The 109,772-nt window shown below is 72.9% G+C and carries 102 protein-coding genes and 13 pseudogenes; 64 read left to right on the top strand and 51 right to left on the bottom strand.

Annotated features, from left to right (window positions below; translation table 11 throughout):
* Both AB0M03_RS19645 and AB0M03_RS19650 read left to right on the top strand, forming a co-directional pair.
* The coding region (locus AB0M03_RS19645; protein ID WP_363492826.1) for an EamA family transporter at nt 1–309 on the top strand (309 nt) is incomplete at its 5' end.
* 55 nt (nt 310–364) lie between these two features.
* On the top strand, nt 365–868 hold the full coding sequence (locus AB0M03_RS19650) for a cupin domain-containing protein (RefSeq protein ID WP_363492827.1): 504 nt from the start codon (nt 365–367) through the stop codon (nt 866–868).
* An 11-nt stretch (nt 869–879) separates the two neighbouring features.
* Here the strand turns inward: AB0M03_RS19650 and AB0M03_RS19655 are convergent, their stop codons facing one another.
* On the bottom strand, nt 880–2,280 hold the full coding sequence (locus AB0M03_RS19655; RefSeq protein WP_363492828.1) for an MFS transporter: 1,401 nt from the start codon (nt 2,278–2,280) through the stop codon (nt 880–882).
* A gap of 123 nt (nt 2,281–2,403) precedes the next feature.
* On the opposite strand from AB0M03_RS19655, the gene AB0M03_RS19660 reads away from it, so the two are divergent.
* Nucleotides 2,404–3,423, top strand: a complete 1,020-nt coding sequence (locus AB0M03_RS19660) for an Lrp/AsnC family transcriptional regulator (protein WP_363492829.1) — start codon at nt 2,404–2,406, stop codon at nt 3,421–3,423.
* Between the two features lie 15 nt (nt 3,424–3,438).
* Here AB0M03_RS19660 and AB0M03_RS19665 read toward each other — a convergent pair whose 3' ends face one another.
* Nucleotides 3,439–4,653, bottom strand: coding sequence for a M20 family metallopeptidase (locus AB0M03_RS19665; protein WP_363492830.1), 1,215 nt, complete (start codon nt 4,651–4,653; stop codon nt 3,439–3,441).
* 293 nt (nt 4,654–4,946) lie between these two features.
* On the opposite strand from AB0M03_RS19665, the gene AB0M03_RS19670 reads away from it, so the two are divergent.
* Nucleotides 4,947–6,518 (top strand): alpha/beta hydrolase, encoded by a 1,572-nt coding sequence (locus tag AB0M03_RS19670; protein ID WP_363492831.1) that lies wholly within the window; start codon nt 4,947–4,949, stop codon nt 6,516–6,518.
* A gap of 71 nt (nt 6,519–6,589) precedes the next feature.
* On the top strand, nt 6,590–6,841 hold the full coding sequence (locus AB0M03_RS19675) for a hypothetical protein (protein ID WP_363492832.1): 252 nt from the start codon (nt 6,590–6,592) through the stop codon (nt 6,839–6,841).
* Nucleotides 6,842–6,909: 68 nt separating this feature from the next.
* Here AB0M03_RS19675 and zwf read toward each other — a convergent pair whose 3' ends face one another.
* Both zwf and AB0M03_RS19685 read right to left on the bottom strand, forming a co-directional pair.
* A complete protein-coding gene (zwf, locus tag AB0M03_RS19680) occupies nt 6,910–8,286 on the bottom strand; it encodes a glucose-6-phosphate dehydrogenase (protein WP_363492833.1) in 1,377 nt (458 codons plus the stop codon).
* A 46-nt stretch (nt 8,287–8,332) separates the two neighbouring features.
* Entirely contained in the window at nt 8,333–9,913 is a 1,581-nt protein-coding gene (locus AB0M03_RS19685) for a GMC family oxidoreductase (RefSeq protein WP_363492834.1), read from the bottom strand.
* Nucleotides 9,914–10,226: 313 nt separating this feature from the next.
* On the opposite strand from AB0M03_RS19685, the gene AB0M03_RS19690 reads away from it, so the two are divergent.
* Entirely contained in the window at nt 10,227–11,609 is a 1,383-nt protein-coding gene (locus tag AB0M03_RS19690; protein WP_363492835.1) for a cytochrome ubiquinol oxidase subunit I, read from the top strand.
* Nucleotides 11,610–11,635: 26 nt separating this feature from the next.
* The gene (gene cydB, locus AB0M03_RS19695) at nt 11,636–12,646 is read left to right on the top strand and encodes a cytochrome d ubiquinol oxidase subunit II (protein ID WP_363492836.1); all 1,011 of its coding nucleotides are present in this window, start codon (nt 11,636–11,638) and stop codon (nt 12,644–12,646) included.
* Between the two features lie 7 nt (nt 12,647–12,653).
* Here the strand turns inward: cydB and AB0M03_RS19700 are convergent, their stop codons facing one another.
* On the bottom strand, nt 12,654–13,598 hold the full coding sequence (locus tag AB0M03_RS19700) for a cyclase family protein (RefSeq protein ID WP_363492837.1): 945 nt from the start codon (nt 13,596–13,598) through the stop codon (nt 12,654–12,656).
* Nucleotides 13,599–13,896: 298 nt separating this feature from the next.
* On the opposite strand from AB0M03_RS19700, the gene AB0M03_RS19705 reads away from it, so the two are divergent.
* From AB0M03_RS19705 to AB0M03_RS19725, 5 genes and pseudogenes are all read left to right on the top strand, one after another.
* A complete protein-coding gene (locus tag AB0M03_RS19705) occupies nt 13,897–14,286 on the top strand; it encodes a nuclear transport factor 2 family protein (protein WP_363492838.1) in 390 nt (129 codons plus the stop codon).
* Nucleotides 14,287–14,474: 188 nt separating this feature from the next.
* On the top strand, nt 14,475–15,644 hold the full coding sequence (locus tag AB0M03_RS19710; protein WP_363492923.1) for a MalY/PatB family protein: 1,170 nt from the start codon (nt 14,475–14,477) through the stop codon (nt 15,642–15,644).
* A 210-nt stretch (nt 15,645–15,854) separates the two neighbouring features.
* On the top strand, nt 15,855–16,208 hold the full coding sequence (locus tag AB0M03_RS19715) for a hypothetical protein (RefSeq protein WP_363492839.1): 354 nt from the start codon (nt 15,855–15,857) through the stop codon (nt 16,206–16,208).
* Between the two features lie 84 nt (nt 16,209–16,292).
* Nucleotides 16,293–17,212: pseudogene (locus AB0M03_RS19720) on the top strand (MBL fold metallo-hydrolase).
* Between the two features lie 100 nt (nt 17,213–17,312).
* Complete coding sequence (locus AB0M03_RS19725; protein WP_363492840.1) at nt 17,313–17,900, top strand: TetR/AcrR family transcriptional regulator; 588 nt, start codon at nt 17,313–17,315, stop codon at nt 17,898–17,900.
* A gap of 99 nt (nt 17,901–17,999) precedes the next feature.
* On the opposite strand, the gene AB0M03_RS19730 is transcribed toward AB0M03_RS19725, so the two are convergent.
* The gene (locus tag AB0M03_RS19730; protein ID WP_363492841.1) at nt 18,000–19,697 is read right to left on the bottom strand and encodes a hypothetical protein; all 1,698 of its coding nucleotides are present in this window, start codon (nt 19,695–19,697) and stop codon (nt 18,000–18,002) included.
* Entirely contained in the window at nt 19,694–20,482 is a 789-nt protein-coding gene (locus AB0M03_RS19735) for an ABC transporter ATP-binding protein (RefSeq protein ID WP_363492842.1), read from the bottom strand. The genes AB0M03_RS19730 and AB0M03_RS19735 overlap by 4 nt, the downstream gene beginning before the upstream one ends.
* Before the next feature lie 165 nt (nt 20,483–20,647).
* Between AB0M03_RS19735 and AB0M03_RS19740 the strand changes: the two genes are divergently transcribed.
* Both AB0M03_RS19740 and AB0M03_RS19745 read left to right on the top strand, forming a co-directional pair.
* Complete coding sequence (locus AB0M03_RS19740; protein WP_363492843.1) at nt 20,648–21,268, top strand: DinB family protein; 621 nt, start codon at nt 20,648–20,650, stop codon at nt 21,266–21,268.
* Between the two features lie 72 nt (nt 21,269–21,340).
* Nucleotides 21,341–22,621 carry a Tat pathway signal protein gene (locus AB0M03_RS19745; RefSeq protein ID WP_363492844.1) on the top strand — a complete coding sequence of 427 codons (1,281 nt, stop codon included), beginning with the start codon at nt 21,341–21,343 and terminating at the stop codon, nt 22,619–22,621.
* A gap of 7 nt (nt 22,622–22,628) precedes the next feature.
* Here AB0M03_RS19745 and AB0M03_RS19750 read toward each other — a convergent pair whose 3' ends face one another.
* Complete coding sequence (locus AB0M03_RS19750; protein WP_363492845.1) at nt 22,629–23,510, bottom strand: LysR substrate-binding domain-containing protein; 882 nt, start codon at nt 23,508–23,510, stop codon at nt 22,629–22,631.
* Nucleotides 23,511–23,642: 132 nt separating this feature from the next.
* Here AB0M03_RS19750 and AB0M03_RS19755 point away from each other — a divergent pair, with 132 nt between their 5' ends.
* The 5 genes from AB0M03_RS19755 to AB0M03_RS19775 all read left to right on the top strand — a co-directional run bounded on the left by AB0M03_RS19755 (nt 23,643) and on the right by AB0M03_RS19775 (nt 27,355).
* Complete coding sequence (locus AB0M03_RS19755) at nt 23,643–23,993, top strand: carboxymuconolactone decarboxylase family protein (protein ID WP_363492846.1); 351 nt, start codon at nt 23,643–23,645, stop codon at nt 23,991–23,993.
* A 188-nt stretch (nt 23,994–24,181) separates the two neighbouring features.
* Nucleotides 24,182–24,643 (top strand): carboxymuconolactone decarboxylase family protein, encoded by a 462-nt coding sequence (locus AB0M03_RS19760; protein WP_363492847.1) that lies wholly within the window; start codon nt 24,182–24,184, stop codon nt 24,641–24,643.
* Between the two features lie 217 nt (nt 24,644–24,860).
* Nucleotides 24,861–26,288, top strand: coding sequence for a rifampin monooxygenase (rox, locus tag AB0M03_RS19765; protein ID WP_363492848.1), 1,428 nt, complete (start codon nt 24,861–24,863; stop codon nt 26,286–26,288).
* Nucleotides 26,289–26,540: 252 nt separating this feature from the next.
* Entirely contained in the window at nt 26,541–26,879 is a 339-nt protein-coding gene (locus AB0M03_RS19770) for a hypothetical protein (protein WP_363492849.1), read from the top strand.
* Nucleotides 26,876–27,355 (top strand): hypothetical protein, encoded by a 480-nt coding sequence (locus tag AB0M03_RS19775; protein WP_363492850.1) that lies wholly within the window; start codon nt 26,876–26,878, stop codon nt 27,353–27,355. Before AB0M03_RS19770 ends, AB0M03_RS19775 begins: the two co-directional genes overlap by 4 nt.
* Nucleotides 27,356–27,458: 103 nt before the next feature.
* Here the strand turns inward: AB0M03_RS19775 and AB0M03_RS19780 are convergent, their stop codons facing one another.
* Nucleotides 27,459–27,830: a hypothetical protein gene (locus tag AB0M03_RS19780; RefSeq protein WP_363492851.1), complete on the bottom strand. Its 372-nt coding sequence runs from the start codon at nt 27,828–27,830 to the stop codon at nt 27,459–27,461.
* A gap of 550 nt (nt 27,831–28,380) precedes the next feature.
* Here AB0M03_RS19780 and AB0M03_RS19785 point away from each other — a divergent pair.
* From AB0M03_RS19785 to AB0M03_RS19825, 9 genes and pseudogenes are all read left to right on the top strand, one after another.
* Nucleotides 28,381–29,898, top strand: a pseudogene (locus AB0M03_RS19785) (NPCBM/NEW2 domain-containing protein); the annotation flags it as partial.
* Nucleotides 29,899–29,934: 36 nt separating this feature from the next.
* Nucleotides 29,935–30,354, top strand: a pseudogene (locus AB0M03_RS19790) (NPCBM/NEW2 domain-containing protein); the annotation flags it as partial.
* 272 nt (nt 30,355–30,626) lie between these two features.
* Nucleotides 30,627–31,466, top strand: coding sequence for a DeoR/GlpR family DNA-binding transcription regulator (locus tag AB0M03_RS19795; RefSeq protein ID WP_363492852.1), 840 nt, complete (start codon nt 30,627–30,629; stop codon nt 31,464–31,466).
* 402 nt (nt 31,467–31,868) lie between these two features.
* Nucleotides 31,869–32,915 (top strand): substrate-binding domain-containing protein, encoded by a 1,047-nt coding sequence (locus tag AB0M03_RS19800; protein ID WP_363492853.1) that lies wholly within the window; start codon nt 31,869–31,871, stop codon nt 32,913–32,915.
* Nucleotides 32,916–33,018: 103 nt separating this feature from the next.
* Nucleotides 33,019–34,593 carry a sugar ABC transporter ATP-binding protein gene (locus tag AB0M03_RS19805; protein ID WP_363492854.1) on the top strand — a complete coding sequence of 525 codons (1,575 nt, stop codon included), beginning with the start codon at nt 33,019–33,021 and terminating at the stop codon, nt 34,591–34,593.
* Nucleotides 34,590–35,621: an ABC transporter permease gene (locus AB0M03_RS19810; protein WP_363492855.1), complete on the top strand. Its 1,032-nt coding sequence runs from the start codon at nt 34,590–34,592 to the stop codon at nt 35,619–35,621. The genes AB0M03_RS19805 and AB0M03_RS19810 overlap by 4 nt, the downstream gene beginning before the upstream one ends.
* Before the next feature lie 163 nt (nt 35,622–35,784).
* Nucleotides 35,785–36,168 (top strand): annotated as a pseudogene (locus tag AB0M03_RS19815) (biliverdin-producing heme oxygenase); the annotation flags it as partial.
* 43 nt (nt 36,169–36,211) lie between these two features.
* A pseudogene (locus tag AB0M03_RS19820) lies at nt 36,212–36,642 on the top strand (ATP-binding cassette domain-containing protein); the annotation flags it as partial.
* Between the two features lie 221 nt (nt 36,643–36,863).
* Nucleotides 36,864–37,085 carry a hypothetical protein gene (locus AB0M03_RS19825; RefSeq protein WP_363492856.1) on the top strand — a complete coding sequence of 74 codons (222 nt, stop codon included), beginning with the start codon at nt 36,864–36,866 and terminating at the stop codon, nt 37,083–37,085.
* A gap of 124 nt (nt 37,086–37,209) precedes the next feature.
* On the opposite strand, the pseudogene AB0M03_RS19830 reads toward AB0M03_RS19825, so the two are convergent.
* Both AB0M03_RS19830 and AB0M03_RS19835 read right to left on the bottom strand, forming a co-directional pair.
* Nucleotides 37,210–38,393: pseudogene (locus tag AB0M03_RS19830) on the bottom strand (serine hydrolase domain-containing protein); the annotation flags it as partial.
* A gap of 312 nt (nt 38,394–38,705) precedes the next feature.
* Nucleotides 38,706–38,915: a hypothetical protein gene (locus AB0M03_RS19835; RefSeq protein ID WP_363492857.1), complete on the bottom strand. Its 210-nt coding sequence runs from the start codon at nt 38,913–38,915 to the stop codon at nt 38,706–38,708.
* Between the two features lie 171 nt (nt 38,916–39,086).
* Here AB0M03_RS19835 and AB0M03_RS19840 point away from each other — a divergent pair, with 171 nt between their 5' ends.
* Nucleotides 39,087–39,359, top strand: a complete 273-nt coding sequence (locus tag AB0M03_RS19840) for a hypothetical protein (protein WP_363492858.1) — start codon at nt 39,087–39,089, stop codon at nt 39,357–39,359.
* A 21-nt stretch (nt 39,360–39,380) separates the two neighbouring features.
* On the opposite strand, the gene AB0M03_RS19845 is transcribed toward AB0M03_RS19840, so the two are convergent.
* The 3 genes from AB0M03_RS19845 to AB0M03_RS19855 all read right to left on the bottom strand — a co-directional run bounded on the left by AB0M03_RS19845 (nt 39,381) and on the right by AB0M03_RS19855 (nt 41,257).
* Nucleotides 39,381–39,884 carry a DUF1877 family protein gene (locus AB0M03_RS19845; RefSeq protein WP_363492859.1) on the bottom strand — a complete coding sequence of 168 codons (504 nt, stop codon included), beginning with the start codon at nt 39,882–39,884 and terminating at the stop codon, nt 39,381–39,383.
* Between the two features lie 111 nt (nt 39,885–39,995).
* A complete protein-coding gene (locus tag AB0M03_RS19850) occupies nt 39,996–40,850 on the bottom strand; it encodes an NAD(P)-dependent oxidoreductase (RefSeq protein WP_363492860.1) in 855 nt (284 codons plus the stop codon).
* Complete coding sequence (locus AB0M03_RS19855; protein WP_363492861.1) at nt 40,847–41,257, bottom strand: RidA family protein; 411 nt, start codon at nt 41,255–41,257, stop codon at nt 40,847–40,849. Before AB0M03_RS19855 ends, AB0M03_RS19850 begins: the two co-directional genes overlap by 4 nt.
* A 147-nt stretch (nt 41,258–41,404) precedes the next feature.
* On the opposite strand from AB0M03_RS19855, the gene AB0M03_RS19860 reads away from it, so the two are divergent.
* From AB0M03_RS19860 to AB0M03_RS19875, 4 genes are all read left to right on the top strand, one after another.
* Nucleotides 41,405–42,313 carry a LysR family transcriptional regulator gene (locus AB0M03_RS19860; protein WP_363492862.1) on the top strand — a complete coding sequence of 303 codons (909 nt, stop codon included), beginning with the start codon at nt 41,405–41,407 and terminating at the stop codon, nt 42,311–42,313.
* Nucleotides 42,314–42,519: 206 nt separating this feature from the next.
* Nucleotides 42,520–43,674: a glutamate--cysteine ligase gene (locus tag AB0M03_RS19865; protein WP_363492863.1), complete on the top strand. Its 1,155-nt coding sequence runs from the start codon at nt 42,520–42,522 to the stop codon at nt 43,672–43,674.
* Nucleotides 43,675–44,144: 470 nt separating this feature from the next.
* The gene (locus AB0M03_RS19870; protein WP_363492864.1) at nt 44,145–44,795 is read left to right on the top strand and encodes a phosphoribosyltransferase family protein; all 651 of its coding nucleotides are present in this window, start codon (nt 44,145–44,147) and stop codon (nt 44,793–44,795) included.
* 162 nt (nt 44,796–44,957) lie between these two features.
* Nucleotides 44,958–46,127 (top strand): Ku protein, encoded by a 1,170-nt coding sequence (locus tag AB0M03_RS19875; protein ID WP_363492865.1) that lies wholly within the window; start codon nt 44,958–44,960, stop codon nt 46,125–46,127.
* 13 nt (nt 46,128–46,140) lie between these two features.
* Here AB0M03_RS19875 and AB0M03_RS19880 read toward each other — a convergent pair whose 3' ends face one another.
* The 3 genes from AB0M03_RS19880 to AB0M03_RS19890 all read right to left on the bottom strand — a co-directional run bounded on the left by AB0M03_RS19880 (nt 46,141) and on the right by AB0M03_RS19890 (nt 49,269).
* Nucleotides 46,141–47,088, bottom strand: a complete 948-nt coding sequence (locus AB0M03_RS19880; protein ID WP_363492866.1) for a tetratricopeptide repeat protein — start codon at nt 47,086–47,088, stop codon at nt 46,141–46,143.
* A gap of 421 nt (nt 47,089–47,509) precedes the next feature.
* Nucleotides 47,510–48,172, bottom strand: a complete 663-nt coding sequence (locus AB0M03_RS19885; RefSeq protein WP_363492867.1) for a response regulator transcription factor — start codon at nt 48,170–48,172, stop codon at nt 47,510–47,512.
* Entirely contained in the window at nt 48,169–49,269 is a 1,101-nt protein-coding gene (locus AB0M03_RS19890) for an ATP-binding protein (RefSeq protein WP_363492868.1), read from the bottom strand. Before AB0M03_RS19890 ends, AB0M03_RS19885 begins: the two co-directional genes overlap by 4 nt.
* A gap of 188 nt (nt 49,270–49,457) precedes the next feature.
* Here AB0M03_RS19890 and AB0M03_RS19895 point away from each other — a divergent pair, with 188 nt between their 5' ends.
* The gene (locus tag AB0M03_RS19895; protein WP_363492869.1) at nt 49,458–50,021 is read left to right on the top strand and encodes a hypothetical protein; all 564 of its coding nucleotides are present in this window, start codon (nt 49,458–49,460) and stop codon (nt 50,019–50,021) included.
* A 289-nt stretch (nt 50,022–50,310) separates the two neighbouring features.
* Here AB0M03_RS19895 and AB0M03_RS19900 read toward each other — a convergent pair whose 3' ends face one another.
* Nucleotides 50,311–51,417 carry a restriction endonuclease gene (locus AB0M03_RS19900; RefSeq protein WP_363492870.1) on the bottom strand — a complete coding sequence of 369 codons (1,107 nt, stop codon included), beginning with the start codon at nt 51,415–51,417 and terminating at the stop codon, nt 50,311–50,313.
* 141 nt (nt 51,418–51,558) lie between these two features.
* A complete protein-coding gene (locus AB0M03_RS19905) occupies nt 51,559–52,512 on the bottom strand; it encodes a LysR family transcriptional regulator (RefSeq protein ID WP_363492871.1) in 954 nt (317 codons plus the stop codon).
* A gap of 94 nt (nt 52,513–52,606) precedes the next feature.
* Here AB0M03_RS19905 and AB0M03_RS19910 point away from each other — a divergent pair, with 94 nt between their 5' ends.
* A complete protein-coding gene (locus AB0M03_RS19910; protein ID WP_363492872.1) occupies nt 52,607–53,620 on the top strand; it encodes a DMT family transporter in 1,014 nt (337 codons plus the stop codon).
* Between the two features lie 185 nt (nt 53,621–53,805).
* On the opposite strand, the gene AB0M03_RS19915 is transcribed toward AB0M03_RS19910, so the two are convergent.
* Nucleotides 53,806–54,330, bottom strand: a complete 525-nt coding sequence (locus tag AB0M03_RS19915; RefSeq protein WP_363492873.1) for a PaaI family thioesterase — start codon at nt 54,328–54,330, stop codon at nt 53,806–53,808.
* Nucleotides 54,331–54,427: 97 nt separating this feature from the next.
* On the opposite strand from AB0M03_RS19915, the gene AB0M03_RS19920 reads away from it, so the two are divergent.
* Nucleotides 54,428–55,387, top strand: a complete 960-nt coding sequence (locus AB0M03_RS19920; RefSeq protein ID WP_363492874.1) for a helix-turn-helix domain-containing protein — start codon at nt 54,428–54,430, stop codon at nt 55,385–55,387.
* Nucleotides 55,388–55,423: 36 nt separating this feature from the next.
* Here AB0M03_RS19920 and AB0M03_RS19925 read toward each other — a convergent pair whose 3' ends face one another.
* Nucleotides 55,424–56,035, bottom strand: a complete 612-nt coding sequence (locus tag AB0M03_RS19925) for a TetR/AcrR family transcriptional regulator (RefSeq protein WP_363492875.1) — start codon at nt 56,033–56,035, stop codon at nt 55,424–55,426.
* A 119-nt stretch (nt 56,036–56,154) separates the two neighbouring features.
* Between AB0M03_RS19925 and AB0M03_RS19930 the strand changes: the two genes are divergently transcribed.
* Nucleotides 56,155–56,919: an SDR family oxidoreductase gene (locus tag AB0M03_RS19930; RefSeq protein ID WP_363492876.1), complete on the top strand. Its 765-nt coding sequence runs from the start codon at nt 56,155–56,157 to the stop codon at nt 56,917–56,919.
* A gap of 121 nt (nt 56,920–57,040) precedes the next feature.
* Here the strand turns inward: AB0M03_RS19930 and AB0M03_RS19935 are convergent, their stop codons facing one another.
* The 5 genes from AB0M03_RS19935 to AB0M03_RS19955 form a co-directional block, all read right to left on the bottom strand.
* Complete coding sequence (locus AB0M03_RS19935) at nt 57,041–57,661, bottom strand: L-threonylcarbamoyladenylate synthase (protein WP_363492877.1); 621 nt, start codon at nt 57,659–57,661, stop codon at nt 57,041–57,043.
* Nucleotides 57,662–57,778: 117 nt separating this feature from the next.
* Nucleotides 57,779–58,366, bottom strand: coding sequence for a GNAT family N-acetyltransferase (locus AB0M03_RS19940; protein ID WP_363492878.1), 588 nt, complete (start codon nt 58,364–58,366; stop codon nt 57,779–57,781).
* Between the two features lie 140 nt (nt 58,367–58,506).
* A complete protein-coding gene (locus tag AB0M03_RS19945) occupies nt 58,507–59,229 on the bottom strand; it encodes a siderophore-interacting protein (RefSeq protein WP_363492879.1) in 723 nt (240 codons plus the stop codon).
* A 365-nt stretch (nt 59,230–59,594) separates the two neighbouring features.
* Nucleotides 59,595–60,179, bottom strand: coding sequence for an SMI1/KNR4 family protein (locus AB0M03_RS19950; protein WP_363492880.1), 585 nt, complete (start codon nt 60,177–60,179; stop codon nt 59,595–59,597).
* Nucleotides 60,180–60,236: 57 nt separating this feature from the next.
* Nucleotides 60,237–61,934 (bottom strand): ABC transporter family substrate-binding protein, encoded by a 1,698-nt coding sequence (locus AB0M03_RS19955; RefSeq protein ID WP_363492881.1) that lies wholly within the window; start codon nt 61,932–61,934, stop codon nt 60,237–60,239.
* Nucleotides 61,935–62,298: 364 nt separating this feature from the next.
* Here AB0M03_RS19955 and AB0M03_RS19960 point away from each other — a divergent pair, with 364 nt between their 5' ends.
* From AB0M03_RS19960 to AB0M03_RS19985, 6 genes are all read left to right on the top strand, one after another.
* Nucleotides 62,299–63,282, top strand: coding sequence for an ABC transporter permease (locus AB0M03_RS19960; RefSeq protein ID WP_363492882.1), 984 nt, complete (start codon nt 62,299–62,301; stop codon nt 63,280–63,282).
* Nucleotides 63,282–64,268, top strand: a complete 987-nt coding sequence (locus tag AB0M03_RS19965; RefSeq protein ID WP_363492883.1) for an ABC transporter permease — start codon at nt 63,282–63,284, stop codon at nt 64,266–64,268. Before AB0M03_RS19960 ends, AB0M03_RS19965 begins: the two co-directional genes overlap by 1 nt.
* On the top strand, nt 64,265–66,328 hold the full coding sequence (locus AB0M03_RS19970; RefSeq protein WP_363492884.1) for an ABC transporter ATP-binding protein: 2,064 nt from the start codon (nt 64,265–64,267) through the stop codon (nt 66,326–66,328). The genes AB0M03_RS19965 and AB0M03_RS19970 overlap by 4 nt, the downstream gene beginning before the upstream one ends.
* 155 nt (nt 66,329–66,483) lie before the next feature.
* Entirely contained in the window at nt 66,484–67,611 is a 1,128-nt protein-coding gene (locus tag AB0M03_RS19975) for a DegT/DnrJ/EryC1/StrS family aminotransferase (protein WP_363492885.1), read from the top strand.
* 25 nt (nt 67,612–67,636) lie between these two features.
* Entirely contained in the window at nt 67,637–68,602 is a 966-nt protein-coding gene (locus AB0M03_RS19980; RefSeq protein WP_363492886.1) for an NAD-dependent epimerase/dehydratase family protein, read from the top strand.
* A gap of 19 nt (nt 68,603–68,621) precedes the next feature.
* Nucleotides 68,622–69,728: a hypothetical protein gene (locus tag AB0M03_RS19985; protein WP_363492887.1), complete on the top strand. Its 1,107-nt coding sequence runs from the start codon at nt 68,622–68,624 to the stop codon at nt 69,726–69,728.
* A 119-nt stretch (nt 69,729–69,847) separates the two neighbouring features.
* Here the strand turns inward: AB0M03_RS19985 and AB0M03_RS19990 are convergent, their stop codons facing one another.
* Genes AB0M03_RS19990 through AB0M03_RS20000 form a run of 3 tightly spaced genes read right to left on the bottom strand, consistent with a single transcriptional unit; the run spans nt 69,848 to nt 72,332 of the window.
* Complete coding sequence (locus tag AB0M03_RS19990) at nt 69,848–70,579, bottom strand: polysaccharide deacetylase family protein (RefSeq protein ID WP_363492888.1); 732 nt, start codon at nt 70,577–70,579, stop codon at nt 69,848–69,850.
* Nucleotides 70,576–71,397 carry an SDR family oxidoreductase gene (locus AB0M03_RS19995; protein WP_363492889.1) on the bottom strand — a complete coding sequence of 274 codons (822 nt, stop codon included), beginning with the start codon at nt 71,395–71,397 and terminating at the stop codon, nt 70,576–70,578. Before AB0M03_RS19995 ends, AB0M03_RS19990 begins: the two co-directional genes overlap by 4 nt.
* Nucleotides 71,394–72,332, bottom strand: coding sequence for a hypothetical protein (locus AB0M03_RS20000; RefSeq protein WP_363492890.1), 939 nt, complete (start codon nt 72,330–72,332; stop codon nt 71,394–71,396). Before AB0M03_RS20000 ends, AB0M03_RS19995 begins: the two co-directional genes overlap by 4 nt.
* 241 nt (nt 72,333–72,573) lie before the next feature.
* Here AB0M03_RS20000 and AB0M03_RS20005 point away from each other — a divergent pair, with 241 nt between their 5' ends.
* On the top strand, nt 72,574–73,593 hold the full coding sequence (locus AB0M03_RS20005; RefSeq protein WP_363492891.1) for an LLM class flavin-dependent oxidoreductase: 1,020 nt from the start codon (nt 72,574–72,576) through the stop codon (nt 73,591–73,593).
* Between the two features lie 24 nt (nt 73,594–73,617).
* Here the strand turns inward: AB0M03_RS20005 and AB0M03_RS20010 are convergent, their stop codons facing one another.
* Nucleotides 73,618–74,454, bottom strand: a complete 837-nt coding sequence (locus AB0M03_RS20010; protein WP_363492892.1) for a hypothetical protein — start codon at nt 74,452–74,454, stop codon at nt 73,618–73,620.
* Between the two features lie 276 nt (nt 74,455–74,730).
* Here AB0M03_RS20010 and AB0M03_RS20015 point away from each other — a divergent pair.
* A pseudogene (locus AB0M03_RS20015) lies at nt 74,731–75,818 on the top strand (hypothetical protein).
* Nucleotides 75,815–76,087 (top strand): hypothetical protein, encoded by a 273-nt coding sequence (locus tag AB0M03_RS20020; protein WP_363492893.1) that lies wholly within the window; start codon nt 75,815–75,817, stop codon nt 76,085–76,087. The pseudogene AB0M03_RS20015 and the gene AB0M03_RS20020 overlap by 4 nt, the downstream one beginning before the upstream one ends.
* A 158-nt stretch (nt 76,088–76,245) precedes the next feature.
* Here AB0M03_RS20020 and AB0M03_RS20025 read toward each other — a convergent pair whose 3' ends face one another.
* Nucleotides 76,246–77,001, bottom strand: coding sequence for a methyltransferase domain-containing protein (locus AB0M03_RS20025; protein WP_363492894.1), 756 nt, complete (start codon nt 76,999–77,001; stop codon nt 76,246–76,248).
* 527 nt (nt 77,002–77,528) lie between these two features.
* Between AB0M03_RS20025 and AB0M03_RS20030 the strand changes: the two genes are divergently transcribed.
* Nucleotides 77,529–78,749 (top strand): RNA-guided endonuclease TnpB family protein, encoded by a 1,221-nt coding sequence (locus AB0M03_RS20030; RefSeq protein WP_363492924.1) that lies wholly within the window; start codon nt 77,529–77,531, stop codon nt 78,747–78,749.
* 241 nt (nt 78,750–78,990) lie between these two features.
* On the opposite strand, the pseudogene AB0M03_RS20035 reads toward AB0M03_RS20030, so the two are convergent.
* A pseudogene (locus tag AB0M03_RS20035) lies at nt 78,991–79,118 on the bottom strand (IS5/IS1182 family transposase); the annotation flags it as partial.
* A 282-nt stretch (nt 79,119–79,400) separates the two neighbouring features.
* Between AB0M03_RS20035 and AB0M03_RS20040 the strand changes: the two are divergent.
* Nucleotides 79,401–80,540: pseudogene (locus AB0M03_RS20040) on the top strand (alginate lyase family protein); the annotation flags it as partial.
* Between the two features lie 855 nt (nt 80,541–81,395).
* Here the strand turns inward: AB0M03_RS20040 and AB0M03_RS20045 are convergent.
* Nucleotides 81,396–81,937 (bottom strand): annotated as a pseudogene (locus tag AB0M03_RS20045) (maleylpyruvate isomerase N-terminal domain-containing protein); the annotation flags it as partial.
* A gap of 146 nt (nt 81,938–82,083) precedes the next feature.
* Between AB0M03_RS20045 and AB0M03_RS20050 the strand changes: the two are divergent.
* Nucleotides 82,084–82,479: a hypothetical protein gene (locus AB0M03_RS20050; RefSeq protein WP_363492895.1), complete on the top strand. Its 396-nt coding sequence runs from the start codon at nt 82,084–82,086 to the stop codon at nt 82,477–82,479.
* A gap of 126 nt (nt 82,480–82,605) precedes the next feature.
* On the opposite strand, the gene AB0M03_RS20055 is transcribed toward AB0M03_RS20050, so the two are convergent.
* Both AB0M03_RS20055 and AB0M03_RS20060 read right to left on the bottom strand, forming a co-directional pair.
* A complete protein-coding gene (locus AB0M03_RS20055) occupies nt 82,606–83,781 on the bottom strand; it encodes a S1 family peptidase (RefSeq protein ID WP_363492896.1) in 1,176 nt (391 codons plus the stop codon).
* A gap of 384 nt (nt 83,782–84,165) precedes the next feature.
* Complete coding sequence (locus AB0M03_RS20060; RefSeq protein ID WP_363492897.1) at nt 84,166–84,762, bottom strand: hypothetical protein; 597 nt, start codon at nt 84,760–84,762, stop codon at nt 84,166–84,168.
* A gap of 246 nt (nt 84,763–85,008) precedes the next feature.
* Here AB0M03_RS20060 and AB0M03_RS20065 point away from each other — a divergent pair, with 246 nt between their 5' ends.
* From AB0M03_RS20065 to AB0M03_RS20075, 3 genes are all read left to right on the top strand, one after another.
* A complete protein-coding gene (locus tag AB0M03_RS20065) occupies nt 85,009–85,941 on the top strand; it encodes a RimK family alpha-L-glutamate ligase (protein WP_363492898.1) in 933 nt (310 codons plus the stop codon).
* Nucleotides 85,942–86,086: 145 nt separating this feature from the next.
* Complete coding sequence (locus AB0M03_RS20070; protein WP_363492899.1) at nt 86,087–86,590, top strand: GNAT family N-acetyltransferase; 504 nt, start codon at nt 86,087–86,089, stop codon at nt 86,588–86,590.
* A gap of 150 nt (nt 86,591–86,740) precedes the next feature.
* A complete protein-coding gene (locus AB0M03_RS20075; protein WP_363492900.1) occupies nt 86,741–87,538 on the top strand; it encodes a hypothetical protein in 798 nt (265 codons plus the stop codon).
* A gap of 135 nt (nt 87,539–87,673) precedes the next feature.
* Here AB0M03_RS20075 and AB0M03_RS20080 read toward each other — a convergent pair whose 3' ends face one another.
* The 3 genes and pseudogenes from AB0M03_RS20080 to AB0M03_RS20090 all read right to left on the bottom strand — a co-directional run bounded on the left by AB0M03_RS20080 (nt 87,674) and on the right by AB0M03_RS20090 (nt 88,558).
* Complete coding sequence (locus tag AB0M03_RS20080; RefSeq protein WP_363492901.1) at nt 87,674–87,874, bottom strand: hypothetical protein; 201 nt, start codon at nt 87,872–87,874, stop codon at nt 87,674–87,676.
* 186 nt (nt 87,875–88,060) lie between these two features.
* Nucleotides 88,061–88,162: pseudogene (locus tag AB0M03_RS20085) on the bottom strand (hypothetical protein); the annotation flags it as partial.
* 168 nt (nt 88,163–88,330) lie between these two features.
* Nucleotides 88,331–88,558: a family 43 glycosylhydrolase gene (locus AB0M03_RS20090; RefSeq protein WP_363492902.1), complete on the bottom strand. Its 228-nt coding sequence runs from the start codon at nt 88,556–88,558 to the stop codon at nt 88,331–88,333.
* A gap of 199 nt (nt 88,559–88,757) precedes the next feature.
* Here AB0M03_RS20090 and AB0M03_RS20095 point away from each other — a divergent pair, with 199 nt between their 5' ends.
* Together AB0M03_RS20095 and AB0M03_RS20100 are read left to right on the top strand one after the other, a co-directional pair.
* Nucleotides 88,758–89,048: a hypothetical protein gene (locus AB0M03_RS20095; RefSeq protein ID WP_363492903.1), complete on the top strand. Its 291-nt coding sequence runs from the start codon at nt 88,758–88,760 to the stop codon at nt 89,046–89,048.
* A 162-nt stretch (nt 89,049–89,210) separates the two neighbouring features.
* Nucleotides 89,211–89,747: an RICIN domain-containing protein gene (locus AB0M03_RS20100; RefSeq protein ID WP_363492904.1), complete on the top strand. Its 537-nt coding sequence runs from the start codon at nt 89,211–89,213 to the stop codon at nt 89,745–89,747.
* A gap of 170 nt (nt 89,748–89,917) precedes the next feature.
* Here the strand turns inward: AB0M03_RS20100 and AB0M03_RS20105 are convergent, their stop codons facing one another.
* The 4 genes and pseudogenes from AB0M03_RS20105 to AB0M03_RS20120 form a co-directional block, all read right to left on the bottom strand.
* A complete protein-coding gene (locus AB0M03_RS20105; protein WP_363492905.1) occupies nt 89,918–90,277 on the bottom strand; it encodes a YciI family protein in 360 nt (119 codons plus the stop codon).
* A 302-nt stretch (nt 90,278–90,579) separates the two neighbouring features.
* A complete protein-coding gene (locus tag AB0M03_RS20110) occupies nt 90,580–90,837 on the bottom strand; it encodes a helix-turn-helix domain-containing protein (RefSeq protein ID WP_363492925.1) in 258 nt (85 codons plus the stop codon).
* Nucleotides 90,814–91,179 (bottom strand): annotated as a pseudogene (locus AB0M03_RS20115) (transposase); the annotation flags it as partial. The pseudogene AB0M03_RS20115 and the gene AB0M03_RS20110, both read right to left, overlap by 24 nt.
* Nucleotides 91,180–91,417: 238 nt before the next feature.
* Nucleotides 91,418–92,002, bottom strand: coding sequence for a hypothetical protein (locus tag AB0M03_RS20120; RefSeq protein WP_363492906.1), 585 nt, complete (start codon nt 92,000–92,002; stop codon nt 91,418–91,420).
* A 218-nt stretch (nt 92,003–92,220) separates the two neighbouring features.
* Between AB0M03_RS20120 and AB0M03_RS20125 the strand changes: the two genes are divergently transcribed.
* The 3 genes from AB0M03_RS20125 to AB0M03_RS20135 all read left to right on the top strand — a co-directional run bounded on the left by AB0M03_RS20125 (nt 92,221) and on the right by AB0M03_RS20135 (nt 95,358).
* Nucleotides 92,221–92,748: a SigE family RNA polymerase sigma factor gene (locus tag AB0M03_RS20125; protein ID WP_363492907.1), complete on the top strand. Its 528-nt coding sequence runs from the start codon at nt 92,221–92,223 to the stop codon at nt 92,746–92,748.
* 13 nt (nt 92,749–92,761) lie between these two features.
* On the top strand, nt 92,762–93,463 hold the full coding sequence (locus tag AB0M03_RS20130) for a L,D-transpeptidase (RefSeq protein ID WP_363492908.1): 702 nt from the start codon (nt 92,762–92,764) through the stop codon (nt 93,461–93,463).
* Nucleotides 93,464–93,684: 221 nt separating this feature from the next.
* On the top strand, nt 93,685–95,358 hold the full coding sequence (locus AB0M03_RS20135) for a serine hydrolase (RefSeq protein WP_363492909.1): 1,674 nt from the start codon (nt 93,685–93,687) through the stop codon (nt 95,356–95,358).
* Nucleotides 95,359–95,564: 206 nt separating this feature from the next.
* On the opposite strand, the gene AB0M03_RS20140 is transcribed toward AB0M03_RS20135, so the two are convergent.
* Together AB0M03_RS20140 and AB0M03_RS20145 are read right to left on the bottom strand one after the other, a co-directional pair.
* Nucleotides 95,565–97,055, bottom strand: coding sequence for an IPT/TIG domain-containing protein (locus tag AB0M03_RS20140; protein WP_363492910.1), 1,491 nt, complete (start codon nt 97,053–97,055; stop codon nt 95,565–95,567).
* Between the two features lie 444 nt (nt 97,056–97,499).
* A complete protein-coding gene (locus tag AB0M03_RS20145; protein ID WP_363492911.1) occupies nt 97,500–98,264 on the bottom strand; it encodes an SDR family NAD(P)-dependent oxidoreductase in 765 nt (254 codons plus the stop codon).
* Between the two features lie 445 nt (nt 98,265–98,709).
* Between AB0M03_RS20145 and AB0M03_RS20150 the strand changes: the two genes are divergently transcribed.
* Together AB0M03_RS20150 and AB0M03_RS20155 are read left to right on the top strand one after the other, a co-directional pair.
* Nucleotides 98,710–99,681, top strand: a complete 972-nt coding sequence (locus AB0M03_RS20150) for an SDR family oxidoreductase (protein WP_363492912.1) — start codon at nt 98,710–98,712, stop codon at nt 99,679–99,681.
* Nucleotides 99,682–99,888: 207 nt separating this feature from the next.
* The gene (locus tag AB0M03_RS20155; RefSeq protein WP_363492926.1) at nt 99,889–100,161 is read left to right on the top strand and encodes a 3-oxoacyl-[acyl-carrier-protein] synthase III C-terminal domain-containing protein; all 273 of its coding nucleotides are present in this window, start codon (nt 99,889–99,891) and stop codon (nt 100,159–100,161) included.
* A gap of 112 nt (nt 100,162–100,273) precedes the next feature.
* Here AB0M03_RS20155 and AB0M03_RS20160 read toward each other — a convergent pair whose 3' ends face one another.
* Complete coding sequence (locus AB0M03_RS20160; protein ID WP_363492913.1) at nt 100,274–100,648, bottom strand: VOC family protein; 375 nt, start codon at nt 100,646–100,648, stop codon at nt 100,274–100,276.
* A 559-nt stretch (nt 100,649–101,207) separates the two neighbouring features.
* Between AB0M03_RS20160 and AB0M03_RS20165 the strand changes: the two genes are divergently transcribed.
* Nucleotides 101,208–102,101: a DUF418 domain-containing protein gene (locus AB0M03_RS20165; RefSeq protein WP_363492914.1), complete on the top strand. Its 894-nt coding sequence runs from the start codon at nt 101,208–101,210 to the stop codon at nt 102,099–102,101.
* A 222-nt stretch (nt 102,102–102,323) separates the two neighbouring features.
* Here the strand turns inward: AB0M03_RS20165 and AB0M03_RS20170 are convergent, their stop codons facing one another.
* Nucleotides 102,324–102,836 carry a hypothetical protein gene (locus AB0M03_RS20170; RefSeq protein ID WP_363492915.1) on the bottom strand — a complete coding sequence of 171 codons (513 nt, stop codon included), beginning with the start codon at nt 102,834–102,836 and terminating at the stop codon, nt 102,324–102,326.
* Nucleotides 102,837–103,120: 284 nt separating this feature from the next.
* Between AB0M03_RS20170 and AB0M03_RS20175 the strand changes: the two genes are divergently transcribed.
* Nucleotides 103,121–103,642, top strand: coding sequence for a MarR family transcriptional regulator (locus AB0M03_RS20175; RefSeq protein ID WP_363492916.1), 522 nt, complete (start codon nt 103,121–103,123; stop codon nt 103,640–103,642).
* Between the two features lie 116 nt (nt 103,643–103,758).
* Nucleotides 103,759–104,283 (top strand): hypothetical protein, encoded by a 525-nt coding sequence (locus AB0M03_RS20180; RefSeq protein WP_363492917.1) that lies wholly within the window; start codon nt 103,759–103,761, stop codon nt 104,281–104,283.
* A 45-nt stretch (nt 104,284–104,328) separates the two neighbouring features.
* Here the strand turns inward: AB0M03_RS20180 and AB0M03_RS20185 are convergent, their stop codons facing one another.
* Nucleotides 104,329–104,703: a hypothetical protein gene (locus tag AB0M03_RS20185; protein WP_363492918.1), complete on the bottom strand. Its 375-nt coding sequence runs from the start codon at nt 104,701–104,703 to the stop codon at nt 104,329–104,331.
* Between the two features lie 208 nt (nt 104,704–104,911).
* On the opposite strand from AB0M03_RS20185, the gene AB0M03_RS20190 reads away from it, so the two are divergent.
* Nucleotides 104,912–105,790, top strand: a complete 879-nt coding sequence (locus AB0M03_RS20190; protein WP_363492919.1) for a nucleotidyltransferase domain-containing protein — start codon at nt 104,912–104,914, stop codon at nt 105,788–105,790.
* 177 nt (nt 105,791–105,967) lie between these two features.
* On the opposite strand, the gene AB0M03_RS20195 is transcribed toward AB0M03_RS20190, so the two are convergent.
* A complete protein-coding gene (locus AB0M03_RS20195) occupies nt 105,968–106,384 on the bottom strand; it encodes a PPOX class F420-dependent oxidoreductase (protein ID WP_363492920.1) in 417 nt (138 codons plus the stop codon).
* 102 nt (nt 106,385–106,486) lie between these two features.
* Entirely contained in the window at nt 106,487–107,404 is a 918-nt protein-coding gene (locus AB0M03_RS20200) for a transglycosylase SLT domain-containing protein (protein ID WP_363492921.1), read from the bottom strand.
* A gap of 773 nt (nt 107,405–108,177) precedes the next feature.
* Here AB0M03_RS20200 and AB0M03_RS20205 point away from each other — a divergent pair.
* Nucleotides 108,178–108,741 (top strand): SMI1/KNR4 family protein, encoded by a 564-nt coding sequence (locus tag AB0M03_RS20205; RefSeq protein ID WP_363492927.1) that lies wholly within the window; start codon nt 108,178–108,180, stop codon nt 108,739–108,741.
* Here the strand turns inward: AB0M03_RS20205 and AB0M03_RS20210 are convergent.
* A pseudogene (locus tag AB0M03_RS20210) lies at nt 108,722–109,277 on the bottom strand (IS5 family transposase); the annotation flags it as partial. The gene AB0M03_RS20205 and the pseudogene AB0M03_RS20210 sit on opposite strands and share 20 nt — an antisense overlap.
* 82 nt (nt 109,278–109,359) lie before the next feature.
* Nucleotides 109,360–109,605: a hypothetical protein gene (locus AB0M03_RS20215; protein ID WP_363492922.1), complete on the bottom strand. Its 246-nt coding sequence runs from the start codon at nt 109,603–109,605 to the stop codon at nt 109,360–109,362.
* Nucleotides 109,606–109,772: the final 167 nt, after the last annotated feature.

The following is a 109,772-nucleotide window of genomic DNA, read 5'->3' on the forward strand; positions in this document are numbered from 1 at the left end:
CCGGGCGGGGGGGGCGGCGTGGCCTCCCCCCCCCCCCGCCCCCCGGCGGGGGCGGGGGGGGCCGCCGCGGCGGCCGGGGTGCTGTCGTCCGCGGTGCCGTTCCTGGCCGACATGCTGGCGCTGCGCACGGTGCCCGCGCACTTCTTCGGCGTCTTCATGAGCGTCCATCCGGTGATGGCGGCCCTGGTGGGGTGGGCCGTGCTCGGCCAGCGCCTGCCGCTCGTCGACTGGCTGGCGATCGCGGCGATCGTCGCCGCCAACTCGGCCGCGGCCCTCGCCGCCGCGCCCCGCCCGGCCCGGGCCCGGTGACCGCCGGCGCCGCCGGGCCTGCAGAATCGAACCACCGACCGAGGAGGAGGACGCGATGCCGACGGCGCATCAGTGGATCGAGGCGCTGGGCCTGGAAGCGCACGTCGAGGGCGGGTACTTCCGGCGCACCTTCCAGGCCGACCACCGTGCCATGGTCGCCACGCCGTACGGCGAGCGCTACACCCTCACCTCCATCCACTACCTGCTGACCCACTGGTCGCCGATCGGGCACTGGCACCTCAACCGGTCCGACATCCTGCACTTCCACCACCACGGCGACCCGATCACCTACCACCTGATCCACCCGGACGGCCGCCGGGAGACCGCCGTTCTCGGCCAGGACCCCGGCCGGGGCCAGCACCTCGTGCTCGCCGTGCCGGGCGGCGTCTGGAAGGCCTCCCACCTGGAGGCCGGGGACCACGGGCTGATCAGCGAGGCGGTCGCGCCCGGCTTCGACTACGCCGACATGACCCTCGGCCGGGTCGACGACCTGCTGGAACGATTCCCGGGTCACGAGGAGCTGATCCGCCGGTACTGCCGCCCGGCCGAACCGGACTGAGCCGCAGGTTCTCACCCGCGGCCCTCGCGCAGCGCGAGGGCGATCGGTGTGCCGAGTGCGCAGGCGAGGGCGCAGGCCGTCCAGACGGCGGTGTAGGCGCCCTCCTGCGGTACGGCCGGACGCAGCAGCAGATGGTCCAGGACGGCTGCCGCCCCCGCGCCGGCGGCGGCACCCGCCAGGGACTTGAGGGTGTTGTAGACGCCGGTACCGATGCCGGTCTGGTCGCGCGGCAGACGCCGCATCAGCAGGCCGGGGAGCAGGCTGAGACCCAGGCCGGCGCCGTACCCGCAGACCGCACCCGGTACGGCGAACTGCCAGTACGCGTGGTGGCCGAGGGCGATCGCGGCGTACCCGGCGGCGCACAGCGCGAAGCCGGACGCGAGGACCGCGGCGGCGCCGTACCGGCGGGCGAGGCGGTCGGCGGTGACCGCGCCGAGCATGGCGGCGACCGTCTGCGGCAGGTACAGCAGGCCGAGCTGCAGCGGTGCGGCGTCGAGGCCGTAGCCCGTCTCGGCCGGGTCGGCGGCCTCGAAGGCCAGCGTCGGGCCCTGGGCGCCGTACAGTGCGCAGCCGAGCAGGAAGCTCAGGGCGAAGACCGGCGCGGTGGCACGCCGGGAGAGCAGCCGGACGTCCACCATCGGCCGGTCGGTGCGCAGCTCGTGGCGGACGAACAGGGCGAGCAGCACCGGGCCGAGGACGAGCAGCAGGGCGGCGGCCGCGCCGGGCAGGACGGCGCTGCCGCCGAGGCCGGCCAGCAGCAGGGTCAGGCCCAGGGACAGCAGGACGGCGCCCGCCCAGTCGGTCCGCCCGTCCGCCCGGGTCCGCGAGTCGGGCACGAACCGCCACACCACCGGCAGCGCCAGCAGCGGCAGCACCGCGAGGCCCCACAGCAGCGGGCGGGTGGCGGAGTCGCCGGTGCCGAGACCGCCGACGGCGAGGGCGCCGAGCGTCGATCCGACGGTCAGCGAGCCGACCAGCGGTCCGACCGCCCGGCCGCCGCGCTCCTCGCCCAGGTCGTCGCGCAGGATCGCGAACTCCAGCGGCAGCCAGCAGGCGAGGAAGCCCGACAGGGCGCGGCCGAGCAGCAGCATCGGCAGATCCGGGGCGACGGCGGTGCACAGCGCGCCGAGCAGGGTGAGCAGGACGGTGATCCGCAGCAGCAGCCGGTGGCCGTGCAGGTCGCCGAGGCGCGAGGTCAGCGGCACGGCGACACCGGAGACCAGGAACTCGACACCGAGGGTGAGGCTCAGGTCGCCGGCGTCGAGGTGGAGCTGCTCGCCCAGGCGGGGCAGCAGGATCGGGAAGCCGCCCTGCAGCACTCCGCTGGCGAACTCCACCAGCACGAGCAGGGGGACGGTCGCGCGGGCCGCAGCCCGGGCGGGGTGGACCGCGGCGGGGACGGTCTGGGTCATGGGCACACATCCGTTGGGGGCCGGAGGGCGTTGGGGGTGGCCGCAAGGATGGCTAACCTGGGGCGCTACGAACCCGAACCGCACGATTTCGCATCTGCGGACCTCTCCGCGCAAGGATCGGCCATGAACGACGAGCTGGACCTGGCCCTGGTGGACGCCCTGCGGATGGACCCGCGGGCGCCGTGGTCCAAGCTGGCCGGCCCGCTCGGCGTGGACCCGGCCACCCTCTCCCGGCGCTGGGCACGGCTGGAGGCGGACGGCGACGCCTGGGTGACCTGCTACCCGTCGGCGGACCGGATCGGCCGCGGGCTGACCGCACTCGTGGAGGTGGAGTGCCGGGCCGGCCGGGTCGCCGAGGTGGCGGCCGCACTGGCCGGGCACCCGCAGGTGGCGTCGATCGAGGTGGTCACCGGCGGCGCCGACCTGCTGCTCACCGTCGGCGCGGGGGACCGGGCGGGGCTCGCCGGATACCTGCTGGAACAGGTGTCGGCGGTGCCCGGCGTCGAGCGGACCCGCACCTCGCTGGTGGAACGGACCGTCCGGGAGGGCAGCCGGTGGAGCGACGGCGCACTGGACGCCGAACAGCGCCGGGCGATCGCCGAACAGCCGGCCGCACCGCGGAGCGCGCCCGCCTCCCGGCAGATCGAGGAGGACCTCGCACTGATGCAGGCGCTCGGCGGGGACGGCCGGATGCCGTACGCCGAACTCGCCGAACGGACCGGCCTGCCGGCCTCCACGGTGCGCCGGCGGCTGGCCGAACTGCGGGACTCCGGGCGGATGGTGCTGCGGTGCGACGCCTCGCCGCGGGTCACCGGGCATCCGCTCGGCGCCATGCTCTGGCTGGAGGCGCCGGCGGGCCGACTGGAGGAGGCCACCGGGTGGCTGGCGGGCCTTCCGCAGGCGCGGATGTGCGCGGTGACGGTCGGACCGGCCAACCTGGCGCTCTACCTGGTCGTCCACCGCACGTCGGAACTCCGCCGGCTGGAGGAGGAGTTGACCGGCCGCTTCCCCGACCTGCGGGTCCGCGACCGGATGGTGACCCTCCGTACGGTCAAGCTGGTCGGCCGTCTCCTCACCCCGGACGGCCGCTCATGCGGCTACGTCCCCATCGACCCCTGGCCCACCCCGAGGGCGATCGGGTGACCCGACGGGGCCGGCTCAGCCGCGGGTGAGGCGGCCGAGGGCGAGGGCGGCCAGCAGGGCGGCCGCGTCGGGCAGGACCGCGTCGTCGAACTCGGCCTCGGCGGAGTGGTTGTAGGCGGCCGTGAACGGGTCCCGGCCGGGCGGGCAGGTGCCGAGCATCAGGTAGGCCGAGGGCACCAGCTGGGCCAGGACTCCGAAGTCCTCGGAGCCGGCGATCGGGCGCGGCATCTCGACGTACCGGTCCTCGCCGAGCAGTTGCCGTGCGGTGGCGGCGGCGAACGCCGCCTCCGCCGGGTCGTTGACGGTCACCGGGTAGCCCGGTTCGAGGACGGTGTCGACGGTCATGCCGTGGGCCTCGCCGATGCCCCGGACGACCCGGACGGCCTCCTCGGCGACCAGGGCCCGCGCCTCGGGGGAGAAGGAGCGGACGGTCGCGCCGAACACCGCCTCGTCGGGGATGACGTTCTCCACGGTGCCGGCGTGGAAGGTGCCGACGGTGAGCACCACCGGGTCGAAGGCGTCGAACCGGCGGGTCGTCATGGTCTGCAGGGCGAGCACCGCTTCGCAGGCCGCCGGGACGGGGTCCAGCGCCAGGTGCGGGCTCGACCCGTGGCCGCCGCGGCCGCGAACGGTCACCCGGAGGGCGTCGGAGGCCGCCATGATCGGGCCCGGTCGGGTCGCCACCCAGCCGCTCGGCAGCAGTGCCGCGCCCACGTGCAGCGCGTACGCCGCCGCGACCCGCTCGCCGGCCGCGTCCAGCACGCCTTCCTCGACCATCAGCGCGGCACCGCCCCCGCCCTCCTCGCCGGGCTGGAACATGAACACCACGCTGCCCGCGAGCTCCTCCCGCCGTTCGGCGAGCAGCCGGGCCGCGCCGACCAGGGCCGCGGTGTGCAGGTCGTGGCCGCAGGCGTGCATCGCCCCGGGCACCTGCGAGGCGTACGGCAGTGCGGTGGCCTCCTGCACCGGCAGTGCGTCCAGGTCGGCGCGCAGCAGGACGGCCGGGCCGGGCCGGCCGCCTCTCAGCACCGCGGTGACCGAGGAGAGCTTCTCGCCGAGGGTGATCTCCAGCGGCAGGCCGTCGAGCGCCTCCAGCACCCGGGCGCGGGTCAGCGGCAGGTCGAGCCCGATCTCGGGCTCCCGGTGCAGGGCCCGCCGAAGCTCGACCAGGCCCGGTCGCAGCCTTTCGGCGGACTCGCGCAGCGCGGACGGGTGAACGGGAGCCGACATGGCCACTCCTCCTGGGTAGACGGTCCTCGAATGGTCCTCCTGCGGCCGCGCCCGCCCCGTGATCCGCACGGATCGGCCGACCGCCCCCGCCCGAACGCACGATCCCGCCGGCGCGCACCCCCGAACCGTCGCAGCCGCACCGACGACCCGTCAGGCCGCGCACGCCCCGGAAGACCCGTCCGAAAACTCTTGGCGTGTACAAGTCTTCCCATATCGGCCGCCGACTGGCACGCTGAGCGGGTTTGCCGACACCGGGAGGCCCCTTGTTACGCTTTTCGACCCTCGCAGTGGCTGTGACCAGCGCTTTCACCCTTGTCGCCGGCACCGCCGCCGCGGCTTCGGCCGCACCGCCCGCCGCACCGTCAGCCGCCCAGGCGGCCAAGGTGCAGCCGGTCGACTGGAAGCCGTGCAACCCGGATCCGTCCAAGCCGGATCCGAAGATCTACGACTGCGCCGTCTACCCCGTCCCGCTCGACTACGCGAAGCCGTCCGGCGAGACGATCGGCATCGCGATGATGCGCCGCCGCGCCGGGGACCCGGCCAAGCGGATCGGCTCCCTCTTCCTCAACCCCGGCGGCCCGGGCGGCAGCGGCTACCTGTGGGCGACCACCACCCGCTTCGAACCCCGCGTCACCGACAGCTTCGACCTGATCGGCTTCGACCCGCGCGGCGTGGCCCTGAGCAACCCGCTCAAGTGCTTCACCACCGACGAGGAGGCCAACGCGGTCTTCGACCGGATGACCGGCGTGCCGACCACCCGGGCCGAGATCGACGGCACCCTCGCCGCCGACAAGGACTACACCGACGCCTGCGCCCGCAACGCCGGCGAGCTCGTCAAGCACATGTCCACCATGAACGTGGTCCGTGACCTCGACCGGATGCGGCAGGGCGTCGGCGACGCCAAGCTCACCTTCGCCGGCTTCTCCTACGGCACGCTGATCGGCTCCACCTACGCCAACATGTACCCGGACAAGGTCCGCGCAGTGATCATCGACGGCAACGTCGACCCGCAGCTGCGCCTGCACAACGGCCTGGAGTACGACCGGCAGCGCGCCCAGGGCTTCGAACTCGCCCTGGACGAGTACCTGAGGCGCTGCCAGACCGCGGGCGCCCCGCGCTGCGCCTTCGCCGACAAGGACACCCGCGGCAAGTTCGACGCGCTCCGCGACCACCTGCGGACCAACGCCGTCACCCTGCCGGGCGGCGCCACCGTCACGCTGTCCACCTTCACCAGCCAGGTCGCCAACGCGCTGTACGCCCAGAGCCGCCAGGCGCCGCTGGCCCGCTCGCTGCAGGCGCTGCACCTGGCGATCAACCCGCAGCCGAGCCTCGCCGCGCCCTCCGCGGACGAGGCGGACCTGCTCGCCCGGCCCGCCCCGGCGGCGCTCCGCGAGGCCCCGGCGGACACGCCGTACAGCGCCGACGACTCCTACTACGCCGTCAACTGCCAGGACAAGCCGTACCCGCCGGCGCCCCGGCTCTTCCCGCTGGTGGCGAAGGCGTGGGAGAAGGAGTCGCCGACCTTCGGCCGCTACCAGGCCTTCGACGCGCCGCCGTGCGCGACCTGGCCCGCTCCGGCGCTGTGGTCGGAGCGGTACACCGGGCCGTGGAACAAGAGGACCGCCACCCCGGTGATGGTCATCGGCAACACCTTCGACCCGGCGACCCAGTACAAGTTCGCGCAGCGCATGCAGCAGGAGCTCGGCAATGCCGTCCTGGTCACCGTCGACGTGGTGGAGCACTGCGCCGTCGGCCGCAGCAAGGCGCTGAGCGCCCTGGTGACCTCCTACCTGGTGGACCGGGCCGCGCCGAAGCCGGGGCAGGTCCTCAAGCCCGACGCCGATCCGTTCCCGGCGGTGTCGTGACGGCCGGAACACCGCTGTGACGATCGGCCGCCCGCGGTGCGTCGGCGCTGCCCCGGCGGTTTGATGAAGTCATGGAGTTCGAATCCGCCGAGATCTACGTCGACGAGCTGCTCGCCCTGACCGGAGGCCTGGACCGCGGCGCGGCCCGGGAGTTCGTACGACGGGTGTTCGAGGGCGGGGCCGAGCACGGCGCCCGCACCGCGCTGGCGAACGTGGCCGCCCTCGACAACGAGAAGGACGCGCAGATCAGGCGCCTCGGCGAGCGCCTGGTGGCCCTGGGGGAGGACCCGCTCGCGGTCACCCGCCTGCTGCGCGGCGCATGACACCGGCCGGCCACCCGTCCACCGCGGACGGGTGGCCGGCCCACGCCTTGCAGGCGGCCGCTGTGCGGTCAGCCCGCCGGGTCCTGCCAGACGTCGCCGTTCGGCAGCAGGGCGTCGGCCTCCTTGGGCCCCCAGGTGCCCTTGACGTACGGGTGGACGGGCACCGCATCGCCGAGCACCGGGTCGACCACCCGCCACGCCGCCTCGACGGTGTCCTGCCGGGCGAACAGCCACCGGTCGCCGTCGAGGGCGGCACCGATCAGCCGGTCGTAGGGCCGCATGTCCGAGCCGGGCAGCTCGCTGAAGGACAGCTCCTCGTGCTTGGCCTCCCACCCGCCGCCGGGCTTCTTGCCGGCGAGGGTCAGCGCCACCTGGGTCTCCGGCCAGACCCGGAAGCGCAGGGTGTTGGTGGCCGGCGCCGGCCGCAGGCCGAACACGTCGTGCGGCGCGCGGCGGAACCGGATGCTCACCTCGGTGGCCGTCACCGGCATGCACTTGCCGGCCCGGATGGCGATCGGCACGTCCGCCCACCGCCACGAATCGCAGGCGAGCCGGATCGCCGCGTACGTCTCGACCTCGGAGTCCGGGGCCACGCCCTCGACGTCCCGGTACCCCTCGTACTGGCCGCGCACGATGTGCTCGGGGGTGAGCGGGCGCAGCGAGGAGACGATGTGCGCCTTGGAGTCGCGCCACGCCTGCAGGCCCTGGCCGGCCGGCGGGTCGGCGAGCACGGTGGCCAGCACCTGCAGCATGTGGTTCTGGACGACGTCCCGCACGGCGCCGGTGCGGTCGTAGAACCGGCCGCGGTCGGACACGTCGAAGGCCTCCGCCATGGTGATCTGGATGCTCTCGACGTGGGTGCGGTTGAGCAGCGGCTCGATCACCGAGTTCGCGAACCGGGCGAACAGCACGTTCTCCACCGGGTCGAGGCCCAGCCAGTGGTCGACGCGGTAGATCGAGTCCTCCGCGAAGTACCGGTGCATGGTGGCGTTCAGCTCGCGGGCGCTCTCGAGGTCCGTGCCGAAGGGCTTCTCGACCATGATGCCGGCGTCCTCGGCCCGGCCGACCGAGGCGATGCCGCGGGCGATCCGGCCGAACAGCGGCGGCGGCACCTCCAGGTAGAACAGCGACCGCTGCCCGGTGCCCATGGCCTCGGACATCGCGGCGTACGTGGCGTCGTCGTCGAGGTCGCCGTCGACGTAGCGCAGCAGGCCCATCAGCTTGGTCGCCGCTGTGCTGTCCGGGTCCATGCCGTTGAGCGTGAGCGAGGCCCTGGCGTAGGCCCGGAACTGCTCCAGCCCCCAGCCGGCCTTGGCGACGCCCACCACCGGGACGTCGAGCACACCGCGCTCGACGAGCCCGACCAGGGCGGGGAAGGTCTCGAGCTTGGCGAGGTCCCCGGTCGCACCGAAGATCACCAGGGCGTCCGTCTGTCGTGTCGTCATCTCCGCTCCTCCTGTGGAGTGGACGGGTCGGCCGTCCGATGGACGGTCAGCGCAGCCGGTCGGCGATCCGGTCGCCGACCCGCAGGGCGTTGGCGATCGCCGTCAGGGACGGGTTGACCGCGCCGATGCTCGGGAAGAAGGCCGTGTCGACGACGTACAGGTTGTCCAGGTCGTGGGCCTTGCAGTCGACGTCCAGTGCGGAACTCGCCGGGTCGGTGCCGAACCGGACGGTGCCGGCCTGGTGGGCGGTGGCCCCGATGGGCATGCCCTTGTGCAGGTAGATGCTGTGCGGCAGCAGGTGGTGCTCGTGCATGCCGAGCCGGCCGAGCATCCCCTGGAGCTTGTGCCGCAGCCGCTTCAGCCCCGCCGTGTTGTTCTTCTCGTCGAGCGTGAGGCGCACGTTGCCGTCGGCGTCCAGGGTGACCCGGTTGTCCGGGTCCGGCAGGTCCTCGCCGCACAGCCAGAAGTCCACCGCGTGGTGCGCGAGCACCTCGAACGGCATGTCGGGGGAGACCGCACCGGCCCAGCGCGGCGCCTCGCCGTGGATCTGCTCGGCGTCGGACTTGCCGAGCATCTGGATGCCGCCCAGCGGATAGTCCCAGTCGTCCGCGCCCAGGTACCAGTCGTGCAGTGCCAGCGTCTTCTGGAAGGCCGTCGGATTGGGCTCCTTGGACACCGCCATCAGCGCCAGGTTGTTGTGCCGCATGTAGTGGCGGCCGACCACGCCCGAGCTGTTGGCCAGGCCGTCCGGATGCCGGTCGTTCGCGGACCGCAGCAGCAGCAGGGCCGAGTTGACGGCGCCGCAGGAGACCACCACCACGTCGCCGGAGAAGCGCGCCGTACTGCCGTCGGCGAGCTCGGCGACCACGGCCGTGACGGTGCGTCCGGCGGGGTCGGTCTCCAGCGTGCGCACGTTCGCACCGGTGACCAGGGTGACGTTGTCGTGCTCGAGCGCCGGGTCCACGCAGATCACCTGGGCGTCGGACTTCGCCCCCAGCAGGCAGGGGAAGCCGTCCACCCGGTCGCAGCGGATGCAGGCACTGGTGTGCGTCGCCCGCCCGTCGGCGTCCTGGACCAGATCCACGCCGATCGGCAGGTGGAAGGGGTGCAGGCCGTGCTTCTCCAGGTCGTCGCTCAGCTGCTGGATGCGCGGCTCGTGCTCGACCGGCGGGAACGGGTACTGCTCGCTCGCCGGGCCCCCGGTCGGGTCCTCGCCGTGCCGCCCGTGCACCCGGTAGAGCTGCTCGGCCCGGCTGTAGTACGGCTCCAGGTCGCCGTAGTCGATCGGCCAGGCCGGGGAGATCCCGCCGTGGTGGCGCATCTCCCGGAAGTCCTCCGGCCGCAGCCGGAACAGCGCCGCGCCGTAGAACTTGGTGTTCCCGCCGACGTAGTAGTTGACCTCCGGCGGGAAGGCGTTGCCGTCCTTGTCGTACCAGTACTCCGGGGCCCGGTAGCGGCCCTTCACGAACACCGCGGTCGAACTCCAGTTGTCCCGCTCGCGGGGGAGGTAGTCGCCGCGTTCCAGCATCAGGATGCGTTTGCCGGTCGACGCCAGGCGGTGCGCCAGGGTGCCGCCGCCCGCACCGGTGCCGATGACCACGACGTCGTAGTGCTGCTCGCCAGCCACGGAGTGTCCATTCTGGGAGTCGGTGCCTGCCCCGGGCCGTGCTGTCCGCGCCCGTGCCCCGCCCACAGGCGGCGGGTCGGCCGGTGCCGGGATGCTGCGCCTGCGGCCCTCCCTCGGGAGGCCTGTCACGTGCAAGCTACAACGCGCCCGGTCGGGCGGCACCTCAGGGCGCGGAGCACCCCCGGGGGCATCCGTGCCGAGCCCGCCGGCCGGTGGGCTGCGGGCACTCGTTCGGACCAGCGGCGCCGCGTCCCGCCGGGCCGCGCGGCCGCCCGGTGCTTCACTGGGCCGGAACGTCCGCGATGGGAGCCGCATGAGTCAGTTGGATCTCGCACGGCTGCAGTTCGCCATGACGTCGATCTACCACTTCCTGTTCGTGCCGGTCACGATCGGGCTCGGCTTCCTGACCGCACTGCTGCAGACCGCCTGGCACCGCACCGGACGCCCCGAACTCCTCCAGCTCACCCGCTTCTTCGGCACCATCCTGGTGATCGGCATCGCGGTGGGCGTGGTCACCGGCCTCGTCCAGGAGTTCCAGTTCGGCATGGACTGGTCGGCCTACGCGCGCACCGTCGGCGACGTGTTCGGCGCGCCGCTGGCCATGGAGGGCCTGGCCGCGTTCTTCCTCGAGTCGACCTTCCTCGGCCTGTGGCTGTTCGGCTGGGACCGGCTGCCCGAACGCGTCCACCTGGCCACCATCTGGATGGTCGCCCTCGGCGGCGTGCTGTCCGCCGCCTTCATCATGGCCGCCAACTCCTGGATGCAGCACCCCGTCGGCTACACCATCGACCCGTCCACCGGCCGGCCGGAGCTCAACGACATCTGGAAGCTCTTCACCAACCCCGTCTTCCTCCGCGGCTACCTGCACGTCCTGCTCGCCTCACTGGTCACCGGCTGCGTCGTGATGCTCGCCGTCTCCGCCTGGCAGCTGCGCAAGGGCACCGCCCCGCTCGCCTTCCACGCCTCCGCCCGCCTCGCGCTGACCGTCCTCGTCCCCGTGATCATGGTGGCCATGCTCGTCGGCAGCGAACTCGGCGTCACCGAGGGCAAGTACCAGCCCATGAAGATCGCCGCCGCCGAGGCCCAGTGGGACACCTGCCAGCCCTGCTCCTTCTCGCTGTTCCAGATCGGCGGCGGCAAGAACGACGAGACCCCCACGAAGATCATCGAAATCCCGCACCTGCTGTCCCTGCTGGCCACCAACCACTGGAACGGCCAGGTCCTCGGTCTGAACGCCGTCCAGAGCCAGTACGAGCAGCAGTACGGGCCCGGCGACTACGTCCCCAACGTTTTCATCCAGTACTGGTCGATGCGCGTCATGGCCTACCTCGCCGTCGTCGTCCTGCTGGTCGGCCTGTGGGGGATCTGGCTGCTGTGGCGCAAACGGCTCAGCTCCGCCAAGTGGTTCTGCCGCGCCGCCGTCTGGATCTCCCCGCTGCCGTTCCTGATGAACACCGCGGGCTGGCTCCTCACCGAGAGCGGCCGCCAGCCGTGGATCGTCCAGGGCATCCAGCTCACCGGCAACGGCGTCTCCCCGTCCGTCTCCACCGCCACCGTCGCCGCCAGCCTCATCGCCTTCTTCCTGCTGTACGCCGTCCTGGCCGTCGTCGCCGCCTTCCTGATCACCCGCTACGCGCGCAAGGAACTCGCACCGCCGCCCGCCGAGGACACGCCCGTACCGGCGCTGTCCTACTGACACCACGCCACCCCTGGGACCGCCCGATGGCCCTCGCCACCTTCTGGTTCATCCTCATCGCCGTCCTGTGGGCCGGCTTCTTCGTCCTGGAGGGCTTCGACCTCGGCGTCGGCATGCTGCACACCGCCGTCGCCCGCGACGAGGCCGGCCGCCGGGCCGCCCTCAACACCATCGGCCCCCTGTGGGACGGCAACGAGGTCTGGCTGATCGTCGCGGCCGCCGCCATGTTCGCCGCCTTCCCCGGCTGGTACGCCACCATGTTCTCCTCCTACTACCCCGCCCTGGTCGTCCTGCTGGTCGGCCTGATCGTCCGCGGGGTGTCCTTCGAGTTCCGCGGCAAGGTCGACAGCGCACGCTGGCGCAGCACCTGGGACGTTCTGCTGATCTGCGGAAGCCTCCTCGTCCCGCTGCTCCTCGGCATCGCCCTCGGCGCCCTGCTGCACGGCGTTCCGATCGACGGGAGCCAGGAGTTCACCGGCGACCTCGGCGACATCTTCTCGGGCTACGCGGTCTTCGCCGGCATCACCTTCGTCCTGCTCTGCCTGATGCACGGCGCCACCTTCATCACCCTCAGGACCACCGGCGACGTCCGCGACCGGGCCGCCGGGCTGGCCCGCCCGATCGCCCTGGTCACCGCGCCGGTCCTGCTGGCCTTCCTGCCCTGGACGCACTCCACCGCGGGCAAGGGCGTGCTGCCGAACATCCCCCAGCTCCTCGCGGTGATGGCGGTGATCGCCGCAGCCTTCCTGGTGGTCCGCGGCCACGACGGCCGGGCCTTCGCGGCCACCACCGCCGCCGTCGCCACCACCGTCCTGGGGCTCTTTGTCGACCTCTACCCCCGGCTGATGGTCTCCACCACGAACTCCGCCTTCGACCTGACCGTCCACAACAGCGCCGCCGGCGAGTACGCCCTGAAGGTCACCAGCGTCGTGGCCATCGTCTTCTTCCCCCTGGTGCTCGCCTACCAGGGCTGGACCTACCACGTCTTCCGCCGCCGCATCTCCGCCGACCGGTTCGCCCACCCCGTCGCCGAGTGACGGACGGTCAGAGGACGGCGACGGGATTCACGGGGGAGCCGGTCGCCGCGGGCAGCCGCAGGGGGGCGATCACGCACAGGAAGGACCAGCGGCGCTCCTGCTCGCACAACGGTGCCAGGTCCTCGAACTGCAGGTAGTCCAGCAGGTGCAGGCCCATCGCGTGCACGGCGAGCACGTGCACGGGGAAGGCGACGCCCTCGGTCGTACTCGGTGCGGCGTCGTTGTTGCCGTCGCTGCCGAGCACCGCGACCTGCCGGTCGGCCAGGAACTCCACCGCCGTCGGATGCAACCCGGCCCGTGCCTCCGCGGCCCGCCACGGCCCGAGCTCGTCCCTGCGCCGCCGGTGCCCGACCCGGACGAACAGCAGGTCGCCGGCGCCCACCCGGACACCCTGGGCGGCCTCGGCCGCCGCCAGCTCCGCCGCCCCGACCTGCTCGCCCGGCTCCAGCCAGGGCACGCCGTGCAGCCGCGGGATGTCCAGCAGCACGCCGCGGCCCACGATCCCGTCACCGGCCAGCGCCACGGACAGCTTCGCGGCACCGTCCGCCGTGAGCCCGTCCGTGCTCGTCCCGCCGAACAGCGTGCCGCGCCACACCACATGGCACAGGGCGTCCAGGTGGCTGTCCGCATCGCCGTGGACGTTCATGTCGAAGTGGTCCCGGGCGAAGTCCAGCCCGCCGCCGACGCTCCCGGCCACGGCCCCCGTCATCCGGTGCCCGGCCGGCTCCGGATTGTCGGGTCCGCGCACGGTCTCCACCGGCGACGCAAGACTCACCCGCCGCCCCGAACGGACCTCCCGCGCAGCCGCCACCACCCGCTCCGGCGTGATCAGCTCCAGGGCACCCCGCCCCGCACCCCCGCCGCCCACCGAACGCCGGACCCGCTCGTGCAGCGCGCGGAACTCGTCCGCACCGAGCGCGGGCAGGGCAGGGAAGGCACGGCGGTCGGTCATCAGGAGCCCCGCTTCCGGTCCGGGGTGCCGCCGAGGGCCGCGGCCGCCGTCGGTGCGCCACGGCCGGGCGGACACGCTCCGCCGACGGCCCGAGGGGAAAACCTAACCGGCCCGGCCACGACCACCCGGCACCCGCGGCCGCCACCGCGCCCGACATCGCCCGCCCGGCCGAGCGCTCCGCAGCCCGAGAGCCGGAGCCCGCCGCCGGGATCTCCGGCCGGACGGTTCCTCCGAGCCACTGCGGGAAGAGGGCCAATTCGGTTGCGGGCGGTGGGGCGGTGTCGGCCAGGATGGGCCGATGAGTGACGAGAACGACGGAGTGGCAGCGGCGATCGCGGGTGAGTTGGCGTTGATGACGCCCCGGGTCCGGGCGTCGCGGGAGTCGGCCGGGCGGTTGTTGGACCCGGAGTTCGTGGAGGTGGGGGCCTCGGGGCGGCGGTGGGACCGGAAGACGATGCTCGCCGAGCTGCCCGAGAAGCCGGGGGCGACCGAGGAGGGCCCGCAGTACCGGCCCGTCGGAATGACCGGGACGGCGCTGGCGCCGGGGCTGGTGCACGTGACGTACGAGGCCGTGCTCGGTGCGCGGCGGTCGCGGCACAGTTCGATCTGGCGCAGCCTGGACGACGGCTGCGGCTGGCGGATGTACTACCACCAGGGCACCCTCGTCCCGGACGGGGCGGCGCAGTAGTCCTGACCGGTCCTCGGGCCGCCCGGGTGTTCCGTACCCGGCCCATGGGGAAGGTGAAGGGGGCGCCGTGAGGCGCGCCACCGCCACCACAGACCCGGGCAGGGGAGCACCGCGTGACCGGACCCACGAACGAGCCGCCCGCCGATGCCGCGGACGCCGGACGGACGGACCCGCTCGTCCGGCTCCCGCTGGCGCAGCTCCGGCAGCGCACCAGCATGAAGTGGCGCGTGCACCCGGAGGACGTCCTCCCGCTGTGGGTGGCGGAGATGGACGTCCCCCTGGCGCCCGCCGTGACGGAGGCGCTGCGCGCGGCCGTCGACCTCGGCGACACGGGGTACCCGCACGGGACGGCCTATGCGGAGGCCCTGGCCGGATTCGCCGCCGAGCGGTGGAAGTGGGACGGCCTGCGGGTCGAGAACACGGCCCTCGTGCCGGACGTCATGCTGGGCATCGTCGAGACGCTGCGCCTGGTGACGGGCCCCGGGGACGCGGTCGTCGTCTGTTCGCCGGTGTACCCGCCGTTCTACGCGTTCGTCGCCCACGACGGCCGTGAGGTGATCGAGGCGCCGCTCGGCCCCGACGGCCGCATGGACCTCGCCGCCCTGGACGAGGCCTTCGCGCGGGCGCGGCGCCACGGCCGGCGGGCCGCCTTCCTGATGAGCAACCCGCACAACCCCACCGGCACCGTGCACACCCGTGCGGAGCTCGAGGCGGTGGCGGCGCTGGCACGCGAACACGGTGTGCGGGTGGTCTCCGACGAGATCCACGCCCCGCTGGTGCTGCCGGGGGCGGTGTTCACCCCGTTCCTCGGCGTGCCGGGCGGTGAGAACGGCTTCGCCCTGACCTCCGCCTCCAAGGCCTGGAACCTGGCCGGTCTCAAAGCGGCCCTGGCGGTAGCCGGCCCGGAGGCGGCCGCAGACCTGCGCCGCATGCCGGAGGAGGTCGGCCACGGCCCCAGCCACCTGGGGATCATCGCCCACACGGCGGCCTTCCGCGACGGCACGCAGTGGCTCGACGACCTGCTGGCCGGACTCTCCGCCAACCGGACCCTGCTGGGCCGGCTCGTCGAGGAGCACCTGCCCGGCGTGCGGTACCGCCCGCCCGAGGGCACCTACCTCGCCTGGCTGGACTGCACGCACCTCGGCCTGCACGAGGACGGGCCCGCCGAGGGGCCCGGCGTGGTGAGCGACCTGGCCGGGCCGGCGAGGATGTTCCTGGACGAGGCCCGGGTCGCGCTCAGCTCCGGGCACGTCTTCGGCACCGGTGGGACGGGATGCGTCCGGCTGAACTTCGCGACCTCGCCGGCCGTCCTCCGCGAGGCACTCGCCAGGATGGGCCGCGCGGTGCAGGCCCTCTGACGGCGGGCCGGCCGACCGTGGGCAACGGGCAGTGGCGCTGACTGCGGAGGGGAACCGTGAAGCGGGTCGGCCTGCCCGTCCTGTGGCGGGTGTCGGTACGGCCGTTCGGCGGGTGTCCTGCGGTGACCGGGGCGGCCATCATGGGGAGTTGATGTTACTGGCGAGTAGGGCCGGTGGCTCGCACCAGCACGAGAAGGACCGTGGCCCGGCATGACCGACCGAAGCAGGTTCGAGGACGCATTCGCCGGATTCCGGAGCCTGCCGTACCCGCCCTACCCGGCGTTGGAGGCCCTCCGGGACTGGAACTCGGACCTGCTGACGCTGGACGGCCACGTCGCGGGCTACGCCTCGCAGGTGCACGGCGGCAGCATGCAGGCGTGGGAGATCCCCCACCTCGCCGGACTGGTCGCCGAAGTCGATGCGCTGCGCGCCGCCCTGGACGCGGTCGACGACGGGTCCGGCGACGACCGGGCGATGATCGCGGCCTTCCGCGACTACGTCTCGGCCATGCAGGCGATGATGCACGAACTCGACCGCCTGGCCGCCCCCGGGGTCTATCGCTGAATCTTTGCGTTAGTGGCGGTGCCAGGGCTACCATTAATGCAATATCTGAGCATTAGTGCATGCTCCACCGTCGGAAGGATCGCCATGTCCTCGCAGCGGACCGCCCCTGCGCCGCAGACCCCGACCCCGGTCTGGACCGTGGGGGAGTTCGTCGTCCGCCGGATCGACGAGGTCGAACTGCCGCCGCAGACCGGCCCCTGGCTGCTGCCCGGCGCCACGCCCGAGGCGGTCTCCGCCGCCCCTTGGCTGCAGCCCGACTTCGCCGGCGCCGACCGCGTCCTGCGCCTGGCCGGCCACACCTTCGCCCTGGAGGCGGGCGGGCTGCGGATTCTCGTCGACACCGGCATCGGCAACGGCAAGGACCGCGCCAACCCCGCCTGGCACCGCCTGGGCACCGACTACCTGCAGCGCCTGGAGCGGGCCGGGTTCTCCCCGGAGACCGTGGACCTGGTCGTCCTCACCACCTGCACACCGACCACGTCGGCTGGAACACCCGCCTCCAGGGCGGCGCCTGGGTGCCCACCTTCCCCAACGCCCGCTACCTCACCAGCCGCACCGAGTGGGACCACTGGGCGTCCGTGGACATGGAGGAGCCCCGCCGGCAGATGTTCCGCGACTCCGTCCGCCCCGTCCACGACCACGGGCTGCTCGATCCGGTCGACGTGCCCGCGGAGGGCCTGGAGATCGCCCCCGGCGTCACCCTCGTCCCCGCCCCGGGCCACACCCCCGGCCAGGTCGCCGTCCGGCTGAGCAGCGGCGGCAGTGCGGCCCTGATCACCGGCGACTGCATCCACCACCCCGTGCAGCTCGCCGCGCCCGACATCCACAGCCACGTCGACATCGACCCGGACCGGGCCCGGGCGACCCGCCGCGAGCTCCTCGCCGCCCTCGCCGACACCGACACGCTGCTCCTCGGCAGCCACTTCCCGCCGCCCACCGCGGGCCTGGTGCGCCGCGACGGCGCGGCCTACCGTCTCCGGCCCGTCCCCGCCCGGCAGGCGTGATCGCCGGCCTCGCCGCCTCGTCCCACCCTTGAGGCAAGTCATTCGCCTTGAGGGTGGGACTTGCCGTCATGAAGCAAGGATTTTGCTTTAAGATGGGCGCATGAGCCGCAGACCGATGGTGCGCCCCGGCGGCCGGAGCGCCCGGGTGCAGGAGGCCGTCCACACCGCCGTGCGTGAACTGGACGCCGAGGTGGGCCGTTCGGCGCTGACCGTCCCCCTGGTCGCCGCCCGGGCGGGCGTCACCCCGTCGACGGTCTACCGCCGCTGGGGCGACCTGCAGGAACTGCTGTCCGACGTGGCCGTCGAGCACCTGCGCCCCGACACCCCGCCCGAGGACCACGGCTCACTCGCAGCCGACCTGCAGCACTGGGCCGAGCAGTTCCTCGAGGAGACGGCCTCCCCGGCAGGCCGGTCCTACGTCCGCGACGCCCTGCTCGGCGACCCGGACGGCGACAACGCCGGACGCTGCTCCGCCTACGCCGCGGAACAGCTCCAGGTCGTGCTCGACCGCGCAGCACAGCGCGGCGAAGCCGCCCCGGACGTCGAGACCCTCCTCGACCGGATCGTGGCACCGATGATGTACCGCATCCTGTTCCGCCCCGACGGCCTCGAACCCCCCTACGCCCAGCGGCTCGTCCGGGAAGCCCTGGACGCGCCCGCCGCCCGGCAGGTCAGCCGACGGCCCTGAGGTTCGACCGCATCGGCTCGATCAGCGCCTCGCGGGCATCGCGGTAGTCCGCCCAGGCCTTTTCGTTCCGGTGCTGCGGACGGCTCGACCGCCCCGGCCTCAGGCGCTTCGGGCCGGGCGGGCCTGGGCGGGGAGCCGGGCGGCCCTGGAGCGGGCCCACCAGTGGAAGGTGAGCGTGGCCATGGCGCTGATCACCGCTGCCTGGGCGAAGGCCCCGGGTGCCCAGTGGCGCAGGGCGGGGGAGAACGACAGGGCCAGCAGCGGCACGGCCACGGCCGGGCCCGCCGAGTACCAGGCGGTGAAGGACAGGACGTTGTTCGCGCCGCTGCCGGTCGCCCGGGCCGGGCGGTAGAGCAGGTCGCGGCGGGCCGCACCCCGGCAGGCGTTCACCAGCGCCGCGCCGACCAGCGGCGGGACGGCGACCGGGGCGAGCCAGGCCGCCGGGCCTGCGCCGCAGAGGACGGCCACGGCGCTCCCGGCCGCGGCGAGCAGCACACCGAGCACGGTGGGGACGACGGCATGGCGCAGCATCAGGCCGGCGAACGGGTAGGGCGTCCAGAAGGACTGGCGTACGTCGTCCGTCTCGATCCGGGCCGGTTCGAGGAGCTGGGCGACGGCCAGGTAGCCGAAGACCATGGCGACGGCGGTGGCGGTCGAGGCCTGGGCGCCCGGAACACCGTGGGCGGGTACGGCGCACAGCAGCGCCGGGACGGTCAGCAGCACCGCGCGGCCGAGCCGGGCGGGCGAGCGGAGCAGGGCGAGCGCATCCCGCCAGTACACGACGAGCCGGGCCCGGCGGGGCGCCGGCAGGCGGACGTTCAGCCGGCGGTCGCCGCCGGAGGCCGCGTTCACGGCCAGCCGCGCGGCGCGCGGTTCGATCGTCCGCAGGGCGGCGAGCACACCGGCGGCGTTCCTGGCCCGCTCCCGCAGGACGGTCAGCGACACCGTGGCGGCGGCCCGGTCGGCGTGGACCAGGCACACCGCGGTCGACACGACCAGCAGCACGGCTGCCGCCCGGGCTCCCGGTACGGCGGCCGGCGTCGGGGCAAGGGCCGCGATCCCCGCCCAGCCCCACGGGCCGGACCACAGCACCACCCGCTCCAGCCAGTGGACGGAGTGCCCCGCGGCGGCCAGGGCGCTCTGCACGGCGAGCGCCAGGACCAGCACGGTGGCGTACGGGGTGAGGCGGCGCGCCAGGCGGGCCGCCCGTCCGCTCCGCTGCACGGCCAGTGCGGCGCAGACGCCCAGCAGCGGCAGGCAGGCACAACCGGCGAGGCACCAGCCGAGGGTGGCGGGCAGCCCGGTCCGTACGGTCAGCCCGAGCACGACCACGGCACCCGCGGCGGCCACCAGGCCGGGGAACAGGGCCAGCCCGCAGGACAGCCAGAACCAGGGCCGCAGCACCGGCCGGGGGCGGACCGGGTGGGCCAGCAGCCAGTCGACGGTCGCCCGCGGCGGCACGACCGGCCCGCGCCAGAGCCCGTCGCGGACGGCGAGCAGCAGCGTGGCCAGCCCGACGGCCGCGATCCCGCTCGGCATGGCCGCCAGCAGTGCGGGCCCGTGCGCGGTGTAGTCGGCGCCCATCGAGGCCTGCACGAACAGGCCGAAGCTCGGCACACCGCCCCAGACGACCAGGACGAGCACCGTGCAGTAGAGCACGTAGGCCGCCTGCCGGGCCCGGTTGAAGCGGTGCGGTGCGCGCAGGGTGCGCAGCAGGGCCAGTGCCTCGTCCGTCCAGTCGTCGTCCGCCGTCCATTCGGCCGGTGCACCGTCGACCGTCTCCTCCACGGCGCTCACCGGGCACCCGCCGAGACGTCCGGGCCGCCGCCGGCCCCGGCCCTGGCCGCGTCGGCGGCATCGGCGGTTTCGGTGGTTTCGGCGGGCAGGACCTCCTCGGGGACGCCCTGCCGGACGACCGCGCCCTCCTCCAGCACCACCACCCGGTCGGCCACCGCCAGGGCGAGCCCGGCGTCGTGCGTGACCAGCAGCACCGCCACGCCGTCCGCGAGTTCGGCCTTGAGCAGGTCGGCGAGGCGCCGGCGGGCACCGGGGTCGAGGCGCTGCTCGGGCTCGTCGAGCAGCAGCAGGTCCCGCGGGCGGACGAGGGCGCAGGCCAGCAGCAGGGACTGCATCTGCCCGGAGGAGAGGGCCGAGGTCAGCGCGTCGGCCCGCTCGGCGAGCATCCGGTCCTCCAGCACCTGCTGGACCCACTCCGCGGCGCCGGCGACACCGTGCGCGACGGCGACCAGCAGCAGGTGCTCACGAACCGTGAGATCCGGGTAGCAGGCGACCGTGTCGCCGACGACCGCCACCCGGGCCCTGATCCGGGGATCGTTCTCGTCCATCGCCAGGCCGTCGAACCGGACGGTGCCCGCGGTCGGCAGGTCGCGACCCGCGGCGATCCGCAGCAGCGTCGACTTGCCCGACCCGTTGTGGCCGACCAGCGCCACGCACTCGCCGGCGGCGACCGCGAGGTCCACCGGGCGCAGCACCTCCCGGTCGCCGTACGAGCGGCTCACCCCGGTCAGTCGGAGCAGTGCCGTCCTCGTGACGGCGCGCGGCTCGGCTGGGTTCTCGGACATGCGGGCGGCACCTCTCGACGATCGGTCGGATCACCCTACCGACCGGTCCCTTGGGCCCGCCGACCCGCGGGCGCCCGTACCCGTCGACCGGCGGGGGCCGCGGCCGCCGAAGGGTAGGTCGAAAACGAAGTGAACCGGGACGGCCCGGGCGGCAGACTGACCGTCATGACTCCACCGGACGATCCCAAGACCGACCTCCGGCGCTATCTGCAGTACGCCCGCGACGCCCTGCTGTGGAAGCTCGACGGGCTCTCGGAGTACGACATCCGCCGCCCGCTGACGCCCACCGGCACCAACCTCCTGGGCCTGGTCAAGCATGCGGGCTGCGCCGAATTCGGCTACCTGGGCGACACCTTCGGCCGCCCCTCCGGCGAGCCGGGGCCCCTGTTCGGCGACGGCTCCGAACCCAACGCCCACATGTGGGCCACCGCCGACGAATCGCGCGAGTACATCGTCGAGCGCTACCGCAGGGCCTGGGCACACACCGACGCCACCGTCGAAGCACTCCCGCTCGACGCGGTCGGCAAGGTGCCGTGGTGGCCGAGCCACGCGAACGAAGTGACCCTGAACCACGCCCTGGTACGGGTGATCGCCGACACCCACCGGCACGCCGGCCACGCCGACATCCTCCGCGAACTCCTCGACGGCGCCGTGGGGATGAACGAGAACAACACCGGCATGGCATCGGACGACCCGGCCTGGTGGGAGGAGTACCGCACCCGCCTGCAGCACACGGCCGAACAGGCCCGGGCGAGCTGCCTACCCCTCGACGAACCCGCCCCCTAGGGAATCCCCGACCCCGGGAGTCGGGGCTGTTCCCGATGGTGCCGGCCGTACGCCGGGTCGCAGGATGGCGGTATGACGATCATGCGGACCAACCACCGTCCCGGCCGCCGCCGCCGCGGCCTCACTGCTGCTGCCGTCTGTGCGGCCGCCGCACTCGGCAGCCTGGCGGCCGCCCTCCCGGCGCAGGCGGCGACGGACTCCACGGCGTTACCGGCCCGGTCCGTCCGGGCGGCCGCGCCGAGCCTGCCGGCGCCGACCGGCGGACACCGGGTCGGGGAGGTGGCACTGCACCTCGTCGACCACAGCCGGACGGACCCGTGGCAGCCGGACCACGGCTCCCGGGAGCTGATGGCCACCGTGTACTACCCCGCGGACCGGGCCGCCGGACGCCCCGCTGCGCCGTACATGCTGCCGAAGGCCGCCGCGCACTTCGACGCGGTGACGGCCAACACCTTCCTCGGCCTCGACGTGCCGACCGGGCAGGTCGACTGGGCCGCCGTCCGTACGCACGCGGTGGCCGGTGCGCCCGTCGCCGCCCGGGCCGGACGGCTGCCGGTGGTGGTCTACTCGCCCGGGCTCGGCGAACCGCGGACCTGGGGGACCACGCTGGTGGCGGACCTGGCGAGCCGGGGCTACGCGGTGGTCACCGTCGACCACACCCACGAGGCGCCGGAGGTCCAGTTCCCGGACGGCTCACTGGCCACCATGGTCGCGCCGGGCGACCCCGCCGCGTTCATCCGGAAGGCCCTGGACGTCCGGGTCGCCGACACCCGGTTCGTCCTGGACCGGTTGGAGGCGCTGAACGCCGGCCACAACCCCGACGCCGACGGCAGGACGCTGCCCGCCGGTCTCGCCGGAGCCCTCGACCTGACCCGGGTCGGCACGGCCGGCCACTCGATGGGCGGCACGGCCGCGGCCCTCGCCATGGACGCCGACCCGAGGATCACCGCCGGCATCGACATGGACGGCAACCTGACCGACTTCGACGGAAAGCCGCTGCCGGTGGCCGAACACGGGCTCGCCCGGCCGCTCCTGCTGCTCGGCAAGGACGGCGACACCGACACCGGCCCCGGCTGGCAGGCGTTCCGCGCCCACACCCCGGGCTGGGCGCGGGAGCTGAAGCTGCGCGGTTCGGAGCACGCGTCGTTCACGGACGCCGAGGCACTGCTCCCGCAGCTCGGCCTGCCGCCGGCCACCCTGGTGAAGGACATCGGCACGATCGAACCGGCCACCGCGATCCGCACCACGGAGGCCTATGTGGCGGCGTACTTCGACCGGTGGTTGCGCGGGCGCTGCAGCGACCTGCTCGACGGGCCCTCCGCCCGCTACCCGGAGATGGAGTTCGTGGGCTGACCCGGAGTCAGCCCCGCGGCGCGTCCGGGCCCGCGGCTGCGGCGAGCGCGTCCGCGAGGGCGTCCACCAGCGGGTCGGAGACGGCGGTGCGGCGGACGGTGACGACCCGGCTCGGCGGGTGGCCGTCGACCGGCACGAAGGCGATGCCGGGACGCGCGTACTTGCGGGCCGCCCCGGCGGGGAGCAGACCGACGGCGCCCTCCCACAGGACGGTGTGCAGGCACTCCTCGACGGTCGCCACCACCGGGCCGGGTGCGTCGTCATCGCCCGCGGCGAGCCAGTAGCCGCGCCACCGGGCGTCGGTGCCCGGCGGCAGGCGGAAGCGCGGGCGGTCGGCCAGCTCCCCGACGTGCAGGCGCGGGCGGGCCGCCAGCGGATCGTCCGCGGGGACGGCCGCGACCACCGCCTCCTCGCCGAGCACACGGACCGTCAGGCCGTCGGTGTCGAAAGGCAGCCGGGTGAGGGCCAGGTCCACCCGTCCCTCCCGCAGGCCGGCCGTCGGATCGGTGATCGGTGCCTCCCGCAGCCGTACCCGGACCTCGGGACGGGTGCGGCGCAGCGCGGCCAGTGCCGCCGGACCGACCTGCGGACCGGCGCCCGCCGCGGTGCCCAGGACGAGGATGCGCCCGGCCTCGGAGCCACGGACCCGCTGGCGGGCGCGTTCGGCGCGTTCCAGCAGGTCCCGGGCCTCCGTCAGCAGGACCTCTCCGGCCGGGGTGAGCCGAGCCCCGGTCGGGACGCGGTCGAACAGCCGGCACCCGAGATCGGCCTCCAGGTCACGGATGCGGCGGCTGAGCGGCGGTTGGGCGAGGTGCAGCCGCGCCGCGGCGCGGCCGAAGTGGCCCTCCTCGGCCACGGCGACGAAACAGCGCAACGCCCGCAGGTCCATGACCGGCCACGATACCGAGGACGGCACCGCCCTCCGAAACCGGTCTTGGACGGGCCTTCGGCACCCGCGGTGAGGTGGTGTCAGACGCCGGGCACCGGCCCGCCGCCACCCACCACCGCAGGAGGCACATCCGTGTACGCGCACCCCGACGACCTGCACCGCGCCCGTTCCGTCGGCCGCGGCGCCCCGGCCGAGTTCGCCGCCTGGCTCGCCTTCCAGCAGGCCGTGGACCGGGAGGACGGAGCGGTGCCGCGCCGCTACCGCGAGCTGATCTCGGTGGCGGTCGCGCTCGTCACCCAGTGCTCCTACTGCCTGGACGTCCACACCGCCGCCGCCCGGCGGCACGGCGTGACCGCCGAGGAGCTCGCCGAGACCGCGTTCGTCACCGCCTCCGTCCGGGCGGGCGGCACACTGGCGCACGCCCTGCTCGCCGACCGCCTCTTCGAGCAGCACGGCCACGGCGGGGAAACCGCTCACGGGTGAGCGGGCGGCCGTTCGCAGGGACCGCAGAAAAAAGGTGCCGCCCGGCCGTCACACCGCTGCGCCGCGATCCGTCAGTGCAGTGACAGCATCGAGCGGATCCCGAGAGGAACACCGACCATGAGCGCTTCTTCGACCACCAACGGCACCACCGCTTCGTCCGCCACCGCGGGGGCGCCGAGCGGTCGCGGATGTCCGACCCGGTGGCGCAGGTGCCGGAGCTGCAGGAGCTGAGCGGCCGGCTGTACCGCGCCACCGGCAACCGCTCCGTGCCGCGGACCACGATCGGCCTCGTCCAGCTGCGCGCGGGCCAGATCGTGGGCAGCACCTACCTCGCCGTCCAGCACGCCGACAACCTCCGGAAGGCCGGCGAGTCGGAGGAGCGCATCACCGCGGTCGCGACCTGGCACGACGCGCCGTACTTCACCCCGGCCGAGCGCGTGGCCCTCGCCCTGGTCGAGGCCGTCCTCACCCCGCCGGCCGGCGGGGGAGAGCGGGTCACGGACGAGCTGTACGCCGAGGCGGCCGCGCACTACGACCCCAAGGCCCTGACGACGCTCACCCTCGCGATCGGCCAGGTCAACTTCTTCGTCCCGCTCGCCCTCATCGGCAAGCCGCTGCCCGGCCGGAAGCCCGCCGAGCAGTGGACCTGACGCCGGGCCCGGCGGCACGCGATGAGCCGCAGGCAATGAGCCGCAGGCATGAGAAAGGCAAGGAGACCGACCGCTCCTTGCCACTCTCAATATATAGCGCACCGGGGGCCTTGCGGCAAGGCCCCGGTAGTGGCGCAGAATTGTCGGCCGAGGTCAGGACCTGGGGAAAATCGGGGATTCGCGGAAATGCGTTCCCTTCTCGGCGGACGGGGATTTCATGATTGACGTGATCGTGGTCGGCAGCGGACCGACCGGACTGATGCTCGCCGGCGAATTGCGGCTGCACGGCGTCCACGTGCTCGTCATCGACAAGGCGGCGGAGCCGACCGTGCAGTCCCGCGCGCTCGGCCTGCACGTGCGGAGCATCGAGGTGATGGACCAGCGCGGTCTGCTGGAGAAGTTCCTCGAACTCGGGAAGCAGTTCAGGGTCGGCGGTTTCTTCGCCGGCCTGGCCAAGCAGTGGCCCGACGGGCTGGACACCGCGCATTCGTACGTCCTCGGCATTCCGCAGCGCGTCACCGAACGCCTGCTGACCGAACACGCCACCGGGCTCGGCGCCGAGATCCGGCGGGGCTGCGAACTGGTCGGGCTGAGCCAGGACGAGGACGGGGTGAGCGCCGAGCTGGCCGACGGCACACGGCTGCGCTCGCGCTACCTCGTCGGCTGCGACGGCGGCCGCAGCACGGTGCGCAGGCTGCTCGGCGTCGGCTTCCCCGGCGAGCCCGCCAGGGTGGAGACGCTGCTGGGCGAGATGGAGCTGGACGTCCCGGCGGAGACCCTGGCCGAGGTGGTGGCCGAAGTCCGCAGGACCCAGCTGAGGTTCGGCGCCATGCCGCTCGGGGACGGGGCGTACCGGGTCATCGTGCCCGCCGAGGGAGTGGCCGAGGACCGTACGGCCGCACCGACCCTGGAGGACTTCAAGCAGCAGCTGAGGGCGGTCGCGGGCACCGACTTCGGCGTGCACTCGCCGCGCTGGCTCTCCCGCTTCGGCGACGCCACCCGGCTGGCCGAGCGGTACCGCGTCGGCCGGGTGCTGCTGGCCGGCGACGCGGCGCACATCCATCCGCCGACCGGCGGGCAGGGCCTCAACCTCGGCATCCAGGACGCCTTCAACCTCGGTTGGAAACTGGCCGCCGAGATCGACGGCCGGGCACCGGAGGGGCTGCTGGACACCTACCACTCCGAACGGCACCCGGTGGCCGCCGAGGTGCTGGACAACACCCGCGCGCAGATGGAGCTGCTGTCCACCGAACCCGGCCCCCGGGCCGTGCGGCGGCTGCTGTCGGAACTGATGGACTTCGAGGAGGTGAACCGGCACCTGATCGAGAAGATCACGGCCATCGGCGTCCGCTACGACTTCGGCGAGGGCCACGAACTGCTTGGCCGGCGCATGCGGGACATCGGGCTGAAGCAGGGACGCCTGTACGAGCTGATGCACGGCGGCCGCGGCCTCCTGCTCGACCGGACCGGCAGCCTCTCCGTGGTGGGCTGGGCGGACCGGGTCGACCACGTCGTCGACGCCGGCGAGGAACTGGACGTACCCGCCGTACTGCTGCGGCCCGACGGCCACGTGGCCTGGGTCGGCGAGGACCAGCAGGACCTCCTCGCCGCCCTGCCCAGGTGGTTCGGTGCTGCGGCCGGCTGACGCAGTGCTCCAGGAGGCAGCGGCCGTCCGACCGGGTGGCGGGCCTGCCCTGGAGATCTTCTGACGGACCGTCGATCGGGGTCGCTGCGACTCTTCACGCGCGGCCCCGGCCCGGACAGGGTATGGCCCGGTCCGGGTGCGGTCGGACGGCGCGAACTCCCTTCCCTCGGGGAGCCCCTCCAAGTCGTCACCGATCCCTCGGAGAGCTGTTCCGTGTCCAGACTTCTTCACCGCCTCGCCGCCGTCTCGTAGGTGAACCCCCGCGGCCAGGACGAACGCCTCCGCGAGGAGATCGTCGCCGCCACGGTGCGCATGCTGGACGCACTCGGCGACGGCCGCCGTCCGGCGCTGCATGGATGCCGGACCGGCCCCGCCGCCGAGGTGGCCCTCGACCTGCGGGCCGCCGTCCACGGCGCGGTCTCCCTGCGCGTCAACGAGCCCGACCGCGCCTGGCCCCGCTGGAGGAGCAGGTCGACCGCTTCCTCCACCGGCCGGTCGGGCTGTCACAAGCCCCGCCCGGCACGGGAAGCCGTCCGTAGGCCCTGCCCCACCGGCCGACTGTCCGTGCCGCGCCGTAGCCTGCGCGCATGACCACCACCGACCTCGAGCAGCACCTCGTCCTGGTCGACGAACTGCTCGCGCAGCCCTTCCCGGAGCGGCACGTCAGCGGCACCACCGGGCATGCCGGCCCGGACCACCGCGTGCACTTCCTGAAGCAGAGCCAGGACTTCTGGGACGACGAGGACGGCCGGGCCCTGATCGCGGCGGACGCGGAGATGCAGGCCTGCCTCGACGCCCTGGTCGCAGCGCTCGCGGCACGCTGGGGCGACCCGATCTCCGTCGACCTCCGGCCGTATCTGAAGGCCGGCTGCGAGGGCGAGGAGGTACCGGAGCCGATCGGCTTCCTCAGTCAGCTGGCCGGCAGCATGCAGGCATGGCCACTCCCCGGGACGGGCCGCTGGCTGGCGATAGCCGTCGGCCAGGGGGACAAGGAACTGCCGCTCGAACTGGTGGCCGTGGTCGGCATGTCCGCCGTGCTCGACCCCGCCGCGGCCGAACGCCCCTGACCACAGCACGCGCAGTCGCCGCCGTACCGCTGACGGTGCGGCACGGCTGCGACAGCGGCGGTCGGTGTGACGACCTGTGGGGTGCACCCTCACCCCGTTGTCCTCAGGACGCGAGGCGGTGGCTGCTCCGGGATTCGCGCTGCGGCAGTTCGACCACCGCGACCCCGACCCCGCGGAGGAAGGCGACGACGGAGTCCGCGGTGCGGCCGTCCAGGGAGAACACCCAGCGGCCCGGGACCAGCACCTCGGTGACCCGGCCGAGGGCGGCCTGCCCGAGGAGCCGTCGGAGCTCGGGCTTGAGGGCGCCGGAGGACGAGCCGTTGTCGAGGTAGACGTGCGGAGAGCCGAGGCCGATCTCCCGGGCGTGCTCCTCCAGGGCCCTCCGGTGGAGGTCCATCCGCCAGCTGTCGTACGGATAGCAGCGAAGGTAGAGCGCAGTACGGGTGCCGGTCCGGTGAACCTCCGTGACGGCCATTTCCACTCCTCGTCGAGCGGTGCCGGCGTCTCGGCGCGTCGCGCGCGTGCACCGGCGTGTCTTCCATCATGGACTGGACCAATCGGATATGTCCAGACCATTGGGTGGATTCGTACCTGTGTCCAGCGTGTGGGTTTCTGTTGGATTCCCTTGTCGCCTCCGGAGCGCCATGGCCGGAGGCTCCCGGAAAGGGCCCCGGGGTGGCAGGGGGTCTCGGGGGAGTCGACGGCCGGAGGCCCGGCTGGATGACGGAGAGTCGGCGGACAGTGACGAAGAGTTGCGAGCTCTCTTGACAAGGGTCATGCCCGGCTCGACGCTCTCCCATGCTTGGTTCCGTTTGGTTCAGTGCATTTGTGTGCTGATCGCGACCTGGAGGCTGCCCATGGCTCGGATCTCCAACACGAATCGACACAGGGTCGTCGGCTTCGCGACCACCCTGGCCGTGCTGGCCGGCAGCGGTGCCCTGAGCGCCGCCGCCCTCGTCGGCCTCGACCTGGCGACCGCCGCCCCGGCCGCCGCACTGCAGAACTCCCAGGCCCTCACCCCGCAGATGGGCTTCAACAACTGGAACTCCACGTACTGCCGGGCCGAGTTCAACGAGGCCATGGTGAAGGGCACCGCCGACATCTTCGTCTCGCAGGGGCTGAAGGACGCCGGCTACACCTACGTCAACCTCGACGACTGCTGGGCGCTGCCGAACCGCGACGCCTCCGGCAACCTCGTGCCCGACCCCGTCCGGTTCCCGCACGGCATCAAGGCGGTCGCCGACTACGTCCACTCCAAGGGCCTGAAGTTCGGGATCTACTCCAGTGCCGGTACCAGGACCTGCGACGGGCTGGGCTTCCCCGGCGCGCTCGGCCACGAGCAGCAGGACGCGAACCTGTGGGCCTCCTGGGGCGTCGACTACCTGAAGTACGACAACTGCTACAACCAGGGCGTCGACGCCCAGCAGCGGTACAAGGCCATGGGGGCCGCGCTCAGGGCGACCGGACGCAGCATCCTCTACTCCGTCTGCGAGTGGGGGAGCAGTCGGCCCTGGACGTGGGCTCAGGAGGTCGGCAACTCCTGGCGCACCACCGGGGACATCTCCGACTCCTGGTCCAGCATGATCTCCATCGCGCACGCCAACCAGTCCCTGGCCCCGTACGCGGGTCCCGGCGCCTGGAACGACCCCGACATGCTGGAGGTCGGCAACGGCGGCATGACCGACACCGAGTACCGCACCCACTTCAGCCTGTGGGCGCAGATGGCGGCGCCCCTGCTGATCGGCACCGACCTGCGCAGCGCGAGCGCCGCGACGATGGCGATCCTCACCAACACCGACGTGATCGCCGTCGACCAGGACCCGCTGGGCCGGCAGGGCACGGTGGTCTCCTCCCAGGGCGGGCTGGTCGTGATGAGCAAGCCGCTGGCCGACGGCAGCCGGTCCGTCACCCTGACCAACGAGACCGGCACCGCGCAGCCGGTCTCCACCACCGCCGCGGCTGCCGGGATCGGCGGCGCCGCCTCGTACACGCTCAAGGACCTGTGGTCCAAGCAGACCACCACCACGAGCGGGGCGATCGTCGCCACGGTGCCCCCGCACGGCACGGTGATGTTCCGGGTCACCCCGAGCGCGCCGACCCCGCTGCCCACCGGGGCCTTCCAGCTCGGCGACTCGGCCTGGACGGCGGCCGGCGGCGGCTGGGGCCCGGTCGAGCGTAACCACAGCAACGGCGAGACCGCGCCCGGCGACGGACGGACCCTCACCATCGGCGGCACCGCGTACGCCAAGGGCCTCGGCACGCACTCCGATTCGGAGATCCGCTACCACCTCGGCGGGACGTGCACCGGCCTCGTCGTGGACGTCGGCGTCGACGACGAGGTCGGCAGCAGCGGCTCGGTGCGGTTCCAGGTCTACCGCGACGCCGCGCTGGTCGCCGACAGCGGGGTCCGGCGCGGCACCGACCCGGCCCTGCGTCTGACCGCGGACCTCACCGGCGGCACCGTCCTCCGGCTGGTGGTCACCGACGGCGGCGACGGCAAGAACTACGACCACGCCGACTGGGCCGGTGCCCGGATCGGCTGCGGGGCGGCACCGTCGGCCAGCACCCACGAGCTGAGCGACCTGCCGTGGTCCACCGCCTTCAGCGGCTGGGGCCCGGTCGAGCGGGACAGGAGCAACGGCGAGGCGGCGGGCGGCGACGGACGGACCCTCACCATCGGCGGCACCACCTACGCCAAGGGCCTCGGAACCCACGCCGCTTCGACGATCACCTACTACCTCGGCGGCAGGTGCAGCGCATTGAGCACCGACGCCGGCGTGGACGAGGAGGTCGGCAGCAAGGGCAAGGTCGGCTTCCAGATCCTTGCCGACGGTGCCAAGGCGGCCGACGGCGGCACGGTCACCGGCGCGGGCGGCGCCGTGCACCTCAACGCCCCGCTCACCGGCGCCTACGAGCTGACCCTGCAGGTCGGCGACGGCGGCGACGGCATCGACTTCGACCACGCGGACTGGGCCGCGCCCAGGCTGACCTGCTCCTGATCTCCCATCGGCAACGCCGGCCGGTCCTGCAGCGCTCGCGGCTGCAGGACCGGCCGCGTGTCGGCGAGGCCCGCCCGTGCACCGGGGGCGGCCGGCGACAGGTCTCCGATAACCGATCTCGGGGCCGGAAGCCGCCAGCCCGTTTCCGCCGCCCGTTCCGATCGAAAATGCTTACCGCCCGGGGGATATTCCGGCCGACCGGCGATGCCGAAGATCGGCTGCGCTATATTCGGAGCCGTCGGCAGGGCGCACCACGAAGGGCCGGGAAAGCCGTGGCGGACCAAGGACTGCTCGCACAGCAGCGGCGTGCCCTGATCCTCGAAGCGGTGCGGCGCGACGGCGCCGTACGGGTCTCGGAACTCGTGGTCAGCCTGGGTGTCTCGGACATGACCGTGCGGCGCGACCTCGACGCGCTCGAACGGCAGGGATCAGTGGAGAAGGTCCACGGTGGCGCCGTTGCGACGGCCGGCAGCGGTGAGGAGCCGGGCTTCGACGTGAAGTCGGGCCTGGAGTCCGCAGCCAAGGCCGCCATTGCCGACGCCGCGGCCGCCCTGGTGAGGCCCGGCAGCGTGGTGGGTCTCGGCGCCGGCACGACGACGCACGCGGTGGCGAAGCGCCTCCTGAATGTCCCGGAACTGACCCTCGTCACCAATTCGCTGCCGATCGAGCAATTCGTCAGGAGTTCCGCGGCCGGGAATTCCCATGCGCCCTCGGTACTTCTGACGGGGGGCACCGCGACGCGTTCCGAGGCACTCGTCGGGCCGATCGCCGACCGCACCATCGAATCGCTCCACGTCGACGTCCTGATTCTCGGCTCGCACGGCGTCTCCGAAAGAGATGGGCTGACCACTCCCAATCTCGCCGAATCCCAGACGAACCGCGCCTTCATCTCCAGGGCGCGGCAGGTCGTGGTCGCCGCCGACCACACCAAGTGGGGAACGACAGGTCTCAGCACCTTCGCGGATCTGGGGCAGATCGACGTCTTCGTCACCGATGCGGGCATGTCCGCCGAAGCGCGCAGCGCCCTGGCCGAGCGGGTCGGGCGGCTGGTCGTCGTCGGCCTCGGCAAGGACGCGCCCGGAAGAACCGTCCGATCAGAGCCGGCCGATTGAAACGGGGCCGTTGAACCGGTTCCGATCCGGCCGTGCGAGACGCCGGCCACCCGGAGAGCGGACCGCGACGCTCCGTTCGTGGACGCCAACTTCCTTGCAGTGTTCGGTGTCTGACTGAACGAAACGCGAGGCGGCCCGGCACCGGTCGACCGTCGGTCGGGGTGATGGTCACAAGGTGATCTCGTCCATCCCCGTCACTTGACGAAGCCACGCAACAGAGGTGTCATGTGTTGTATAGCGTTTGAACGTGTTGGTTCTTGAGAGATCTTGGGTGTCGACCGGAACATCGAGCCGGCCCCGTTCCCGACCCCGTTCCCGACAAGGCGCTCTCGGAACCCGAGGCGACCACTTCGCCCGCACCCGCACCGCGCCGCTCGAGGCGCATGCTCGAAGGAGCTCTCCATGTTCCGTGCCACCACCCGTGTCGTCGCCGCGGCCGGCCTGCTGCTCACCCTCGGCCTGACCACCGCCTGCTCCACCGGGCAGGAGTCGGTGAAGTCGGGCGACGCCCCCGTCGCGCCGGTGAACGGCAAGATCTCGATCACCTACCTGCAGAAGCAGGGTGACCAGGAGTACTTCGTCGGTGAGGCGGCCGGTGCCAAGGCCAAAGCGGCCGAACTCGGCATCGACCTGAAGGTGGTGAACCTCGGCAACGACGCCAACAAGACGGTCAGCGAGGTGCAGTCGGCCATCGCGCAGAAGACCAACGGCATCATCATCGTCGTGCCGGACCCGGCCGTCGGCCCGCAGGTCGTCCAGACCGCCCGGGACGCCAAGGTGGCCCTGCTGACCTCCGACGACCAGATCTGCGCCACCGGCCCGGACCCGGCGGCCTGCGACAAGGGCGGCCTCGTCGCCCGCATCGGCTTCTCCGGCGAGCAGATGGGCACCGAGGTCGGCAAGCGTGCCGCCGAGGAGTTCAAGAAGGCCGGCTGGAACCCGGCCGAGACCCGGACCGTCTCCGCCTGGAAGCAGGACGTCACGGTCTGCGGCGACCGTGTGAAGGCCGCCAAGGCGGCGTTCGCGGCCGGCGTCGGCGCCCAGGTGCAGAACATCGACGTCCCCACCGACAACACCCCGACCGGCGCCCAGGACAAGATCGCGGCCACCATCACCGCCAACGCGGGCGTCAAGCGCTGGGTCGTCTGGGGCTGCAACGACGAGAACGTCCAGGGCGGTGTCACGGCCCTGGAGAACGCCGGCGTCGGCGCCGACAACGTGATCGGCGTCGGCCTCGGCGCGTACCTCGCCTGCAAGAACTGGAGCGGCAGCAAGCCGACCGGCATGAAGGCCGCCCTGTTCATCAACGGCAAGGACGTCGGCGCCCTCGCCGTCCAGACCATGTACGACAAGCTCAAGAACAGCAAGGACTTCCCGAAGGAGGCCTTCGCGCCCACCACCATGGTCGACCCGACCACGTGGAAGACCGCCGGCGTCTCCTGCAGCTGACACCCCCTCGGCCGGCCCGAACTCCCGGGCCGGCCACCGCCGCCCCGGCGCCCGGCCCCCTCGGAGCTCCTCCCACCCTCCCGCACGGATCGAAGGTGACACCATGAGCAGGGCCCACGACGCGAACCCGGATCCCGGGCCGCCCACCGCCCCGCCCCCCGGCGGCGCCGGTGTGCGAAACGTCTCCAAGCGGTTCGGCGCAGTGCAGGCTCTCGACGGTGTCACCCTCGACTTCCCCGCCGGCCAGGTCACCGCCCTCATGGGCGAGAACGGCGCGGGGAAGTCCACCCTCCTCAAGATCCTGACGGGAGACCACCGGCCCACCGGGGGCAGCGTCGTCATCGACGGCAAGCCGGTCCAGCTCGCCACGCCGACGGACGCCCGCCGCGCCGGCATCCGGATCATCCCGCAGGAGCCGGAGATCATCCCGCACGTCTCGGTCGCCGAGAACGTCTACGCCGGCTCGCTGCCCCGCAGGGCCGGACGCCGCCTGGACCGCGCCGAACTGCGCCGCCGCATCACCGCCGACCTCGACCGGTACGGCTTCGACAAGGTCCTCGACCCGGATCTGCCCGGCTCCCGACTCACCCCGGCCCAGCGCCAACTGGTCGAGATCCTGCGGGCGCTGACCGGCGAGGCCAAGGTCATCGCCTTCGACGAGCCCACCTCCTCGCTCTCCGAGCACGAGGTCGACGCGCTGTTCGCGCTGATCCGCCGGCTGCGCGGCGACGGCGTCGCCGTCGTCTACGTCTCCCACCGCATGCAGGAGATCTTCCAACTCGCCGACCGCATCGCCGTCCTGCGCGACGGCACACTGGCCGGCGTCCAGGACGCGGCCACCACCGGCGAGGGCGAACTCGTCCGCCTCATGGTCGGCCGCGACCTCTCCACCATGTTCTCCCGCAGCCACGTCGCCACCGACCGCCTGGTCCTCGACGTCCGCGGCGTCACCACCGACGACGTCCGCGACATCGATCTGCAGATCCACGCCGGCGAAGTCGTCGGCCTGGCAGGCCTGATCGGCGCCGGACGCTCCGAACTCGCCCTCGCCCTCGCCGGCGACAGGCCGATCCACTCCGGCACCGTGACCCTCGACGGCCGGCGGCTGCCCTCCGGCAGGCCCGGTGCCGTCATCCGCGCCGGCCTCGGCCTCGCCCCCGAGGAGCGCAAGGCCCAGGCACTGTTCCTGCACCGCTCGATCCGCGACAACACCTCGACCGTCGTGCTGGACCGGCTGCGCCGCCTCCGCTTCGTCAGGCGGGTGGCCGAGCGCGACCTCGCCCAGCAGTACGCCGACCGGCTGCGGGTGCGCACCCCGTCCATCGAGCACGAGGTCCGCAAACTCTCCGGCGGCAACCAGCAGAAGGTCGTCCTCGCCCGCTGGCTCGCCCGCAGGCCCAAGGTGCTGATCCTGGACGAGCCGACCCGCGGCATCGACGTCGGCGCCAAGGCCGAGATCTACCAGATCATCGCCGACCTCGCCGAGGAGGGCGTCGCCATCCTGGTGATCTCCTCCGAACTCCCCGAGGTCCTCGGCCTCGCCGACCGCATCGTCGTCATGCAGAACGGCCGGATCACCGGCGAACTGGACCGCGCCCACGCCACCGAGGAGGCCGTCCTCAACCTCGCCATGGCCGACGACATCGCCCCTGCCCCCGCGACTGGAGCATCCGCATGACCGCCACGACCACCCCGCCCGTCGCCGACAGCGCCCCCGGCCGGAAGAACGCGGGCCCCGCCGCCCTCCTCGCCTCCGTCGGCGGACAGAACCTCAGCCTGATCGGCGCCCTGATCGTGGTGCTCGCCCTGTTCGGCGTGCTGAACGACAACTACCTCAGCGTCTCCAACATGCAGGTCATCGCCGAGGCCGCCACCATCACCGGTCTGCTCGCCGTGGTGCAGACCGTCGTCATCATCTGCGGCGGCCTCGACATCTCGGTCGGCTCCCAGGCCGGCGTGGCCTCCGTGGTCAGCGCCATGGCCTTCACCGGCGCGGGCTCCAACGCCTTCGTCGGCATGGCCGCCGCCGTCGGCGTCGGCCTCCTGGTCGGCATCCTCAACGGTGTGATCATCGTCTACGGCCGGGTCAACCCCACCATCGCCACCCTGGCCGGCCTCGCCGCCTACAAGGGCCTCGCCCAGCTGCTCTCCGACGGCCGTGCCCAGGGCTACGTCCTCAACAACGACGTGTTCGTCTTCCTCGGCCGCGGCAAGATCGCCGGCCTGCCGATGATGGTCTGGATACTCATCATCACCTCCCTCGCCGTCCACCTGCTGCTCAAGTACACCGACATCGGCCGCAACATCTACGCCATCGGCGGCAACGACACCGCCGCCCGCCTGGCCGGCATCAACATCAACAAGTACCTGGTCGCCGTCTACGCCCTGATCGGCGTCGTCGCCGCCGTCGCCGGCATCCTGCTCACCGCCCGCACCGGCAGCGGCCAGCCCACCTCCGGCAGCGAGGGCCTGGAACTCAAGGCCATCACCGCCGCCGCCCTCGGCGGCTGCGCCCTCAAGGGCGGCAAGGGCGGCATCGGCGGCACCCTGCTCGCCGTCGCCCTCCTCGGCTGCCTCGAGAACGGACTGACCGTCGAAGGCATCAACTCCTTCTGGCAGAACGTCGCCCAGGGCGCCCTGCTGGTCGTCGCCGTGGTGATCCAGCAGCGCCGCAGCGGCGAACGCGCCATCGGCCTCCCCACCTGACGGCGGAGCACTGACGGTCGGCGCCGAGCTGCGCCGCGCCTGACACCCCCGCCCCACGGCCGGCCGGGAGGCACCCCGCCTCCCGGCCGGCTCCTTCCCGACGCGCCGCCGGCAAGACGTTGATTTAGGGTTAGCCTAACCTAAATAATCGAAGGGATTCGACTGGCGCGAGGGCCTGGCACCGCTGCCCGCCACCGCCGCCCTCGCCGCACGGATCGAGGAGCTGGCGCAGGACTGGCCGGCCGGTTACCTCGCCCACCACTACACCCGCTACCTGGGCGACCTGTCGGGCGGTCAGATCATCCGCGGCACCGCGGAACGCACCTGGGGCTTCGCGCGGAAGGGCGACGGCGTCCGCTTCTACGTGTTCGAGGAGATCGACAACCCGGCCGCCTGCAAGCGGGAGTACCGGGACAGGCTGGACGCGGCCGGTCTCGCCCTGGACGGGGTCGAGCGGCGCCGGGTGGTCGAGGAGTGCAAGCGGGCGTTCGTGCTGAACGGCGCGGTGTTCCGGGAACTCGGGGCACAGCACCGCCTGAGCGCCTGAGGCACCGACGAGCCCGGCCCCGTGGCGCGGCGCCGCCGTCGCCGACCGGGACGAGAACGCGGTGGCCCGGGCCATGGCCGCCACCGAATGCACCCACCTCGCCGAACGGCCCTTCACCGCGCTCTCCGGCGGCGAACGCGCCCGCGTCGCCCTCGCCCGGGTACTCGCCCAGCGCACGCCGCTGCTGCTCCTCGACGAGCCGACCGCCGCCCTCGACCTGCGCCACCAGGAACTGGTGCTGCGCGTCGTGCGGCGGCGCGCCGATGCCGGCGACGGCGTGGTCGTCGTCCTGCACGACCTGTCACTGGCCGCAGCCCACGCCGATCGCATCGTCCTCATGGACAATGGCACCACCGTCGCCGACGGACCGGCCGCCGACGTCCTGCAACCCCCCTGCTCAGCCGCGTCTACGGCCACCCGGTGGAAGTGCTCGCGCATCCGCGCACCGGGGCGCCCCTCGTGCTCCCCGAACGCCCGGCCCGACCCCGGGAGGTGCGTGGCCCGGGAGGATGGGCCGCCCCGGGACCGGATCGTTACCGGCCACACGGCGACACGAATGCTTTGTGCACCACCATTTGGGTGGTGCAGGTGGACCATGGTGACCTGGGTGCAGCTGTGCCGGACGGCGGAGGTGTCCTGTGGACGGTGACTGGTGGCAGGGCCCGGTCGGGCAATGGGTGTGCGAGGCACGGTCCGTGGGGCAGGCCAGGGTCGGCGGCTTCCTCGCCGACCTGGCCGAGGACACGCCCAGGGCCTGTACGGCGCCGCACCTGCGGCTCCCCCTGGCGGATGCGGCACTGGCCCTCGGCCTGCCGCTCGGCGTCCTCCTCGAAGCCCTGGGGGCACTGGAGGAGGCGGGCCTGCTCAGCCGCACCGCCGACACCGGGATCCTGCTCCACCTGCCACGCGGCGCATAGCGTTCGACCGCTCGGTGGGACGGCACGTCAGGGGCGCAGTTCCACCCCCGGCCTTCGGCCGGGAGGTACCCCCGGCGCCCCTCGTGGCTTGCCCGACCGGCGACAGTGCCCAGTGCGGGACGACCGCGCCGGCGTAGACGTTGTCCGGGGTGGCGGCCGCGGTGATCGCCCGGGCGAGCAGGGTGGACGGCTCCTGGCCCTGGCTGCTCACGTCCGTGTTGATCATGATGACCGGGGTGGCCCGCTGCGAGGGCAGGTAGACGGTCACGGTCTCGTAGCCGGGGATGGAACCGTTGTGCCCGATCCACCCGTTGGTCTCGAAGATCCCGAGGCCGTAGCCGGTACCGGGGGAGCCGGTCGGCAGCGTCCTGAGCCGCTGGGCCTGGGTCTCGGGGCTGAGCAGCTCTCCGGTGGCGACGACCTCCGCCCAGCGGCGCAGGTCCTGCAGGTTCGAGATCATCGCCCCGGCCGCCCAGGCCCGGCTGGGGTTCCAGTCGGTGACGTCCTCGACCGCGCCGCTCAGCGTCTGGTCGGTGTAGCCGCGCGCGTGCGGCTCGGGGAACTCGGCCCCGTCCGGGAACAGCGTGTGCCGCAGCCGGGCCGGGCGCAGCACCCGCCGGTGGACGAAGTCGGCGAGCCGCCGGCCGCTGACCTTCTCGACCACCAGGCCGAGCAGCACGAGGTTGGAGTTGGAGTACTGGAACTCCTCGCCCGGCGCGAAGGTGTTCGGGTGCCGGTAGCCGTACGAGAGCATCTCCCGCGGGTTGAAGGGGCGCTCCGGATCGCTCTGCAGGTCGTGGATGAAGTCCGGGTCGGAGGTGTACGGGAACAGGCCGCTGCGCATCTCGGCGAGGTGACGCAGCGTGATCCGGTCGCCGTCGGGGACGCCGCGGACGTAGCCGGAGACGGGGTCGTCCAGCCCGACCCTGCCCTCGTCGACGAGTTCGAGCAGCGCGGTGACCGTGAAGGTCTTGGTCTCGCTGCCGATCCGGACGAAGGTGTCGACGGGCATCGGCTCGCGGGCGGCGGTGTCGGCGACACCGGTCGCCCGGACGTAGCACCCCTTGCCCGCAGCCACAGCCCGACGACCGCACCGGGGATGCCCGCCTGCCGGCGGACGTCCTCGATCGTCCCGTCCAGACGGGCGGTCAGCTCGCGGCCGAGACCGTCACCCGCACAGTCGTCCCGGTCGTGCCGGTCGGCGCTCGCGGCGTGGACGTCCGTGGGGGGAGCCGCGGTCACGGGGGCCAGCGCGGACGCCACGATCAGCGTTGCGGCGAACAGCCGGCGGTAGGAGGTGCGTCGCACGTCGGGGCGCCTCTTCCAGGTCACGGGCTCGGACGGCAACATCACCACCGCGGCCCGGCACGCCGCCCGGCGAGTCCACTCGTTCGGAGCCGCGCGAACGGCCGGGAGTGCGGCGAGCGACGGCCTGACGGCCCGTTCGGCGTGACCGGCGCTCAGGCCGTCCAGGTCCGCAGGACGGCGGCGAGGTCGGCTGCGGTGGAGCCCGGGCGCTTGAGCTCCTCGGCCGCGGCGGTCACCCGTTCCCGGTCGAGCTCGGCCGGGAGCCCGCCCGCTCGGCGACCTCGAGGATCCGTGCGAGGTCGACGAGCAGGATCACGCGGCCTCGATCCCGTCCAGCAGGTCGCCGTACTCGTCGAGCACCTGCTGTGCGCCGGCCAGGAAGGTGTGCCGCAGCTTCTCGTTGTCGTCGCGGATCAGCTGCGCCACGTAGTCGTTCACCGGCATGCGGCGGGTTTCCGCGGCGTGCTTGGCCATTTCGGCGATGGTCTCGTCCATGCGGAGGTTCACCTGGGTCTTCGCCATACCGTGAAGATAGCAGGTGATAGCAGAGGTGTGGAGAGCTCCGGAGTCCGCCGCTCCGGGGCTTGTGGAGCCTCCCGCGCGCCGCCGATGCACCCCCGGTCCGCATTGGCCCCGCGACAGTCCCGCCGGGCCCCGGATGTGAAGGTATCGTGCACCTCGTAGGAGGTTGACATGATCGCTGGCCCGGGCTTCTGGGATGTGGAGATTGAGCGGGCAGGCTGGTCGCGCGTTCTGCAGCCCGGCCCTGCCGCCTTCCCGGAGATCCAGGGGCGCCGCACGGTCTGGGGCCGCAACTGCTACGTGCGCGGCCGGGAGCGGCTGGTCATCGAATGGTCGGACCAGGTGACGATATCCGCCGTCCTGCTGAACGGCGGGCCCTTCCCGGTCGACACCGCCGAAGACCTCGCCGCCGCGATAGGCCAGGACCACCGTCCCGACCGGTGACCCCGGCGGTCGGGGAAGGGCTCAGTACCAGAAGGCTTTGACGACGGCCCTGCCGTCCGCGGCGGCGCGGTCGTAGAAGGCCCGCATGCCTTCGTGGTGCCGGACGAAGATGCCCCTGACGTCCTCCTCCGCCCAGGACGGGCCGAAGGAGGCGTGCAGACGGCGGCCGGCCGATGCCCAGAGGGCGTCGAACGGGACGTCCGTGAGGAAGGCCGAGGCCCGTTGCGTCGCCCCGGGCGTCAGGTGGGCGAAAGGCGGCTGCGCGTCGGTCGGGTGGCGGACGACGTCACCGCCGTAGACGGGCAGCTCCCATGCCCCGCCCGCGCCCTCGGGACGACCGGCGGCCGCCTCGTAGAGCTCGTGCACGAGGCCGAAGTCCTTCTCGAAGGACTTCGCGACGCCCGCGGCGCACTCGGCGGGGTGGACGTCCCAGCCCCAGGCAGCGGCCATGAACTCCTCCAGCCAGGCGTACTCCTTCCGGACCTCGGACTCCCGGACGGCGCGCAGGTGCATGTGGTAACTCACGACTGTCCCCTTCGGTGAACGGCCCGGCGTCGTGGCCGGCAGAACCGGGAGGGTATCCCGGCGCACCCACACCGGGAGCGAACGCGGGCCGCCCTTCGCACCGACGCCCGGTCAGGCGCCCAGCACCGCGATGTCCGAGTCCCCGCCGCCCCGCTCCACTCCGGCCCGGACGACGCCGGCGGCTGCCTCGACCACGGGCAGCGGCAGAGAGCCGCCCGCCGCGAGCATCAGCCCGAGGTCCTTGGCGAGCGCCCCCAGCGTGAAGTCGGCCCCGCCGTAGTCGCCCGTGTCGAGCCGCTCGCGCTTGGCGGCCACGAGGCGGCCGAAGTGCCCGTCGGCGAGGACGTCCAGGACGGCCTCGCGGGCCAGCCCGAGCTCCCGCCCCAGGGCGACCGCGTCCCGCAGCCCGGCCGCGACCACGCCGAGCCCGAGGTTCGCCACCAACTTCAGCGCCGACGCCGTCCCGACCTCCCCGGTGTGCCGGACCTGCCCGGCGTGCGACCAGGCCCGCAGGACGGGCAGCGCTGCCGCCACGTCGGAGTCCTCGCCGCCGACCAGGACGGTCAGCGTCGCCGCCCGCACCGCCGGCACCGACCCGAGGACCGGCGCCTCGACGTACCGCAGCCCGGCCCCGGCCGCCTCCGCCGCCAGAGCCCGGGACTCGTCCGGCCCGACGGTCGACGCATTCACCACGACCGTCCCACCGCCACTCGCGTCGGCGACGGCGGCCCCGCGGGCGACCCCGTCCGGCCCGAACAGCACCTCGCGCGCCGCAGGTCCGTCGAGCACCATCACCACCACGACCTCCGCGGTACCGGCCGCCGCCGCGGGGCTCTCCGCCACCGCCGTGCCCGCGACCCCGCGCCCGGGCGTGCGGTTCCACACCGTCACCCCGTGTCCCTCGGCGACGAGCGCGTCGGCGAACGCGCCCCCCATCCGTCCGAGCCCGCACACCGCGACCCTCACGGCGCCGCCTCCTCGGGCACGACCGCGAACGCCTCGATCTCGACCAGGAACTCCGGCCGGACCAGCGCCGCGACCTGCACCGCCGAACTCGCCGGGGCATGCTCCGGATCGAGCACCTCGTCCCAGACCGTCCGCAGCGCCGACAGATGGGCGACATCGGTCAGGAACGACGTGATCTTGACGACGTCCCGCCAGCCCGCACCCGCCGCGGCCAGGCAGCGCTCCAGGTTGGCGAACACCTGCCGGACCTGGGCCGCCGCATCGCCCTCGCCCACCAGCTTGCCGTCCTCGTCCAGCGCCACCTGCCCGGACACCGCGACGAACCGCCCGCGCCCGCTCACGACATGGCTGTACCGCCCGCTCGGCGCGACCCCGGCCGGCGCCGCGATCCGGGTGATCTCCGACATGACGCACTCACTCTCCCTCTCGGCAGCCGCACACCCTGCACGGCCGTGCCCGACGCCGCCATCCTCGCCCGCCCGCTGCTCTGCCGGAAGCGAATATCCGGCACCCCACCCATGCGCAGTACGCATACCTCGACGTACGATCGGCCCATGGAACTCGCAGCCCTCCGGTCCTACCGCGAGGTGTGCCGCCAGGCGTCGATCAGCCGGGCGGCCGAGGTGCTGGGCTACACCCAGTCGGCAGTGTCCCGCCAGATCGCCGCACTGGAGCGGCAGTTGGACAGCCCCCTGCTGGAGCGCCACGCGAGAGGAGTACGGCCGACCGCCGCGGGAGCGATCCTGCTCGACCACGCGCACGCCATCGTCGCCCGCGCCGACCGCGCCGCCGAGGAGGTGGCCGCCGCCGGCCGCCGGCGCAGCAGCCGGCTGCGCGTCGGAGCGGTCCCCACCGCGGCCGCGACCCTGCTGCCACGGGCCCTCACCCGCTTCGCCGCCGACGACCCGTCCGTGCGGGTGACCTTCACCGAGGACGTCACCCCGCAGCTGCTCCCCAGGCTTCAGGAAGGGGAGCTGGACGTCGCCGTCGTCACCGACTACCCGCCCGGCCTGCCCGCGATGCCCGGCATCGACCTCGTCCCGCTGCTCGACGACCCCCTGCGGCTGCTGCTGCCGCCCGGCCACCGCCTCGCCGGCCGCACCCGGGTCGACCTCGCCGAACTCGCCGACGAGACCTGGGTCGAGGACTACTCCGGCTCCGCCACCCTGCTCACCGGCCTCTGCGCCCGGGCCGGCTTCACCCCGCGCCTGGACATCGACTGCGGCAGCCTGCTCGGCAAGCAGGCCTTCGTCGCCGCCGGCCTCGGCATCACCCTCGTCCCCGACCTGCTCGTCCCGGCGCTGCGCACCGATGTCCTCGTCCGCGACCTCACCGAGCCCCCCACCCGCACCGTCCACGCCGCCCTCCGCCCCCACGACACCCCCGCCGCCCGGTTCGTCACCGCCCTCCGCGACGCCGCCGTGCCCGCGAAGAACGACCTGCCCGCCACGGGAGACGCATGACGGCATGCGGGCATGCCCGACCCGCATCCCGAGAGTGCCCGGACGATCACCGAGACGTACTCGGTGCCCGACGACGCCCGGCACCCGGCACGTACGTCGATCACGGGGGCGCACAGAACGCCGCCCGACGTCGTGAGCAGCTCATTCCAGCCCAGGTGAGTGCCCGCCCGGATGTGGTCAACGGGCGGACGTGGTAGCCCGGAGACATGGACGCAGGCACCGACACGGCAGACGGGGGCCGACCTCTCGAGAACACGGGCGACCGTCCGACCGTCGGGGTCGAGGAGGAGTACCTGCTGCTCGACCCGGACAGCGGCCTGCCACTCCCACGGGTCGACGCGGTGCGCGCGATCGCCGGACTCCACCCCGCGATCCACCACGACGAACTCCAGAACGAACTGCTCCAGGCACAGGTGGAGGTCGCCACCCCGGTCTGCCGGGACCTCGACGAGGTCGGCGGGCACCTGCTGCGCCTGCGCCACGCCCTGGCGCAGGCCGCGGAGACCTCTGGCTGCCGGCTCGCGGCCTGCGGCACCGCCCCGTACGCGCCCTCCGCGCCCCCGGAGATCGTCGACGCCCCGCGCTACCACACCATCCGACAGGCCGTCTCACGGCTGGCCGACGAGGCGATGATCAACGGCATGCACGTGCACGTGGCCGTCCCGGACCCGCAGACGGGCGTCGAGGTGCTCAACCGCCTCCGCCCCTGGCTGCCGGTGCTCACCGCGCTGTCGGCCAACTCGCCGCTCTGGTACGGCTCCGACACCGGCTACGCGAGCTGGCGCACGGTCGTCTTCGGACGCTGGCCGATCAGCGGCATCCCGCCCCACTTCGCGGACGCGGCGGACTACGAACGCCGGATCGACCACCTGCTGGAGGCCCGGCTGATCCGCGACCGCGGACAGTTGTACTGGCAGGCCCGGCTCTCGGCGAAGTTCCCGACCGTGGAACTGCGCGCGATGGACGTCCAACTGCGCGCCGACGAAGCAGTCATGCTGGCCGGACTCGTCCGCGCACTGGTCGTCACCGCGATCCAGGACGCCGCCGCAGGGCGCCCGCCGGCACCGCGGACTCCGGAGAGCCTGGAGGGCGCGGCGTGGCACGCCGCCCGGTACGGCCTGGGCGACACCCTGCACGACCCGGACACCGGCCTCTCCCGGCCGGCCGGAGAGATCGTCCGCGGCATGATGGACCGGCTCGGCCCGGCGCTGGAGGCCCTGGGCGACACCCGCGCGGTGGCCCCGCTGGTCCGCCGCCTACTGGCCGAGGGCAACGGCGCCGACCGCCAGCGCCGGCACCTGGCGGAACACGGGCGGCCCGGCCTGATCGCGATGATCGCGGCGGAGAGCGCGGCGTCCTGAGCCGGACGCGGTATCAGCAACGGCCCGGTTGTGCGACTCGGTTGTGCGGTCCGGTACGGAAATTCGTCCAGCAGGCTTGGAAAGCATCGGCCCTGGGCAGACGTCACTCTGTACCGAGGTCAGAGGAGGTGAGGGTCATGGCCAGGATTCGGATCGCCGTGCAGCAGCCCGGCCGCGGCCGCCCGCGGCCCCCGCTGGACCTCAGAACGCCGTCCGGACGCCCGCTGCCCTACTGAGGGTCGGCGCGGCGCTTCCCGACAGGGCGTCAACGCCGGTGCACGGACTGCGACTGCAAAGCGTGCCAGAACCCGCCGCGGTTTCCCGTTCGCCCGCGCAGTCGCTCCATCACGCCACGTCACCCCCGCCCGTGCAGCGGGGGAGAACCGCCGACGACCTCCATGTGCCTTGGATTTCCTTGCGGTGGGTAGACGCCGGCCGACAGAGGAAGCGGCAGGCAGAAGGTGGACGTGATGCGTTTCCACGATCGGGAGCAGGCCGGACGGGAACTCGCCGAACTGCTCTGCCGGCGGCTCGGCGGTGTCCCGCCCGACCCGCTGGTCCTCGCCCTGCCGCCCGGCGGTGTGCCGGTCGGCGCGGCCGTCGCTGCCGTGCTGGAGGCGCCGTTCGACGTGATGGTGGCGCGCCTCGTCCGGGCACCGGACCGCCCGGAGGTCGCCGTGGGAGCCCTCCTGCCCGGCGCGCCCCCGCACTGGGAGGAGAACGCGCTGAGGACGCTGGGCGTGACCGCGCACGGGCTCGACGGTACCGTCGCCGACGAGCGGGCCGAGGTCGAACGCTGCGAGGCGCTCTACCGCGGCGACCGCCCGTTCCCCCGGGTGGAGGGGCGTACGGTGATCCTCGTCGGCGACGGCCTCGCCTCCGGAGTCGCCGCCCGTGCTGCGCTCTGCCGTCTGCGTGACGGGCGTCCGGCCGCACTGGTGATGGCCGCACCCGTGAGCGCGCCCCGTGCCGCCGCCGTGGTCCTGCCGGTGGTCGACGAGCTGGTGTGCCTGCACCGGCCCTGGTACCTGCGGGACGTCGGCGACTGGTACGCGGACTTCCACCCGCCCTCCGACCGGGAGGTGCTCGACGCGATGGCAGCCGTGCACACGGTGACCTGACCCGGGGCCTGGTTTGACCTGATGCTCTGCTGCGCAGAAGCCCGGTGGCCCGGCGGCCGGCCGGAGCGTACGGTCGGAGCGGGCTGTCGAGCGGTCGGGCTGTCGGGCGGGAGGCCGGCGCCGCGGCACGGTACGGCGAGGCACGTCATGGAGGAGGCCGATATGGCCAGGCCGGTGTGGACCGGGGTGCTGACGTTCGGCCTGGTGACGGTGCCGGTCGCGCTCTACACGGCGACCGAGTCGCACACCGTGCGCTTTCACCAGTTGGAGCGCGGCACCGCGGACCGGGTCCGCAACAGGCGGGTGAACGAGCGCACCGGCGAGGAGGTCGCGTTCGGCGACATCGTCAAGGGCTTCGAGGTCGAGGACGGCGAGTACGTCGTCGTGGAGCCCGAAGAGCTGGAGCAGATCTCCCCGGGCCGCTCGCGGACCATCGACATCTCCGGCTTCGTCGACCTCGCCCAGGTCGACCCGATCTTCTTCGACAGGACGTACTACCTGGGCCCCAAGGGACCCGAGTACGCCAAGATCTACCAGCTGCTGACCGAGGTGCTCGAGCGCTCCAACCGGGCCGGGCTGGCCATGTTCTCCATGCGGGGCAAGGAGTACCTCACCGCGGTGCGCTCCGAGGGCGGCCTGCTGGAACTGCACACCATGCACTTCGCCGACGAGGTTCGCGACCCGCGCAAGGAGATCGACGACCTGCCCGACGGCAAGGCGAAATTCACCGGTCAGGAGCTGGCCACGGCCGAGCAACTGATCGAGGCGCTCGCCGTCGAGTGGGACCCGGAGGCGTACCAGGACACCTTCGAGGAGCAGGTCCGCAAGCTCATCGAGGACAAGCAGGCCGGCCGCGAGCTCACCCTCTCGGCCGGACCGGCCCCGGAGTCCACCAACGTCGTCGACCTCATGGACCTCCTGCGCCGCAGCGTGGACACCGCCCGTACCGGCGAGACCGCCGCAGCCTCCGACAGTGGCAGTGGCGACAGTCGCGGTGATGGCGACCGGCGTGAGGGCCGCGGCACGGAGGCCGGACCGTCCACCTCCCGGGACCGGGCAGCAACCCGGTCCCGTCGGACCCCCAAGACGGCGGCGGACACGAAGTCCACCTCCACCACCGCCAAGGCCGACAAGGAGCCGGCCGGAGCGAAGAAGCGCGTCACCGCCGGTGGCAGGGCGAAGGGGGAGGACCTGTCGAAACTGACCAAGGGCGAGCTCTACAAACGCGCCACCAACCTCGACATCCCGCACCGTTCCACCATGAACCGCGACGAGCTCCAGGACGCCGTCGCCAAAGCCGGCCGCGGCAGTCGCCTGCGCGACGCCTCCTGACCCTCAACACCGGTCAGGCATACGTGGTCGCCGACGTGAGTGCGAGTCGGGCGGCCTTCGTTCCGTGATGCTCATCGCCGAAGTGGGCGTGCCAGGAGTGGAGGTCGGCCGTCAGGAGTTCGACGGCTTCGTCGTGTTCGCCCTGTCGGGCGAGGGCAGTGCCCAGAGCGGTATCGGCCTCCAAGCGGCGGTGGTGGAACTCGCCGAGGTGGCTCTCGCACAGTTCGATGCAGCGGCGTGCCTCGAGTTCCGCATCGATGGGCCGGTCGAGGGCGAGGAGTGTTGTGGCGCGGATCAGCGCGGTGGCGCTCGCATCCTGCGGGGCGGCGTTCGCGGCCGCTGCGACGAGCGGTTCGTCCGGGGCCGCGGACGCCGGACCGCCCACGATCTGCCACGCTTCCTCCGCCCGTCCCTGCCCGACCAGTGCACGTCCGAGACCGAGCTGAAGGGTTCGGACGAACTGTTCGCGGCCCCGTGGGTCGGTCTGTGCGACGGCGGGGCGCAGCAGGGCCTCGGCCTCCTGGAAGCACCCCTGCACGGACAGGCTGAACGCCAGGCTGGTGAGTGCGGACAGCGGGACCAGTTCTCTTGCCTCCCCGTCCGCTGAGGCGGCGTCGATCCGGACGGCGGCTGCCTCCCGCGTGACCTCCTCGTGCCGGCCGAGGTAGGCGAGGTGAACCAGGGCGTTGACGCGGTCCTGCAGGTGCGTTGCGGCGGTCCCTCCCGTGCGGGGCGTGCGAGCTGCAAGGGAGGCCAGGGATTCGGCGGCCTCGCTGTGCCGGCCGAGGTCGCCCAGAGCCCGGGCGAGCGTGCGGCGTGCGCTGATGTCCGCGTACTCGGCGGCGCCGGGCTCGGCCGCAAGCGCGGACCGGGCGACCTCGGCTGCTTCCGCTGTGCGTCCGGAGAGTCTCACAATCTCCGCGAGTACGGTGCGTGCTTCCGCCAATGCGCGCCCGGACACCCGTTCGCCGCTACCTGGATGCTGCGGCGCAGGTACTCCTCGGCCTCCGCGTCCCGACCTTGGCACGCCTGTGCGAAGGCGACCGCGGTCTTGCACTGCAGCGTGATCGGCACGTCCGGGCCCCACCTTCGGGAAGCGATCGCCGCTGCTTTCTGCGCCGACACCTCGGCTTCGGACCACGCCTCCTTCGCGCCCTGTTTTTGCCAGCGCCGGAGCCGGGCCTCGACCCGTATTTTCGACCAACGCCACTTCAACGCCACTTCAGCACCGCTACAGTCCTCTCCACGAAGTGCCGCAGAGCATACGGGTGTATGCGTGCTGGCCCTCGGACGGCCCGGCTTCCTGCCGCCGTCGGGTCCTGGGCGCAGCGGGCTCCAGTGTTCGGTTGTCCCGGTGTTCGTTCCGGTCTGGCACGGGACGGCTACCGGCGGGCGGTCTCCCAGGACCAAGCGGCGATTCCGACGCGGTTTCGGGCACCGAGCTTGCGCTGGATCGTCGCGAGGTGGTTCTTCACCGTCCCGGCGCTGATGAACAGCCGAGCGCCGATCTCGGCATTGGTCGCACCGGCGCCGACCAGCCCGGCGATCTCCGCCTCACGGGCCGTCAACGCCTCCCGGACTGCCGCGGTGCCGTCTGTGCTGTCGGACCTCGGGGCGTCCTCGGGCGCCGTCCGGCCGGACAGCTGACGCAGCAGGCGCACGGTGATCTGCGGGCTGATCAGCGCGTCGCCGGCCACCGCTGCCCGCACCGCCTCGGCGAGCAGCGCGGGCCCCGAGCGTTTGAGCAGGAAGCCTGCCGCGCCGGCATTCAGCGCCGTGTGCACGTACTCGTCAAGATCGAAGGTGGTCACCACGACGACACGGAACTCCCCGCCCAGCTGCCGAGTCAGCTCCAGGCCGTCCAGCCGGGGCATCCGGATGTCCGCCAGGATGACGTCGGGGCGCAGCCGACGCGCCAGGTCGAGTGCCTCGACCCCGTCGGCAGCGTTGCCGACGACCTCCAGATCGGGTTGGGCATCGAGAATGATCCGGTAGGCGCCGCGGATCGCCTCGTCGTCGTCCGCCAGGAGGACCCTGATGCTCATCGTGCCACCCCCACAGGGATTGTTGCGACCAACTGCCAACCCGTTCCGGCTTGGCGCCCGGCAGTGAGAGAGCCGCCGAGAGCCTCCACTCGGGCGGTGAGCCCGGCCAGCCCGTTGCCGCCCCGCCTCACGCCGGTGGTGGGCGCGCCCGTGCCGTCGTCGGTGACGGTGACGTCCAACTGCCCACCGACTCGCCGGACCTGCACGTCCACAGTCCGGGCTCCGGGGGAGTGCCGCCGGACGTTGGTCAAAGCCTCGACCACAATCCGGTAGGCGGTGGCCGCCGTCTCCCGCGACACGTCGACCGTGGGGACCGGCACGTCCAACCGCACCTCGGCGCTGCCGGCACCGGCGAACCGCTCCACCAGCGCGGGGAGGTCGTCGAGCCCGGGCTGTGGCCTGCGCTCGGCGCCATCGTCCTCACCGTCCTCGCTGCCGTCCTCACGGTCGGCGCGTAGCAATCGGACCGTGCGGTCGAGTGAGGTGAGCGCGAGTTGGCCTGCGCTCTCGATCCGCTCGAACAACATTGCCGCCCGGGCCGGGTCCGCGGATGCCAGGACTGTGCCGGCCTGGGCCAGCGCCACCATGCCGCTGACGTCGTGTGCCACGAAGTCGTGCAGGTCGTGGGCGAGTTCCAGGCGTTGGGTGCGCCGCGCGGCGGTCACCGATTTTCGTCGCCGCTCGTCCAGCGCCCGCAGATAGCCGCCCGCGAGTACGGCCGGTACGAGGAGGACCGCACCGAACCCGATCAGCGCCAGAGTGTCGCCCGGCCCGACGGCTCCTTGGAACCGGGACGGCCACAGCGTCACGGCTGCGGAGGCCGCCACCGCCGCAGCAGGCCCGCAACGACTGCGGTCCGTTCGCACCACCACCGCCACCAGCACCGGGAGGACCACCAGATCGGCCAGCCCCAGCAGCGTCGGCAAGCGGTCGGCCTCCGCCCACTGCCCGACCACCCATGCGTCGACGGTGACCGCAAGGGAGACCGAGGCTGCAGCCCCCGTCACCACCGCCGCGCCGCCGAACCGGCGTCGCAGGAGCAGCCCGCAGACCACCGCCACCGGTACGGCCACCGCCGCGGTTACCTGCCAGATCATCGCGCCTCCTTCGACATGCTGTCAGCCTACGGACCGTCAGAGACTCGTACATCTGCCGATCGGCACATCGCGGAACGCCCCATGGGCGGTAGAACCTGCTGATCGGCATCTGCCGCCTACCACCGCGCCGACGTCAGCCTTGAAGATGTCGGGCCGCCACCGGGGCGGCCCGCGGAAGGAGCCGTCCCATGAATGCCGCCCATATGTCCGCTGCGCAGCCGGCGCCCGTGCCTGCCCCCCACTGGGCCCAGCTGGCCGCCAAGGCTGCTGTCTGGACCACCGTGCCCTCCGGCCTGTGGCGGGTGTGCTTCGGCCTCGGTGCCACCATGGGCTTCACGGGCGAACTGCTGGCCGAACTCCACCGGGTCGTCCCAGGCTGGGGGACGGTCTACATGCTCTCGCTCAGCATTGGCGCCGAGCTGCTGGCCTTCCTCACCCTCGGCCTGGTTCGGCCCTGGGGCCGCACTGCTCCCCGTTGGATGCCACTGATCGGCGGTCGCCGGGTGCACCCGCTGGCCGCGGTCGTCCCGGCCGCACTCGGCGCCCTGACCCTCACCACCGTGGGCACTTTCGGTCTGATCGTCTGGAGCAGCCCCGAGAACATGGGCAGCCCCGAAGCGCCCCACGGCTTTGCCGGCCTGGTGATGACGCTCTGCTACCTCCCTCTGGTCGCCTGGGGCCCGCTGCTCGGCGCGGTCACCATCGACTACGCCCGCCGCACGCTGCGCCGCCCGACGCACATACCCGCGTAGGGGCAGCCGACGATCCTCGGCTGACCCTGGCCCGACCCCCGCCCGCTAGGTGCCGCCGACCACCACCCCCTCCGGTCGGCAATATCCGCACCGCCGGCGCCCGCTGCAGCCGCTCGGTCCTGCCCGCTCTTTTCCGCTCGCCTCTCCACCGATGCCGGACGGACGGCCGCCCGGCACGCCCGACCCGGGGAGCGCCCGCCGACCGGCCGCATCGGTTCCACGGCAACGGAGGAACGGCCCAGCTCCTGGCCGCAATACCGGACAGGGCATCGCCACTCCGCCGATCCTGCTACGAGTCTTCGACCTCGAGGCCGTACGCGACGACGGCCTGGTGCAGTCCGCCCGGGTACCCGGCGAGGGCCGGGGTGAAGTCCCAGTTTCCGGAGGTGTCGCGATCGAACCGGCCGAGGCGCATCGCAGTGTTGGCCGGGGCGCCGTCGGCCAGGTGCGCCACCGCCGGGTCCTGGTCGGCACCCGGTTCGAGGATCAGAGCCGGTCCCGCGAATCCGGCCATGGTCGCGGTCGGGTGGTTCTGGGTGTCGGCCGCGGCGACGATGACGAGCCGGTCGGCGTCGGCGGGCAGTGCGTCGAAGTCGACCATCAGGCAGGCGTTCGCATCGCCGTAGCCGGTGACCAGCCGCACCGAACCGTCAGGCGTCGATCCGTTGTTGTAGAAAACCAGGTGCTCGTCCGACAGCGCCCTGTTCCCCTGGCACACCAGGGCGGCGATGTCGTACTCCTCCTCACCGGTCCAGTGGAGGAGGAGCCGGGCCGGGTCGGCAGCGACCTCGACACCGGGCAGATCGTCCCCGCCGGCGCCGACGGCACCGTGTCGAGCCGCTGCGAACACCTCGTGGAACCCGTGATGCTTGAGCAGGCCCACCAGCTCGGCGCCGTTGATCAGCGTGATCGGCTTGCCCGCGACGAACTGGTGCGAGCTCGGCCCGAACCTGCTGGTCGTCACAAGGACGGCCTTGGTCGCGGCCCGATCGTGCTGGAGCGTCCCGTACAGGTCCCGTACGGCGGACGGGGTCACGGTGTCCCGGTACCGCTTCACCTGCACAATCACGTTCCCGCCGCGGAACGGGTCCGAGTCGATCCCGCGTACGTCCACTCCGCCGTCCCGCGACCGGGCAGTGAGCTCCACCCGCATGCCCATGGCCTCCATCAACCGGGCTATGAGCTGCTCGAAGTCGACCGGGTCCATCGCCAGGAGGAGCTGAAGCTCATGCACCCGCTTCGCCATCCGGCCGCGTTCCGCAGTGGTGTCGTCACGGAGGTGACGGAACAGCATGCGCTGCGCGCGGCGCTCGACAGAATCGGGGTTGCTGAGGCGGTGGAGCTTCCGGCTCCGGGACATACGGTGCCCCCTTGAAAGCTGGATGGTTGATGGCACGCGTTACGGTAGGCGCTCGGCTGACGGCGCGTCAGCGATGTCACGCAACTGATCGTTTCAGAAAGAATCTGGCCCGGGAGCTGGGCAGTTGGGGCGCCGCAGCCGCAGCCGCAGCCGTAGCGCCGACGGGCCTCCCACGGACTACGGGCGGCCGCTGCCGCTGCCGCTGCCGCTGCCGCTGCCGCTGCCGCTGCCGCTGCCGCGGACGGTGTCGGCCGCTTGGACCAGTGCCCGCAGGACGGTCCGGACAGCCCGGCGGGCGGTGCGTTCGGGGCGGTGCAGTACGTCGATGTGCCGACGTGCGTGCACACCGGCCAGCGGACGGAGGACGACGGCCGGGTGCTGCGGGCCGGTCCACCGGGGCATCAGGGCCGCACCGCCGCCGGCGGCGACGACCTCCGCGGCCACCGTGAACTCGTTGATGCGGTGGACGATGTCGAGCTGCCGCTCGGCAGCAGCGCCAATGGCCTCGATGGTGGCCAGCAGCGGGAAGCCGTCATGGACGGTGATCCACGGCAGACCGGCGACGTCGTGCGGGGTCACCTCGGCGCGGTCGGCCAGCGGATGGTCGGCAGGGAGGGCAACGTCCAGCGGCTCGTGGAGCAGCGGGGTGACCGCCACGGTCCGGGGCCAGTCCGGAGTGTGGTCGAGGCGGTGTGCCAGTACGAGGTCATGGTCCCGGGTGAGTCGGGGGAACCGGTCCTGGGCGACATCCTCGTCGGCGAGGGCGAGCCGCGGAAAGTCGGCGGTGCCGGCCGAGTGCCGCAGCAGCAGCGGGAAGAACGCTGCGCCCGCGCTGTGGAAGGCGGCGATCGACACCTCGCCCTGCGGCTGCTCGATGTACCGGTCGACGGCATGCCGGGCCCGGGCCAGCGCCGCCGCCACGTCGATCGCCGCGTCCGCGAGAGCCCGCCCGGCGTCGGTGAGCACCAGCCGCCGCCCGTCACGCTCGGTCAGTGGCACCGGGGCGGAGCGCTGGAGCAGCCGCAACTGCTGGGAGACGGCCGACGGCGTCACCATCATCGCCTCGGCGACGGCGGTGACACTGCCGAGTTCGCCGAGCTCCCGCAGGACCCGCAGTTGGCGTTCGTCCATGCAGACAGTGTAGGCAACACTGTAGGCAGTACTTAAAGATCCTTTCAGAAGGTCGCCCTTGGCTTCACCGTACTGCTCGGGCAGCGTGGTGGCCGTGCCTGATTCCCGCCGTACCGACCTGGTCCTGCTGCTCGTGGCGATCGTCTGGGGTTCCAGCTACCTCGCCGCGAAGTCCGCGACCGGAGCCGTCCCCGTCCTCGTCGTCCTGTTCGCGCGCTACGCACTCTCCGCCCTCGCGGCCCTCGCCGTGATCGCGGTCGGTGCCGCGCTCGCCGGCCGTGCAGCCAGTGCCGGCCGTACCGCGCGTACCGGCCGTGCCGCGTTCGCGGGTAGTGCCCTTCGTGGGCGCCGCCCGTCCGCACGGTTCCGGCGGGATGAACTGCGCTACGGCTCGGTCCTCGGCCTCACGCAGGCCGCCGTCCTGGCGATCGAGACGTACGGGGTGGCACACACCGGCGCCGCGAACGCCGGCCTGATCATCAGTCTGACGATCGTGCTGACCCCGTTCCTGGACCGCATCGGCGGGCGCGGCCCGCTACCGGCCAGGTTCTTCGCCGCCGCAGGGCTGTGCATCGTCGCCGTCGGCCTCCTGATGTCCGGCACCGGGCTACGGACTCCGGGGATCGGCGACCTGCTGATGCTCGCCGCCGCACTGGTCAGGGCCGCGCATGTAGCCCTGGTCGGCAGGCTCACCGCGGGACGCGAGCTGCGCCCGATGCACCTGACGGCAGTGCAGACCGTGGTCGGCACAGTGGTGTTCGCGGTGCCCGCGGCCTCCGGCCTGTCGGTCCTCGCCCACGCGAGCGCATCGACCTGGGGCTCGCTGCTCCACCTCGCCCTGTTCTGCAGTGTGTTCGCCTTCCTCGCCCAGACCTGGGCGGTGCAGCGCAGTTCCGCCAGCCGGGCCAGCCTGCTGCTCGGCACCGAGCCTGTCTGGGCAGTGGCGGTCGGCATCGGCCTCGGCGGTGAACACCTGACCGCCCCTGCCGCCCTCGGCACAGTGCTCATGGTCGCCGGAACGTACTGGGGTCAGGCCGTCGAACGTGCTCACCGCACCGCTCCGCCTGTCGCCGCCGACAGCCCGACCGCGGCCCTGCCCACCACCTGAGCGGCAGACCGGGGCTACTTCTGGAGGGGAGACAACCCGTCGACCAACTCACCCACCACCCAGCCCGCGACGGTCCAGGTCAGGGCGAAGAGCAGCGCACAGACCGCCGCCAGCCCAGCCCGGTCCAGCCGGGCCCGACCTCAGCCGGGCTCGAGTGCTGCCAGGGCGTCAGGAGGTCAGGAGGGTCAGGAGCGGAGGACGGCGCAGGTCGTGGTGCCGTGGGCGTAGAGCTTGCCGGTGAGGGTGTCGACGATGCGGGCCTCGGCGGTGGCGGTGGTACGGCCGACGTGGAGGGCGCGGCCCTCGCACCGCAGGGTGGGCGTGTCGGAGAGCACCGGTCGGATCATGTGCACGCCCAGCTGGACGGTGGTGTACATGGTTCCCGCGGGTAGGCGTGTCATGACCGCCGAGCCGAGTGCCGAGTCCAGGAGCGTGGCGAGGAAGCCGCCGTGGACGGTTCCCATCGGGTTGAGCAGGTGGTCGCCCGGGTCGCCCTCGAAGACGGCGAGCCCCTCGGAGACCTCGGTGAGCCGGAAGCCCAGAGTGCTCATGATCGAGGCGGCCGGCAGCGCACCCTTCATCGCGGCCTGGAGGATCTCCAGGCCGCTCATGCGGAGGATCTCGGGAGTCGTGTCGGGGCGCGGCTGCCAGGTGTGCGTGCGGCTGCGGGTGCTCGGTGCGTCGGTGGGGGCCATGTCGTACGTGGTCATGGCTCGACCCTAGGTACGGCGGAGACGGCGGCGGGAGTGTCGGAACCGGCATCCCGCGCACTGATTCCGACATGCGGCGACCGGTTAGGGTGTCGGGATGAAAGCAGCGGTGCTCGTCCTGGACGGGGCGTTCGATTCAGGGGTGTCGGGGATTCTCGACGTGCTCCACTCCGCCAATGCGCTGCGCGGGCAGCTGGCCGGGGCAGCACCGCCGAGGTTCGACATCCGCACCGTCGGGGTGCGGCGGCGGGTGCGCACCGGGCTCGGGCACCGGGTGGACACCGAGAGCGTCGTCGAGGCCGAGGACGCGGACATCCTCGTGGTGCCGGCCCTCATGGAGCGCCGGCCGGAGGCATTGGTGGAGACCGTGGGTTCACCCGCACAGCGGGCGGCGCGCCGGGTGCTGGCGGAGGCCAGGGAGCGACGTACTGCGCTGGCCACGTCCTGTACCGGCACCTTCCTGCTGGCCGAGTCGGGGGTGCTGGACGGGCTGCGGGCGACCACCAGCTGGTGGCTGGCCCCGGTGTTCCGGGAGCGCTACCGCCGGGTGACGGTCGACGAGAGCCGCATGGTGACGACCAGCGACGGCATCACCACGGCCGGAGCCGCGTTCAGCCATCTCGACCTGGCCCTGGCGATCGTCCGGATGCGCAGCCCGGCGCTCGCCGACCTGGTGCGGCGCTACCTGGTGGTGGACGACCGGGCCTCGCAGGCCGCGTACACGATCCCCAGCGCGCTGGCCCGGCACGACCCGCTGGTCTCGGCGTTCGAGGAGTGGGTGCGGGCCCGCATCGGGGAGCCGATCTCGATCGCCGAGGCCGCCCGCGAGCTCGGCGTGAGCGAGCGCACCCTGCAGCGCACGGTCACGCGCACCCTGGGCTGCTCGCCGATCCGCCTGGTGCAGAGCCTTCGGGTGGAGCAGGCGGAGCACCTGCTCCGTACGACGTCGCTGTCCCTGACGGCGGTCGCCCGCCGGGTGGGCTACGAGAGTCCGGGACCGCTCCGCGCCCTCCTCCGCGACCGCCGCGGCCTCGGCGCCCGCCACCTGCGCTCCTGAGCAGCCGGCCCGGGCCGCTCCGGGAGCGCGCCGAGATCAGGCCCGGACGCCGTGCAGGAGGTTGGTGACCAGGCTGACCGCGAAGTCCTCGGTCACCGGGAGGTTGGGCAGCAGGAGCCGGTGGTAGCAGGCGCCCCAGAGCTGGTCGACCAGGATCTCGGGGTCGGCGTCGGGGCGCAGCTGGCCGCGCTGCTGGGCGCGCTGCATCGCCTCGACGGCGAGCTGCCGCCGGGGGCCGGAGTAGCGTTCGAGGAGCGCGGCGGACAGGTCGGGGTCGGTCTGCGCCTGGCCGATGAGCTCGGCGATCACGCGCCCGGCGGGTGTCGTGGTCACCAGGCGGGCGAAGGCGCGGATCTGCGCGGTCAGGTCCGCCTGGATGTCGCCGGTGTCGGGGAAGGCCAGGGTGGATTCGACGGCGTGGAAGTAGCCGTCGAGGGCGAGCGCCCCCTTGGAGGGCCACCACTTGTAGATCGTCGTCTTGCTGGCGCCGGACCGTTCCGCGACCCCTTCGATGGTGAACGAGGCCATGCCCTGCTCCAGCAGCATCGCTCCGGCAGCCGCGAGGACCTCGGCACGGACCTCGCCGGCCGGCCGCCGTCCGCGTCCGCGCCGTACCCGCGGGGGCGTCTCCTGCGCTGGCTCTGTCATCGGCGTACTCCCGCATGCGTGTGGCTGGCAGGCCCACTCTGACATATGGACGGAGCGTTCACCATCTGCTCATATGGACTAGTCGTTCATTTCAAAGCAGGCGCGCGGGAGGCACCGCCATGACCGACCCCACCAACCCCGACACGACCCGGTCCGACACCGGCAGGGTCGCCCTGGTCACCGGCGCATCGGGCGGCATCGGCAGTGCCGTCGCCCGACGGCTCGCGGCCGACGGCACTGCCGTCGGTGTCCACTACGCGGGCAACAAGACCGCCGCCGAGGACCTCGTGGCGGCGATCCGTGCGGACGGCGGCCGGGCCGTCGCCGTGGCCGGCGACATCGCGGACGAGGACGCCATGTCCCGGGCGTTCGACGCCGTGGAGGCGGAGTTCGGGGGCATCGACGTCGTCGTCCACACCGCGGGACAGATGATCCTGGGCCCGGTCGCCGACTTCGACCTGGCCGCACTCGACCGGATGCACCGCACCAACATCCGCGGCACCTTCGTGGTCGCCCAGCAGGCGGCCCGCCGCGTCCGGTCCGGCGGCGCAGTCGTCACCTTCTCCACCTCGGTGACCCGGCTCGCCTTCCCCGGCTACGCCGCCTACGCCGCGAGCAAGGGTGCGGTCGAGGCCATGACGCTGATCCTGGCCCGCGAACTGCGGGGCCGCGACATCACCGTCAACGCCGTCGCGCCCGGGCCCACGGCCACCCCGCTCTTCTTCGACGGCAAGGACCGGGAGACCGTCGACCGCCTGGCCGCCCAGCCCCCGCTGGAGCGCCTCGGCACGCCCGAGGACATCGCCGAGACCGTCGCCTTCCTGGCCGGCCCCGGGCGCTGGGTCAACGGCCAGGTCCTCTTCACGAACGGCGGCCTGGCCTGACCGGCCCCCAACGGCGCCCTGGCCCGACCGGCCCCTCCGTCACCTGGCCGGCCCCGTCGTCGAACGTGCATGGGTGACCCACAGGGGCGCAGTTCCCCGCGCCCCGGCGGTACCCGCGGCGTCACTCGAAGCGCGACGTGTCCCCTGCCCCGTGTCGGACGATCTCGGCCTCGCCGCTGGAGAAGTCGATGACGGTCGTCGGTTCGGTGCCGCAGTCGCCCGAGTCCACCACGGCGTCCAGCACGTGGTCGAGCCGCTCCTTGATCTCCCATCCCTGCGTCATCGGCTCGCTCTCGTCGGGGAGGAGCAGGGTGCTCGAGACCAGGGGCTCGCCGAGCTCGGCGAGCAGGGCCCGGGTGACGACGTGGTCGGGGATCCGGACCCCCACCGTCTTCTTCTTGGGGTGCATCAGGCGGCGGGGGACCTCCTTGGTGGCAGGGAGGATGAAGGTGTAGCTGCCCGGCGTCGCCGCCTTGACGGCACGGAACACGTCGTTGTCGATGTGGACGAACTGCCCCAGCTGCGCGAAGTTCTCGCACACCAGGGTGAAGTGGTGGCGGTCGTCGAGCCGGCGGATGGACCGGATGCGTTCGATGCCGTCGTGGTTGCCCAGCCGGCATCCCAGCGCGAAGCAGGAGTCGGTCGGGTACGCGACCAGGGCTCCGGACCGGAGACTGTCGGCCACGGTGCGGATGGTGCGCAGCTGGGGGGTCTGCGGGTGCACGTCGAAGTACTTCGCCATTGGCCGACCTTACGGGATTCCGTGCCGTCGGAGGGTGTGGTTGCGGCTCGGGACACCCGCACGGGTTCCTTCGCCGCCCGGCCGGGGCCGCCGGAGCGGCCGGGCGCCGGGAGTGCGCTACGCCCGGGCGGCGAGGACGTGGGCGACGGACTCGCGGGTCAGGAAGACCAGCTGGGCGCGCTTGTGGGGCAGGTCGATCTGCGGGCCGAGCTCGAAGCCGGTGCGCAGCACCCGGGCGATCGACTTCTCGTTGAGGGCGTCCGGCTCGGCGACGATGCGCTGCGTGTCGGGGTCGGCGAAGGCGAAGCCCGTGAGGGCGGCGACGAGGCCTGCGGTGAAGCCGGGGGCGGGTTCGTCGTCGGCCGGGGCGATGAGCAGGTGGACGCCGAAGTCGCCGGGCTGGACGGGGTAGCACTCGCCGACCGGGTCGTGCTCCGGCCGGTAGGTCTGGAACAGTGCCACGGGGGTGCCGTCGCGCTGGACGATGTAGGCGTGGTGGGTGTCGAGCGAGTCCACGTAGGCGTAGATCTTCTGGACCATCTCGCGGGTGTGGCCGACCATGCCCCAGAAACGGGCTCTCTCCTCGTTCACCCAGCCGTGCACCAGGGCGGAGTCGCCGGCCGGGTCCAGCGGGCGGATGGTGACGGTGCCGAATCCGGGCACGGTCTGCTCGTGGACGGCCTCGGGCGTGGTGGCGGCGGTCATGGTTCTCCTCGTTCTGACGGGTTGGACGGGTCGTACGCTTCGCACTGCGCCGGCGCACGGGGACGGACGCCACCGGTGGCGGCGGTCCGAACGGGCGTGGTGTCGGCGCGGGGCCGTCCCCGCGCCGGCACCACGGGTCGTCAGGGCCGCCAGTAGCCCAGCGCGTTGACGCTCTGCTTCGGCAGGGCCAGTTCCTTGCGGGCGAACTGGGTCAGGGTGCGGGTGGTGGCGGTGTCGCAGGCGATCCACACGAAGGCGCCGGCGGGGTCGGTGAGCAGCGGCGGAAGCGCCTCGCGGACCTCGGACACCAGGTGGGCGCCGGCCTCCCGGCGGGGCAGCCGATGGACCTGGTGCCGTTCCGGGTCCGCCCGCAGCGGCAGCTGCTCGTCGGAGTCGTGCTGGGTCTCCAGCCAGACCGTGGCCGGCACCTCGGGCAGCGCCGACAGCAGCGAGTTGACGGCGGGAACGGACGCCGAGTCACCGATCACGAACATCTGCCGGGGCGGCGGGTCCGGCGCGGTGAAGGCGGAGCCCTGCACGGTCGCCTGGACGGTGTCGCCCGGTTCGGCCTTCCGCGCCCAGTCGCTGGCGCAGCCGTCGTGCAATGCGAACTCGAGGCTGAACGTTCCTGCAACAGGGTCGGGATCGACCAGCGTGTAGGCGCGCTGGTGAGGCTTGCCCGCGTTGTCGAACCAGATGCGTACCCACATCGTCGGGTGCACGCCGGTCTCGGCGAGCATGCCGCCGTCGGTGAACCGCACCCTCCGGTAGTGTTCGGTCACCTCGTCGACCGCGGTCACCGTGAACTCGAAGTCCCTGCCCCGCATCAGCTTGAGGACAACGCCCTCCCAGCCGTGCCCCATGGATGACACCCCTCCAGCCGTTCGAATTAGGCAAGGCTAACCTACCCCATCGGCGGCTCTCGCCGGCAACCCCCGGGCGGCACGCGGGAGCAGGGATGCGCAGGTCAGGCGGGTGCCCGCACGGGAAGGGCCTCCGGCGCCGCGGTCGGGCCTTCCCGTGCGGGCGGACGCCGCGTACGAGGACCGTGCGTCAGGGCGTACCGGCGGCGGGTCGACGGGCGAGGGCCTCGGAGGTCTTCGCCGTGGCGCAGCGTCAGGTGGAGCGGCGGGCGACCGCCTCCTCGAGCGACAGGGCCGCGTGAACGACCGGCGCGTAGTGGCCGGGGCGGCGCTGGGTGATCGGCGTGGACCGGGGTTGCACCGCGTCAGGAGTGCCCGCGGAGACGCCGGGAAGCATCCGGCCAGGGCCGGGGTTCGACGGCGGCCGGCCCGAGCATCACCTCTTCCTCCCACCAGCCCGTGCCGGACAGCCAGGACTCCAGCCAGGCGGCCAGTGACGGCGAGTCCTCGAACCCGGCGTCCGCCCGGTCCTCGGGCCCGGCATTGGGCTCGAAGAGCAGCACGGGGGCGTCGGGGTGCAGGCAGTCGACGGCGGCGTACATCGCGCAGCCCCAGTCCAGGACGGGGAGCACACCGTGCGGCCAGTGCGGCGGCAGGTCGGCCCGGCCGTGCGCCGGGCCGTACTCGGCCCGGTGGGCGGAGGTGGCCGTCCGGCCTTCGCCGATCAGGGGGAACAGGCAGTATTCCGGGCCGAAGCCGCCGTTCGCGACCTCGGTGTAGAGCCGCGCGAGCAGGGCGGGCAGGCCGAACCCCAGCTGCCGTTCCGCCTCGGCGACGTCCGCACGGCCGGCGGCGGGCGGCAGTGCCCGGGACGGGTTCCGGGCGTGCGCCGCGACCCGGCGCAGCAGGTCGTCGTGGGTGGTCGTGCCGGGGATCGTCGCACGCCGCACCGACAGCGACTGCCGGTGCGGCGTGCCGAGAGGTCCGCCGGCCAGGCGGTGTCCGGGTTACTTCTCCCAGCCGACCGAGGTGATGACGGTGTCCGCGAGGCTGCCGGCGCCGAAGTTGGCGAGGCCCTTGCGGACGGCGACGATGCTGGGGCGCTGGTACAGCTCGACTGTGTGGGCGAGTTCCCAGATCCGGACGTCGGCCTGGTTGTACAGGTCGGCCGCCTGGGCCGGGTCGAGGGTGGCGGCGGCCTTGCGGAGCAGGGAGTCGATCTCGGGGGTGCTCAGCTTGGAGTAGTTGCCGAAGACGTTGTCGCCCTGCGGCGCCCGGTAGATCGGGACGGTCCGCGACAGCGGGAAGGAGCCGGTGTTGCGCCAGCTGGCGAGGTCGAACCGGCCCTGGTTGATGTACTTGGAGAAGTACTCCTTGCTGGGCACCTTGTCGACGGACAGCTTGACCCCGACCTGCTGGAGCATGCTCTGCACGGCCGCCGCGAGGTCGGACTGGGCCTGCGTGGAGCCGTCGCTCATCACGTAGTGGAGCTCCAGCGGCCGGCCGTCCTTGCTCCGCGTGCCGCCGGAGTCCTTCCACCCGGCCTCGTCCAGCAGCTTCCCGGCGGTGGCCGGGTCGTACTTCACCCAGTCCCCGGCGTTGGCCCGGTAGCCGTTCTGGTTGGTCATGAACAGGTGGTTGTCCAGCGGCTTGAACTCCACCGGCACACCCTTGTTGACGATCTTGATCAGCGAGGCGCGGTCGAGCGCCCGCCCGAGGGCCTGACGGACCTTCTGGTCGGCCAGGGCGCCGTTGCCGCCGAAGGAGATGTGCACCTCGTCCCAGGGCGTGCCGGTGCGGATCGCGGCGTCCTTGGCGTCCTTGAGCTGCCCGTAGGCGGTGGCGGTGCCGGCCGAGGCGTAGTCCACCTCGTTGTTGAGGAAGGCCTGGGTGATGGCGGCGGAGTCCATCACGCGGTAGGTGATCCGCTCCAGCTTGGGCTTCGGGCCCCACCAGCCGGGGTTGGGCTCGAGGGTGATGGTCTGGGCGGTCTTGTCCGCGTTGGCGATCCTGAACGGCCCGCCGTAGACCGGCACCTTCTCGATCCAGCCCTCGTTGAAGGCCTGCGGCGTGGCGATCCCGGCGGCCGGGAGCAGCGGGTTGAACAGGCTCTGCCAGTCGGCGTACGGCTCGGCGAAGGTGACCTTGACCTCGTCGGGGCCGGCGCCCTGTTCGACGCTCGATATCTGCTCGTAGCCCGAGGAGTCCGCGAGGTTGTAGGCCGGGTTCTTGCCGTTGGAGGCCTGCCAGACCGCCTTGAAGTCCTCGGCGCCGAGCCGCTTGCCGTCCGACCAGGCGGCCTTGGGGTTGAGCCGGTAGGTGACCACCTGCGGCGAGGTGGAGGTGACCTCGGCGGAGGCGAGGTACTCGGGCACCGGGTGGTAGACGCCCTTGGCGTCCGAGCGGAACAGCTTCGCCTCGACGTATCCCATGATCTCGACCGCGTCGCCGTACGTGCCGTCGACCTGGTACGGGTTCCACTGGGTGATCCACTGCTGGAGCGGCTGGCGCAGCTCGCCGCCGTCGCGGAGCCGCTCCAGCGGCTGGGGGTTGTTGTCCTCGGCGCCCACGGTCGGCACCACCGTCTTCGCCGCTCCGTCGGCCGCTCCGTCGGCCGGGCTGCTGCAGGCCGTGGCGGCCAGGGCCACGGCGATCGCGGCGGCTGCGGCGCGGCCGAGTCTGCGGGTGGCGAGCGATGCGTCCATCACGGGTGTCCTCGGGGTCTCGAAGAGTCGACGGCCGCCAGGTGTGGCGGCACTTGAACGTGGGCAGCCAAGTCGGTGCCGACGGGCCGAACGTAACAGCCCATCACTTCAGCCACCAGGGGTCGATGCGCAGAACTGATCGAAAGGAAACGCGGCGCAACGCCGCCGCAACATCCCGTCCGTACCCGTCTGATCGACTGTGACCAGGGCGTTCGACCGACCGTCGGAACGGCCCTCCGCAGCACCCCCTGGACGGCCGACCGGCCGTGCCGTACAACTGCTGCGCGAAGCTGCGTCAAAACCCCTCCGAACGAAGGCATATGACCATGTTGGACAGGCGTGCGCACCACCCGGGCGGTAGACCGTGATCCGGTACCTGGCGAAACGGCTCGGCTACTACGCCGTCCTCCTGACCGCCGCGGTCTTCCTCGCCTACGCGCTCTCCTGCGCCGCCCTCGGCCCGCGCGCATACTTCGAGGCCAAGCAGCCCCGCCCCTCCGCGGCCGCCGTCGACCGGCAGCTCACCGCGCTCAACATCAACGACCGCACCCCGGTCGTCGAACGCTTCGCCACCTGGGCCGGCGGCCTGCTCCGCCACGCCGACCTCGGCCGCACCATCCACAACACCCCGGTGAACGAGGAGTTCGGCCGCCGCATCTGGGTCTCCCTGCGCCTGCTGCTGGTCGGCAGCCTGCTCGGCATGCTGCTCGGCGTCGCCGGCGGCGCCTGGAGCGCCGTCCGGCAGTACCGCCTCTCCGACCGCGCGCTGACCGTCTTCTCCTTCGTCCTGCTCTCCACCCCGGTCTTCCTCGTCGCCCTGCTGCTCAAGAACGGCGCCATCGCCGCCAAGGACGCCGCCGGCCACGAGGTGATCCCCTTCACCGGCTACGAGACCCCCAACCTCGCCGGCGGCCTGGGCACCCACCTCGCCGACTGGGGCCTGCACCTGCTGCTGCCGACCCTCTCCCTCGCCCTCGGCGGCCTCGCCACCTACAGCCGCTACCAGCGCTCCACCATGCTCGACGTGCTCGGCTCCGACTACCTGCGCACCGCCGAGGCCAAGGGCCTCACCCGAGGCCGCGCCCTGGTCAAGCACGGCCTGCGGACCGCCGTCATCCCGATGTCGACGATGTTCGCCTACAGCTTCCTCGGAATCTTCACCGGCGCCGCCTTCACCGAGACCATCTTCGGCTGGCACGGCATGGGGGAGTGGTTCATCCAGGCCGTCAACGAACAGGACATCAACGCCGTGGTCGCCGTCAACCTGTTCGCCGCCGTGGCCGTGCTCGCCGCCGGCTTCCTCGCCGACGTCCTGCACGCCGCGCTCGACCCCCGGGTCAGGTACTGATGGCCACCTCCGCACTCCCCGAGACCGCCACCGCCGCCGGCCCGGCCGACCGGCCCGCACCCGTCGGACGGCTGCGCCTGGTCGCGGGCCGCCTGGCCGCCTCCCGCGGCGCACTGGTGGGCGCCGTCGTCCTACTGCTGCTCTTCCTGCTCGCCTTCCTCGGCCCCCACCTGACGCCCTGGGACTACGCCACCCCCAACTACGGCGAGATCCGCAGACCGCCCTCCGCCGAGCACTGGTTCGGCACCAACGGCATCGGCCAGGACGTCTTCGCGCAGACCGTCCGCGGCCTCCAGAAGTCGCTCGTCATCGGCCTGCTCGTGGCGGTGCTCTCCACCGGGCTCGCCTCCCTGGTCGGCGCCTGTGCAGGCTACTTCGGCGGCTGGACCGACCGGCTGCTGATGTTCCTGGTCGACCTGATGCTGATCTTCCCCGCCTTCCTGGTCGTCGCGATCGTCTCGCCCCGGCTCCGCGGCACCGGCTGGCTCGCCTTCGTCCTGCTGCTCGCCCTCTTCAACTGGATGATCACCGCCCGGGTCGTCCGCTCCATGACCCGCTCGCTGCGTGAACGCGAATTCGTCGCCGCCGCACGGTTCATGGGGGTGCGGCCGCTGCGCATCATCTGGCGGCACATCCTGCCGAACGTCTCCTCCTTCCTCATCATCGACGCCACCATCGCCGTCGGCGGCGCCGTCATGAGCGAGGCCGCCCTCTCCTACTTCGGCTTCGGCGTACGCGCCCCCGACGTCTCCCTCGGCACCCTGCTCGCCGCCGGCACCGCCGACGCCCCCGTCTTCCCGTGGCTGTTCTACTTCGCCGCCGCCCTGCTGGTGCTGTTCGTCCTCGCCGTCAACCTCCTCGGCGACGGCCTGCGCGACGCCCTCGACCCCACCTCCGAGCCCGGCCGCCGCCGCGCCCGACCCCGCCGAACGAACCGACCCCGCCCGACGAACCGGGCCCCCCGAACGCACCGGAGCACCCCGTGACCCCCGCCCTCCTCACCGTCCGGGACCTCACCGTCGACTTCGGCACCGGCCCCGCCGTCCGCGGCATCGACCTCGACCTGCACCGCGGCGAAACCCTCGGCATCGTCGGCGAGTCCGGCTCCGGCAAGTCCGTCACCGCCCTCGCCGTCCTCGGCCTGCTGCCCGGCACCGCCCGCGTCGAAGGCTCCGTCCGCCTCGACGGACGCGAACTCCTCGGCCTCCCCGCCCGCGAACTCGCCGCGATCCGCGGCCGCCGGATCGCCATGGTCTTCCAGGACCCGCTCTCCGCCTTCACCCCCGTCTACCGGATCGGCGACCAGATCGCCGAAGCCGTCCGCATCCACCAGCCGCTCGACCGCGCCGCCGCCCGCAGACGCGCCGCCGACCTGCTCGACCTCGTCGGCATCCCCGCCCCCGGCCGCGCCCTCGACAGCTTCCCGCACGAGTTCTCCGGCGGCATGCGGCAGCGCGCCATGATCGCCATGGCGATCGCCAACGACCCGGACATCATCCTCGCCGACGAACCCACCACCGCCCTCGACGTCACCATCCAGGCCCAGGTCCTCGACGTGCTGCGCACCGCCCGCCGGGAGACCGGCGCCGCCCTCGTCCTGGTCAGCCACGACCTCGGCGTGATCGCCGGCAGCGCCGACCGGGTCGCCGTCATGTACGCCGGACGGATCGCCGAAACCGCCCCTGTCGACGACCTGTTCGCCCGCCCCCACCACCCCTACACCCTCGGCCTGATCGGCGCCGTCCCCCGCCTCGACGGCCGCGGCGGACCACTCGTCCCCATCCCCGGCCGACCGCCCCTGCCCGGCGGGAGCGGCCCCGGCTGCCCCTTCGCCCCCCGCTGCCCGCTCGCCCAGGACGACTGCCGCACCGCCGAACCACCCCTCACCGCCACCACCCCCGGCGACGGCCACCTCGCCGCCTGCCTGCGCGCCGCAGAACTCGCCGAACGCCGCCCGGCCCCCGCCGAGGTCTACCCCGTCCCCGACCTCCCCGCCCCCCGCCGTCCCGACCTGCCGCGCGCCGAACGGGAGACCGTCCTCGGCGTCACCGGCCTCACCAAGACCTTCCCCCGACTCAAGGGCGCCGTCCTCAAACGCAGGATCGGCGAGATCCACGCCGTCGACGGCGTCGACCTCGACATCCGCCGCGGCGAGACCCTCGGCCTGGTCGGCGAGTCCGGCTCCGGCAAATCCACCACCCTCTACGAACTGCTGCGCCTCGCCCGGCCGCAGGGCGGCCGGATCGAACTCCTCGGCCACGACACCGCCGGCCTCGACCGCGCCGCCGCCCACCGGCTCCGCGCCCGCGTGCAGATCGTCTTCCAGGACCCCGCCGCCGGCCTCGACCCCCGCATGCCGATCGGCGACGTCATCGCCGAACCCCTCCTCGCCCAGCGCACCCCGCGCGCCGAGATCGCCCGCCGGATACCCGACCTGCTGCGCCAGGTCGGGCTCGAGCCCGCCCACGCCGACCGCTACCCCCACCAGTTCTCCGGCGGCCAGCGGCAGCGGATCTCCATCGCCCGCGCCCTCGCCGTGCAGCCCGACCTCCTGGTGCTCGACGAACCCGTCTCCGCCCTGGACGTCTCCGTCCAGGCCGGCGTGCTCAACCTGCTCCGGCAGCTCAAGGCCGAACTCGGCCTCGCCTACCTCTTCGTCTCCCACGACCTCTCGGTGATCCGGCACCTCGCCGACCGGGTGAGCGTCATGTACCTCGGCCGCACGGTCGAGGCCGGCGCCGTCGACGAGGTCTTCGAACGGCCCCGGCACCCCTACACCCGCGCCCTGCTCTCCGCCGTCCCGCTGCCCGACCCGGCCGCCGAACGCAGCCGCACCAAGGTGCTGCTGGCCGGCGACCCGCCCTCGCCCACCGTCCGCCACCAGGGCTGCCGCTTCCGCACCCGCTGCCCCGTCTACGCGGCCCTCGACACCGACCGGCGCACCCGCTGCGAACAGGACGACCCGACCCCCACCGAGGCCGCACCCGGCCTGGACCACACCGCCGCCTGCCACCACCCGCACACAGCCCTGCGGGCAAACCCGTAGGTGCCCCCCCGCGCCCCTACGGGCTCGCCCGCGCCGTCGAGCGGTGACCACCCGGTCGGCGCCCGCCGACCACCCCTGACCAAGATGCCCGTTTTAGCCTGAGATGCCCCGCCCAATGACGGGCGGGCCGCCCACCAGGCAACCGGAGGTGTCACGTGGGGGTACCCGCGGCGCGCATCGTGTTCGACGAGGCCGACCGTGCGGCGGTCGCCGCCGCGGCCGAGGAGATCCTCGCCACCGGCGCACTGACCCTCGGCCCGTGGACCGAACGGTTCGAACAGGCCTTCGCCGCCGAACACGCGGCGGCCCACGCCGTCGCCGTGTCCAGCGGCACGGCGGCCCTGGAGATCCTGCTCCGCACCGTCGGCGTCCGCGGCCGCGACGTCGTCGTCCCCGCCGTCACCTTCTACGCCACCGCCGGAGCCGTCCTGCACGCCGGCGGCACCCCGGTGTTCGCGGACGTCGACCCCGCCACCTTCGCCCTCGGCCCCGCCACGCTCGAGGCCGCCCTCACCCCGGACACCGCCGCCGTCGTCCTCGTCCACGTCGGCGGGCTGATCACCCCCGACGTCGACGCCCTGCGCACCCTCTGCGACACCCGCGGCATCCCCCTGATCGAGGACGCCGCCCACGCGCACGGCAGCAGCCACGACGGCCGCGCAGCCGGCACCTTCGGCCTCGGCGCCGCCTTCTCCTTCTACCCGACGAAGGTCGTCACCAGCGGCGAGGGCGGCATGGTCCTCACCGCGTCCGCCGAGGTCCGCGACGAGGCCCGCATCTACCGCGACCAGGGCAAGGGCAGCTTCGGCGCCAACCACCACGTCCGCGAGGGGTACGCCTGGCGGCTCAGCGAACTGAACGCCGCCGTCGGCACGATCCACCTCCGCCGGCTCAAGGAGTTCGTCGAGGCCCGCCGCGAGGTCGCCCGCCGCTACGACGACGCGCTCGCCGGCATCGAAGGCCTGCAACCCCTGCCCGAGCCCCCCGGCTGCCGCAGCAACATCTACAAGTACATCGCCCTGCTGCCCCCGGGCAGCGACCGCGCCCGCTTCAAGCGCGAGGTGTACGACGGCTTCGGCGTCCGCCTCGCCGGCGAGGTGTACGACCTCCCGCTGCACCGGCAGCCCGTCCTCGGCCCCTACCAGGGCCCGCCGCTGCCCGCCGCCGAGGACGTGTGCGCCCGCCACGTCTGCCTCCCCGTGCACTCCGACATGACCGAGGACGAGATCGCCCGGGTGATCGAGGCCGTCACCGCCGTCCACCGCCGACTCGCCGCGCGATGACCCGCCGGACCAAGGAGAACGCACCATGCGCGTAGCCGTCACCGGAGGCTGCGGATTCATCGGCTCCCACGTCGTCGACCGGCTGCTCGCCGCCGGCCACGAGGTCCTCGCCGTCGACACCACCGACCGGTACCTCAACCCGGCCGCCGACCACGCACACCTCGACATCCTCGACCTGCCGGCCCTCACCTCCGCCCTGCACGGCACCGAGGTCGTCTTCCACCTCGCCGCCGTCGCCGACGTCGAAGAGGTCGCGGCCGACCCCGTCCGCGCCGTCCGCGTCAACATCGACGGCACCGCCACCGTCCTCGAGGCCGCCCGGCAGGCCGGACTCAGCCGCACCGTCCTCGCCAGCACCGTCTGGGTGTACGGCGCCGCCCAGACCGACCCCGGCCCCGACCGCGGCGAACTCGACGAACACTTCCCCGTCGACCTCGAACGCAGCGGCCACCTCTACGTCGCCGGCAAACTCGCCGCCGAAATGCTCGTCCACAGCTACCGCGAGCTCTACGGACAGCACTTCACCGTCCTCCGCTACGGCATCCCCTACGGCCCCCGGATGCGCGACGAACTCGTCGTCGCCCGCTTCGTCCGGGCCGCCCTCGGCCACCGGCCCATCACCATCGCCGGCGACGGCCGTCAGACCCGCAACTTCGTCTACGTCGAGGACCTCGCCGACGCCCACGTCCACGCACTGTCCCCGGCCGCCCAGGACCAGACCTTCGCCCTCGAAGGCCCCACCGCCGTCTCCGTCCGGCAGATCGCCGACACCGTCGACCACCTGCTCGGACCGGTCACCATCGAACACACCCAGGCCCGAACCGCCGACTACACCTCCCGCCGGATCTCGGCCGCCCGCGCCAAACGCCTCCTCGGCTGGACCCCGCAGACCGGCTTCGCCGAAGGCGTTCGCCGCTACATCGACTGGCACCTCGCCCGGCCCGACCCCGGCCCCGGCCCCACGCCGCCCACCGGCCGCACCACCCGCTGACCCCGGCCCCGAGCACCCCGTGCCCACCGCACTGCTGATCTCCGGGTCGATCGGCCAGGGCCACGACGTCATGGCCGAAGCGTGCGCCGACACCCTCCGCGCCCGCGGCTGGCACACCGCCACCGTCGACGCCATGGCCCTGCTCGGCCCCAACGCCGGCCGGGCCGGCGAAGCCGTCTTCCGCCGCATGCACGACGTACCCGGCCTCTACGACGCCTTCCACTTCGCCGCCCTGCGCCCCGGCGCCCGGCTCGCCCTGCTCGCCGACAGCGCCGCCCGCACCCGGCTCACCCACCAGGTCCGGCTGCTGCTCGACCGGCACCGGCCCGACCTCGTCGTCTCCGTCTTCGCCACCGCCACCTCCGCCGTCAACCGGGCCCGCACCGGACGGCCCGGCCTGCGCCACTTCGTCTTCTGCACCGATGTCACCCCGCACCGGCTCTGGGTCCAGGACGGCACCGACCTCTTCCTGGTCACCTCCGAGGTCGCCGCCTGCGCCGTCCGCCGCTACCGGCCCGACGCACCGGTCGCGGTCGTCCCCCCGCCGCTGCGCAAGCCCTTCTACCGGCCACCCGCCCGGCCCGCCGCCCGCGCCGAACTCGGCGTTCCCGCCGACGCCCCATGCGTCCTCCTGATCTCCGGCTCCTGGGGCCTCGGCCCGCTCGCCCGCACCGCCACCGCCCTCGCCGCCGCCGGCCCGCACGTCCTCGCCGTCGCCGGCCGCAACCACAGCCTCGAACAGCGGCTGCGCGCCGCCCAGGCCCGCCAGCCCCGCCTGCACGCCTTCGGCTGGACCGATCGCATCCCCGCCCTCATGACCGCCGCCGACCTCGTCGTCACCAGCTCCGGCGACACCTGCAGCGAGGCCCGCGCCCTCGGCCGCCGCCTGCTGCTCCTCGACACCGTCCAGGGCCACGGCCGGGACAACCTCCAGCACGAACTCGAACTCGGCCACGCGGACGTCACCTCCGCCCGCCCCCGAGAGGTCGCCCGCAACGCCCTGGCCGCCCTCACCCGCCCGGGCCCGCCCCCGTCCCCGAGCGCCACCCCGGCCGCCTGGCAGACCGCCTTCACCGCAGCCCTGGCTCGCGTCGGCCTCGACGGCCGGGAAGACCTTCAGGGCTGAGGGACGACCAGTAGGGGCGCGGGGAACTGCGCAATTCGGATGCGAGTGCCTCTGTGTACGGGGGCCGGCCCTTGGTTCGTGCAGTGACCCGCATCCCAATCGCGCAGTTCCCCGCGCCCCTACGGCTTCAGGTGGTGGTCCCGCAGGGGGCCGAGGGTCAGCCCGAGCTCGGTGCAGTGGTCCGCGATCCGTGGAAGGGCGCCGAGTGCGGCGTGCCATGAGCCGGGGGCGGAGGTGCAGTCCGAGTCGTGCAGCAGCACGGCCGCCCCGCCCCGGAGGCCCCCTTCCAGGGTGCGGTACACGGAGTCGGGCGAGGCCCGTGCCGTCCAGTCCCGGCCGCAGGCCGTCCACAGCACCGTGCGCAGCCGCAGCCGGTGTGCGGCTGCCGCCAGGCCGGAACTCAGCACCCCGTACGGCGGCCGGTACCAGGCCGGGCTCTCCCCGCAGACCTCGGCGACGGCGGACGCGGTGGCCCGCAGCTCCGCGAGGTCCCGGCCGGGCCGCGGGTACCACGGGCGCCGGTGGTGCCAGCCGTGCACCGCGACCTCGTGCCCGCGCAGGACGAGTTCGCGTCCGAGCGCGGGCGAGCGCTCCAGCATCGACCCGAGGACGAAGAAGGTCGCCCGCACCCCGAGCGCGTCCAGGGCATCCAGGAAGGCGGGCGTGCTCCGCGGGTCCGGCCCGTCGTCGAAGGTCAGCGCGACGTGCCCGGCAGCGCCGTGGCCGGCCGTGCGCCGCGCAGCCACCCGACCCACCGCGGGCACCCGGGTCACGGCAGGCGCCAGGTGCAGCACCTCCACGCCCGCGGCGCCCACCGCCGCCCAACGCGCCACCCGAGCCGGTCCGCTCATGCGAAGCGGTCCGCGAGCCGCCGGAACACCCCCGGTGCGATGCCGTGCAGCCGGGCCGGCAGCGCCAGCCAGTGGGGGGCGAACTCGCGCTGCCGCCGGCCGGTGATCGTCCGGGCGATGCTGTCCGCGATCCGCTCGGGCGGCACCGGGCGGGGCCGGGAGCGGTGGAAGGGCGTGCCGCGGCGGGCGAAGAACGGGGTGTCCACGGCCCCGGGCAGGATGATCCGCACGCCGACGCCGGTGCCGCGCAGCTCGTACCAGAGGCTCTCGGCGAACAGCGAGAGCCCGCCCTTGACGGCTGCGTACGCCGCCTCGCCGCCCACCCCGACCTGGCCGGCCATCGACCCGATCAGGACGATCCGGCCCCGCCCGCGCTCGACCATTCCGGGCAGCAGGGCCCGGGACAGCTGCAACGGCGCCGCCAGGTCCACGGTGACCATCTCGTCCAGGACCTCGGGCGGCATGGTGGTGAACGGCCCGCGCCAGCCGATGCCGGCGCAGGCCACCAGGGCGTCCACCCGGCCGGCGGCGGCCAGGGCGCGATCGGCGAGCCGCCGGGGCCCGTCGTGGCCGCGCAGGTCCTGGGCCAGGGCGATGCCGCCGGTGCGTTCGGCGACGGAATGCAGCCGGCGGGCGTCCGTGCCGGACAGCAGCAGGGACCAGCCCATCGCGTGCAGCCGGACGGCGGTGGCGGCGCCGATCCCGGAGGACGCCCCGGTGATCAGGGCCACCGGCGCGACCGGCCGGCCGACCTGTCCGCCGTCGCCGACGGAGGCTGCCGTCGTCGTCCGGGGCACGGTGCTGTCGTCGATGCTCACCAGCGGTCACCTGTCTGCGGTGCGGGGACGGAGTGGTCTGCGGGCGGTTCCGCGGTGCGGGGGAGGGAGCCGTCCGGCCGCGGCCCCGAGCCGTCCGGCGGCGCCCCGATCGGCGCCTCGATCTCGCCGAACCGGGCCAGGACGAAGGTGCCGCCCACCGCGGCGACGAAGCCGACCAGGGCCGCCCAGCCGGTACCCGGCCGAGCCTGGTCGCCGAGGACGACGACGCCGACCAGCGCCGGGCCGAAGGTCTCCGCCACCGTGCCGGCCGCGGTCGCCGCCGTCACGCTGCCGCGTTGCAGGGCCAGCGCGAAGGCCAGGTAGCCGCCGAGCCCGCCCAGCGCGAGCGCGTACGCCGCCGGGTCGGTGAGCAGCGCACCGACGCTCGACACGTCCAGGACGCGCACCGCCAGACTGGTGATCCCGAACAGCGCCCCGCTGAGCACGCCCAGCGCAGCCGCGGCGGCATTGCCCCGGCGAGCGGCCGGCAGCGCGGTGAGCAGCAGCAGGACGGCGGCCGAAGCGAGCAGCGCGCAATGGAAGAGCGGCCCGGCATGGTCGCGGCCCTCCCGGCCGGAGACGAGCGCGAGCAGGACGAGCCCCGCGACGACGGCGGCGATGCCGGCCAGGTCGCTGCGGCGCAGCCGGGCGCCCAGCAGCCACACCGCGGCCCCCGCGGTCACCGCCAGACCCGCATTGGTCACCGCCTGCACCAGGAACAGCGGCAGCGTGCGCAGGGCGACGACGCTCAGCGCGAACCCGGCGATGTCCAGGCCGGTGCCCAGCAGGAACGGCCCCGACCGGACGAGGTGGGCGACCAATCCGGCCCGGATGCGGTCCGCCGCCGGCGCGGCCCGTGCGCCCCGGGCCTGGAACACACAGGCGAAGCCGAAGCAGACGGCCGCCGCGAGCGCGGTGGCGAGTCCCAGAAGCATCGGTGCTCCCCACATCGCCGGGGCCGCCCTGCGCGGGCCGGGACCACGACGGACCCGGGTGCACCGAACGGCCGAACCGCCCGCCCACTACGACGGGATCGTCCACCCCCAGTCTGTGCCAGCCCCTGCCGTCGCGCCCCTTCGCCCACGGCCGGGTACGACGCGCCCGGGCCGCTGTGCCACGATCACGGGCAGCACGGCACACCGCCTGGTGCGCCGTGTCCGACAAGGAGGAGAACCGATGCCGCTCCCCTCGGAACCGCTGCGCAAGCTCGGCTTCCTGACCATCGGTCTGTTCGACCGTGCCGACCCCCGCCCGGGGCACGAGGCCACCTTGGCGCTGTTCGAACTGGGGGAACGGCTGGGCTTCGACAGCGCCTGGGTGCGGCACCGCCATCTCCAGTACGGCATCTCCTCGCCGGTGGCCGTGCTGGCGGCGGCCTCGCAGCGCACCCGGCGGATCGAGCTGGGCACCGCGGTGACACCGATGGGCTGGGAGAACCCGCTGCGGCTGGCCGAGGACCTGGCGACCGTGGACGTCCTGTCGGGCGGTCGGCTCAACCCCGGCGTCAGCGCCGGCCTGCCGATGCACTGGGACGGGGTGAAGGACGCGCTGTACCCGCACGCCGCGGGGGCCGAGGACTTCGGCCACGGCAGGGTGCGGCGGCTGCTCGACTTCGTGCGGGGCGAGGCTGCCTCCGACTTCGTCGGCACCGAGGGCATCGAGGAGTTCTCCGACCGCGTCCAGCCGCACGCCCAGGGCCTGGCCGCCCGCATGTGGTACGGCGCCGGCAGCCTGGGCTCCGCCCGGTGGGCGGGGGAGAACGGGATGAACCTGCTCACCAGCAGCGTGGTGAAGGCCGAGCAGGGCGAGGACTTCGCCGAGGTCCAGCGCTCGCACATCCGGGCCTTCCGCGAGGTGCACCCCGAGGGCGGACGCGCCCGGGTCTCCCAGGGCCTGGTCGTCATCCCCACCGACAGCGCCACACCCGCACAGCGCGCCCGGTACGAGGAGTACGCCCGCTCCCGGCTGCCCCGCACCACCGCGCCCCAGGGGCCGGCCCGCCTGCTGTTCGCCCCGGACCTGGTCGGCAGCTCGGCGGAGATCGCCGAGCGACTCCATGCCCACGCCGGCTTCCGGGAGGTCGACGAGGTCGCCTTCGCACTGCCGTTCACCTTCGGCCACGACGACCACGTCCAGATCCTCACCGACATCGCCACCCGCCTCGGCCCCGCCCTCGGCTGGAAGCCGGCCGGCTGAACCGGGCCGGAGCAGGCGCTGTGGTCAGCGGCCGGCCGGGGCGTCCGCCACACCGGACTCCGGTACGACCGGTCCCGTCCAGAACTTGGCGAGGGCGCCCTCCTTGAACGGGGCCGGGCTGACGCTCAGCTCCCCGGCGAACGGCCGGTCCAGCACGAGCACCAGCAGCAGGCTGAACCCGATCAGCGCCGCCACCGAGCCGACGAACAGCAACTGGATGCGCCGGCTGCGGATGCCGTACAGGAACGTCAGCGGCAGGATCACCACCGCACCGCCGTACACCAGCACCTGCAGCAGGACCGGCAGTTGCTGGCTGCTCTGGGTGATTCGGGCCCGGCGCTGGCCCGCCACGTCGCCGAGGCTGTCCACCGCCTCGTCGTAGAACGTCTGCTCCGAGTGGGAGGACGGCTGGTAGCCCTGCAGCGACCGGTAGACCGCCTCCAGCTTGACGGCGGTGCGGTTGTAGTCGCCTTGCCCGTCCCGCATCAGCGGCCACTGCTGCTCGACCACCGCGTGCACGTACCCGTCGACCGCCCGGTCCACGGCGTCGCGCTGCGCGGGCGGGAAGGCCTGCGCGTCCCTGACGATCTGTGCAGCGGCGGTGGCCTCGGCGGCGACCACGTTCTCCGCGTTCTCCAACTGCGTCCACAGCGTCACGATCACGAAGGCCAGGATCACCCCGTAGATCGCGCCGAACATGCTGAGCACCACGCCGACCATCTCGTTGTGGTCGCCGCTGGCGGTCTGCGGGTAGCGCCGCCGGGTCAGCGCACTGCCGAGCACGGCGACCACCACGATGCCGCCCACCACGACCACGGCCAACGTGAACGTCGACAGGTTGTTGAGCAGCCAGACCTCCACCGTCAGACTCCCACGGCGGCCGGCCGAACGGCGGCGGTGGGGCGGACACGCGGGGCGACCGCGACGACGGGGCAGCACACTGTTCGCACGCGGCGAGCGTAGCCGCCGCACAGGCCCGAAACCCGCCGTGACGTCGTCAATCACCCACGCGGGGAACGAACCGGCGGCAGGTTGACCTTGCCGCGGTCCGTGGCGCCGCGGGCCGGCGAAAAGCGTTGGCCCCTGCCCGCCGGGCCCGCCATACTCGCGTGCCGGTGCGGACGAGGGGGAGAGTGCATGGATGTGTTCGCGTGCCGGAGCTGCGAAGCCGAACTGACCGCTCCCGTGTCGCGGGTCGCGTTCCCCGTGTACGGCCGCAACTCCCACGGCAACGGCCATGCCGTGCCGGTGCTGTTGGAATCCGGCACCTACGCCGTCGACCCCGAGCCCTTCGGACCGCCGTGGCGGAAGTGGAACGACATCGACGAGAGCGAGGCGGAGGCCCGCGGGGTGTACGCCCCCGTCCGTTCCTTGTCCTTCGGAACGCCCGGCCCGGTCTTCCTGGCCCCGGGCGACGTCCACGGCACCGTCCTCATCCCCGAACGCAACGAAGGACTCTGCTGCGGCCTCGACGGCACGGACGGCCCCAACCTCGCCTGCGCCCGCTGCGGACACCCGGTGGCGACCCGCGTCGACGACTGCTGCCTCTGGCAGCTGACCTGGCTCGAACCGAGCGCCGTCCGCCGCGTCCCCGCCGGCCCCGCCCGCCCGATCAAGGACTGGCAGGACCTGGCGGCCGAACGCCGCAGCACACCGCCGGTCGAGGCCAACGGCGGATGGAGCCCCCGCTGGGAGGCGGCGGCCGCGGTGACGCTGGCCCACCCGGTCGCCGCATCGGGCGGTTCACCGGTCAGCGTGCCCGACGGCCCGTCGCCGAGACCTTCCGCCGGCACCTCGACCACCTGCTGCCTCCCGGCCCGCCCGCCAAGCACGCGATCCTGGCCGGACCTGGACTGCCCACCCACGGCCCCGTACCGGACATTGCCCTGGTCCCGCAGCACCCGCAGACCGGCGAGCCGTGGGAGCCACCCTCCGGCACCACCGCAGTCCCGCTCGCCGCGGACGTCTGGATGCACCTCGCCTTCCACGACGAACGCCGGCTCGTCCCCGCCTCCGGCACTCTCCCGCACGGCGTCGAACGCGACGACCCGCTGCCCCCGTACCCCGCGCGGCGCCTGTGGCCCGTCCACTCGGTCTTCCTCCACACCCTGGCCCGACTCCCCGCCGTCCGCCAACCCTGGCTGCGCGCCGTCCACGACGGCGGCCCGGCGCTGTTCCACCCCCGCCGAGAGCCGGCGCAGCCGTCGGATAGGTTGCCGGGATGACTGACACGGACCCGCTGGTGCCCGCCCTTGCCGGGCTGGTCGTCGACTGCGTCCGGTTCCTCGACACCTGCGGGGACGACGAGGTCGACCCCGACTCCGCGGTGAAGATGACGGAGAGTGTGGCCTGGGCGCTCCAACGGCTGCCGGAGGACCAACTCGACCGGTTCCTGACTGCGCTCGCGGACCTGGCCCGGGCCGAGCCGGATCCGCAGCGGCGGGAATTCCTGGAATCGTTCCCGGCCGCCTGCGGACTGGTCGAAGAAGGCTGAGCGCCGAGGTCGAGGGCCGGGGTCGCTGTCCGTCCCCGAGGTGGTGGCCGCCTCCGAACGCACTGCGTCGGTTCTGCGGGCCCGCGTCCACGACATGGGGTGCTCCGGGGCGGCAACGCTCTCGGCATGAACCCGTGGGGTCGACCGGCCAGTGGGGATCACGCCCGGCCGGTCACGACGATCGCCGTCTCGGCCAGGAAGAAGCGCCCCTGGTCCGCAGCGAGCCGAACTGCGTCGTGCCAGGTCTCGACCTCCTCCACGGACACCCGACCTCGCCCCTTCGAGGCGGCGCCGGTCAGTGCATGCCGGATGTGCTCGATCCGCCTGGCGGCGTGGCCGCTGAGCTCGGTCGAGCTGGTCACCCACGGGTGGACGCGTTCCAGCAGCAGTGGCGAGGCCTTCACCAAGCCCGGCAGTTTCCGGCCGATCCTGCCGTCCGCGTGCTCCATCCAGGGCTGCCGGTCGTCGGTGAAGGCGTGGCAGATCCGCCGGTCCAGCTCCCGACGAACACCTGAAATCACAAGGGAGTCGAAGTCGACGTGTGCCACCACCGCCCGGCCACCGGGCTTGAGGACGCGGGCGGCCTCCGCGAGGAGCGCAGCCGGATCCGGCAGGCACTCGAGGACGTTGTAGGACACCACGGCGTCAACGCTGTTGTCCGGCAGCGGGAGCCGGTCGGCCAGGTCCGCCACCTCGACCTCGGCGCCGCCCCTGTGGCCCGCCAACAGGGCACGGGACGCCTCGACACCGGCCGCCGACCGGTCGAAGCCGATCAGACGGACACCGGGCAGCCGACGCGCGAAGGCCGCCAGGGTGGGTCCGCTTCCGCAGCCCAGATCGGCGACGCACCCGCCGGGGCGCACCGCAGCCGCATCCACCAGGTGATCGTGGATCGGTTCGTCGGCCTCCGACACTCGGCCTCCCTTTCCGCCCCGCAACGATCCCGGGGTGCCTGAATCCTCCGCGGCCGCCGGTGACAGCGCCGACCACCACCTCAGACTGCCCGAAGCGGGCGCAGGGCTCACTTCCGCAGTGGCCGGATCCCGCAGGGGTCGGCGCGGTCGTGCCGTCGCTCGAGCTCTCCGGACGCGTTCGGAGCTCCTGACGCTCGGGCAGTTGCTGTGGGCGCAGGCGGGAAGCTGTGATCTCGCGGAAGACCGGCGCCCCTCTCCCTACGAGAGGTCGTTGTCGTGGAGGAGTCGGTCCTGAGGATCCAGGGAGGGCGGAAGGCCCTCGATCTCCTCGCCGACAACATCGAGGACTTCGCATCCGCAGCGGACGCGCGTCATCGGATACCTCCGTGGATACCCCCGGCTTTAGCCGGGGGAGGAAACGGAACTCCTGCGGAGCAGGGCAAGAGGCTGCGATTCGCCGCAAGGCGGACCGCAGTGCCCTGACCTGGAGATTTGGCCTTTACCAAGGGTCGCACTAGTTTGTGAGCATGACGGCCACTCACGTGAAGCGGGCTTTCAAGTTCCGCTTCTACCCGACTGATGCGCAGGCAGCCGAGCTGTCGCGCACCTTCGGGTGCGTGAGGCTCGTGTACAACAAGGCGCTGGCCGCCCGCACGGAGGCGTGGACGATGCGCCAGGAGCGGGTGAACTACAACGCCACGTCGGCGATGCTGACCGAGTGGAAGAAGACCGAGGAGCTGGCGTTCCTCACGGAGGTCTCCTCCGTGCCGTTGCAGCAGGCCCTTCGGCACCTGCAGGGGGCGTTCTCCAACTTCTGGACCAAGCGGGCGAAATACCCGACGTTCAAGTCGAAGAAAAAGTCCCGCAAGTCCGCCGAGTACACCACCAGCGCGTTCCGATACCGGGATGGCAAGCTCACCCTGGCCAAGATGACGGATCCGCTGGACATCATGTGGTCCAGGCCGCTCCCGGAGGGTCGGTCGCCGTCCACGGTGACCTTGTCTCAGGACGCAGCCGGCCGGTGGTTCGTCTCCCTGCTGTGCGACGACCGCCCGTCGATGCCCGCACCCGCCAATGCGGCGGTCGGCATCGACGCCGGGATCACAAGCCTGGTGACGCTCTCCACCGGAGAGAAGATCACCAACCCGAAGCACGAACGCGCCGACCGCGAGCGTCTGGCCAGGGCCCAGAGCGAACTCGCCCGCAAGGCCAAGGGCTCGAACAACCGGGCGAAGGCCCGCAGGAAGGTCGCCCGCGTCCACGCGAAGATCGCCGACCGGCGACGGGACTTCCTGCACAAGCTCACCACCCGACTCGTCCGCGAAAACCAAACGGTCGTGATCGAGGACCTGACGGTCCGCAACATGCTCAAGAACCACACACTCGCCCGAGCCATCTCGGACGCGAGCTGGAGCGAGCTGCGGACCATGCTGGAGTACAAATGCGCGTGGTACGGCCGCGAGCTGATCACCGTCGACCGGTGGTTCCCCAGCTCCAGGCTGTGCTCGGCCTGCGGAGTGATCCGCGACAAGATGCCGCTGAACGTCCGCGGGTGGGAGTGCGGCTGCGGTGCGGTCCACGACCGGGACGTGAACGCGGCGCGCAACATCCTGGCCGCCGGACTGGCGGCAGCAGCCTGTGGAGACGGTGTAAGACCTCAACGGAGCACTCCGGGCGGGCGGGCGTCGGTGAAGCAGGAAGTAGTCCCACCGCCGCGCACCCGCGCAGCGGCTCAGCCGCGAGGCTGAGGGGAATCCCCCTCCTTCAGGAGGGGGAGGAAGTCAACACTGCCACGTCGACTCCGCGACGTACGACTACATCGCGCCGGAGTCGGACTCGCTGGTGATCGCATTCATGAGGTACGCGGGAAGCCTTCGCCCGTACCGCGATTGAGGCCTCGGGATTCGGTGCATGAGAGCGGTCGAGGGCCTGGTCGGGTTGCCGGTCGGCCTCGGGTGGGCCGGCGGCCCACGATGCCGATCGTCGCCCGGCCGGCAGTGGGCCCAGGGCGTCCGTGACGATGAACCGCTTGCGGCCCTTCACCTTCTCGCCCGCGTCGAAGCCCGGGACCCGGCGGGGACCGTGTCGGCCGTGCGCACGGACTGCGAGTCGATCAACCTTGCGCTCGCCGCCGGCAGCGGCGGCTCCACCAACGCCCACTGCCCATCCGTCAGATCCCGAAGGCGGCCTCAGAGAGGTCTATACCAGAATGCTTGACGGTGGCCTGACACATCCATAGCCTCAACTCGCAGTAGTGACAGGGAATTTGACCAACCAATGGGAGTGATTGCCCAGTGGCACCCCACCGCCCTGGCCCAGGCCCACGAGCGAACAAGCTGAAGCGCCGGCGATTCGCGCTCGCCGCCACCGCCCTCGCGCTGTTCGGGACGGCAGTCGCGCTGCCGACCTCCAGTCCCGCCGCCACGACCGAACCGATCAGCCGGAGCGCGGCGGCCCCCACCGCCTTCGCCCACCCGGGCGTCCTGCTCGGCAGGGCTCAGCTGGACCTGATCCGCACCCGGGTGAACGGCGGTGTGGAACCGCAGAAGAGCGCCTGGTCGCAGATGATGGCCAGCTCGTACGCGTCACCGTCCTACACGCCCCACCCCCGGGCCGACGTGGGCTGCGGCCCGTCGTCGATCCCGGACAACGGGTGCAGCGACGAGCGGCAGGACGCCATTGCCGCCTACACCGACGCCCTCGCCTGGTACGTGACCGGCAACAGCAGCTACGCCAAGAAGGCGATCCAGATCATGGACGCCTGGTCGGGAACCATCACCAAGCACACCAACTCCAACGCGCCGCTGCAGACCGGCTGGGCCGGAACCGTCTGGTCGCAGAGTGCCGAGATCGTCAAGTACACCTACGGCGGCGGCTGGCCGAACTCCTCCCGGTTCGATTCCATGCTGCGCAACGTCTACCTCCCCGTCGTCATCCAGGGCGCTCCCGACAAGAACGGCAACTGGGAGCTGATCATGATGGACGCCGCGATCGGCATCTCCGTCCACCTCGACGACGCCGCGAACTACGACAAGGCCATGAACATCTTCCTCGGCCGCGTCCCCGCGTACGTCTACGACACCACCGGCGGGAGCACGCCGGCGTACCCGCCGCGGTCCAGCGTGAACACCCGGAGCAAGCTGACCAAGTACTGGTCCGGGCAGAGCACGTTCGTCAACGGCATCGCCCAGGAGACCTGCCGCGACTTCGGCCACACGGGCTGGGGCCTGGACGCCATCGCGCACGTCGCCGAGACGGCCGGCATCCAGGGCACAGACCTGTGGTCGCAGCTGGCGAACCGGATGCGATACGCCTTCGACTTCCACGCCCAGTACGAGAACGGCGCCTCCGTCCCGTCCTGGCTGTGCGGCGGAAGCGTGCACCTCGGCCTGGGCCCGACGACCGAAATCGGATACAACGCGCTTCACAACCGGCTCGGGATCGGCATGGCCGACACCCGGAAATACACCCTCGCCCACCGGCCGCAGGGCACCGACGGCCACTGGATCGCCTGGGAGACACTCACCCACGGAGACAGCGGCACACGGGCCTCCAACGGCTTCTCACTCGCGGCTTCGCCGAAATCCGGCGGGGTGAGTGCCGGCTCCTCGGCGACCACGACCGTCTCCACAGCGGTGACCTCGGGCTCGGCGGAGTCGGTGGCGCTGTCGGCATCCGGCCTGCCGTCAGGCGCGACCGCGTCGTTCAACCCGCCCTCGGTCACCTCCGGCGGCAGCAGCACCCTGACGATCACCACCGGCTCGTCGACCCCGGCCGGGACGTACATGGTCACCGTCACCGGCAAGGCAACGTCCGGAAGCCGCACCGCGAGCTACACGCTCACGGTGTCGGCGGCCTCCGGCGGTGGCTGCTCCCCCGTGTGGAGCGCAGCCGCGCCCTACGTTCCCGGTAACAAGGTCTCCTACGGCGGCCACAACTACTCCGCGCTGTACTGGAGCACGGGCGTCACCCCCGGCTCGGGCGCCGCTTGGAACATCTGGCAGGACAACGGAGCCTGCTGACACAACCCGGCTCGGAGGCTTTGCCGTAGCGCTTTGACAGCGTCGACGCCCGAACGTCGGGCGCACACCGCCGACACACCGCTGAAGCCCTGGGGTCGTCCGGAGTGGGGCCGGACGGCCCAGGGCCTGATCCGCGTCGGCGGACCGATCGGTCGCGTTTCCCGTCGGCTCATGCGAGCCGGCCCGGGCGTCCTGGGGCGTCCGGGCCGGAGGTCGCGATCAGCGGACCCGGGGCCACCACGGTGCTGCAGTGGTCACGGGAGGCGTGCCCTCGGGGCGTACGAGGTGGCGCACCGTCACGTGCTACTCCTCCGGCCCCAGGCCTGGAGCAGGTCGAGGACGCGTCGGTCGCCGTCGATCTTCAGGGAGTCCGCCCTCGGTGGCGTGGTAGTCGACGGTGGCGGCCTTGTACGGCCAGGCACTCGTCGTGGTGCAGCAGGTGGCCAGGAACTCGTCGACACCGCCGAGTGCCGCCTCGTCCGGCAGCGGCTGCGGGTCACCCGCGGCGAACCGGGCGTCGTAGGTGTGCACCACGGCCTCCTGGACCTGGTGCCGGGCGACGGCCCCGGCGTTCTGCGGCGACGCGGAAACGCCCCACCACGTCCAGCAACCGCGGTCCGGGCCGGCCTCGCGCAGGGCGCTCAGCAGCAGCTCGGTCGACCCGGCCGACCAGGCCAGCAGCGCCTCGCGCTCCCGGAGCGCAGCCGGGCGTTCTCCGGAGCGGCCTCGGCCGGGCGGGCGTCGGCAGGTCCGGCGGCGACGATGGTGACCCAGCGGCGGTGCACCCCGCCCAGGTGCTGCGCCAGATCGAACAGCGTCCACTCGGGGCAGGTCGGCACGCGTACGTCGAGGTCGGGCGCGGAGGCGACCGCGGCGCGGAAGGCGGTCGAGCGTTCGTCGATCAGCTGCAGCAGAGCGGGGGAACTGAAGTTGCGTCGTCACGCCGACCGTCTATCGCCATGCCTCTGACAGCCGCATGCGATTATTCGCGGCCGACGTGGTGGCGGCCTGCCCGCCCGGGTGGCTCGTGGTCTGTAGTGCGGCGAGTACTGTCCCCTCCATGGCGCGCAAGGACGGTGGCCCGCGGCGGATGGTCGTCGGGGACGAGGTGTACCTGTGGTGGGTCCGTCACGACCACCAGGGGGATCCGGGGTACGTGCGCGGGTGCCGCAACGTGCTCTCCGTGCGACGCTCCGATGCCGCCGGCCGACTGGCGATCGCCTTCGCCGGTGGGTCCGGGCGGCTGGTGACGGACGGGTTCCTCCCGTCCGGCGCGGTCGCCACGGCGGACGGCCCGGTGCTGAACCTGCACGAGCCCGGCATCGCCCGCGCCCTCCTCGACGCGGCCCTCTCCGACGGCTGGGATCCGGATGCCCCGGTGGTCCGTGCGGTCGACGGCTGGCCGCTGTACGCCGCGGTCGTCGCCGGCCGAGGCCCATCGCCGGGGTCGGCCTGATCGCCGCCCGGGGCCGGCCCTGACCCGCGAAGAGCAGCGCTCCGGGCCCGTTCGGCACCGGAAGGCCCGGCCCGCACCACCCACGGTGCGGGCCGGGCCGTGGGCGGTGCGGGGCCGGCGGATCGGTCAGGCGGTGACCAGGGTCAGTCCGTACCGGGAGAGGATCTCGTTGACGGGCTGGAACCAGGTCTGGCCGCCGGAGGAGCAGTTGCCCCAGCCGCCCGACGTGACGCCCTGGGCCTGGTCGCCGGTGACGAAGGAGCCGCCGGAGTCGCCGGGTTCGGCGCACACGCTGGTGCGGGTCAGCTGGTAGACGGCGCCCTGGCTGTAGTTGACCGTCTCGTTGAGGCCGAGGACGGTGCCGCAGTGCCAGTGCGTGGTGGACCCGGAGCGGCACACCGAGGAGCCGACCGGAGCCTGCCAGGAGCCGCGGACGAGCACGTCGCTGACGGTGCCCCAGCCGAGGACGACCGGAACGGTCCACCAGCCGTTGCCGATGCGGATGTAGGAGTAGTCGTTGCCGGGGAAGGACGAGTCGACGAACGATCCCATCGCCGAACCGTCCCAGCCGACGACACTGCTGCCGGCCCAGCCGCAGTGCCCGGCGCTGACGAACCCGCCCTGCACCGCGAACCCGATGGAGCAGCGGGTGTTGCCGTTGATGTAGTACGGGTCGCCGCCGACCACGCCGGCCGAGAGGGTGCGCGGGGTCTGCTCCGAGGTCTCCTCGACGGTTACAGGCCCGGCCGCCCGGGCGGCCTCGAGGAACGCCTTCACCCGGCCGTCGTCGCGGGCGCGGGCCGAGACGGTGACGACCACCGCGTTGCGGCGCGGATCGACGCGCCAGCCGGTGACTGCGGCGGGGGCGGGTCGGTTTCTGCTCACCGTGTCGACGGCGGCCTTGGCCAGGTCGAGGGAGGCCTCCGTGCGGGCCACGGCTGCGGTTGCCGCGCCCGCGGCCCGTACGGCACCGGCGCGCGCGGGGTCGGTGAGCCCGACGACCAGACGGCCCTGGGTCGGGTCGAACCATGCGCCGCCGTAGGCCGGCCCGGCGAGTTCGCGGACCTGCGGCAGCAGCCGGGCCGCGACCGCCTCCTGGCCGAGACGTGTGCGGGCCTGGTCCTGCGTCAGGCCCAGGTCGCGCTGCAGCGCGCCGACCAGCGCGGGGTCGGGGGCGGCCTGCGCCACCGCCGGTGCCGGAGCGGTGTCGGGTGCGGCCGATGCGGTGGCAGGGCCGAAGCCCAGGGCGGTGAGGGCGAGAAGGGCGGGCAGTACCGCCCGTATGCCGTTGACGTGCCTCATTGCGTTGGTTCTCCTCGGATCGGGCAGGCAGGCGTGCCTGCATGGGGAGAGCGCTTTCAGAGGTGCTGGTCCAGACCGGTGTCATGAGCTTTACAGCGCTGTATGTTCACGTCAATGCTTTCAACATGCCTGGTTGGAAGCAGAGTTGATGCTCGCCGGTGGCGCCGGTGCTGCCCGGTGCCCGGTGGGTCGCGGCGGCGTCCGCTTTTCCGGTCGGGTGGGGCGCCATCCACCGGCCCGTGCCGCGGCCGATCGCCTGGGGCATTGCTGCAGTTCAGGGCAGTGAGACCGGCCGGGATTCGGGAGCGGTTCCTCGTGAACGCGCTCTCGGGGCGAAGGCCCAGGGCCGAGGCGCCCACTCGGGCGGACCGGGGCAGGGATGCGTCAAGGCCGCAGCAGGCGCTCGACGACCTCGGTCGCGGACTCGTCGGTGTCGGCGTCCTCTGCGGCACACCGTGCGTCGAATGCCGCATCCCGCGCTCTCGCCAGGACGGCGGTGTCGCGGTTCGGGTCGAGGAACGACGACCGGCCGGGTGACAGGTGCATCAGCGCCGTCTCGTCGCTCCAGTCGGCGGTGACCGCCACGAGCCCGCTGTCGTCCTCGGCCATGAAGCCGGCCATGCCCCGAAGGGCCGTGAAAGCCCAGATCAGCGAGGGGAGTCGGAAGTCGACCCGGCAGTCGAAGTCCACCGTGAGCGAGCCGGTCGCCTCGTCGAAGCGGATCGCCGGTCCGCCGTCCCCGTCGAGGCCGCACAGTAGGCCGGCGTAGTCGCCGTCGATCCAGCCGTCGCACTCGGCGACGGCGCCGGCCAGCTCCCGACGGTACCGGCGTCGCGTGTCGCCGTCGCTCCAGGGTTCGCAGAGGCCGGCCCAGTCCTGTTCCGTCCAGGCGGACGCGGGTGCGACCGGTGCCCGCAGATATGCCTGCAGGCGCGGCTTGGTGATGGCCATCGCCGCCGTGACTATGACGTACCGTGACATTCTGCTCTTCCGTTGGTGATTCCTGCGCGCGCGTGCGACGACGTCTCGATTCTGCTAGAGGGTGAAACTCGGCGCGCCCGCCGCCCCCGGCTGCCTGCACGAACCGACCGGCCGCAGGAGCACACGGTCCGTTCGGGCGCACCGTCCGTTCGGGCGTACGGCGGGCGCGGCGCGCGGGCCGCCCCGGCGACCCTGCCCATGATGGCGGCGTCCCCGGAACGCCCCCGGACACGAAGGAGACCACTGGTGGAGGCCCCCGACCGGCCGGACGACCACCTCGACGCCGAGCTGTGGCTTCTGCTCGGACACGGCGTCCACGACTCGCCGGTGGCACGGCTGCTCCGCAGGGTGTTCGCGGAGCAGTTCGGCCCGCGCTTCGCCGCGGTTCACACCTTCCAACTGCTGCTGGGCGTGTCCGGCGGGCGGCTCACCCTGCACGACCTGGCCGGACGGGCCGTCCGCCCGCCGAGGGTCGCCTGTGTGCGGCTGCCCGTCACGACCCTGACCAACGACCGCGAGATCACCCTGCTGCGCCACCTGCAGGCGATGGGCACCGAGGTGCTCAACCCGATCGAGGCGGTCCTGGCCTGTGCCAACAAGTTCTGGCAGCTGCAGCAGCTCGCACTGGCCGGCCTGCCCGTCCCGGACACCCGGACCTACACGGACGCCCGGCTGGACGAGGCCCTGGCAGCCGGGGTCCCCGAACCGTGCGTGGTCAAGTCCGTGCGGGGCCAGGGCGGTTCGAGGGTGTTCCTGGCACCGGACGCTGCCCTGCTGGCCGACCTCCAGGGCAGTCTGCGCCCTGATGTGCCGTACCTCTTCCAGCGCTACGTGCGGCACTCGCACGGGCGTGACCTGCGGGTGATCGTGGTCGACGGGCGTGCGGTGGCGGCCGCGGTGAGGACGTCCGCGGACGGCGGGCTGAAGTCCAACGTCGCGCTCGGCGGGGCCGTCGACCCCTGCCCCGGTCGATACCCGGAGGGCGAGGAGCTGGCGGTGCGGGCCGCGAAGGAGATCGGCCTGGTGATCGCCGGGGTCGATCTGCTCTTCGAGGCGGACGGCACGTTCACGGTCTGCGAGGTGAACGCCAACGTCTCCTGGGGCGAGCGGATGCCCGAGGTGGCACCCGCGCTGGTCGCCGCCTGCGCGGCCAGACTGGCCCGTCCGTCCGGTTCCTGACGGTCCGCCCGCCCATCTCCCGGGTCCCACCCCGAAGGCCGGAGCCGACGCGTGCCGGCGCCGGGGCAGAATGCCGTTCGATCGAGAATGTTTTCGGGCGGGTGCTCTGGTACTCCGCGCCACGGACGACAAGGACCGAACGACCGTGCTCACCACACCGCGCCTACGACTGCGCCCCCTCACCGAAGCCGACACCGACTGGTGGGTGCGTCTCCACGCCGACGACGAGGTGGGCCGGTTCGTCGGCGCCTACTCGAAGGAGCAGGCCGCAACCCGCCTGCGGGACATCCAGCAGCAGTGGGCCGAGCGCGGCCACGGCCTGTGCGCCGTCGAACTGGCCGACAGCGGCGAGACGATCGGCCGCTGCGGCCTCAACTGGTGGGAGCAGTTCGACGAGACCGAGATCGGCTGGACCTTCGCCAGGGACCACTGGGGCCACGGCTACGCCACGGAGGCAGCCCGGGCCGTGCTCGCCTGGGGCTTCGGCACGTTGGGGCTCGCACAGATCACCGCAATGATCCACCACGGCAACACCGCCTCCACCGCAGTGGCCCGCCGCCTGGGGTTCGCACCGCTGCGCGAGGACAGCGTCCTGGGACGCCCCTGCACCGTCCACGCCTTGAACAGTCAGGACTTCACTGCACCCTGAACACGGCCGCGACGGTCGGCAGTGAAGGGCCTGCGGGGGAGGAGGGCGGTGGCCGATGATGGGGTGCGGGCCGACCGACCGCCGATCAGGGGAGCCGTTCGACGGCTTCCTGCGGGTGCCGGGCCACCGGCGCCAGGGGGGATGTAGCGCATGACAGAACAAAGAGTCTCCATCGCCGATGTGATACAGCGTTGCGTCGTCAATCGGCCGACCGTCCGGAAGGTCCCACTCGCGCAGCTCAACGTCCACGGGCGGCAGCTGGTGCTCGGCAACACCGGGTACCGGTGGGCTGCGGACGCCCTGGCCCTGGAGTTCGCCGTCGGCGGGCTCGTTGCCCGCGGCCATCGGTTCGACTCGACCAACATCGACCCGTGCATCGTCGAGGTCGGCATCCACGCCGTGACCATGGTCAGCCGCACGAACGGTGCGTGGGGCGCGGACGGCGCCGACATGCTCACCGGGCAGCCCCCGGTCACCTGGGCCACCGACCCCGGCCCCGACCTCGAGCCGCAGCAGCTGTGCGTGGAGATCACCCCGGCCGTCCAGGCGGCCGTCCGCAACCACGAGCTCGAGCACGTCCAGGACTTCGCGCTGGCCTGGGCGCTGACCGTCGGTCTCTTCGTCGACACCCTGCCCACCGGCGGCTACGCCTCGGTCGAGAACGCCCTCTCGGCCCTCGCGGACCGCCTCGCGCGAACCGACCTGCAGCACCTCGTACCGCCGGCCTCGCGCACCCGCCCGGAAGCCTGGGTCCAGCACCTCAAGACCCGCGCCACACAGCTGGCCGACCAGAGCAAGCTCCGTGACACCAACGGCAGCCACACGCCTGTCGGCTACACCGCACGTCTCGACCACGGCAACGGGCAGCGCCGCATCGTGCTGACACCCGAATTCCGCCCCGCAGGCCCGCCCGCCGCCGTGCTCGACATCCGGCTGCTGCCCAGCTGATCCGCCATCGGAGTCCGTGCGTTTCGGCCCGGGCCGGCAGTCAGTCGAGCGGCCCGGGTCGAAGTCGGGAAGGTGCGGTCGGTCGGGTGCACGTCGCCCACGGCGGCCGGAACCCGGTGGAGTGCGGGCCGGATGTCAGTGGGTTCGGTAGTGCGTATCGCCGAACCCCGCAACGAGTTGGCGGCCGGTCAGGTCCCAGGCCCGCAGGCCGACGAAGGCCCCGGTGAAGCCGAGGGCGCGGTCGCCGCGCAGGCGGAGCCGGCCGGGGCTCTCGTCGAGGGAGATCCAGTCGGGTGAGGCCGGGCGGCGCAGGGTGGACCGGTCCGGTCCGAGCACCGGTGCCTCGATGCGGTCGGCGCTCTCCTTCCTCCCGCTGTGGTGCTGGGCGGTCGGCGGCGCGTCGACCGTCGCCTCGGTGAGCCCCGGTGGGCGTGCGCGGCCAGCCGTCCGCGGTCCAGTGGACGGGGAGAGGGCGGTCTCGCGGCCGAGGATGCACGGACCGCGGCTGCCCTTGGGGCGGGTGACGAGGTGGGCGAGGTACGAGGAGCCGTCGGGGGTGTCGACGAGGCTGCCGTGTCCGGTCTTCTGCAGCGGCAGGTCGGGGTGGTCGCGGGCGGTGAGCAGGGGGCCGCCGGGGTCGTGCTCGTACGGGCCGGCGAGGGTGCGGGAGCGGGGCGACGGTCACCCGGTGGTCGTAGCCGGTGCCGCCGTCGGCGGTGATGCAGTCGGTGAACCCGCCGGCGTATGTGGAGACATTGCTGTGGACGAGGTGGAACAGGCCGTCCGCGTGGGTCAGGCTGGGGCCCAGACGCGGCCGGAGTCCGGGCAGCCGGTCAGGTCGAGCAGGCCCAGGCTGTCCATGGCGCCGCCGAAGGGGCGCCAGTGCACCAGGTCCCGGGAGTGGTGCAGGCGCACACCCGGGTACCGCTCGAAGGTGGACGTGCCGGGTAGTACTCCTCCCCGACCCCGCAGGATCGGCGGGTCCGGGTGCGAGCCGGGCAGCACCGGATTGCGGATCACTCCCGCCGGCGCCCCCCCCCGCATACCCTCTCACCTGTGCCTTTCCGAGTCCTTGCCCGCCGGGCGGCGAGCGGGAAGAACGCCAATGTCGGACGTCTTCGCGGACAACGCCCGATCGCGGACCGCCGCAACCGGCCAGGTCGGCGCTCCTGTCGCGCGTGAGTTGCGCGGGTGGCCGGAGGCGCGCAGAGTCGGTGGCATGAGTTCGCCGGTCTACCGGGGTCCCGCAGTGCTGCTCGCCGACGGGCGGGAGATCCGTGTCGAGGCCGAACTGACCGGTAGCGTTCCGCGCTACGGCCTGCCGGGCTGGACGGGGGAGCTGCGCACGGCGGACGCTGGGCTGACGAGCGGAGCGGTCCGCCGGGGCCGGCTCCGGCTGCCGAGCGGCTGGGAGGGCGGGTTCGCGGTGATCCGCACCGTCCTCGGCGCCTCCTCCGTGTGGGTGCGGGGCAACGACCTGGAGGCCTCCCCGGCGGACTGGCCCGGGTGATCCTCGTCGGGCGGACCCGCTGATCGACAGGCCGTGAGGCCGGGGGGCTCGGGAAAAGTTCGCAATCGCAACGCCTGGGCGGGCGGGCCGTGGAATGATCACGCTTCGGTGGTGAGCCACCGTCAGAAACGTGCGTTCCGTCGAAGCTTGGTTGAGGTGCTCATGTCTGTTCGTTCCATTGTCCGTCGCTCGGCCTCCGTGGGGCTGGCGGCCCTCGCCCTGGTGCTCGGCCCGGCGATATCCCCGGCGCAGGCCTACACCTACGACGAGCAGACGGTGGTCATCAAGAACGTGAACAGCGGCCTGTGCCTGGAGGTCGCCGACTGGCGCACGGACTGGGGCGCTCCCGTCCGGCAGTGGCAGTGCACCGGCGGCGCCAACCAGAAGTGGGTGAAGGTCGTCGACACCGCCGACGGCAAGGCCATCCAGCGCTACTACCGCAACGTCAACAGCGGCGCATGCCTGGAGATCGCGGGCGCGAACAGCAACTGGAACGGCGCCATCGCGGACCAGTGGCAGTGCAACGGCGGCAACAACCAGGCCTTCCAGATCACCCAGGGCGGCTTCATGCCCGTCATGTCGGCCACCCTCATGTGCCTGGAGATCGCGGACTGGAGCATGGACTGGGGCGCCCCGGCGCGGCTGTGGGAGTGCACCAACAGGCCCAACCAGCAGTGGCGGCAGGAACCGGTCGGCTGACGAGGGCCGACCGCCTGCAGGACGCGGCGGGGCGACGGGGTGGTGCCGCATCGCCGGGGGCGATGCCGCGATCGGGGTGCTCGGCCCGATGACCACCCTCGTCGCCCTGCGGGCCTCCGACCGAGTTCGACCGGGGCCGGCCCGGATCGAAAGCGACGGACGCCCCGGGCTCAGCCCATCCCGAACGAGTCGTGGACCGGCCGCACTTCGACCGCCACCACGTGGAAGTCCACCACGCGCTCGGCGATCTCCCGGGCCCGCTCCGCAGTGGCGCACTCCAGTACGTAGTAGGCGGTCAACTGCTCGGTGGCCCCGGCGAGCGGACCGTCGGACGCAACCGCGTCCCCGCCCTCCCGCCGGAGGGCCGTCGTGTCCTCGGGATAGGCCAGCCCGGCCCCGTTCAGCAGCTCACCGGTGCCCGCCAGGTCCCGGTGGAGTTCCTCGTGCCTGCGGAAGACGTCAGCCCGTTCCGCGGCGGACATCGCCGCCGTTGCTGCGCGATCGGCGTACATCAGCACCATGTACTTCATGCCGTCAGCCTCCCACCTTCCGCCGGGCCCGCGCCGCCGGGACGGGAATCTCCGGCCGACCCGACCCGCCGCGATCGGCGGACGGGCCGGCCCGGGAAGGAGATTCAAGCACCGGTGGCGGCGGGCCTCCGGGCCGGGGCGGGCGCGGCTTCCGCCACCTGCGCTCCGCAGAACTCCCAGACCGAGTCCCGGCGGGACGACGACCGAGGTGTGAACACCCGAGTACCTCCTCATGTGGAAAGCCGGTCGGCCGGGCCGAACCTGCGGCGAAGGCCCTGCGGCGCCGACCGGCTGCACCGAGCCTAGGTACGGGCCTGCGGTGGCGGTGTGCACGGCGTGCAGGGCTTCTCGACGTTGCGTGCAGCACCATCAACCCCCGCAGCGTGTCCGGTGCGTGCGGCGCGGCTCTCGAGGGCCTGGCGGCGGTACTCGGTGGGGGTGGTGCCGAAGGCCGTGCGGAAGGCGCGGCTGAAGACGGTGGCGCTGGCGAACCCCCATCGGGCGGCGACCGCCTGGACGGGTTCGTGCTGCGCGTCGGGCCGCAGTTGGTCGCGGTCGATGCGGACCATGTCGGCCAGCGCGTGGGCATCGCCCTTGTCGCTCTTGGCGCCGGAGGTGCCGTACCGCTCCTTGAACCGCGCGACCTGCCGGGGGTTGATCGCGTAGACCTGGTAGCCGGCGGCGAGCAGAGCCTGCACCCAGGTTCCGCGGTCCGTCTCGATCCCGACGATCACATCGGCCGGGTCGGGGTCCTCGCCGGCGTGCTTGGCCACGAACTCGTGGAGCTTGGCGATGCCCTCCGCCCCCTCGGACAGCCTCGCGGCCGCCAGCTTCCGGCCGGTCGGGTCCTGGACCTCGATGTCGTGGTGGTCCTCGGCCCAGTCGTCGCCGATCAGCAGCAACTCTTCCTCCCCATCGTGTACTTGCCGGTCGTGCAGCCCGCGGAAGACACGGCGCGCGGCCTAATGGATCCAGTGCTCACGCCTTGTTCGGCGGGCACGCCACCCCATCAGCGGTCATGGCCTTCCGGCCGACCAGCAGGGGCACGGTCTGACCCCAGAACTCGCAGTGGTTCCGGCGGTGAGAGTGCTCACCTGCTGGCGGCTACAGCACCGAGTCTCTACGACTCGGCAAGTCCCATTAGGCGGTGGTGCCCCAACTGTGGGCGACGTCGATGACGAGCCGGTTGTCGAGCTGGAAGACCCGGAACGGCAGGCGCGCCCGGACGCCGACGCCGAACTGGGACTCGCCCTCGAAGCTGCCGGCGAAACGGGTGTCCACGAAGGTGCGGTAACCGGTCAGGTCGACGCCCGGCAGCGGGTCGCCCGACCGGGCCGGGTAGACCGCCTGCCAGGTGGCCGGGTCGTAGGCGGTCGCGCCGACCACGACCTCCAGCACGGCGCCGCCGCGCACCGGGATCGGGGTGCCGGAGCCGGACTGGTGGACGGCGTTGTCGTCCGTGTAGTGCACGCGGTGGGCGAGCGGGTTGGCCGCCGAGGTGCCCGGGACGTCCACCACCAGGCGGTCGAAGCACTCCTGGGCGCCGGTGCGGATGTTCGCCAGCGCCTGCGGCTGGTACGGGACGGTCGTGTCCTGCCGGTCCAGACTGCCCCAGCCGCCCGGGCAGGCAGTACTCGTGGTGACGGCCGAGGCCGTCGGAACCGCGGTCGCCGCAACCCCCGTGGCGAGCATCACGGCAGCCAGCGCGGTGGTCCACCGTCGCATGTCGTTCCCCCTCCTGTGCCGGCCCCTGCGGCCGGCCCCGCAGTGATCAACGCGCCGCCGCACGGAAAGGTTGCAGTACGCACGACGGGCCGGGGGTTCCCGCCCGGTGATCACGATCACAGGCGTGATCGGCACATGGACGCAACCCGTCCGCCGTCCCGTGCGTGGCGACGGTGGATGCACCGGCATCGGATCGAGGAGACGGAGCGGCACACGGGATGACCGACGAGGAGTACAGCGCGTTCTACCGGTCCTCGTTCTCCCTACTGGTACGGCAGTTGTACGCCATGACGGGGGATTTCAGCGAGGCCCAGGACGTGGTCCAGGAGGCCTTCGTGCGGGGCTGGGACAGACGCGCACGGCTGTCGTCCGACGAGGGCACACCCGAGGCGTGGATACGCACGGTCGCCTGGCGACTGGCCGTCAGCCGGTGGCGCCGGGCCCGCCGCGGCCGGGTGCTCGAACTCGGGCACGCCGTCCCGGAGGACACCCCCGGGCCCGGGCCCGAACACACCGCGCTGGTCGCAGCCCTGCGCAAGCTGCCGGCGGTGCAGCGGCAGGCGATCGTGCTGTTCCACCTGTGCGACCTGAGCGTCCAGCAGATAGCGGACGAGGCCGGGACAGCGGTCGGCACGATCAAGGCGCGCCTCTCCCGCGGCCGCGCCGCACTCGCGGAACACCTCCGCGACGAACCGGATGCCGGGAGCACTCCACGGCACTCCGAGAGGACGGACAACTGTGCCTGAGCCGGAGGACATTGTGGGTGGCGGACACGAGGACATGATCGGGTCGGCACTGCGCGAGCTGACGGCGCAGGCCCCCGCGGCACTGCCGCTGCCCTACGACACCGTTCGCCGCCGGGGTGCGCGCCGACGGCGCAGGCGACGGGCGGCGGCGCTCGCGGCGGTGGCAGCGGTCTGTGCGATCGGACTGCTGGGCTCGGCCGCCTCCCGCCCGGAGATCCGGCAAGGGCCCGCCGCACCGGCGGCGAGCGGGCCGGCACCCGCGCCGAGCCCGACCGCACCCCCCTCGTCGAGGAGCGTGCTGACCACGGTGGACGTCGCCGCGCACACCGTCCGGGTCCAGGACGGCACGACCGTGCTCAAGGTCCTGCCCGCGACGGCCGGCCGGCCCGACCACCCCACCCGGCCCGGTGCGATGACCGTCGCCGAGAAGCTGGCCTCGTTCCACGTGAACTCCAGCACGGGGCCGACCCTGGCGCCGGCGGCCGGAGAGGGGGAGTACAACCTGACCCTGTCCTGGTGCGTCCGGCTGGTCGCCCGGGACGGCTATGTCACGTACATCTGCGCCATGCCCTGGTACGGACCGTCCGTCCTCGGCAGGGACAACCGCACCTTCGGGCAGATCGGGCTGAGTTCGGAGGACGCCCGCTGGTACTTCGAGCAGGCGAGGGTCGGCGACACGGTCCAGGTGGTGAACCCCGGAGCCGGGAACCCGTGACGGGGACCCGGTCCGGGTCGGTTCAGCGACGGCATGACCACCCCGCACCGGCCCCGGCCGTACCGCTCGGGCCGCAGGCGCCGCCGGACGGGTGGAATGCGCAGGGTGAGGCGCGCGGCGGCCCCCGGGGCCGTCCCGGGCTGTCGAATACTCGCGCCCTGAGGCGGACGGCGGCGCCGTTGGATCGGGCCGCGCCCCGCCCCGGACGAGGGAGGACGTTGATGCATCGTCACGGTGCAGCCCGGAGCACCGCTCCGGGGCCGGGCCGGACCGTCGCCCGGCCCGGCCTGCGCGTCGCCGCGCCGCTGATGGCCGGCCTGCTGCTGAGCGGCCCGCTGCTCGCGGGGTGCACCTCCGGGTCCGGCGATTCCACGGCCACCCCCTCGCCGAGCCCCTCGTCCGCCCCGGCCACCGCACCGCCGCTGCAGCCGCCGCCCCGGCTGACGGAGGAACAGGTGGCCTCGGCCGTGGCCCGGATCGACGGCTACGCGCAGAACGCCCTGGCGAAGACGGGCGTCCCGGGGCTGGCCCTCGCCGTCGTGTACCGGGACAAGGTCGTCCACGCCAAGGGCTTCGGCGTCCGCCAGCTCGGCAAGCCGGAGACCGTGACCCCGGACACCGTGTTCCAGCTCGCCTCGGTCTCCAAGCCGATCGCCTCGACCGTGGTCGCCGGCGTGGTCGGCCAGAAGGCGGTGAAGTGGGACGACCCCGTCACCGTCCACGACCCCGGCTTCGCACTGGCCGACCCCTGGGTCAGCAGCCACGTGACCATCGCCGATCTCTTCTCGCACCGCAGCGGCCTGCCGGACCACGCCGGCGACCTGCTGGAGGACCTCGGCTACCAACGCGAGTACATCCTGCAGCACCTGCGGGACCACACGCTCGCACCGTTCCGCGCGAGCTACGCCTACACCAACTACGGCCTGACCGAGGCGGCGGTGGCCGTGGCCAAGGCCAAGGGGGTGGCCTGGGAGGACCTGGCGGCGGACGTCCTCTACAAGCCGCTGGGGATGACTTCCACGAGCTCGCTGCGCTCCGCCTACGACAGCGCGGCGAACAAGGCGGTGCCGCACGTCCGGACCGACACCGGCTGGCAGGTCAGCACCACCGAGAACCCGGATGGGCAGTCCCCGGCCGGCGGGGTGAGCTCCACCGTGCAGGACCTCGCCCGGTGGATGCGCCTGCAACTCGCCGACGGCACGTTCGAGGGCCGGCGAATCGTCGACGCGGCGGGCCTGAACGAGACCCGGGTGCCGCACATCGTCTCCAACCCGCCGAAGGCGCCCGCGGGCAACGCCGGCTTCTACGGCCTCGGCTGGAACGTCAACCAGGACTCCCACGGCCGGCTCCGGCTGAACCACTCCGGCGCCTTCGAACTGGGCGCGGCGACCGTGGTGACCCTGCTGCCCTCCGAGCAGCTCGGGATCGTCGTCCTGACCAACGGTCAGCCGATCGGGGTCCCGGAGGCGGTGGCCGAGGCGTTCTTCGACTTCGCCCAGGAGGGCCGGGAGACCGTCGACTGGCTCGGCTTCCTCGGCAAGGTCGTCCCCGCCGCCGCACTGGTCGGCGTCTCGCCGACCGACTACGGCAAGCCGCCGACCGGCGCAGCCCCGGCCGAGCCGGACGCGGCCTACGTCGGGACGTACAGGAACAACTACTACGGACCGCTGACCGTGACCGCCCGGAACGGAGGCCTGGTGATGGGCCTGGGCCCGGACAACCTGCAGTTCCCGCTCCGGCACTACGCCGGCGACGTCTTCAGCTTCCAGACCCGGGGCGAGAACGCGGTCGGCCTCTCCGGCGTCACATTCACCGTGGGCCCCGACGGACGGGCCTCCACCGTGGTGGTCGAGCAGTTCAACCACGACGGCCTCGGGACCTTCACCCGCGGCTGAGCCACCGTCGCACCGATCGGCCGTCCGCCGCCGAGAACACCCGGGCGTGTCTTACGGATCCTGCCGGGCCCGCGGCGTCCGGGCACGCTCCCTCCTGCCCGCCATCGGGCAGGAGGGAGCGTGCCGCCGCCCGGCCCGGCCGACCGCCCCGTCCTGCGGGCAGTCCGGTGGCTGTTCGGCCGGGCGGGTGGCGGATCGGCCGGGTGTCAGCCGGGGTAGGTGAACTCGTCGGCCGGGCCGGTGGGGGAGAGGTAACCGTTGACCAGGACCCTGACGTCGACGGTCTTGCCGAAGGGCGTGCCCGAGGACGGCGCCGTCGCGGTGATCTGGGTCGGCGAGACGTACGCGCACGTTGCGGGGTTCTTCCCGAAGTACACGGTGGGGTTGGCGGCGAAGCCCGTGCCGGTGATGGTGACCTTGGTGCCCGTCTTCCCGGTGTCCGGGGTGATACCGGTGACCAGGACGGGCTCCGGCCCGCCGTAGGCGAACTGGCCGGTGGCGACGGCCGGGGAGGTGCCGAGGTTCCCGGTGACACGGACGTCGACGACGCCGACCCCGTCAGGTGCGGTCACGGTGATCCGGGTGCTGCCGGCAACGGTGGGGTTCACGCAGGGGACAGGGCCGAAGTCGACCACGCTGTCCGGGCCGAAGCCGCTGCCGGTGATGGTGATCTGCGCGCCCGCGCCTCCCGTGCTGGGGCTGACGCCGGTCACCACCGGCCCGGCGGGCACGAGGGGTGCCTGCAGCAGGCCCAGGTAGGTGTCGTTGGCGTGCTGGTAGGCGACCTGGGCCAGGAAGTCCTCGGTCGAGCTCTTGACCACGTCGTGGTCGTAGGTGTCGTAGTCGGGGTTCAGGTGGAGGGCGTTGTCCGGCTGGACGTAGGTGTTGGGACCGGTCAGGGCCTCGATCTCCGGGATGAGGACGTCCTTGACGTCGGCGGGCGCGACCGGTCCGTGGACGGCGGGGTACCACTTCTTGGCGGTGTCGAGGGCGGCCCAGGCCAGCGGCACCATGTCGTAGTCGTTGACGTACCCCTCGTTCACGCTCCACGGCACGGAGTCGAAGAGGTCGGCGAAGTCCTTCAGGCCGGCGGTGGGGGCGGCGAAGGTGATCACCCCGAACTGCGGCGAAACACCGCTCCAGGGCTGGGCCCGCAGGTACAGCGCCAGCATGGTGGAGATGCAGCCGCCCAGGCTGTGGCCGATCACGTTGACCGCGGGACGCGGGGGTGCGCCCGCGAGGAGCCGGGCGAGCGCCTGCACGAGGTTGGCGCCCGAGGACTCGTCGGTCATGCCGGCGACCTGGGTGAACGCCGCCATGGCGCCCTTCGAGACGGAGACCGGCGCCGACCCGCCGACGGTGAACGGGACCACCGTGCCGACGTCGAGGTCCTCGAGGGTGTCGATCGCGTTGGCGACGGTCCCGCGGACGACCACGGCGAACTCGTTCGAACCGGAGTTGTCCTTGGCGATGTACGCCATGTTCGCGTTGTCCGGGCTCAGTGCGAGCCAGGACAGCTCCCAGGTGCCCTTCGTCGCCAGCGAGGGGTCGGAGAGTTGCCGGGTGATGCCGGTGGCGATGCGCTGCCGCTGCGCCGACAGGGTCTCCCCGGACGGACGCGGGGTCGCCCCGGTCGCCGCGATCGCAGCCAGGGTCATGGCCGCTCCGGCCGTCGTCGCGGTCGGTTCTACCGTCATGATCACTCCTCAGGTGTCCGCTCGATCACCGATCGACCCGAATGGGTCGCATTCAACCTATTTTCGGATGTCGGTGATTGACGGCATGTCATCTCCCCGGGCCACCGGGTTCAGGCCTTTGGCCCAGGGCTCCGCTCGGACCCCGCCGCATCGGGGGCAACCGGTCGCGGGCGCGGGTGAGGCGCCGGGCCTCGGTGCCGCTGACCGGCGAGCACGTCCCGGGCGTCCGGTGGATCGGTGTCCGGTGCCGAGACGGTCGAGGAGGAACCGGCGCGGCGCGAGCACGCCGAGCGGTGGCCGCGGCCGGCATCCCGGCTTCCGGCACCGCGCCGCCTGCGTGCCGGGCGAAATCGAATGCCGGTGTGCGGACCGAGGCGCCCGGGGCGACGGACGGAGTGGGGAGGCCGGGCCGCCGAGGCGCGTCGGTGGGCGGACCGGGGCCGGTCAGGGTGTGGGCTGGGCGGCCAGCCACAGCCGGGCGGCGTTCACCTCCTGCGCGGGCCGGTCCCAGAGGCCGGCGATCGCCTCCGCAAGCTCCTCCACGTCGGTGAAGCCCGCGAACCTCGCGTTCGGGCGTTCGGCCCGCATGGCGTCGTGCACCAGCGCCTTGACCACCAGGATGGTGGCCGCGGCCGGCGGCTCACCGTCTCCGCCCGCCTTGCGGAAGGCGTCGGCGAGCGCGAGCGTCCAGGCCTCGGCGGCGGCCTTCGCGGCGGCGTAGGCGGCGTTTCCGGCGGTGGGCCGACTGGCGCCCTCGGCGCTGATCAGGACGTACCGGCCCTTCCCACTGCGGCCGAGTCCGCCTTCGAAGGCGAGGGAGGTGTGCTGGACGGTCCGCACCAGCAGGTCCTCCAGCACGTTCCAGTCGCCGAGGTCGGTCTCGGCGAAGGTGGCGGAGCCGCGCCAGCCGCCGACGAGGTGGACGAGGCCGTCGATGCGGCCGAACTCCCTCTCGGTGCGGTCCGCCCATGCGCGGGTCGCGTCCAGGTCGAGCAGGTCGACGGTGTCCCCGGTCACGGTGGCGCCGTGGTGCGCGTAGCGGGCGGCGTCCACCGCCTCCGCGAGGCGGCCCGCGTCGGCGTCGGAGGCGACGACCGTGGCGCCCCCCTCGGCGAGCCGCATGAGCGCCGCCCGGCCCGCGGGGCCGGCGGCACCCGCCACCGCGACCACCGCACCGTCCAACCCGCCCTGGTCCGTGCTCGTGTTCACAGCTCCTCCTTCAGACCGCTGCCGGCGGGGCGACGGCCCGGCCGGCCGCCGGAACCGGATTGCGCGATGTGGGTGAACTTCTGCCGACAGGACGCCGGTGCGGAGCCGGACCTCCTCGGACGACCGGCCCGGCCGTCCCCCGCGCGGCCGGGCCGTGCTGCACCCGGGCTGCGCCGCATCCGACGGTGCCTGTCTGCAGTCTGCCCGTCCGCCGCCCTGCCCGCCCGGCCGTGACGCCGTCCGCTTCGAGGCCGAGAGTCCGCGAACCGCTCACACCGGCCCCGGCGGTCTCGGGGCCGTCCCGACCTCGTTGGTCCCGTCGCCCCCGACCTCGATGCCGCTCGGGGGCGCGTCGACACCGGTCCGCCCGCAACCCCCCTGCCCCCGGATCGTTGATCGTCCGGAGCCGGGAAGAGGCCGTGGCGGCGAGGGACGGGGTTGCGCAATGGGAACGGCAGCGGGCAGCGGGCACGGCGGCGGCCGCAGTGTGGTGATCACCGGGGCGACGGGCGGGATCGGCCGGGCGACGGCCGTCCGGCTGGCCGCGCGCGGCTGGGACGTGATCGGCACGGCACGCACCCGGGCCAAGGCGGACGACCTGGTGGGCCGGGCCGCGGCGAGCGGCATCGACCTGCGTGCGGTGGTCCTGGACGTCGCCGACGCGGACTCCTGCCGGCAGGCCGTGGCGCAGGTCGAGGAGATGACCGGGGGCGGACCGTGGGCGCTGGTGAACAACGCCGGCGTACCCCAGGCAGGAGCCCTGCGGGACGTCGACGACGAACAGGCCCGCCACGTGCTGGAGGTCAACCTCGTCGGCGTCATGCGCCTGTGCCGCCTGACCCTGCCGGGCATGGCCGAACGCGGCACCGGACGGATCGTCAACGTCTCCTCGGGGCTCGGGCGGGTGCCCTGGCCCATGGGCGGCTGGTACAGCGCCGGCAAGCACGCCCTCAGCGCCCTCACCCACTGCCTGCGCATCGAGACGGCCCACCTCGGGGTCAAGGTGTGCCTGGTCGAACCCGGCGCGTTCGCCACCGCGATGCTCGACCGGGCCGTGGACGACCTGGCCCGGGCCCGTGCGGGTGGCGCCGGACCCGGGCCCGGACGCGGACCGGGCCTCGGGTACGACCGCTCCACCAGGCTGTTCAGCAACGTCAACCGCTACGTACCGGGCCCGGAACCGGTGGCCGGGACCATCGAGCACTGCCTGTCCGCCCGCCGGCCCCGGCCGCGCTGCGTCGTCGGGCACGACGCGAGACTGCTCGTCCCCCTGCACACCGTCCTGCCGCTGCGCCTGACCGACCTCGTCAAGCACGCCGCCGCCGGTCTGCCGCGGGCCGCCGCCGCAGTGCGGGCCGCCACCACGGCGCAGGCTGCCACCACCGTGCGCGCGGCCGCCGACGAGGGCACCTCATGAGCCCCCACGCCCGCATCGCCCGGGCCGTCGTCCACCTGCCGGACGGCCGCCGGAGCGCGGGCGAGATCGAGGAACGGCTGCGGCGGTACAGCCCGGCGCTCCCTGTTCGACCGCGGCCACGCCCCGGGCAGGCCCCAAGGGCTCCACGTCGACTCCGAACGCCTGCTGGCCTCCTTCCTCGGCCTGGACGAGCAGGCCCGCCAATGGCTGAAGGAACAGCAGGCCGACCCCGACACCCTGGACCTCGTCTGTGTCCACCAGCCGTCCGTTCCGTTCGTCCGCACCTTCTGCGAGCGGTGCGGCATCGACCCCGCCCGGATCGTTCCCACCTTCGCCCGCGCCGGCAACACCGCCGCCGCGACACTGCCCCTCCGACTCGCCCTCGCCGCCCGGCAGGGCCGTCTCCGCCCGGGCAGTGAGCTGGCCCTGTTCGGCCTGGCCAGCGGGGCGAGTGCCGGGGTGATGCCGCTGCGCTGGTGAGCCGGGCCGGCTCTCGGGCTTCCGGCCGGGCCCGTCGTGGCGCACGGGCCCGCCGCGGGGCGGTTGCCCGGTCGGGTGCCGCGGGGCGGTCGCCCGACCAGACACTCCCGCGCTAAAGGTACGGCCGGGTGATCAGTTCGATCGCGTGGCCGGCGGGATCCTTGAAGTAGACCCCCCGACCGCCGTGTTCGTTGTTGACCTCACCGGGGCGCCGCATCTGCGGATCGGCCCAGTGCTCGATGCCGCGGTCGCACAGCCGCCGGTACGCCCGGTCGAACAGCTCGTCGTCGACCAGGAACGCGTAGTGCTGCATCTGGATCTCCACCGGCGGTTCGGCGAACTGGAGCAGCACGCCGTCGTCGAGCTGGATGTTGGTGAAGGGACCCCAGGACGGTGCTTCCGGGACGTCCAGCAGTTCTCGGAAGAACCGGGCCGACTCGGTGCGGTCCTTGGCGGCGATGATGGTGTGGTTGAACGTGACTGCCATGTGGCTGACCTCGCTGTTGCTCGGCACGGAGAAGGGACTCGTGGTGCGCGAGCGGTGGGAGGTCCGCGTGGAGGGCCGGGGTGCCTGGTCCGCACCCGGCATGCGATCAGTCCTCCACCGGGTGGCCGATCCGTGTGTGGCGTAGCGCCGATCCGGTGTTCACATCCGGTGAACTTACGTGACCTTGGCGGTCTGGGCAAGGCCCGGCCCTTTCGACACCCTTGCTCCTGCTGAGGAGACGCCGGCTGCCGACCCCGCCGGTCGGCGGGTCGTGTCGTCGCCCGGCCGCCCGATGCAGTACGGGGGTTGGGCCCGGCAGAGTGGACGGCATGTCAGAAACCGCCGAGGCCGCGACCGCCTCCGAGAGCCGCCCGAAGCATTCGAGGTCGCGCCCCGGTCGCCTGGTCGGACTGGATCTGGCCCGGGGCCTCGCGGTGTTCGGGATGTTCGCCGCACACCTCGGACCCGACCCGGAGGTCGGAGGCCCGGTCGGCGCCGCCATGCGCCTCGCCCACGGGCGGGCATCCGCGCTGTTCGCGGTGCTCGCGGCTGTTCGCTGGTGCTGCTCGCCGGCCGCCGTCCGGGGACCGGGCAGGACGCCCGCCGGACGGCCGCCGGGATCGCCGTCCGCGCCGCGCTGCTGATCCTGCTGGGTACCGCCCTCGACGCGCTCGACCCGCCCGTCAGCCTCATCCTCGCCGCGTACGGCGCGTACTTCCTGCTCGCCCTGCCATTGCTCCGCCTGCCCGCCGCGCCGCTGGCCGGCCTTGCCGCGGCCTGGGCGTTGCTGGCACCCCAGCTCTCGTACGCACTGCGCGCGGCCGGGGCAGCCGACGTCCTTCCTCGGCGCCTCGCAGAACCGCTGCTCACCGGGGCCTATCCGGCCGCCACTTGGATGCCGTTCGTGCTCGCGGGGATGGCCCTGGCGCGCCTCGACCCGTCCGGGCCGGCCGTCCGGCGGTGGGCCGCGAGGGTCGGGGCCGGGTTGCTGGTGCTCGGGTACGGGGGTTCCCGGCTCGCGGTGCGGCTGCTGGGTGTGGAGGTGCCGGAGGAGGGGGCGGGCGCGGTCGGCCTCGGTGATCCGGCCGGCCTGCTGGGCGCAGCGCCGCACACCGGGACGAGCTTCGAGGTGCTGGGCGCCCTGGGGTTCGCGCTGCTGGTGGTCGCCGGCTGCTCGGAGCTGACCGCCCGTCCGGCCGCGGCGGGTGCCGGCGCGGCCGCGGTGGCGGCAGTGGCGGCGGTGGGGCGGCTGTCGCTGACGGCGTACGTGGGGCACATCGTGGTGGTCGTGCTGTTCGGGATCGAGCTGGATCCGGGGCCGCCGCTGCCGCTGTTCGCCGCGTTCGTCGCCGGGGCGCTGGCGGCGGCCGGGCTGTGGACGGCGCGGTTCGCCCGTGGTCCGCTGGAGGCGGTGATGCACCGGGCAGCCGGGGTGGCCCGCCTGGTGCCGTAGCCGCGGAGGGTCGTCCCGTTCCGGCCGTCCGCACCGATCTCGCCGTGGTCCCGGACGCCGGTCGCCACCGGAAAACGCTGACCAGGACCGGATCTGACGGGACATCCGTAGCGGTCCGGAGTACCCGTATCACGAACATCCGGAGCCCCGGCCGCCATCAGCGGCCGGGGGATAGGTGTACGACCCGCCGGCCGGCCCCGATGCGTGGCCTCGGTGAGGTTGTTATCCCGGTGCGTCGAGCAGGACGGCCTTCAGCGCGGCCAGTACGTCCGGGGCGGAGACCAGGGCCTCGAGTTCCTCGGGTGTCATGGCCTTGGATTCCTGCGGCTCCCCGCCCTCGCCCTGCGGCGGGGTGGCCGTGGGCAGCGTTCCCAGTCCGGCGATCCGGCCCTGCGGGGTGGCGAGGATGAACCGGGTGCCCGGGTAGGAGGTGGACCGGTACAGCCAGCCGGTGGAGCCGTCCGGCAGTGTCCGGGGCACGCAGTCGCTCGCGTAGACCCGCCGGCCGTCCTGCGGCTCGCAGGGCGATGGCACGCGGCTGCCCGGCGTCAGCGGGTTACCCATGAGCGTGGCCCACCGCCGTGTACCCGCCGTTGGCGCGGACCAGCCGGAATCCGGTCGGGCCGCGCCGTCCAGCACCCCGGTGTACCCGGCCGGCAGGTAGGCGGTGCGGCGCAGCGCCCCGTAGCGGGCTGCGGCGAACTGCTCGAACAACTTCTCGCGCTCCGGCGACATCCGTGCCCGGCCCCCTGGTCCCGTCGTCCGTGCCGAGTGGCCAGGGGCGGTGGTGCCCCGCGTCGACTTCTACACGTGGCGGGGTGCCGGAAATGTTGCGTCCCCGGCGGTCGTCGTCGGAGACGGCCGGATGACGGACGCTCCGCCGAGGCCGTTCTCAAGGAGGGTGCAGCGCTTGAGCCGGCTCCGGGGACGGTGGGGCATGTGCGGGTCGGCCGCCACGCCGTCCGGGTGCCATCGACGCTGCTTGACCGAGAATCTGATTAGGTGCCATATTACTTCTCGTGACCCAGCATCCCGATACGGGCCTCGGCGCCCCCACTCTCGACCAGGCGCGCCGCCAGATCGCCCGCTACGGCCTGACGGCCGATCCGCGGGCGGTCCTGGTCGCGGCGCGGCTGATGGCGGCCGGTGCCCGGATCGGTCAGGCAGGCGAGGTGCACTTCGGTCGCTTCGGCCTCTCGACCGGCCGCTACCGGCTGCTGGCCGACCTGGAGGATCACGGCGGCGAGAAGTCGCCCTCCCAGCTCGCGGCGAGCCTCGGCGTCTCCCGGGCGACCGTGACGGGCCTGGTCGACGGCCTGGAGCGGGAGGGCCTGGTGGCCCGCCGGCCGTCCGCCGAGGACGGGCGCGGCAACGTGGTGATCCTCACCGCGCGCGGCGCCGACAAGCTGCGCGACCTGGCGCCCGAGCATTTCACCAGGATGCAGGCGCTGGTCGGCGGGCTTTCTCCCGAGGAGCGCACCACCTTCCTCGACCTGCTGGCCCGGGTGGTCGCGGGCATCGACGCACTCACCGGGGACTGACCCCACTGGGGCGGGCCGCCAGACGGTCCGCCTCTCTTTCACACCCAGTAGTTAGGTACCTAAGCATAAATAGTTAGGTTCCTAATCACCTGATCGACCAGTCGAAAGGACACTCCATGAGCAAGAAGGCCCGCGGCGCCCCTGGGCGCTTCGCCCTGTGGCGCGAGGTCCTGGCCGCCTACGCCATGCCCGCCGTGACGGCCGGTCTCGGCGGGGCCGTCACCCGGCAGCCGCACCTGGTGGCCGCGGCGCTCACCACCATCGGCGGCACCTCCGCCCTGGTGACCGCTGCCCTCGGCACCGCACTTCGGCGCCGTCCGGTCCTCACCCGCCCGGAGCTGGCCGGCGGCACGTACCCGCTCACCGGCGGGCGGGCCTACAGCTACCCGGAACTCACCACGTTGTTGGGTGGGTTGCTCGGCCGGCCGATCCGCTACCTCGATCCGGGTCCGTCCGAGCTGCACGCCCACCTGGTCGGCCGGGCCGGGATGCCGGGCTGGCTGGCCACCCACGTGGTGGAGATCCAGCAGCTCGCGGTGGTCCGCAGGGAGACACCGGACGACACCTTCCGCCGCCTCGCCGGGCGCGCCCCGCGCACCCTGGAGGCCTTCCTCGGCGAGAACCTGCACCGGTTCCGCTGACCGCCGGGCAGCACACCGGGCCGGGCCCGGCGCCGGCCGGTTGTTTCACAGCGGGGTGAGGATGTCCTGGTGCGCCCCGTCGAGGACGAGGCCGTTGTCCCAGCGGACCCGGACCGTCACCCGGTTGCCCCGTTCCCGGTGGGCGGCCCATTCCGGTTCGAGTGCGGCGATCTCGGCTTCGAGCCGTTTCCGGCTGGCTTCCGGCATGGTGTGTCCGTAGTCCTCGAACAGTGCTCTGAGCCGCTGGTACTCGCGGACCTCGTGGCTTTCCGGGAGCTCCCCGTCCACCCGTTCGACGGTGCCCTCGATCCCGGCCCCCAGGGAGAGGAGTCCGACGACGGCTGCGGGCTGTCCGGCGACCGCCTCGCCGATCGCGAGGTCTTCCGTCAGCCGGACGCGTCGGCCTTCCTCGAGGGTCATCCGTTCTCTGCCTTTCCGTCGATCGGCGCGGCCGGTGCGGCCGGCCTGTGGCCTCGGCCATTGTCCGTCGGCCGCGTCGGGGTGCTGAGACGCGGGTCGGTCTTTCGGGTGTCGCCGGTCGTCATGGTCAGGATCCCGGTCGTGCCGTCCCGTCGCCGGCAGCCGGGCCGCGCCGTGTCGGCCGGCCCGGGCCGGTGGGATCGGGGCTGTGGCGGTCGGCGTCCGCGAAGTGCATGCCCGGCGGGTCGCCACCGGTGCCGGGTGCCGGCCGGGTCCTCCGGGGTTTCGCATTTCGTGGCGGATGGCGGGGGAGGATGCCGTTGTGGTTCCGATGGCGGACGATGTGACGCGTGAGCTCCTCGAGCGTTTCGTGGGTCTCCTGCGGCCGGTGCCGTGGCTGGTGGCGGTGTGGGTGCACGGTTCGCCGGCCGGGGGCGACTACCGGCCGGGCCGAAGCGACCTCGACCTGATCGCTGTGGTGGAGGGCCGCTGCTCGCCGGCCGAGGAGGAGCAGCTCGTCCGGGTGCACGAGGCCCTGGCGGCGGGGATTCCGCTGGCGTCGAAGTTGCACTGCAGCTATGTCGCCGCGGGGGAGTGGGACGGTTTTGCGGTACGGCATCTCCCGTGGGCCCACGGGGAGTTGATGTACCGCCCGGTCACCGCGGCGACCCGCCGCGAACTGCACCGGTTCGGGGCGGTGCTGTACGGGCCTGCGCCTGCAGGCTTGGTGCCGCGTGTCACCGACCGACAGCTCGCCGGCTTCGTCGCCGACGACTTGAGGACCTACTGGCGGCCGGCCCTCGACCACGCCGAGCGGTGGCGTCAGGACATCCGGGTCGACCTCGGCCTGCTCACTCTGGCGCGGGAGGCGACGACGCTGATGAGCGGGCGCCTGATCACCAAGTCGGAGGCGTTGGACGTCCTGGCCGAACTCGGCGCTCCGGCAGAGGTGGTGCACGACATCAGGCAGCGCCGGTACGGCTGTCCGGCCCCCACCATGCCGGAGTGGATCGACCGCCGGGCGGACCTGACGCGCGCCTTCCTCGGACCGGCCATCGACAGGGTATTGACGGGCCGCCGGCCCTGACATCCCGGATGGCCCGGGAGGTGCCCTTGTGTTGCGCCCAGCGCCATGTCGGGCCCGCTCGGACGCCCGTGCGGGCAGAGGGGTCCTGGCCCTCTGCCCGCACCGGCGGGGGATCGCAGGAGCGGCGGGGGATCGCCCCCGAACTCGCCCGTGCAGCAACGCCCCGACGACGAGCGGTCAGGCGGTGGCGGCGGCGGTCCCGACCACCCTGGTCGGGCTGATGCGGACGACGACGCGGAGCACCTCCGTCGGCAGGTCGAGGTACTCCTGGCCGGCGCCGGGGCCTTCGTACTGTTCGGCGAGCGCGACCGCGAGCGAGCGGCCGGTGTCTTCGGTGACGGTGGCGAGGCCGCGTATCTCCACGTACCGCAGCGGGTCGGCCGGGTCGTACACGGTGAGGCTGGCGCGGGGATCACGCCGCAGATTGCGTTCCTTGCGCCGGCCGGCGGCCGTGGAGACGAGCAGGTCGTCACCGTCGCGGCCGACCCACACCACCGACGTCTGCGGGCTTCCGTCCGGGTTGAGGGTGGCGAGGACGGCGGGTACCGGCGCATCGAGCAGGGCCCGGACGGAATCGTTGAGCATGGCTGTCATTCGGGCGAGGCTATCTGCCGCCCCGTCAATCCCGCACCCCGCCCGGGCCGGCTGCGCCCCGGCCGGGGCGGCCGCGGGCGGTGGCCCGGCGTGCTGCCGGGGTCAGTAGGGGCCGTTGACGTTGTCGATGGAGCCGTAGAAGTGGGCGGCGTAGTTGCAGGCGGCGGCGATGTTGGCCACCGGGTCGTAGATGTCGGTGGAGGTGCCCGGCACGTGGTAGGCCTGGAAGGTGGGGTCGATGACCTGGAGGAGGCCCTTGGAGGGGTGTCCGGCGGCGGCGTTGGAGTCGGTGAGGTTGATGGCCCGCGGATTGCCGGACGACTCCCGCATGATGTTGCGGTGGATCCCGTCGTAGGTGCCGGGAATGTGGCGCTCGGCCATGACGGCCAGCGCTTCCTTGATCCAGCCGTCCAGGTCGCCGGTGGCCTGGGTGGTGGGGGCGGCGGCCGGCTGGGGGCTCGGCGCCGCGGTGGAGGGCGCGGTGGGCTGCGCGCTGCCGGGGGCTCCCGCCTGGGTGCGGGCGGTGGCGTTCGAGGCGGTGGAGGCGGTCGGTGCCGTCGAGGGTACGGCCCGGGTCGGCGTGGTCGTGCTCCGGGCGGTGGTGCCGGGCCCGGCGGTGCCCGCCCGGTCGGCCGTCCGCTGGCGGGCCGCCCTCGTCGGCGCGGCGGTCGGGCGCGCGGCGTGCGGCGAGGGGTCCGCCGTGTGCGTGGTGCCGGTGCTGCGCTGTACGGGCACGGCCGTGCGCTGCGTGGGGGAGTCGGTGCGCTGCGTGGGGACGGCGCCGGTGGTGCGGCTCGTCGCAGCGGTGCGGTGAGCCGGCGGGGGAGTGCTCCAGGCCGTGGGTTCGAGCTGCGGAGTCCGGCTGCCGGCCGAGGTGGCCTGAGCGGAGCCGTCGGGGTGGCCGGGGGCCGCGTTGGCGGTGGTGACGGCGACGGCCGCGGTCGCCAGGGCCGCGGTGGTGATCCACCGGCCGGACAGGAGAACGGCCGGGAGGCGGCGCGGGCGGGCGTGCTTGGGCATGGGGGCTCCGGGACACAAAGGGGGCGACAGGTCGCACGAACGGGGGCGGGTCGCAGCGCACGGTGCGCGAAACGGGACACACGGCAGCGCTGCGCGGGAAGGCCGGGGGGTGTTTGCGGGCAGCACGAGCTGCCCGGGCGGACGTCCCGGGCGCCCGAGGGGCCGGGCGGGCACGGCGGTGGCAGCAGCTGAAAGGCGGCAGGGTCAGACGCGGGGTGGGCTCGGAGATACGTGCCCAGGGACGGAGCCGTCCCGCGGGCAATCGCTGATCGCTGTCACGGTGTCACCTCGGCAGGAGGGGCGGGGCGGTGGGCGTGCAGGGCGCACCGGGGGCGGACGTACCCGGTGCGGCCGGGGGTCGGCACCGTGAGGGTCCCTGCAGACATTGGTCGGTGCACTGACCGACGGGGTTGGGGTTTTCTATCCCTCCGGCGACACCGGAGTCCAGACTTTTCCTGCAAAAAGCCCCGAACGCGGCGGATATCACAAAAACGCCCGCCGGCTTGCGCGCCCGGGCGGTCTGGTGGCAGCGGCGGGCCTGGCCCGTCCCGTACGGGACCACGGGCAACGGGGGCCGGGAAGCGGCGTCCGGCAGCTCGCCGCGGCGCCGGCCCCGGCCCGGCCGTCCTTGGGCGCCACCGGCTACTGTGCCCGGTCATGGACGAGAGTTTCGACGCGCGGGCCGTCAGGGCCAGGGGCGGAACGGCGCGCGAGCATGCGCCTTCCGGACCGACGCCGTGACGGCCGGCAGCGAGGCCGGGGGAGCCGGTGCCGTGGGCGGGCTTGCGCAGATCCTGTCGTGCATCGGACCGACCTGCGGGGACACCGCCGACTGGAAGGCGGCCGAGGCGGTCTACGGCAGGCCTCTCCCGTCCGATTACCGGTGGTTCATCGAGACGTTCGGGCGCGGCACGATCGAGCAGATGGTTGTCGTCCGCGGCCCGGCCACGGGCCGGGCCGAGTGGGAAGGCATCCGGGTGGACACCCTCCCCCCTGAGATGGTGTCCGAAACAGACGACTGGCACGATCCTGCCCCGGAGGGGCTGTACCGCCTCGAGGACATGCTCGTCCGGGCCCACACGAATGCGGCGGACGTGCTCTGCTGGGTCGCCGCAGAGCCCGACCCGGACCGCTGGCCGGTGGCCGTGTGGTCGCGCTGCCACGCGGCCTGGACGGTGTACCCGTTCGGGATGGCCGAATTCCTGGTCGGGCTGCTGTGCGACCGGTTCGAGGAATGGCCCATTAGCGACTCGGGCTTGCGAGGAGACACCTCTCCGCGGTTCCTGCACGACGACGAGGAAGCCGCCGCGGAACTGGGAACCGATCCCTGGGACTGACGTACCTGCATGGCCGGCTGCGCAGGCCGTGGATCGGTGGGATCGCGTCAAGGAGTGGCGGGAGCCGGGTGACGTCGTGACGGTCGCCACCGGTCGGCGTGACGGTGAGCGGGGTGCCGTGCCGGTCATCGATCAGGTGGTGCTTGCTGCCCGGCGGGCCCCGGTCGACCGGCGAAGGTCCGGTGTGATCCCCCTTTGAGCGCCCTGACGTGCGAGCCGTCGATTGCCGAGTCGTCCGTCTCAAGGAGACCCACCGCTCGCAGCTCGGCGAGAAGGACCTCGTGCAAGCGGAGCCAGACGCCGGCCTCAGTCCAGTCCCGGAATTTATGCCAAGCGGTCACCCCTGCACAGCCGACTACTTGGATGGGCACATCGCGCCAGGCCACGCCTTTGCGCAGCACGTAGACGATGCCGGCCAGTGCGACGCGGTCCGATATCGGCAGGCGTCCGGGGTGGCGATGGCGTCGGGCAGCACGGGGCTGGAGGAGCGGAGATATCCGCTCCCGGAGATCGTCGGGAACGAGGTCGGCAGACACGTCGGAGAGTCTGCCCGACACGTTGTCAGGTGGTGGCCGGGATACCGGCGTCGCTGCGAATGGCAGTGGCGGCCGGTTGGGTTCAGCGCCAACCGCCGTGGCGAGGCTCCAGATGCTCACCGAACAGTGGGCCGAACGCCTGCCCGTCGTCGTCGGTCACCACGTAGTCCGGTTCGGTCTTCGAGGCGGCTGCTTGCAGCCGGACGACGAGGTCGGTGACAGGCACGATGCGCAGCGACAGGGCCGCGGTCACCTGGGCGGCTTCGTTGTCGATGTCCGGGTTGTACTTGGCACGGGACCGTTCGAGGTGTTGAGCGGAGGTCTGCATGACCTCCACATCGCCGCCGCCCGAGAATGTGAGGCAGTCCTGCCACTCCAGCCCGATGATGATCTCCAGCGCGGGTCACGTCCGCCGGAGTGGTGTATCGACGGCCACTCGGTGATCCGGTTTCAGGCTAGGCGGTAAGGGCTGTCGTGATGGTCTCGTCGGGGGTT

Origin of the sequence: Kitasatospora sp. NPDC051914, assembly GCF_040680995.1 — a bacterium.
Classification (GTDB): Bacteria; Actinomycetota; Actinomycetes; order Streptomycetales; family Streptomycetaceae; genus Kitasatospora.

Coding starts and splice junctions, on each gene's coding strand:
- AB0M03_RS19650 (WP_363492827.1), top strand. CDS start 365: ATGCCGACGGCGCATCAGTGGATCGAGGCGCTGGGCCTGGAAGCGCAC.
- AB0M03_RS19655 (WP_363492828.1), bottom strand. CDS start 2,280: ATGACCCAGACCGTCCCCGCCGCGGTCCACCCCGCCCGGGCTGCGGCC.
- AB0M03_RS19660 (WP_363492829.1), top strand. CDS start 2,404: ATGAACGACGAGCTGGACCTGGCCCTGGTGGACGCCCTGCGGATGGAC.
- AB0M03_RS19665 (WP_363492830.1), bottom strand. CDS start 4,653: ATGTCGGCTCCCGTTCACCCGTCCGCGCTGCGCGAGTCCGCCGAAAGG.
- AB0M03_RS19675 (WP_363492832.1), top strand. CDS start 6,590: ATGGAGTTCGAATCCGCCGAGATCTACGTCGACGAGCTGCTCGCCCTG.
- zwf (WP_363492833.1), bottom strand. CDS start 8,286: ATGACGACACGACAGACGGACGCCCTGGTGATCTTCGGTGCGACCGGG.
- AB0M03_RS19690 (WP_363492835.1), top strand. CDS start 10,227: ATGAGTCAGTTGGATCTCGCACGGCTGCAGTTCGCCATGACGTCGATC.
- cydB (WP_363492836.1), top strand. CDS start 11,636: ATGGCCCTCGCCACCTTCTGGTTCATCCTCATCGCCGTCCTGTGGGCC.
- AB0M03_RS19700 (WP_363492837.1), bottom strand. CDS start 13,598: ATGACCGACCGCCGTGCCTTCCCTGCCCTGCCCGCGCTCGGTGCGGAC.
- AB0M03_RS19705 (WP_363492838.1), top strand. CDS start 13,897: ATGAGTGACGAGAACGACGGAGTGGCAGCGGCGATCGCGGGTGAGTTG.
- AB0M03_RS19715 (WP_363492839.1), top strand. CDS start 15,855: ATGACCGACCGAAGCAGGTTCGAGGACGCATTCGCCGGATTCCGGAGC.
- AB0M03_RS19725 (WP_363492840.1), top strand. CDS start 17,313: ATGAGCCGCAGACCGATGGTGCGCCCCGGCGGCCGGAGCGCCCGGGTG.
- AB0M03_RS19735 (WP_363492842.1), bottom strand. CDS start 20,482: ATGTCCGAGAACCCAGCCGAGCCGCGCGCCGTCACGAGGACGGCACTG.
- AB0M03_RS19740 (WP_363492843.1), top strand. CDS start 20,648: ATGACTCCACCGGACGATCCCAAGACCGACCTCCGGCGCTATCTGCAG.
- AB0M03_RS19745 (WP_363492844.1), top strand. CDS start 21,341: ATGACGATCATGCGGACCAACCACCGTCCCGGCCGCCGCCGCCGCGGC.
- AB0M03_RS19750 (WP_363492845.1), bottom strand. CDS start 23,510: ATGGACCTGCGGGCGTTGCGCTGTTTCGTCGCCGTGGCCGAGGAGGGC.
- AB0M03_RS19760 (WP_363492847.1), top strand. CDS start 24,182: ATGTCCGACCCGGTGGCGCAGGTGCCGGAGCTGCAGGAGCTGAGCGGC.
- rox (WP_363492848.1), top strand. CDS start 24,861: ATGATTGACGTGATCGTGGTCGGCAGCGGACCGACCGGACTGATGCTC.
- AB0M03_RS19775 (WP_363492850.1), top strand. CDS start 26,876: ATGACCACCACCGACCTCGAGCAGCACCTCGTCCTGGTCGACGAACTG.
- AB0M03_RS19780 (WP_363492851.1), bottom strand. CDS start 27,830: ATGGCCGTCACGGAGGTTCACCGGACCGGCACCCGTACTGCGCTCTAC.
- AB0M03_RS19800 (WP_363492853.1), top strand. CDS start 31,869: ATGTTCCGTGCCACCACCCGTGTCGTCGCCGCGGCCGGCCTGCTGCTC.
- AB0M03_RS19805 (WP_363492854.1), top strand. CDS start 33,019: ATGAGCAGGGCCCACGACGCGAACCCGGATCCCGGGCCGCCCACCGCC.
- AB0M03_RS19810 (WP_363492855.1), top strand. CDS start 34,590: ATGACCGCCACGACCACCCCGCCCGTCGCCGACAGCGCCCCCGGCCGG.
- AB0M03_RS19835 (WP_363492857.1), bottom strand. CDS start 38,915: ATGGCGAAGACCCAGGTGAACCTCCGCATGGACGAGACCATCGCCGAA.
- AB0M03_RS19840 (WP_363492858.1), top strand. CDS start 39,087: ATGATCGCTGGCCCGGGCTTCTGGGATGTGGAGATTGAGCGGGCAGGC.
- AB0M03_RS19855 (WP_363492861.1), bottom strand. CDS start 41,257: ATGTCGGAGATCACCCGGATCGCGGCGCCGGCCGGGGTCGCGCCGAGC.
- AB0M03_RS19860 (WP_363492862.1), top strand. CDS start 41,405: ATGGAACTCGCAGCCCTCCGGTCCTACCGCGAGGTGTGCCGCCAGGCG.
- AB0M03_RS19865 (WP_363492863.1), top strand. CDS start 42,520: ATGGACGCAGGCACCGACACGGCAGACGGGGGCCGACCTCTCGAGAAC.
- AB0M03_RS19870 (WP_363492864.1), top strand. CDS start 44,145: ATGCGTTTCCACGATCGGGAGCAGGCCGGACGGGAACTCGCCGAACTG.
- AB0M03_RS19875 (WP_363492865.1), top strand. CDS start 44,958: ATGGCCAGGCCGGTGTGGACCGGGGTGCTGACGTTCGGCCTGGTGACG.
- AB0M03_RS19885 (WP_363492867.1), bottom strand. CDS start 48,172: ATGAGCATCAGGGTCCTCCTGGCGGACGACGACGAGGCGATCCGCGGC.
- AB0M03_RS19890 (WP_363492868.1), bottom strand. CDS start 49,269: ATGATCTGGCAGGTAACCGCGGCGGTGGCCGTACCGGTGGCGGTGGTC.
- AB0M03_RS19895 (WP_363492869.1), top strand. CDS start 49,458: ATGAATGCCGCCCATATGTCCGCTGCGCAGCCGGCGCCCGTGCCTGCC.
- AB0M03_RS19905 (WP_363492871.1), bottom strand. CDS start 52,512: ATGGACGAACGCCAACTGCGGGTCCTGCGGGAGCTCGGCGAACTCGGC.
- AB0M03_RS19915 (WP_363492873.1), bottom strand. CDS start 54,330: ATGACCACGTACGACATGGCCCCCACCGACGCACCGAGCACCCGCAGC.
- AB0M03_RS19920 (WP_363492874.1), top strand. CDS start 54,428: ATGAAAGCAGCGGTGCTCGTCCTGGACGGGGCGTTCGATTCAGGGGTG.
- AB0M03_RS19925 (WP_363492875.1), bottom strand. CDS start 56,035: ATGACAGAGCCAGCGCAGGAGACGCCCCCGCGGGTACGGCGCGGACGC.
- AB0M03_RS19930 (WP_363492876.1), top strand. CDS start 56,155: ATGACCGACCCCACCAACCCCGACACGACCCGGTCCGACACCGGCAGG.
- AB0M03_RS19935 (WP_363492877.1), bottom strand. CDS start 57,661: ATGGCGAAGTACTTCGACGTGCACCCGCAGACCCCCCAGCTGCGCACC.
- AB0M03_RS19940 (WP_363492878.1), bottom strand. CDS start 58,366: ATGACCGCCGCCACCACGCCCGAGGCCGTCCACGAGCAGACCGTGCCC.
- AB0M03_RS19945 (WP_363492879.1), bottom strand. CDS start 59,229: ATGGGGCACGGCTGGGAGGGCGTTGTCCTCAAGCTGATGCGGGGCAGG.
- AB0M03_RS19955 (WP_363492881.1), bottom strand. CDS start 61,934: ATGGACGCATCGCTCGCCACCCGCAGACTCGGCCGCGCCGCAGCCGCC.
- AB0M03_RS19965 (WP_363492883.1), top strand. CDS start 63,282: ATGGCCACCTCCGCACTCCCCGAGACCGCCACCGCCGCCGGCCCGGCC.
- AB0M03_RS19980 (WP_363492886.1), top strand. CDS start 67,637: ATGCGCGTAGCCGTCACCGGAGGCTGCGGATTCATCGGCTCCCACGTC.
- AB0M03_RS19990 (WP_363492888.1), bottom strand. CDS start 70,579: ATGAGCGGACCGGCTCGGGTGGCGCGTTGGGCGGCGGTGGGCGCCGCG.
- AB0M03_RS20000 (WP_363492890.1), bottom strand. CDS start 72,332: ATGCTTCTGGGACTCGCCACCGCGCTCGCGGCGGCCGTCTGCTTCGGC.
- AB0M03_RS20005 (WP_363492891.1), top strand. CDS start 72,574: ATGCCGCTCCCCTCGGAACCGCTGCGCAAGCTCGGCTTCCTGACCATC.
- AB0M03_RS20020 (WP_363492893.1), top strand. CDS start 75,815: ATGACTGACACGGACCCGCTGGTGCCCGCCCTTGCCGGGCTGGTCGTC.
- AB0M03_RS20030 (WP_363492924.1), top strand. CDS start 77,529: ATGACGGCCACTCACGTGAAGCGGGCTTTCAAGTTCCGCTTCTACCCG.
- AB0M03_RS20050 (WP_363492895.1), top strand. CDS start 82,084: ATGGCGCGCAAGGACGGTGGCCCGCGGCGGATGGTCGTCGGGGACGAG.
- AB0M03_RS20055 (WP_363492896.1), bottom strand. CDS start 83,781: ATGAGGCACGTCAACGGCATACGGGCGGTACTGCCCGCCCTTCTCGCC.
- AB0M03_RS20060 (WP_363492897.1), bottom strand. CDS start 84,762: ATGTCACGGTACGTCATAGTCACGGCGGCGATGGCCATCACCAAGCCG.
- AB0M03_RS20075 (WP_363492900.1), top strand. CDS start 86,741: ATGACAGAACAAAGAGTCTCCATCGCCGATGTGATACAGCGTTGCGTC.
- AB0M03_RS20095 (WP_363492903.1), top strand. CDS start 88,758: ATGAGTTCGCCGGTCTACCGGGGTCCCGCAGTGCTGCTCGCCGACGGG.
- AB0M03_RS20100 (WP_363492904.1), top strand. CDS start 89,211: ATGTCTGTTCGTTCCATTGTCCGTCGCTCGGCCTCCGTGGGGCTGGCG.
- AB0M03_RS20105 (WP_363492905.1), bottom strand. CDS start 90,277: ATGAAGTACATGGTGCTGATGTACGCCGATCGCGCAGCAACGGCGGCG.
- AB0M03_RS20120 (WP_363492906.1), bottom strand. CDS start 92,002: ATGCGACGGTGGACCACCGCGCTGGCTGCCGTGATGCTCGCCACGGGG.
- AB0M03_RS20125 (WP_363492907.1), top strand. CDS start 92,221: ATGACCGACGAGGAGTACAGCGCGTTCTACCGGTCCTCGTTCTCCCTA.
- AB0M03_RS20135 (WP_363492909.1), top strand. CDS start 93,685: ATGCATCGTCACGGTGCAGCCCGGAGCACCGCTCCGGGGCCGGGCCGG.
- AB0M03_RS20140 (WP_363492910.1), bottom strand. CDS start 97,055: ATGACGGTAGAACCGACCGCGACGACGGCCGGAGCGGCCATGACCCTG.
- AB0M03_RS20150 (WP_363492912.1), top strand. CDS start 98,710: ATGGGAACGGCAGCGGGCAGCGGGCACGGCGGCGGCCGCAGTGTGGTG.
- AB0M03_RS20160 (WP_363492913.1), bottom strand. CDS start 100,648: ATGGCAGTCACGTTCAACCACACCATCATCGCCGCCAAGGACCGCACC.
- AB0M03_RS20170 (WP_363492915.1), bottom strand. CDS start 102,836: ATGTCGCCGGAGCGCGAGAAGTTGTTCGAGCAGTTCGCCGCAGCCCGC.
- AB0M03_RS20180 (WP_363492917.1), top strand. CDS start 103,759: ATGAGCAAGAAGGCCCGCGGCGCCCCTGGGCGCTTCGCCCTGTGGCGC.
- AB0M03_RS20185 (WP_363492918.1), bottom strand. CDS start 104,703: ATGACCCTCGAGGAAGGCCGACGCGTCCGGCTGACGGAAGACCTCGCG.
- AB0M03_RS20195 (WP_363492920.1), bottom strand. CDS start 106,384: ATGACAGCCATGCTCAACGATTCCGTCCGGGCCCTGCTCGATGCGCCG.
- AB0M03_RS20200 (WP_363492921.1), bottom strand. CDS start 107,404: ATGCCCAAGCACGCCCGCCCGCGCCGCCTCCCGGCCGTTCTCCTGTCC.
- AB0M03_RS20215 (WP_363492922.1), bottom strand. CDS start 109,605: ATGCAGACCTCCGCTCAACACCTCGAACGGTCCCGTGCCAAGTACAAC.